Genomic DNA, 115,343 nt, shown 5'->3' with positions numbered 1-115,343 from the left:
CTTTGAACAAGGCAACCGCTTCAATCATGATCCGACTCGTACACGAAAATTATTGTTGCACAAAACAGAGATTGCAAAGCTGATTGGGCAGATTAAGCAAAAAGGCTTTACCCTTGTCCCGTTGGATCTTCATATGCGGAATGGATATGCCAAAGTTCAGTTAGCCCTTGCCAAAGGGAAGAAACTGCATGATAAACGGCAAACGATTGCGAAGCGAGATGCTCAACGGGAGATTCAACGTCAATTAAAAGAACGCTCTCGTTAATCCTTGGCCCAAGACTCATAAGAGGCTGTTTTTCCCTACTTTACAGGGAAAATGAACCATGGTATAATGAATTTTGTCGGTGTAAATTTGCACCTTAACTATGGGGGCGTTTTTGGATTCGACGGGGATAGTTCGAGCGTTTGGTAGCGAGCCGAGGGGCTGCGTCCTTCGTTAAAAACGCGGAACGCCAATAATAACTGGCAAACAAGAATCTTACGCTCTAGCTGCTTAATTTAAGCTAGCTAGGATCCGCTTCCCCATCGCCTGTGTGGTGTAGTCGGGTCTCATAACTTTAGCAGGCTAGCAGACCGGAGTGTCGTCGACCGGAATGCGAAATCAAGGCGACTAGCTTGATGGAACGCCTGTCACCGGGCAGCCCAGCGAGCGAATCATTTAATACGGTGACTGCGCTCGGAGAGACCTACGTGGCGATATCTTCGGACAGCGGTTCAACTCCGCTCGCCTCCACCAATTACTTACTGTAACACGCTGGTGTAGCTCAGGGGTAGAGCACTTCACTCGTAATGAAGGGGTCGGGGGTTCAATTCCCTTCACCAGCACCACATGATGATAAGGTTCTTGCTAAACCACTGCTCGTACAGTACGAGCAGTGGTTTTTTATGTGTGAAAAATTCACAATACTCTTGGTATAATGGAAGGCCATTAGGAGAGATTTTCTCCGAATGATGGACAAATCGACTTCTATTCATTAAAATAAACGATACTTATGATAACTTTTGTTCTATTTCTATAATATGTAAATTAAAAAATGACTAGGTGGAGGAATTGTTGTGTCTGATGATGTGATACGGTTCTTACTTTTGTTAGGGGTACCATTTTTCTTGGTTGTAGCAATATTCGGAGCAGTCCTATGGATTAAACCGATGCCGTGGGGTAAAAGGGTGAAGCTTTATAGCCGCATACGTGCAGCTACTTTCACCATAGTTGCACTGTTTCTTGGCCTTAGTATTTATTGGATTGCTTCGCTTAATGGGGTGGATTATGTGGATGCTATGATGGGAGCACATAAAACTCCCCAAGTGGAAAAATCGCCTCAGGTGAAATGTGAAATTACCAATGACCAATTTGCAACGACTCACGATCACTTCACATTGAAGGGGAAAGTAGACTCAGGTACAGAAGTTGAAATCAATGGCTTTGGTGTATTTGGGCAACCCAAGGTGAAATCGGATGGCACCTTTTCGTATGAGATAAAAACCAAACGTGTCGCAGACGGCACCGCGCAATACAAGTTTAAGATTTCAGCTAACAAGAAAGGGAAAGAAGCGAACAATAAGATAGTTGTCATTACTAGGGAGTTAAGTGGAGGGAAGGAACAAGACGAATCGACGAAAGCGCTAGCGCATTTAGACAATGTGAGCAAAACCATTAATTATCAGGCACTAAAAAAAGACGCCAACAAAAACATCTATCAATACAGACGCGCATCCGTGAAGTACACGGGTCAGATCAGTGAAATTCGCGAAGAAGAGTTCGGATCGACAGTGATGCTGCTGAACGTTACAAAGGATCAACAAGGAAAGTGGAAGGATCCTGTAATTGTCCGACTTGAAGGAAGAGTGGTTGATAAAGCAAAGGGCGATATGATCACGGTGTATGGCAAAGTAGGAACCGAATACTCTAACGAATCACTATGGGATCGTGATATTCCAGCAGTGGATGCGATACGAATGAAGTAAAAAAAGCACCTGTAAGGGGTGCTTTTTTTTGTTGATTTATATGTTATTTGCTACACCTAAGTAATTACAAAAAATATCAAGATGATATTCCTCTTTCAATCATATATTCTATAATTTACGATATGGATAGGAACGTGCAATGATGAATGCCATCAGCGAAATACTTTTGTAGAAGAAAGGAGGGTGGATAATGAGGATGCGTTTCGCTCTATCTATGCTATTACTTACAACCATTTTCTCGGAGTACTGTTTATTTTACCAGGAAAAACTGATGAAGTTGGCAAGTATCTTGACGTTGCTGCCTAGCTCTTATGCTTTAGTTCTCTCTTTTTTCCCTAGAAGAAGGTAATAAATGATCATGGGTCTAAAGTCATGTAAGTGAAGAACTTCATGCTCATCATGGTATTTGGATAATGCATTTTAAATCGTTACGACTAAAGGAGTTTATTAAATGAAAGATCATATTTTGATCAGTTGGTATTCAGTAAGCTGCTTATTTGAGTCAATACAAATCGAAAGTGTACGCCATAATAATATTGATAAAAACAAAGCGGATCTGAGACTCTTTGAAGAAAAGATTATTCTAGTAAAAGCAAGTGATGAACATGAGGCTTATGAAATTGCGGGTAAATATGCTAGAGATGATGAATTTGAGTATTTAAACGGTTTTGGCGAAAAAGTCAGAGTTCGATTCGTAACGACTTTACATGCCTTCGAAATTTTCGATCAAGAGTTAGGTCATGGCGTTGAAGTATATTCACGATTTATTCATGCAACGAATCAGGATACGTCTGGGGATATTGTACGAAGGTATTTCCCAATGGATTGAAGATGTTGTTCTTAAAGAGAGTGTAGATTGGCCACGCTTTCTCTGTCATCAGGGCGTTTTTTACAATAAAATTTACTAATAAGATAAAATATAATATATTAACAACATAGTTATACTTTATGGTTTATTTTTTATATTTATAGAGAGGAGTGATGGGATTGATGAAACAGGAGGAAAAATCGAGTGATGATTATGACGCTCGTATCAGCGGGTTTCTTTTGCGGAATGTTAATCGCTGCGTCGTTGTCACCATTGAGTGACTCGGGGCCGCATGCGAACAAATTTGACAGTGCTGGATTATGGATTACTTTGGGTGGGGTATTAGCGTTGTATCTGGTTTCTTTGGTAATTTATTTAATGGGGATAGACGGAATGCGCTTTATTATGGCAGTTTTTTGCGGAATCGGTTTATTAATTTCCTTGATGATTGGCTTCGCCATAATGATCCTAATCCAATTATCCATGGTGGAGCTTTCACAACTACACAGTGTTTTGCTACTTAGTGGGGCACTGGCGATTACAAATATGGTTTGGTTCTTCATGGCTTTTCGGACACGACCAAGTATCCAACAGAGGGTGTAATTTTCATGATCGATAGATGGGTGCTCATTTAAATAAATTTTATAGGGGTTATTTTAATGACTAAATTAATACTAAAAGAATTTCCGGATACCTTAGAAACGGAACGATTACTGTTGCGTTGCCCACTTCCAGGGGATGGCATTCTTGTCTATGAAGCAATGAAGGAGACAAGGGAGGAGCTTCTTCCTTGGATGGCGTGGGCACTGGAAGAACCAGACTGTGAACAAGTGGAGATCAACGTAAGAAAGGCGCATATTCATTTTCTTGAACGAAGGGATTTGCGCTTTCATTTATTTATCAAGGAAAATGGAGCATTTGTAGGGAGTAGTGGCTTACATCGATTAGATTGGAAAGTTCCCTGTGCTGAAATTGGATATTGGTGTCGGAAGCGATATATGGGGCAGGGGTTGATCAGTGAGGCAGTACGAGGACTACGTGACTTTGGTGTGAAACAACTGGGGATGAAGCGGTTGGCGATCCATTGTGACCGGGAGAATGGGGCAAGCAGAAGAGTGGCCGAGAGAGCTGGGTTTACTTTGGAGGGGATTTTGCGGCAACATGAACGCGCAACGAATGGAGAACTGCGAGATACGGCCATTTACGCTGACGTGGTTCTTTGAATTGGATAGTAGAGACCCTTTCTCAGTAAGGAGAAAGGGTCTCTTGCTGGTTAATGCGATAAATATGTTGGAGGGTATCTACCCTCGCAATTACTTATAGATTGCGAGTGGGAAAACCCAGCCCTTCAGGGTTGGAATGAAAGCAAGCGTACCACAGGCATTTCCTTCGGTCATCAGACGAGGGAGGGGCGTTTTTTCCCCTCTCGAAAGTCTGACCATCCCCGTATATAATTAAGTATCGGGGAGGTGAAATCGTGCACAAAGCGTATAAATTTCGATTGTATCCAACCAAGGAACAAAACATTCTCATTAATAAATCCATTGGATGTAGTCGCTTCACGTTTAATCATTTTCTAGCGAGATGGAACGAAAGCTACGATCAAACGGGCAAAGGTCTCACCTATGGAACCTGTTCTACCCAACTGACTGCTTTGAAAAAAGAGATCGACTGGCTACGGGAAGTGGATTCGACTTTGCTTCAGAATACCTTGAAACACCTCGCGGATTCCTTCGCTCGTTTCTTTAACAAGCAAAATGATCGTCCACGCTTTAAAAGCAAACGCAACCGTGTCCAGTCCTACACCAGTCAGTGCAACCATCCGAAAAAAGGGATACCCACTGTCGAGGTGGTAGCCAATCGGATGAAGCTCCCGAAACTCGGATGGGTGAGGTTCGCCAAATCCCGTGTAGTAGAAGGACGGATTCTCTCGGCTACCATCCGGCGTAATCCGACGGGGAAGTACTTTGTATCGATCTTGTGTGAGGTGAACCAAAGTCCCTATGTTCCCGTAGCCAAAGAGAAGGCCATCGGCATTGACTTGGGGCTGAAAGACTTTGCCATTCTGACCGATGGAACCAAAGTCAAACCGTCCCGCTATTTCCGTCAGTATGAAAAGAAGCTAGCCCACGCGCAAAGGATCATGAGCCGTCGCACCAAGGGCGGTGCTAACTGGCACCAAGCAAGGATCAAGGTTGCCCGCATTCATGAAAAGATCGTGAACGCGCGTCTCGACTTTCTCCATAAACTGTCCTCGAAGCTGATTCGTGAAAACCAAACGATCTGCATCGAAGACCTTGGTGTCAAGAACATGGTGAAGAATCACAAACTAGCCAAATCCATCACCGATGCATCCTGGTCAGAGTTTGTTGCCATGCTCACCTACAAGGCAGCATGGCACGGAAGAAACGTGGTGAAAGTAGGGAAACAGTTCCCTTCCAGCCAGTTGTGTTCTTCCTGTGGCTACCGTAACAAGGAAGTAAAGAACCTCAACTTACGAGCATGGACATGCCCCACGTGTAATTCTCACCAAGACCGAGACATCAATGCATCCAAGAACATCTTGCAAGAAGGACTTCGTATACTTGCGGTTGGGCAGACCGTCTAAGCTTGGGGTGGATCCTGTCAGGAGATGGGAGCTTCCAAGAATCCCACTGGCTTCAGCCGTGGGAGTGTCAAGTTTTAATGTTACAATATGTAAAAAAGATAATACAAGTGGAGGAACCCATTTTGATGGATGAAAACTGGATAATATTACTATTAGTGGTGTCCTTCTTTTTAATTATGACGATATGTGGTGGGGTATTGTGGATCAAGCCTATGAAGTGGGGGAAAACATTAAAGATTCATAACCGTATGCGTGCGAGTTTGTTAACCATCGTTGCTCTGTTTCTCTGTCTAGGGACATATGGAATCATTACGTTAAACGGAATAGAGAAAGTAACTGCAATGATGGGAGCGAATCCCGCTAAAGTAGAAAAACCTAAAAAGGTCAAATTAGAAATTACCAATAGTCAATTTGAAACGACTCATGATCAATTTGTACTCACGGGTAAAGTAGATCCAGGTACAGAGGTGCGAGTTACCGGTACTGCATTATATGGAGAGGCAAAGGTGGAATCGGATGGAACCTTTTCTTATACGTTCAAAACAAAGCGAATGGCGTATGGTTCAGCGCAATATCAATTCATGATTTCTGCTTATATGGATGGGAAAGTAACCAATAGTAAGACCGTGGTCATTACTCGCAAGTTGAGTTCGGCAAAAGAGCAGGCAGAGTCAACAAAAGAGCTAGCGAGATTAGATAAAGTAAATCAGACGATTGATTATAAAGTGTTATTAAAGGATGCTAATGATTATACAAATATTTACACGCGTAGGGCAGTGAAGTATCAGGGTCAAATCCAAGAAATTCACGAGGCAGAAGTGGGTACTACCGTAATGATTCTGGCGGTTACTAAGGACCAACAAGGAAAGTGGATCAATCCGATTATCGTACGGTTTTTTGGTCAAATTATTGATAAAGCTAAGGGTGATTTAATCACCATTTACGGTAAAGTCGGAGTCGACTGTGGTTTGTATTGTGATCGTAAGATCCCCGAGGTGAATGCAATACGAATGAGATAATGGTGGGTGTATCGATGATGGGTACACTCGATTGTGAAAACCCGATAGGAAAATATAAAACGACAAACCACCTGCATTAGAACGACTTTGCGTTCGAAAAGGGTGTGTTGTCGCTTTTTTATTCCTACTGGGTTGCTTGCGTTTCTGGGCTGAGGAATGTGTTTGACCTTATCAAGAGTTAACCTGTGTTTTGCAATTCTACTTGGAAAGCGGCTTTCTTGGAAGGGGGTGGGTAGAAGATTCTCCAAGTACATGAAGAAAGCGAAAATACGGGAGAAGTATCCCGGATAGGGAAACGACCATGATCAAGATTCCTACCAAACTTAGGGTTGGACGAATTCCCCAGTATTCACCAAGGAATCCACCGAGGAGTGTCCCAAGGGGCATGGTGCACCGGATGAGAAGAAGCCGCAGTGAAAGAAGTTGGGCCAGCTTTTTCTGGGGAACCACTCGCTGAAAGAGGGTGATGGCGTGAACATGAAAAAAAGGAGCGCTGATCCCGGCAATGAGTTCGAAGACGAGAGCCACTTGGATATGTTGGGAGATCGCAAGCCCGATAAAGGTAAGACCACCGATGACGTTGGCACCTAGCATTTTAACTCTAAGAGACGCCGCTGAAAAATGGGAGAGTAGATGTGTACCGATAAAATAGCCAAGGGGAAAGCAAGCGATAAACCATCCATAGGTGGTGGAGGTCCCCTGTAATTCGTGAGTGACATAGGGTAAGGAGAGGGCCATTAATACACCAACACCAAATTGAACCACAGCCAGAAACATAGAAAGCCACCAGACAACCTTTTGCTGATAAAATTCGATCAATCCCGTACGAAACTGATGGGCCCAAGAAAAGGATTGTTTCCATGGGGAGGTGTGCTTGGGAACGGTTAATTTAGCAAGGGAAATCACGCTACAAAGAAAGATTACACAGACACATGACCAGTTAAAAAGGGGCCCCCATTGATTGAGGATCCAGCCAGCGAGGGTAGGCCCTGTCATTGTTGCCAGACGAAGAGATCCATCCAGACGTGCATTCGCCTGGGGCAGTTGATGATTGTCCACAATGGCAGGTAGTTGGGACATAGAGGGCTTGTACAATCCCTGAGATGGCTGAGAGAAGATAGAGGTGCCAAGGAAGCAGTTGATGGAGAGGATAAAGCACGATAGGGGAAAGGGCGGTCGTACACAGAGTGACATGGGAAAGCACCAGGATCCACTTGCCACTCCACCGGCTTAGAAAAGGTCCAGCAAGTAATTGAATGAGGAGAGAGGGGAGGAAATAGATCATCCATAAAGTACCCATTGCATTTGTAGAATGGGTCAATTGATACAGAACCCAACCATTCGTAAGGGTACTGAATGCCCCGCCCAGAGAGGCGAAGGTCCCACTGATCCATAATCGATAAAATTGGAGAGGAAAAATGAACGTCAAGCCAATCGCTCCTTTACAGGCAAATATATGTACGATATTTTTAATATAATATATTCGATATATTTCGTACAACCCCTTTTTCAAGGAATACCTGTATACAAAAAAACCAGCTGGGTAGCTGGATGGGTTCATGATTATGATGATTGTTGTGATTGGGTTAGTTGATAAAATTTCATCGCTTGCACTCCTTTAAATTATAACCTTTGGATAGAGATAAAGTTTTCAAAGAGGATATTGACAATATCACCATGGTCATAAAAATCGATAATGGTTTCTAGCTATATATGAAAAAGATACCGTTGGTGTATCATCATGTATCCTTCTTTTTGGATATGTGTTGGTGCACTATTTTTGTATAAGTAGGAAGCTGACTATGCCATATTCCTCTTTCCTTAATATACTGTTACTTCTAAAACACAGTGGTTGATAAGGCTTGGTGAGAGCTAAGGAGGAAGAATGGATATGTTTCAAAATCAGACCATTCTAATCACAGGGGGTACGGGTTCCTGGGGAAAAGAGTTGACCCTTCAGTTATTAAAATATCATCCGAAAGAGATTCGAATTTATGCTAGGAATGAATTGTCTCAGGTGAATCTACTTTGGAATTTTGGTCAATCAGCACCGATCAAATTTGTTATTGGGGATGTGCGTGATTATCATTCCCTAGAAGAGGCGTGTCGAGGAGTTGATTATGTCTTTCACATGGCAGCCTTAAAGCATGTCCCTATCTGTGAAATTCAACAGGAGGAAGCCTTAAAAACCAATGTCTATGGCACATACAATTTGATCTTGGCGAGTGCTCGCCAAGGGGTAAAAAAAGTGGTAAATGTCTCAACGGATAAGGCAGTCGATCCTGTTAACTTCTATGGAATGACGAAGGCGCTGGGAGAGAAGATGGTGATCCGTGCGAATGATACGAACAGTACACGCTTTGTCAATATCCGTGGGGGAAATGTGCTGGGGACGAATGGCAGTGTGGTTCCCTTATTTAAAAAACAGATTGAAAATGGTGAAATACGGATTACCTCCAAGAAAATGACGCGTTTCTTTTTGTCGATTGCCGATGCGATCGGGCTATTAATTAAAGCAGCAACGATCTCCATTGGTGGAGAAACCTTTGTCATGCGGATGAAGACTTGCCGAATCTTGGATATGGCGATGGTGATTCGTGAGCATATGGGGCGTCCTGACATTTCGATTTGCGAGATTGGGATTCGACCTGGTGAAAAATTGCACGAAATTTTAATTTCTGCCTATGAAGCTGAGCGTACCTACCAGTATGATGATCGATATTATGTATTGCTTCCTTATGAACCAAACACAAACCAAGTCAAGGCATATGGTTCCTTACAAAAGGCAAATCTTCCTAGCTATTATTCCGATTCGTCTTTGATGACACAAGGGGAAATAAAAGCGATGTTGGATGCGGGGGGGCTCTTGTAATTGATTGACCCAACGTAGAGGAATCGAGGTGAAAGCGATGGAGACGTCCTCACCGTTGGCGATCTATGGCGGAAGACCCGTCCGCGAGCATTACCTTCCTTATGGAAAACAGAGGATTGAAGAAGTTGAGTTATTTTGCGAGGTAAGGAAGTGCATGGATGGGGAAGAGACGGACGTCCTGGGGACTTGGAACTGCTCAGTTGGGGATGAATGATGGTATTTTAAATCAGGTTGGAAAGCCTTCGGAGACAATCGCGCTGGAGATTCTTCGTCAGGCAGGTACGTTGGGGTTGGATTGTTTGGATACAGCATCAGGACACGTCGATAGCGAGGAGTTGATCGGACGGTTTAATCAGGAGTTAGTAGCATCTGGAGAATCCTTACCGCAAATCGTATCCAAATTACCTTCCTTACAAGCTCGACACATCGATAAATCAATCCTTCTTCAAGTTGTCAGGGACTCGGTAACCGCCTCCCTGGCAAGATTACATCGGACTGCAATCGATGTCTATCTTCTCCATGATCCCTCAGACCTTCGCTCCTTTGGTGGACGTGTAATTACTGCATTGCAACAGGTTAAACAAGAGGGGTTAGTTAAAAGGATTGGCGTATCGGTTTATACCCGCCGGGAAGCAGAGTTTGCACTGGGGTGGGGTTGTTTGGATGCGATTCAGATCCCTATCAATATCATGGATCATCGCTTTTTGCAGGGAGATTTGCTGAAAAAGTTAGCGGCAGAGATGGATGTCTATGCTCGGAGCATCTTTCTACAGGGGTTAGTGCTGATGGCGCCAGAGGAGGTTCCCTCCCATTTAGCAATTGCGCGGGAACCGCTGGCAAAGTTTCGTCGGTTATGTAAGGAATTAAATCGCACCCCTTGCGACGTGGCAATTTCCTTTGTACGGGATCTTGAAGGGATTCATCGAATCATCATCAGATGTGAATCGCCTGCTCAATTACAGCAGATGATGACCTTCGCCCATTCTCCTAAACTATCTCCTGACGTGATGACAAGGATTCGTTGCCTATTTAGGAACCTTCAGATGGGTACCTTTGTAACGAATCGCATCCCTAAAGAGACTTGATGGGTGATTTTTTACTCTTTCTCTGCTTCCGCGTACGTGACAGGGCAAAATATTTGTTTAGATGGTGGTTGGACTTCTTGGTAGAAATCCTAGGGAAGGTGAAGAATCATAATGGCTCGAGTGATTGCTGAAATAACCAATGCCCATCAAGGATGTCCTCAAACGTTAAAACAATTAATTCAAGCAGCTTCGACCAGTAAAGCTGATGCTGTCAAGTTTCAATGGTTTAAATACGATCATCTGGCAACTTCTGATTATCCGTGGTATGAGGCGTATAAAGGATTGTTTATCCATGAAGGGCAATGGAAGGAGGTATTAAGGCTTGCGAAAAGTCTAGGACTCTCGATTTGGGTGGACGTGCTAGATGATTGGGGCGTCCATATGTTGCGAAGTTATGAAACCTGGATTGATGGGATCAAGCTTCCTGCTACGGTGTTGCAGTCAAGGGTGATGATCGAGTCGCTATCCTTCTGGAAAAAACCCGTCCTCCTTGGGGTAGGGGGTTGGCTTGATGATGAGATCGATAGACTGCTTCCGCTCTTGAAAAAAAGAGTAGGGAATCACCTCACACTGTTACATGGATTTCAAGGTTATCCTACGCATCTGGAAGATGCGGGGCTGGCACGGATTCCGCTGTTGCAAGCACGGTATGGATACCCTGTCGGTTATGCGGATCATACGGATGGGTCTCATCCCCTTGCGATTGAACTTCCCATCTATGCTTATTTTTCTGGGGCAGGTGTGATAGAAAAACATATTACATTACAACGGAGTCAAAAAGGATACAACTATGATTCCTCCCTTGAACCGGCGGAGTTTGCCACGATGGTCCATCGTTTAAAGACAGCGGCGGTGATCATGGGGGATGGCGAGGTTACGGATGCCCAGCGAAGTTATTTGAAGGATGCGGTACGTGTGGTTGCTACACAACCAATTGTCAAAGGGGAAATCATCACTCAAAGGAAAGTCTCCTATAAAAGATGTCCAGATAACAATGGGATAATGCCACAAGAACTCGAGTCATTGCTTCCGGTCATCTCCCAACAGGCGGTGGCGGTTGATCAAGTATTCTCTACAAACAGCATAAAAAAACCGGTCATTGTTATTGCGGTGATCACTCGCCTAAAATCGACACGGTTAACGAAAAAGGCCCTTCGATTCATTCACGGTGTCACCGCCATTGAACGATGCTTGCTTAATTGTCTGTCCGTTCCGGGAGTCGATCACGTAGTTTTAGCGACTTCCGATTTACCTCAGGATAAAGAATTAACTAACATGACGATGAATGGGGAAGTCGAGGTATTTTGTGGGGATGCAGAAAATGTGGTCCAACGGATGATGGATGTAGCTAAATTAAAGCATGCGGATATCATCTTGCGGGTAACCGGAGACTGTCCAGCGATTTCTCCTGAGATATTGGAGTATTTAATACAGCATCACCTGGAGCAGGGATGTGATTTTACCACGGCCACTGAAAACCATGCCCTAGGTACCTGTGGGGATGTCATCACCGTGGAGGCATTTGAGCGGTTGCTTCAGCACCCAAAACCCCTCACGCATACCGAATACCTATCCGCCTACTTTCGCAATAACCCTCACTTATTCACGTCCCATGTCGTTGAACTCCCCCCCGTATTCCAATATCCAAACTGGCGCTTAACCCTTGATGAACCGCTAGATCTTTCCATGTTTGAAGAGTTGTATCGTGGATTACAAGTGGGCTATGAACCCTTACCCTTTGCGCGTATTCGTCCCTATCTACTGGCCCATCCCCATGTATTAGCCATCAATGCCAATGTACAAGTGAAATATCAGGTGGATGAGAAGTTGGTTCGTCAAATAAAAAAAGAGACCACTCTTGATGGTTCAGCATAGGATCATTTCGAAAGGGATTATAAGCAGGGGGGATATCCTTGCACAGTCATGCGTGGAAATTATATTTCGACTTTTTAGGTAAATTTAGCATCCTTCGATATCGCCAAGTTTCCTTGGCACTTTTTTATTACTTTCCACACTATCAATATCGTTCGTTATTTACACAATCCAATCCAGTAGTCATCGGTGAGATGGTTCAGCGCATGCTCACAGATGATGCGTACTATCAATTGGCAATACAGAAGGGTGCTCACTATCTGAAGCAAGCTTACCCTGTTCAGGAATCAAGTAAGAAGCTAATCCAGCTGATTGATCGACTGACCCAGATTCAATTAAAGCCGACAGGATGTCCTTGATTATGGAAAGGGTAAAAAATTTTAAAGTATTGATTCGTGCCGATGCCTCAACAGGAATGGGGTCAGGGCATGTCATGCGATGCTTGAATTTGGCAGATCGTCTGAGACAAAAAGGAGCAGCGATCACCTTTGCCTCGAGGGAGTATGTTGGAAACCTCCATGGGGTTGTAAAACAACGGGGTTATCCGATCGTTTCACTGCCAGCTCGCCGGAAAATTTCCTCGACTTCGCTCGTGACAGAAGATGCCCATGAAACCATTCAACTGGCTGAGAAGAATGCGCCCTATGATCTCGTGATCGTGGACCACTATGCCTTGGATAGTCGTTGGGAACGCCTTGTGCGGAGAATTGCCCAGCGTGTCATGGTCATCGATGATGTGGCGCAACGCAGGCATGATTGTGACCTCTTACTCGATTCGGCCTTTTATAAGGATCCAATACAACGATATAAAGGGTTGCTCCCCAAACGATGTAAAACGTTTTTTGGGCCTGAGTATGTGCTTCTTGCCACCCAATTTTGTGAACAACGGGAACGTCCCTTACAAAAAAACTCGCCCCCACAACGCTTGCTCCTCTCCTTTGGCGGCTCTGATCCAACGGGAGAGACGGTGAAGGTGCTTACTGTCTTTGGAATGCTCTCCCTTCCTGGTGTCGTCATTGATGTGGTTGCCGGTAGAGCTAACCCCCATCACTCAATTCTTAATGCCCAATGCCAACGGTTAAAGAATGCCATCTTTTATCCCCATGTGGATAATATGGCGGAGCGGATGGCGCAATGTGATCTTGCTATTGGTGCGGGGGGATCCACCGTATGGGAACGGTGTAGCCTCTCGGTGCCAACCATTACAGTTGCCATTGCAGAGAATCAAGTGGAACTTTTAAAGGGGTTACAACAGTTAGGGGTGATTCATCATCTTGGATGGCATCAGGATGTGAGTCGAAAGCAATGGCTGAATGAGATGAAGAAGGTGTTAACCGATAGCCAGATCCACCGTAAATTAGTAAAGAACTGCGAAGCCTTTGCTCCCCGAGTATGTACTGAAAAATTAGATGAAATGATTGAATTGATGATGAGAGAGGTGTAACAAGTTGACAGACAACTATTTGCGAGGCGTTGAGGAGAAGGAGATGGCTCTGATCCTTCAATGGCGAAACTCCATTCGAGTGATGGAACGAGGGTTAACGGATCATGTCATTGAATGGGAGGAACATACTGCCTGGTTTCAAACGAAAGATCCCGAACATTTGCGAGTATTCCAATGGCAAGGGCAGCCAGTTGGGGTCGTATCCTTCTCACGAATATCAGAGGATGGCAGCAGTGGGTATTGGAATTTTTATTTAGGATATGAATGCTTGCCCAAGGGAACCGGTACAGAAATGACAACCCTCGCGCTAGAATATGCTTTTGATGAATTGGGCTTAGAAGAGGTTTTTGGGGAAGTGATGGAAGACAATGAACCATCGATCGGGTTGCATCAGAAATTAGGGTTTATACAGGATGAAGAGTGTATTCAACCGGTGACTAAAAAAGAGAAAGAAGTCAGCCTCCTCACCTTTACGCTTACGCGTGAAGATTGGGAAGCCGCGAAAGAGGAGGAGGATGAACTTGATAGCTGGGAAGACGATTTCCAAGAAGATGAGTTTCACGAAGAAGATTTTTAATTAGAAAGTAGTGAGAAGAAGATGCAGTCGATTTAGTTAGGCTCACGCTTGATTGGTCCGGATCACCCTCCTATTATTGCGGAGATGTCTGGTAACCACAATCAATCCCTTGAGCGGGCGCTGAAAATTGTAGAGGCGGCAGCGAAAACCGGGGTCGATGCGATTAAATTGCAAACCTTTACCCCACATAGTATGACCCTTGATCGGATCAAAGGGGGATTCCCTCTATGAATTGTACAAAAGGCAGCAACCCCATGGGAATGGCATGAACCGATATTAAAGGGATGTAAAGCGTTAGGTCTCAAGCTGTTTAGCAAGCACCCCCTTTGATGAAAAGGAGGTTGATTTCTTGGAGAAATTAGGGGTTCCTTAGGGGACACTCGTAAGCTGGGATTGGATTTGATTTAACAAGGAGAGTAACCAAGGATGGCTGTAAGTAGAAGATCGCTTATCTTTTACACGGTGTGCAGGTGACCGGTGAAGGGTAGGCTTATTGTTTATCAGTAACCATGAGAGTGGTTGAAAGTGGGGTTCATTCCTCTGTAATGAGAAGGGCAAGCCAGGAAACAAAAACTAAGAATGAACCTTGACTTTTGTGAGCTTCTGCTATAAAATAATGCTTGTTGACACAATAATATGGGGCATTAGCTCAGCTGGGAGAGCGCTACACTGGCAGTGTAGAGGTCAGCGGTTCGATCCCGCTATGCTCCACCAAACAGCGTCATATAAGATTTTTTAGTGTTTTGGATCATGTGTAAAATGTAGTGGCCCCAGTGAGGCCCGATTTTCATGCGCAAGGCCACTTCTCGCCATTTTAAGCGGGGAGTGGTTTTTTATGTTAATGAAGTTTGCGGTACAAGATTTTTTAGACGAGAAGTTGTTTAATAACATGTCCAGGAATACAATTGAGGCGTACAAATTAACCCTCTATGCTTTTCGTGATTTTTGCGCGGATAGAGATGAAATTGCTGTGAGTGATGTTGGTGGCGAGTGTTTGCGATATGTGGCGCACGCAATGGCGGCGGTTGTTCATAAAGGCGGGGGAGTACCGTTTAGTAATATGGGGTATCTTTTACTGCGGTGGGGGTACCCATTTTACCCGCTGTCCCCTGCTGAAGGACGGCACCCCTAAAATATTTCCGGGTGATTCGACATGACCGTACATATCCTACTGTAGTGCTACCTTGCGTATGCATGATTCTATACAGTGATACAGCTTGAATTGCGGTAATACAACGCAGGGTATACTGCAGGTAGCGCAGGGGTAGCGCTGGTGTATATATGTAGGTGCTGTAGTATACCCACTATAGGTATACGTGAGTGCAGTAGTAGTAAGGGATGTGCGTGATGCCGAATGTAGCTCAGGTAGATTGAACAATTCATTATTAATCAAAACGTTTAAATATAAGTTGTTGATTTGCGGTGTCATGGCGTAGGAGTGGCGAATAGATGGCGAAAGAGGACGACCCCCAGGCGAGGGGGCGAAATGGCGTGGGACTGGTGTGCGGAAATTGCGCACAATGAAAATAATGTTTGGTAACAAGTGTTACGAGTGTTAATTATCCAGAAGTTGGGGTGTCAGGAGACCGTGTGGATGCACAAGAGACTTGCCACCCTCGAGAATGTAAAAAGCACTGTCCGTTCCGGATTAGTCGAGGGCGAGCAGGGGCAAATGCCTTTCGGAAGCGAAATACGAGGATGATTCTTGCCCCTAAACGCTCATCCTCATCTGCTCCTCCACTAGGTCAATGGCAAAACCCTTTTTGCTCCTCACACGGCTCCTATTGCTTCTATTTTCCGGTTAATCAACACGCCTGCTGTGTATTATAATAATAATTTAAATTGTTTCTCTATTTATATCATTATTAGTTTTATTTTTAAATTTAAGAAGTGATAAATGTATTTTATTACTATATTAAATAAAGTGGAGTGGATATTAATAACCACTCCACTTTGAGGTACTCGAATTGGTTCTTCTTAAGCTGTTCTTGTAGTATCAGAGACAATTTTTCCATCTTCCAACTGAATTACTCTTTTACAACAGTTTGCGACAAAAGGATCATGGGTTACAACGATGACTGTTTTCCCTTCTTCGTTCAGTTTTTTCAACACTTCCATAATATCCTTTGACGTTTTTTGATCTAATGCCCCTGTTGGTTCGTCCGCTAAAATTAATTTTGGTTCATTGATTAACGCTCGACCAATGGCAACACGCTGTTTTTGTCCGCCTGACAATAGTGCTGTTCTTTCTTTTTCCTTGTGTTCAATCCCTAATTTTGCAAGTAAATCCTTTGCCCCGTTCTCTCGCCCCTTCTTCTTTTTCTTATCTTTCACGTACATCAGGGGTAACGTCACATTTTGTCTCACTGTATAATGCTCTACTAATGCAAAATCTTGCAACACGAATCCAAACACTTCATTCCGCAAGGAAGCTTTTCTTGCTTCATCAAATTTGCCCACACTTTCGCCCATGATCAAATACTCTCCACTCGTTTGACCATCCAAGCAACCAATAATATTTAACAATGTGGTTTTACCCGAACCAGACGTCCCTGTAATGGCTATAAACTCCCCTTCGTTCACAGAAAGTGTTATACCCGCTAATGCTTGGAATGAAAGATCGTTCGTAGTGAATTTTTTTGTTACATCCTTTAATTTTATAATCATTTAATTTTCCACCTCAATATGGAACTTAGTCCCATTCGCCTAATTTTCATTACGGGAATGATGACCGCCAACATTCCCAGCACGATGCTTGCGAGAAATGTTACACAGACCGACATCACCGTTACATCGATGAAGAAATTCACCAAATTACCGATAATAAATAACGGCAGTAATTGGAATGTAATCCTCATGATAATATATTTATCTGTCGCACCAGTAAGATAGTGTATCCCAAATTCATATCGATTCTTAGCGACGAATTGCAAAAGAGAAACAATTAATGAAATGAGGGTAAAGGACATCACAAGAGACAATAAGAATAACTGAATCTGGATCCACTCTTGCTTATCTGCAATTACATGCTTCACTTGCTGACTCATACTTTTATATGCAAAAGCATACGTTTTCAGCTTAGCCGCATAATCAACGATTTGTTTCATCACTGCTTCATCATTTGATACGATATATGAACCTGGAATGATATCATCATAATCTGAAAAGTATTGTAGTTTACTATCATTGACCGGGGATATCATCATTGAATCGAGTTGTTGAATCTCTCGAGAGGCCATAATATCGATATATGTAGCTCCTTCTTTCAAAATACCGATCACTTTATACTGATCACCATATGCGTCGGTAAAGATGTCGCCAACATCCCACACCTGCGCCAGTCGGCTGCCTATCAAGACAGGAGTAGACTTTGTTTTTTTATTCACATAATCTTCCGCAACAAATCGTCTACCTTTAGCGATGTCTATACGGAAATAATCCAAAAATTTTTCCGTCGTCATCACATACTCTATTTCGCTTTGCCCCCTGATAGGGGTGACCCCTTTTACTTTCAGAAGAGCAGGATCTTTAACCGATAGCGAATTCGAACTCATTCTAAAAGCTGAAAAATTTTTGTTGTGAAAAATGAATTCGTATAGTGAGCGCATGACGGGTGCTTTTTTATCATCATTCATAAGAGTGTCAATATCTTTTTCACTTGTCAAATCCATCAGTCCGTAGATTTCTTTGTCTGATGTTAGTTTCTTTACTTCTTCTTTCATTTTATGTAGGTCAATAAAAGAAAGTGCAGCAAATTGTATCAAACCAATGACGAGCATAATTTGAACCAACAAAATGAACGTCTGCCCCTTTTGCCGCCATAAATCTTTTAGTGCCAATAGAAATTGGTTTCCCATCATGATGATCCCTTTCTAATGATCCCTTTTTTCCGTTGATCGATCCACGTAGCGACGACCAGTGTCGAAGTCCCAATTAGCAAGCAAAAAGCAAGCGCGGTAACCAGACCACGTCCATCAAAGGATGTGACAACTTTGTCAAACGCACCGACGGCCAACAATAAAAACGCACACATCGCCCCGACAGCGAAACTACCAAAAACCACGAATAGATACTCTTTTAACAGCCATCTTCGCACATCTCTAAAACGTGCTCCCACTAAATAACGCGCATAAATCTCATCCCGTCTTGCATCAATCCACGCGGTTGTCGTACCAATGGTGCTCATCATAATGAAGACAATGGTCACCAATAACGACGCAACGACCACGAGTTGATCCTGTATCACATGCTCCAATCGTTCGCTCACTGTTAATCGTAACGGAGTAACTTCAAACTTCAAAGAGGGTTCTTCCTTCTGTAACGACTTTAGGGCATGATCGACAGAATCCATAGATAACCCATCAACCTCATACATCCCTGTTACATTTGTCGTTGGATCAAGAGTAATAAAAAACTTCCGCGCCAATTCCATTCCCACATCCTTCGGTGTGAAGAAGTCGATCACTTCATAATCCCTATTGTTAAAACGAAAATATTTTTCTCCATCCTTTTTTCTGATATTGTGTGCCATCTCATGGTCCAACACAACAACAGAATGCCCCTGTTTAGGTTGGTGCCCATTAGCAGTACTCAATGGTAAAGAATGATCTTGCAAGAAAAATGCTTTCCCATATGAACTAATATCTTTATAAAGTAAAAATGGGTCATTACTTTGTGTAGTTAGTTTTTTGATCAGCCGGCCTGTCTTCATTGATGATTCCTTATCTTCCTCTGACATAGAAACTGTTACTCGCATACTACCTGGGCTTAATCCATCAGGCAATACTGCTGTCTGTTCGTACGAATCGATCAAAGAAGAAAACGCTAAACAGGTGAACGTAGCCACTACAATATAGTAAGCAATAATATAATATGATTTATTTAGGAGTCCCATAAATTATCCTTCCTATGAACACAGCACCATAATCCTTGCCTAGACCTAGACAAGGATTATGGTGTTCATTGAGTTGAATAGACGATTCAGATTGAGGTCGAATTATTTAAAGTATTCCCATCCATAGTTAACTTTCATTGTTTTGGCAGGATTATTCCACTTACTGGTGCTCTTAAAATATTGATTTTTATCCTTTTTACTACTGGCTCTCTTTGTCTTTTGTCGTCCTGAATCATAGTCTCCTTCTTGAATACGAACATAAGCTCGCTGTACATACTTTCCTGGCTTCAGTTTATAACCAGCACCATTAGCTACTTTCCAGCTGGGAGTAAACCAAACTTCAGCTTTTACTTCGACAGTACCGGTCTTAGCGAACCCATTATAGCTCATACCTTGAGCCTCATTCGGTGTAAGGCCAGACGCGCCAACTCCAACAGTAAGAAGAGATAAACCGAGAAAAGTAATTCCAAGTTTCTTTAACATATGTAAATTCCTCCTTTTAAGATTCGTTAAAATATTACTATCATACCAATTTGTTGTCAAGATAATTATTGCACATATACCTTGTGAAATTATAAGTTTGAAAGTTTTATTTCTATTCCGATATACCTACCTATTGTAGGGAAATCGGACAAAGTACAGAAGTCCATGTAACTGTTATTAAAAGAGGACTTCTTATTTCCTACCCACAGCGAATTGGCTGTACCCATCCAAAAATTATCTTTCTCTTCTCCCGCACCTGCGTAATTTTTTCTAGTCCGCGATCATATTCCGCCTGATCTTCTGCGGTTCTAGTTACTCCATATTCGTCAGTGTTTCCGATCACGGGGACATTCAATAGGTCGAAGTTCATAATTGATATGTCCTACCTTTTCGTTTAAGGTAACATAGTCAAGTAATCCATAGTCGTACACTTTTACTGATAATCGTTTTTGACACATTATTTGTAATCACGCTCAAGATAGACAACTGCTTGTATCTTTTTATCTATCATTAGACGCCTCCCGATAATGTAAGAGTATCTCTATAAGTTTAACACCCTCTCAGCTCAATAAAAACAGGGTTTTACGAGTTTAAAATATAAATTTATTACATTAATATGAAAAGAAACAATCTTAGAAGGGTGCACAGAAGGAGTTTTTACAAACTACAATTCAATACCTCCGTACACCCGATCCATTTCATCTTGGTTAAAACCGAGATAACAGTATGTCTCGCGCTCGCTCGAATGGTTCAACGCTTTGGAGATGAGCGCGGTCTTTTCTCCGCTAACGAATCGCCAATATGCCCATGTCTTCCGCAGACTGTGGGTATTTATATTGTCTTTAATGCCTGCCTTAACTGTCGAGGATGCTATGAACTTAAAACGTTGGCATGTATTTAATATGATTAGGAGCGGAGGAGAGGCGGTTCATCCGTCTATTGCGAAAATGGCGGCTCCTCCTGTATCTGACGACCGCTATATAATGGTACACGTTTATCAGGTGGAGAAGTGGTCGCAGGAAAATCCTAGGGCACAAAACATCGAAAAAACGAGGAAAACCACGGGGCATTAGCTCAGCTGGGAGAGCGCTACACTGGCAGTGTAGAGGTCAGCGGTTCGATCCCGCTATGCTCCACCAAACAGCGTCATATAAGATTTTTTAGTGTTTTGGATCATGTGTAAAATGTAGTAGTCGCGTTGCGACACCTTTTTACATCTTACGACCAATTCTCGAAATTAACGGGGAGTGGTTTTTTGTCGTTTTAAACCCTTAAAGTAAACACCACCTATCCAAGGACAACGAATAACACTTACTATTTAAGGTAAAATTATGTTTAATATGTAGTGTTAATTTTAGATATCGTTAGCTATTTGATAGTAATATGGTGTATAATTAAGTAACAATTAAATATTAATTTATAAACTAAAATGTTAAGCGATTGGGCAGCGGGGAGGTGGCGGAATGGTGTGAGCCTGGTGATAACAGAACTGGGTAACATGGGTTACCGAATAAATGCGGCAAGATAACGCTCTATAGGTTATTTAATATGGTTCAGTTGACCTAGTGTAAAGTTCTTATTTTTGTTGGAAATGGGTAACAAAAGAATAAAAAGCGTAAAAGTGACACAAAAGTGATCCCTCTCTGCGAATAACAGTATAGAGATAAGTGAGGGTTTGTCCATATTTAATGAACGAGGTGGATACATTGCGTAGAGGTTGGTTAGCAGTACTGCTTGCATTTATGTTGCTTTGGATTGTGTCGGTTCCTTTGACAGCGTTAGCAGAAACGGGTCTAACTCTGACAGTAACTCCAGAGCAAAAAGAGGACGGTATGTATGTGAAAGCTTCCGTATCTGGCGATAAGGTTGTAGAGGGTACTTATACATTTAACATTGCTGACAAGAAGCAATCCAGTAATAAAGGTGAAACTACTTTTAAAGATCTACCAGCTGGTAAACATCAACTGAATGTCTCCTTTACAGGTAAAGTAGATGGTGTGGATCAGTCCTTAACATCCAACATGGAAGTGAAAGTGAAGGCTGTCAACCGCGGAACCCCTCCTATCGACATAGGGAATACAAAGGACGGTACTGGGGATAAGAACCAAAATAGCGAGAAACCACAGGATATCAACTTGGGTGTTTATACATTAGCTTCTATTGAACCTTATACCTATGAGAAACGTTATTTGAATATAAATGTTAGTCTTGTTGATGCTAACAAGAATCTAATTAAAGCGAACAAAGCAGAGGGTAATTGGGATATTAAACTGAACGGTGAGTCCAAAAGCGAAGAGGGTCTACAGGTCTCTGAGAATGGTCTTAAAGCGAGCCAAATCTTTGAAGTGAAACCTGGTAAATATAACATTGAAGTCACCTTTACAGGGAAAGTGGATGGGAAAGAAGTGACTCTGAAAGAAGTGGTACCCTTCACGATGCCGGAGGTCATTATTGATGTAACTTTTGACGGTAAAAACACCTTAGATCTTAAACTGACCGAAGCAAAAGAAGCAGAGGGTATCTGGAATATCCTACTTGAGAATGACGAAGGAAATGTTAGTTATCGCTTTGAGTCTGATCCGCATAAAGGTCTTAGCTTTTCTCATAAACTAGATAAATTGAAACCAGGGACTTATACTACTTGGGTTGGTTTCAAAGGGACGATTGATGGTTATGAAGGTGGGTTGAATCGGGATACGGATATTACGGTAAAAGAAGATAAAGCTAGTATAATTACACCCATCGATGATAAGGATACACCACCAGCTTCTGGTACTCCTAAGAAAAAGGATAAGATTGCAAATGATATCAAGCCAGGGAAAGTAATGCCGAAAACAGGGTCAGACACACCATTATTTACGCTGCTTGGTGGAGTTTTGGTTTTGGTAGGTCTATTTTTAAGCGGGTTCCTTTGGAAACGGAGGTCTTTCCAAGGCTAAGTAATAATGCGTAAATGCTAGGGTTGTTAATGACTTGCTGCTTAAGGAAAACAATGATAAATTTAACCCTTTAAATAGCATTGATATATAGTAGTTCTTTCAGCGCTAACAGCGTCTCTTCACGCAACAATAGCGTTTTTGATATATATTTTGTATTGCTTGAATTAAAACGAGCTTAAACGGCTCCCATAAGGAGTTTTCTCAGAACTCAAGCCTCAATCCTTTTCACTCGCGAAAGCGGGTGGATTTTTTATACTTTCGTGTCAATGGTACATGGTATCGGGAAAGACCCATGTGCAAAATTAACTCTTCACCTAGAAATAAAAAAGCGCCCTCTTTTTATTTATTATACTCTAGGGGCTTAATTTATTGCTATTATTTATTTGAATAAATCCACCTAACATATTAAAATATAAATTAATTATACTTTATATTTTATTTGCGAAAATCTTTTCTTTTGGTCACTCCTGTTCCATCAGTAAAAGTGGCTGTAACAAACTCTAATGTTAATTCTTTTCTATTTAAAATAGGATTTAATTTCAGAAACACAAACTTTGATATATTTAATACTGATGGTTGAAAAGGAAGTCGTAGAATTGGTAATGATGTTTTTCTTCTAATCTTCGTATTTGGGCCTACTAGTGTTTTGTTATTTAGTTTTCTCCCTACTTTACGGTTATATAGGTCAACCAGATCGAATGTTGTTAATTTAAAAAGTCCGGTTCGTGGATTCACAGCCCCACTAATACCAATTCGAATTAATATAAGTGGAAAACCCGATCCCACTCCTATTTCAGGTAGGAGTCTTTCAGAGAATTGGGGAATTGCAACTTCTAAAGAATGAACGAGGGGAGTCTTTGATTTTTGGGATCTTACCTTTTTGTGGTTCATACAGTATGCTCACTCCTTTTCTACGATTGGACAGTATAGTTTATTCTTTTGTTTAGAACATTGGTTGTGCTTTTCAAGCAGTATAAAAGCCATGATTGCAAGAATTAAAGGTGATAGCATAGGCGTGTTGTGGAAGTGAAAAGCGGAGTTCATGAAGGTAATCGATTAGAGCATTGCCACTGTTCCAATGATTTTTCGTTATTTTCGTCATTTCAGCCAGGTTGTTTTTTTATTCGAGAATGGAGGTGAAAACGAGACTTAAGGTGATTACAAGGGAAAAAGCGAAGAACACCAGTATTTTAGCGACATCAGACGCTACTATGACGAAGAGCCTATTTCGTGGTTTTTTGTGTGATATGTTTCTTAGAGGTTAAGCATTTATATTCTACTTAATAGATATGGATCACTTGCCAATCCGATCAAAATTAGGAGGGGGAAGGATGGTACGTCACACACAGATAAAAAATATAGTGGATTCCATTTTATCTTTACATTGTAATCATCCGATTCGTGTAGGGGTGAGTGGGATAACAGCGTCTGGCAAAACAACGGTAGCAAACGAGATAGCACAGGAAATTGAACATAGAGGCAAAAATGTCATAAGAACAAGCATCGATCATTTTCACAATTGTAGAAAGATAAGGTATAGGCAAGGCAAGGATTCCGCTAAAGGGTATTACGAGGATGCTCATGATTATGAATCATTTCGTGACAAATTATTAATTCCGTTAGGTCCTGGAGGCGACCGGGTGTATCAAACGAGCTCTTTTGATTTAGCTAGAGATGAACCAGTTACTCCGGTACCTAAACTGGCAACTTCCGATATGGTTTTGGTGGTGGATGGAACCTTTCTTTTTAAAGAAGTTTTAGCAAATCAATTTGATTATAAGATATTTGTGGATACATCCTTTGACGTTGCAAGAAAAAGAGGGGCACAAAGAGATGAGAGATCATTTGGAAGCGTCGAAAAGGCAGAGGCGATGTTCATCAAAAGATATCATGCTGCTTCTGAACGGTATTTAACAGAGCATTCCCCTAAGGAGAGTGCCAATGTAGTCATCATGAATAACGATTTGCAAAATCCTGCGGTCATCATACGATAACTGATTACTTGATCCACTAGAAAAACAGCGTAAGCACCCTCTGTGGAGGTTAGTAAGTTGATTGATAACCAACGATGTCTAGGTGTAAAAAGCCACTTCTCAATGAACGGGAGGAGTGGTTTTTTGTTACGTTGTAAGTTTGCAGGGTAGGATTTTTTGGCTGTTATCTATCTGCCGTTCCAATTTCTTTGAGGATGCATGTATTGTAAGTGCATGAAAAAGGAGATGATGCAATGACGATTGATGTGGAAACGGTGAATCCACTACGTATAGTAGATCGACCCGCAGTCGGAGCGAGGGCGAGAACAGGGGCGCAATTTGCTTGGTCGGCTCCTTATCAGACTGGAACCGTTTCAGAAAGTGGTGGAGCATTAGGGCGAGGAACTTATCACACAGTATATACGGTGAATAATCCAATGGCGAGTGGGGTCCCCATTACGATTCAAGCGACTCCAGCGGTGGCTCCTCCCCCGCCGGCAGCAAGAAGTAAGATTCAAAATCGAAAGAAGCTGCGGGGCATCACAACGAAGCGAGTGACAACGAAAAATCAACGGGTTGTATTTCTTAGAGCAGGGCAAACCATTGCCTACACAGTAGGACCTGATGGTGCGATTCAAATCTTACCTGCTGGGGGAGAATTTGCGATACGGCAAGGGGCATTTGAGAATGGAACGGCAGTCGTGTATGGGCCAGTGTCAGCGGCATTTGGTGGCCTTCCTTATCTTAAAGTAACGGCGACTTACACGAGAACCACCGGAAACACTTAGCAAAAAGGTAGGGTAGCACGCATTGTATTCATGCTGTAGATTGCTGATGTAAGGTGAAGATCATGATGGGTTATGGTTAGTGATGTTCGAGTAGAACCAGCTCGGTATGTTGTGAAGGTTCAAGTCACGGAATTTGGCAAGAGTAGTCGGTATTTTTTGATAAAAGTACCGACTACTCTTGGTTAGGTAAGTCTATTTTTCATATTCCAAATTTCGTGGATGATGTTGTTAAATTATTGGTTGTATTTGTCTGTTAATCTTATTAGTTTGTATATTATCTGATCTCTTATATATTTAAAATGGTAAATAACTTTGCGTTTAAAATGTATAGTGGTATAGTGTATTAAATAATATAAATCGGTTAGCAACGGAAAGAGTCCATATTCAATTTCGGGAGGAGGGATCGTGATGAAAGGAAATCCCATTGTGGTTTATCTAACATTACTATCCGTTTTCTTTATTATCATGGGAAATGGTTTGTATCCATATTACGCGAACGCAATTTCCATCGGTATTATCGGTGGGTTTGTACTCATTATCGTTGCATTTGTAATCGCGCTCAGGGATGCGATCAATAAAAAAAGATAGATCAAGTTGTTGATGGGTGGTTCCCTGAATGATGGCTAGGGTGGAGTACAGGTAATGTTCAGTCACCTGTGCTTCTTTTTATATCTGGCGATAACTCGATAGGCTACAGAGGCAGTGAGGAAAAAGAGATTTATCCGTCCTCCATTCTAAGGGTTTAACTTGATTAACCGGTTATGTTAGAGCGCTAACAACTTTGCTTTATCCCCGAAGCCTCCACTCTTCGATGTCCTTATGGTTCATCATCTTAATTAATGGACAATCGATATCTTCGATCCTACCCTACTGTTACTCGTGGTTTGATGACAATAGCGATTGCAGTTCTTGTCCTTGTTTACCATGGGTCACCCCATACCCCTTTTGCTCACTTTTAATCTCTGCATTACCTTTAGTGAACCAGATCGAATAGGGTTCTTCTTCGCCTTTATTTTCAAATTCTACCTCAACTTCAAAATCAGAAGGGTGTACCATGTCTGCAATTACGTTTTTATTCCAACTCACTTCATCAAAAATGGCTTGAAGTCTTTTAATTCTCGACTTCTCTGTAATTTTCACACTTGGAACTAGACTGCCGTTCGTTTGTCTCTCCTGTACAGCAATCGATCGTATGGCTTGCGATGACTGGCATGCAGATATAGCGGGGATAAGAACGAAGATGGTGACTACGAAGAAAATATGCTTGATAGGTAATCCCTCCCTTATTTACAGTTGATTCGTTCATATCCATTATACAATCGAACGAAGATAGTTGTGTGAATTATCCGGTTTTAAGTTGTTGGGTGAGGAATAAAATAATAAAAAGTCATGCATCAGTAGCATAGATTTGCCACGATGCATGACTTTATTAGGTAAGAATCTTTTAAGATAACATTGTTGTCAATTCACGAAAGATTACAACTCCAACTGTAATTTTCGTGTATTGTACATGCCTTCAAGACCGGTTGGATCTTTTTCTGTCTTAAAGCGGGAGAAAGATTCTGCCGCTTCAGAGGAGCGAACACGCAGGGGTTTTGTTTCCATCTGTACGAGGTGATAGACAACATTCGCCACCGATTCAGGAGTTTGTGGTTCCACGTGTCTCTTTCTAAAGGTGTTGATATAGGCATCGATTACAGGTTTGTATTCATCCTCGATAATGCCACCTGAAGCTTGGAGGTTTTCCATCACGGTTTGCCCAAAGTTTGTGTCGATGGCACCCGGCTCGAGAAGGGTCACATCAATATTAAAAAAGGGTGGATAGTAGGTAGCTAAACTCTCTAATAACCCTTCCACTGCAAATTTACTAGCGCAGTAGATTTCATTCATGGGTTGTCCAACCAGTCCACCGACGCTCGATGTTGCAAGGAGATAACCCCGGTCGGCTTTTTGTAAAAGGGGAAGTCCAGCGCGAATGGTGTGCATGACCCCATAGACATTGGTATTAAAGATCTGCTGAATTTCTTCAACGGATGCCTGCCCTAAGGATCGTAAATAACCTACGCCGGCGTTACAAAAAAGCACGTCGATATGATCTTCCGTTTCTCTGATTTGGTCAAATGCACCTTCGAGGGAATCAGGATGAGCGACATCCATTTCGATAAATTGAAGATTCTTTTTATCCGCATATTGTTGTTGATCCCGTTGCACATTTCGTGTGCCCGCATAGACCCTCCAACCCTCTTCAGCAAACTTGAGTGCGGTAGCTAATCCAATACCTGATGAAGCACCTGTAATACACATTACTTTATCCACTTAAAACCTCTCCTTTATATGGACAATCATCAATTGCCATGTAAGTTGTTGGTGAACTTAATAAACTAAGTATACTCAAATTACATTTTTAGTTCAAGTGTAATTTTAAGATCCATTTACAGGTGCTCATTTCATGTATGCAATATCAAAAATAAAGATAATTATAATTAAATATTTGTTTAATATATTAATAAATTAATATATTTTGTAATTTATTTAGATTTAATTACTTATAATCGTAAGTGGATGTTATAGCTGGATGTGTGGTAATCTACTTGATATGACGATACTATGTGATCGATTACCCTGTCTTTTTATAAGGAGTTGAGGATTCATTGTCTGATACAGCCATTTCATCAGCGCTTGTACAATCGCTAAAGGGAGAACGTGGACACCTTCCGATCCACAAAGCACTACCTGATATTAGTTGGGAGCTTGCAGGTAAAACACTAGAGAGACAACCCCATACCATTTATGAATTGCTAAGTCATATGAACTATTGGCAAGCGTTTTTACTTCGAGTTGCTCAAGATGAAAAGCCTCAATTACCATCCCATGTGATGGAGTCATGGCCTTCTGAAAAAAATGCAGTGAGTGAAACGGTGTGGAAAGAGCTAATCGACAGCTTTCTAAAAGGTGTGGATCAGGCGATCGATATTGCTAAGGGGGATCAGTTGCATCAACCGTTGGCGATCCGGCCTGAGGAAACAAGGATACATACCCTAAGGAATATTGCTTCACACAATTCGTATCACCTTGGCCAAATTGTGTTTATTCGCCGGTTGTTTAGCGAATGGCCACCACCAAGTGGAGGTTATCCAGCTTAATGATTTGGCTTGCCAAGCCCCCCTACATGAATGGAGGGGGGCTTATTTTGTGTGGAATGTAAGATTCGTTCTGTCATGGCAGTAGAAGGTTACCAATGTTGAATATACGTCCATTATTTGAATAGAGCCGAAAGGAAATAGATTTATTTACGATTGATAGAATGGCTTTTGTAATTATGGATTAAAATTACATAATTACAAGTGATTGCAACATTATTTAGCTTTTAGTGGTTGAATTATTAACTTTAGGGGTTTGTTCTAGCAGGAAACCCATGATCAATGTAGAAAACTAATTAATGAAATGATGAGGTTGACGTATGAATTTTTATCAGTAAAGGTGTAAGGATCTCCTTCGCCGGACACCACAAATAAATGATTTTTACAGCTGAATTGGATACATTGGCCAAGGGGGGAATGAAAGTGGAATTTAAAGATTTTCATTTAAATATAAAAATACGTATATTCGAATTTTTTCTAAGTAATGCGTTATCGAGTATGATATTTCCTTTTATGGCAATCTACATCGCGAAATATTATGGTGTAAAAGTTGCTGGGATGTTACTTATCCTCAATGTGTTTGCTGGTATCGTCGTTAAATTCATCGGTGGATACGTAGCAGATCATTACGGTAGAAAAAAATCCCTCATGGTTGCTGAAACCCTTCGGTTGGTAGCATTTGTGACGATGTTACTATGTAATTCACCGTGGTACCATTCGCCTTTTATTACTTTCTTGATGATGACGGTGAATACAATTTGCTGGGGGTTATCCGGCCCGGCGAATGAGGCGATGCTGATTGATGTAAGTAAGCCAGAACAACGGAAACTGATGTATTCCATTGTGTATTGGTCATTTAATTTATCTGTTGGGATTGGAGCGATCATCGGCGGTTTCTTTTTTGCTACGCACCTCTTTGAGCTGATGATCGCGTTATCACTCGGTGCCATGGTGAGCACGGTGCTAGTCGTCTTTTTTATTCAGGAAAGCTATATCCGATCGCAAGAGCAGGAGGAAGAGGCTTCTTCCCATGTCATTAAATTATTGAATCAATATAAATTAGTCTTTAGAGATCATCTCTTTGTTTGGTTTATCGTAGCGGATACTCTGTTGTATTCCATGGAATTGCAATTGACCAATTATATTGGGGTCCGATTAAATGAAAAAATTGCAAATCAACATTTCCTTTTTTTGCAGGTGGATGGGGTTCAAGCACTTGGCTTGTTAAGAACGGAAAATACCATACTCGTTCTCGCTTTTTCCATTCTAACCGTAAAGCTAGTTAGAAATTATAGTGATAAAACTGTGCTAAAGGTTGGATTATTGATGTTTACGGTGGGTTTTGGTTTGATGACCTACTTAACGAATATGTGGATGCTCGTTTTCGTGATGGTAATCGCAACCATTGGCGAAATGATAAGAGTCCCCGTTGAACAATCGTATTTAGCAGCGATACCTCCGGAGGATGCGAGAAGTTCATATATGGCGGTTTCTACCATCTCGGTCAATTTATCGATGTTGATTGCATCACTAACGATTACCATCAGTGGTTTTCTATCTTCATGGTTAACGACTGCAATCGTAACGGGTGTAGGATTAACGGGCATGTTCATTCTCTACGTCATTATGGATGACCTTCAAAACCGTACAGAAAAGGCTAATATGGCCAAAAAGGAAAACGTGGCTCTGGAAGGGTGAAAACAGGGAGAAGAGTCCGATGTAAACGAAAGCAACACCTCCACCTGGGGGTGTTGTTTTATTACTGAAACCATTAGCGGATGAGTGCTTCGAATAATTCTTCGCGGCTGATCGATAGTGATTCGTCCTCTGCCATATTGCGATAGCGTAGGCGGAGTTCCATATAATGATCCAATGGATTCAAGGATATCACCTATACTTTCATAACAAATGATGTTTGTAAGATGCGAGAGCATGGAAGCCAGCACTTGTTAGAGGGGGAATTAGAGAGTGATTAGTGATTAAAACATACAACGGAGGATAGAGGATCCTCCTTTGAAGTTTTTCAGTGTAGGTCCTAAGTAGTAAAAATTTGTTATAGGAAGGAGATTATATTTAAGGAGAGAACGTAATATTAACATGGGAAAAGGAGGATGGCGAAGTGGATCGCTCAAAAAGATGGGCTATTGTATTCCTCTTATGTGTCTTTTTGTTAGGGGGATATTGTTTCACAACGGTGGGTGATCATGGAGAAATGGCCTTTGCACGAAAGCCTCTTTCCAATAACGTGATCACAAATCCAGACAAGACAGTCGAGTTGAGACAAATAAATTCAAGGGTTTGGGTACATACCACCTATGGTGATTATAAAGGGGCATCCCGTGTGCCCTCCAATGGCATGTTAATTCAAACGACCAAGGGATTGGTTCTTATCGATTCCTCTTGGAATGATACGTTGACAGAAGAGCTGCTATCGTTAATTCGGCAACAATTTGAGCGGAAGGTGACCGTGGCGGTAATTACCCATTCCCATGAAGACCGTATCGGAGGAATACGCACCTTGAAGAAAGCAGGAATTGAGGTGCGAAGTACATTAAAGACCGCGCGATTGGCACAGAAAGCGGGGTATCCGAGACCCGATGTTTTATTGGATCAACATCCTCGGTTTCATGTAGGGAATACGATTATCGAGACGGCTTTTCTAGGAGAAGGTCATACCAAAGACAACATCGTGGTTTGGTTGCCACAACATCAGGTATTGTTTGGGGGTTGCTTAGTAAAGTCCTTGGAAGCGACAACCATGGGTAATACGGATGATGCCAATATGACGGCGTGGCCAAAAACGATTCAAAATGTACGTGATCGCTATCCCCAGGCGAAACTGGTTGTTCCGGGTCATGGGGATTGGGGAGATCAAGAGTTACTAACCCATACGTTGGATTTACTGAAACAATAATCGGTGGAGGATGACGGGTAGGCGAAGCCTGCTCGTATTCTATATGGAAGGAATCTTACTCCTGTGGGTTTGTGGCTATTTAGTATCGACGATACTAGAATAGAGACCGACCGAAGGAGGAGAAATATGTGATTCCTACAGAATGGATGGTAACAGCAGGAGCAATCTTTGTGCTAGTGATCGCTTTGGTTCAACTGATTCGGCGATCCCGTCAATTGTCGGCCCTTCAATCCGTTCAAGTCAATTATCTGGGTTCAACGAAGGAAATTAAAGAGACCCTGATTTACGCGTTTCGTGAGCGTTTGCATGAGGAGAAGAATCCACAGCATTTTCCGCGCTTTGTCGCTGGAGTACTGGCTACACGTTTTGGAGGCACCCTCTCCTTTACCCCTCCAGAAAAGGGATTGGGAGTGGATATTTATCATCGCCGTCCAGAAGGAATGTACTTGGTTTGTATCAAGCAGTCAAATGAACCGCTGGATTTTGAATCGATTGCCATCGTACATTCGCAGATGGTGAAGGAAAAGGCTGCAGGTGCTTGTGTGATAACCGGTGGTTCCTTTACGAACAGTGCAAAGTCCTATGCCGAAGACGTAGGAATCGAATGGATCGATGGATGTCTATTGATGGAGTACTGGTTGCAAAATGTTACGACTCAAGCAGAAGCTTGGGACGCTTATATGAAATCGGATGTATTGGGAAAAGACCTTCGTATTCAGGAGGGCTGATGAAAAACTTTGTACAGAAGAAAAATAAAAAGCGTCCGATGGACGCTTTTTATTTTGCCGGGTTGGCAGGTGTGTTGCATAATCCCATGCATGGACTATATCCGCAACCACAAGGGTCAGGGGGTGGGCATGGGCAACTTTGCATCATATGCTTGAGCATCCGAGTGGTTCTTTTGCTATGATGATAGGCCTGGATGAGTTGCTCTAATTCGATCATGCACCCTTGACCATACGGTTGCATGACTGGGTATGGTATGGGCATGGGCGAATAGCTGGGTGGGGAATAATACGGCATCATGGGTCCTCCATGTTCCATAGGGCATCTCTCCTTATTGGGTTCATACATTAGCCACAGTATCCTATGCCCGTCTATCCGCAAGGGAACCAGTGGCAAATGCCTGTTTTACTGGAGAGACTCTAATTTTTCAAGAACACGGCGCTTACGATAGAGCATTTGGGCTGCTTCTGCCACGTCATTGACAGTAGAGTGGTTAATCCAAGCCCCAAAAAGTATCCCAGCAATCGGGATGAATTGAAATAGTTTTTTCCAACCTAGATTGTCCACATACGTGGCCATCACTTCCCGCCAACCTTGAAGTTGAGAGATGGATTCACGCTCGGGATTTTCTGAGTGAAAGGTGGATAAGTTTTGCAGGATGGCTTGCTTCCCTACATAATCCGCAGAGGCAAATTGAAGACACTGCACAATAAAGATTCGCTCTTTTTTATCGAGGGGGTCGTACCCATAGGAAAGCGCCATCTCTTGAGCGGCTTTAAGGGAGAGGCCAAGAAGGAATGGAATATCAATCGACAGGGTGAGTAATCCCCCAATTCCTGTCGTAGCCCCTTGATAGGTGGCTAATTGAACTCGGGATTGTTTAATTGATTCTGCGGTTCGATTCATGGATCGAATGGAGAGCTTATGAACTTCGTTGAGGGTAAGGGTATGAGGAGCGATAGACTCTTCCGTCGCAAGTTGTTGCAAAACACGGGTATCATTGACTAAGTATTGTCCCCCGGTTTGAATATAGGCCCCTAATTCATCCAAAGCTTGCCCTAACCACTTACGCAATCGACTTGGGGTGATCTTGTCCAACAAAGCAAAGGGAAGGCGGCCGATTTTCTCCCAAATCCAAAGGTCTCCTTGTTCAGATTCCCATTTGGCGATCAGCGAGAGCTCGTCGTTTAACATATGAAGGGTATCGTTTTCTGTATACAATGAATGTCACCTCGTTTCTTTGTTATTCGTTTTTAATAGAGGGTTCCCCTGCATAAGGAAAAGTAAAGAAACCCCCCATCTTCTTCGTCTAGGAAGATGGGGGGTTATTGTGTTGATGAAATTCAGAATATGAAAGGGGTTATTGGGAACGATGTTGACGCCGCCGGTTCCCAGAGTGATGGCCACCTTTATGTCCACTGGAACGAGGACGTTTATAACCACCGCCGCCTCCACCGCCACCTTTTCGGAATCGGCCGCCGCCGCCTCCTTTTTTTCCAAAGGATGATCCAGAGTCCTCAGTGATGCGTACGGGTGTGGTGTCTGGTTCTTTGGTGAGCAATTTGAGTGCTGCAGAGAGGAGTGTGACGGAATCCGTTTCTTCAAGAAGCTCTTCGGCAAGGGTTTTATAAGGCTGATAGCCGCCTTCCTTTACCAAACCGCTCAGTTTGTCCATGGCAAGGCGTTGTTGCCCTTCCATCGCAGCATCCATTGAAGGGATGGGCAAACGTTCCATCCGCTTCTTGGTGAGCCGTTCGATGGTGCGTAGATGACCGATTTCACGGGAGGTGATAAAGGTGATCGCCAAACCATCATTGCCAGCACGACCTGTACGGCCAATACGATGAACATAGCTCTCAGGATCTTGTGGGATATCAAAATTGTATACGTGGGTGACTCCACTGATATCCAGGCCCCGTGCCGCAACGTCAGTCGCCACTAGAATATCAATCATTCCATCCCGAAATTGGCGCATGACGGTGTCCCGCCGAGCCTGGGTTAGATCACCATGAATTCCTTCGGCGGAATATCCTCGCTTGTTTAGCCCCTCGGCAAGTTCATCCACGCGTTTTTTCGTACGGCCAAAGATAATCGCAAGTTCTGGGGATTGAATGTCTAGCAGACGGCAAAGGATATCAAACTTATGCCGTTGCGGTACTTCTAAGAATTGCTGACGAATGCGAGGCATCGTCATCTCTTTGGCTTTTACCCGGATGGTTTGGGGGTTGTTCATAAAACGAACGGCCAATTGTCGTATCTGTTCTGGCATGGTAGCTGAAAAGAGAAGCGTTTGGCGTTCATCAGGAAATTGGGCAAGAATGGCTTCGATATCTTCAATAAAGCCCATGTTCAGCATTTCATCCGCTTCGTCCAATACCGTCATAACCACTTGATCGGTGCGGATGGTCCGTCGCCGAAGATGATCTAACAGTCGTCCTGGTGTCCCTGCGATCAGTTGGGGGCGTTTTTTCAAGGAACGAATTTGTCGTTCAATATCTTGCCCTCCATAAACAGGAAGGGTACGAATGCCTTTATGCTGTCCAATTTTATTAAGCTCTTCAGCGACTTGTACAGCCAATTCCCTCGTGGGGGTAATGACGATCCCTTGGATGCTATCCAGAGAGGGATCTGCTTTTTCAATGAGTGGAATCCCAAAGGCAGCGGTCTTTCCTGTACCTGTTTGGGCTTGTCCAATTAAATCATTGCCGGATAGACCCACGGGGAGTGCTTCTGCCTGGATCGGAGTTGCTTCTTCGAAACCCATGTTACTTAAAGATTGGATCACACGTGGATCCAATCCCAATTCATGAAAAGTAGTCAATGCTTAAGTCTCCTTTTTGTCCCGCATGTCGGGACGGTTAATCCCGGTATATGAAACCGTTCTTTATAGTGTTGACCTAACCCATCATATCGAGTCTCGGCGCAAAGGAAAACCTTTTTTTTAGGGAGGTCGCGGATGGCCCTTGAGTCATTGATGAGTGACTGGTTAAAAACACTTTTTTTATTTTAACCTACTTTCTATGTTGTCAATCCCTTTGGGTGTGTCGATCTTTTAAAAAAAACATCATTTACCCAAGCGAAATAGGATTCCTCTTCATAGTTTGTTAGAGAATACAAGAGCACCTGAGCTAGTAATTTCCATATTCTTGTCTATGAAACGAGTGGTGAAAGGAGAAAGATCGGTAAAGAGTCGTAATTTACGTGTTCGAATTCTACAGCGTACCAGTATGGCATTAGCCATTCCATCCTTTTATGGCTTTGAAGCCTTGAATGCCAATGGGACAGGGCTCTGCTTTGGTACGATTGCGTTAAAACAGGGGTTAGTGATTCTTAAATACTGATTATCCCGCCGTTTTTGCGCAAAAGACGAGACGAGAAGAGCCTTAAGCGAAATAAATTAATTGATCCTTAGGCAGTTCGTTTTATCCTTAAATGCAAGTGTATGGTTTCCTCAGCAATCATTTGCTGAGGAAAATTTTTTATGCAAGCAATACTTGGGTGCAACTTTTTTCCTCATCCATTCGTGTAAGGAGTAGAAAAAGGAAGACAAGGTGAAGGGAGAGGGGAAGAATGGTTGTTATTGAGGAACTTTCAAAACAATATGGCTCCTTGCGAGTCCTGCGAAATATTAACCTTACAATGGAGACGGGTTTATTTGGATTATTAGGTCCCAATGGGGCAGGCAAGACCACGTTATTACGTACTTTATGTACGTTGGAGCCTATAGAACGGGGGCGAGTGAGCATTTGTGGCTTTGACCTGAAGCAGGAAGGTCATGCGATCAGAAAGCGACTCGGTTATCTTCCCCAACACTTTCAAGTTCCCGGTTCGCTGACAGGCGAGGAGATCCTTCATTATATGGCAACGCTGAAGGGGATAAAAAACAAACAGGATCGTAACAAACAAGTGGCAAGGGTTCTTGAGGAGGTTAATTTAACAGCGAAGGCTAGGCAGAAGGTAAGAAAATATTCGGGTGGGATGCTCAGGCGTCTCGGGATCGCCCAAGCTATCTTAGGGAACCCTTCGCTTTTAATTGTGGACGAGCCTACAGCCGGGTTGGATCCTACTGAACGAATTCGCTTCCGTACCTTGATTGACCGGCTGAGTAAGGATCGGCTGATCATCTTGTCTACACACATTATTAGCGATATTGAAGCGGGTTGCGAACAGGTTGCGGTCTTACATCGAGGAAGTGTCGCCTTTAATGGCTCGGTAGCCGATTTGAGGAATATCGCGACGAATCGGGTGTGGGAAGTAACGGTACCCTTTACCGAGTATGAAAAGCACCTTCGCACGTGGAAGGTTACCGCGAGCCGACAAGAAAAGAATATGGCTGTGTTGCGTGTGATCGGTGATAAGCCGCCTGTATCGAATGCGAAGCCCCTTGAACCTGGGATGGAAGATGGCTATTTAATCACGGTAAAGAGTGACACTGACTATTGAGTACCATGGTCGCGGTCGTCCGAAGGGAATGTGGTCTATTATTAAGAAAAAAGAAGATTTGGATTGCGTATATCGCGTACGTTGCACTATGGTTGTGGGTCATTGTTCCCATGGAAATAGAGCCGATTCCTCTACAACTGCGCGGAGCTTTCTTTTTTAATCGTTTAAATTACATCCTGTTTTTTGCCATGCTCTTCTTTAGTTTAATAGGGGTTTATGGAGCGCGAAGTACGCGACTGAGTGAGTTTTCACAATTGATGATGACAAGCCCTATTAGTAATGGAGAACTCATGTGGGGGCGGTGGATGAGTCAAGCAATAGGGGTATTGCTATGGACCCTCTTTACCATCATGATTCAATTTCTCTGGTATCAATGGGGAGGGGTGCCCGCTACTCAGCTTGGTAACGATGTTTTTTACACAGGGATGATGGTAGGAAGCGGGGTGCTATTTTCCCACGCACTCGGCTTTTCCCTCGGTATGATGGGGAGGGGAGTATGGATCTATTTCCTCGTCACTAGTGGTTGGCTTGCGTTATTTTGGGTGTGGAGCCAGGTGGAGAATCATGATATCCATGCTTATCATCCCATGCTGTCCCTGTTCATGCCTGCCTCCTTATATGTATGGGTGGATGAAATTTATAGTGGATGGGGTATTTCCTTGCAATTGGCATCGGGGCTTCTCCATCAGGGGATGATTGCGATGCTGACCCTGCTCGTATTGGGGATTGCATGGGGAATCTTTCTTCCGAAACGCCGGATCCCTTGGGAGAGAAAATGGAACCTTCCAGTGATCGGAATTCTGTTCATTCCCTTTTTGTGCCTAGGATTCTTACGCTACCAGGGTATCGCTTCGGAGTGGCAGCGGTATCAAAAAGAAGGGGAATTTTATGCCCATTCCATTGAAAAAAAGAAAACATCCGAGGTCAATTGGACATTAGAGACGATGAAACTCAACGTCTCCTTTCCAAGGGAGAGGTTTTTGGTTGTGAAGAGCTCGAGTCAGGTGGTGAATCACAGTAGGAAAAAGAAGGGGGAGCTATGGATGACCCTCTATCATTCCTTCAAGATCCAAGCGATTACAGGTAAGAACGTCGCTAGTTGGTCACGCAAAGGAGATGGCATCCATCTGCACTTTAAAAAGCCCCTTGCTGAGGGAGAGTCTACCAACATCCATTTCCGCTATCAGGGGAACCCTGAGCGGATTTGGCAACAGACGGGGCGTGTGAAAACGGGGGTGGTGGAAGAGGAGGGCGTATTTCTGCGGAAAGAGGATGGGTGGTATCCGCTATTGGGTCTTCGGGATTTAGGTGATTCTTGGGTGGATAAGCATGTACCCTGGCGGGATTTCCTCGCACCTACTGTGATGTCTGAGGAGGGACGTACCACCTTCGATGTCACAGTAGTCGATCCCTTGACCCCTTACCCCTTTACATCCAATCTCTCTAAAGGAAAAGGCAATCATTTTAAGGGTTCCTCACAGTATGGGGCGATGCTTTTGGCAGGGCATTTTACTCACATGAAGATCATGGGAACGAACATCGTCGTTCCGCCGGAGATGATCCCAAGTGCTCGCAAGATCATCGCTCGTCAACAGCCGATTTGGCAGGACATCAAGAAGCAACTAGGTACCTCCGTACAACCTGAAGCCATCCTGTTCTTGCCGACGGGTTATGAAGTGGATCCAGGCAATGAGCGCTTTACCGATCAGGGAGTCGGTGTATGGGGAGTGCAACGACTTGAACAACTGATGGCGGAAGATGAGGGAACAACGATCAAGGGATGGCTTCCCGTCCCTAATCACAGTTCGGATACCCAGTTCTTTCGGGCGGCGATCACCTGGGGGATGTCTCGCCAGTTAAGGGAACAGCATCACAATCGGTTGGCTCACTTTATTGAGGAACAAGGAGTCGATGGGATTGACGGACAAAAAAAGGTGATCACTTACTTAGAAGAGGCGGACAAGCATGGACGAAGGGTGTATCAAGAGCGAATTCGTTCCCTTTATCAGGCGTATCTACGCCAAGGGAATGACGATTTCACAATGCGAAAAGCGATTCAGCGCCTTGAACAAAAGGAGAGAGGAGGTCACAAGGGATGAGGATGATGCTCGCTATCTGTCAGAGAGAATGTGATCAGTGGATACGACAGGTTCGAACGTGGGTGATCGTCGGGTTGTATCTAATTTGTTGGGGATGGATCATAGGTTCTTTTGAGTTGGCATCGGACCACACAGCGATGCGTGGCTTTACTTTCTATCAATGGTTTAGTAAAGGGTTGCCATTACTGATGCTGTTCGTGGCGATCTGGGGGGTGTATGAAGGACGGAAGGTCCGTTTCAGTTCCCTAGCAGAGGTAGTGATGACTTCCCCAGTAAGTAATGGCGCTTGGATTAGCGGACAGTGGCTGAGTGGACAAGGACGAATCGGGCTATATACCCTACTTACCGTCCTGATCCAAGGAGCCTGGTACCTATGGGGTGGTGTCTCGACAGCTCTATTGGCAACCGACTTGTTGTATACCGGGGTAATGATGGGCACGGGATTAATGTTCTTTTATACCTGCGCATTCGTATGCTCCACTCTTTTCCGCGGGGGATGGGTTTACCTCTTGGTTGTGGGAGGGTGGCTCCTGCTTACCTGGCTATGGTTAAACTTAGGGATTGGCAATAACCTACTTACCTCACCGATTTGGTTTATAGTCACCCCCTTAGGTATGTCGGATAATGTTGATTCCTTGTATGGCATTTGGGGCACCGGGTTGCAATGGCAAGAGGGCATGTTGCATCAGAGTGTAATGTTAGGGATCACTTTGCTGATTCTCTCCTTGGGCTGGGGGTGGCTGGCTCGTATCCGCCGCAATCCTCTGGAAAATCGATGGGTGGTTGTAATGACTTTGCTGACTATCTTGCTCACAATCGGGTGTGGCGGGATGCGCTATTCACATTTTGCCAGTGATTTGCAGGCATACAAACAAGAGGGGAAAGTGTATGCCATAAAAGGTAGTGAATATAGGGAGCAACACGCAATAGATCGAGCTGTGAAAGGGTGGGTGATGAAAAGTCTCCAACTAACGCTCTCCCTCCCCAAGGAACACTGGATGAAGGTCGATGGAAAGGGCTACATCGTGAATGAAAGTGATTCGAACAAAAGGGAGGCATGGGTGACCTTATATCACGGGCTTAAGGTAAAGAAGCTGTACGGCAAGAATGTGAGTCGTTGGTCAAGGGAAGGGGACTGGGTGCACTTGCAGTTAAAAGAACCCATCTCCCATGGGGAAGGTTTTGCGTTCCAGCTTCAGTATCAAGGGAACCCCGAACGGATATGGAACATGGCGGGACGTATAAAAACCGGTTTTATTCAGAAAGAGGGCCTTTTGCTACGGAAAGAAGATGGTTGGTATCCCTTAGTCGGTAAGCGTCGACTTGGTGTGGGGGAAGGTGAATGGGAGGCTAATAACCAATATTATGTAAACCCTGTCTTGATGCGTGAGCGGGTAAAAACCGACTTTGATGTGACCGTTTCAAGAGAAGTGACAACCCTACCAATGGCCTCTACCCTTCCTGCAAAAGGGCAAGACCACTTCCAGGGTGCATCGGTCTATGGTGTTGCCCTCGTAGCGGGTCAGATCGCCCAGCAGAATTATAAAGGCGTTCAAATCGTGGCCCCTCCTGAGTTGATGGCGATCACAAAAAAGGGGATTGCCGAACAACTACCCTTTTGGCGAAGGGTGCATCAATGGTTAGGAGACTCGGTGAAGCCAAAAGTACTATTCTTTTCGCCTATCTTTTATCAAGTGAATTGGTTGGAAGAGTTCACTGACGATGGAGTGGAAATAATCGATGAACGTTCGCCAACATCCCTACTAAAAGAGGATGATGAGCATAAGGCGATGCTATGGAACCCTGTGGAACGAATTGGGTCAAATTTAGAAGTCGATCCTGATTCCGATTTATTAAAGACAGCGATTATCTGGGGGTTATCCAAGGAGGTTCATAAGCAATTTAAGGACTTTTTCCATTACGCAAAAATAACAGCTACTTTAGAGGATGAAGATAATTCCTCCGTGATTAAATCGGCGCGTCTTCTTTCAGACATCGACAAGCAAAATGAAAAAGAGTACCAAAAGATTGTCCGTTTTCTCTATCAGGAGTATCGAAGAGAAGGCGCACAGGACTTTTCGCTGGCAAAGTCCATACAGCGCTATGAAAAGCGAAACGAGGAGGAAAAGCCATGATTGGCGGTGCTTGGTTACGAGGGTGGATCATCCTACGCGGTCGATTACGGACCCCTGCCTTTTGGATCCTTCTCACCTTGATCCTCGGCTCAGGAATCGTGAGTAGCCAAGTACTTATGATTAAGTATAGCGAACTCTACTATATTGGGGAGGGGCTGTCTCTATTATGGTTAATCACCTGGTTACGAGAGTGTTTTAGTGCAGAGGTTGATGCTGGTTTATTTGACGTGGCTCGTTCCACCCCTGTAACGGTGGGACGGGTAGTGTTGGAGCGGACGATGATGGCTGGTGGCATGTATCTACTCGGCATTACCGGATGGACGTGGTGGACATTGGATGGTAGTCCATCGAGCTGGGGGTTCTTAGCGGTATTTGCACCATGGCATATCGCCGTCGTAGGTTGTTTTTTCATTGGGATGACTTTAACGGGGCGGACAGTAGGTGGCTTGATTACTGGTGTGATGGGCTGGGGATTGATGTGGACGCTAGGGGATGTGCTAGGAAATGAACGCGGCAATATTCTTTACATTCAAGGGGTGATGGACATCGTCTTACAGGGAAATGATTGGCCCCATTGGATGATTTATAATCGGATCGGATATGGAATCGGGGGAATGATCCTCCTGTTGTGTGGAGGCTGGCTATATACCTTACCGAATTGGCGACAACGAATGGGATGGGAGGGAAGTCAAGAGAATGAGTGAGTCAGATGGAGCAGATCGAAGCATAGAAAACGATGAGGCGAGTATGCGGGAGCTAGCAGAGGGAAATCATCATGCCTTTGATGCACTAGTTTTTCGTCATCATCGCTCTTTATTCGGATATATTTATCGCTTAGTCTTGCATGAACGAACGGCGGAGGATCTTGTGCAGGAAACCTTGATGAGGGTGTTTCAGCAAGCGGAGGAGGGGTTTGTTCCAGAGCGGTTTAAACCATGGTTGTATCGAATTGCTACCAATGTATGTAAAGACCATTGGAAAAAAGCATCCACTCGGCACGAGCGGCCGATGGAATGGTTGCAAGAACCAAAGGGAGAGGTTGTCACCTTTGCGGATCGTCATGCGGACCGTCAATGGTTGGTTGAGGCGCTTCATACGCTCTCTATTCCGAATCGGATGGCCCTTTATCTGCGGTTTTATCAGGATTTAACTTATGGGGAGATTGCTGAGGTGCTGGATCTTCCGATTAATACGGTGAAAAGTAGAGTGAGTCGAGGGCTAAAAGCATTAGAAAACCATTTGAATGAGGCGAATGATGAGGGGGGGTGGGAGTGTGAAGTCAGAACGGGAAGAGCTTGATGAGTTAGAGAAAAAATGGATGAGTCGGATGACATCCTTTACTACCCCAGTACCTACACCGGAGGATACGTTGGATTTGATTGCCCGTGTGAAAGAACAAGCGCAAAAGCCAGAAAAACAAGCAGAGGTCGCCCCTTCAGATCACCAAACGGGTGGGTGGATGGATCTAATTATCTCCCAATGGTCCTTTTATGGAATGCGAAGTTGGCTGATGTCAGCGGGATGGATGATCTGCTTTTCACTGATGATTGGGGCGCAGTCGATCACCATAGTACCAAAAGATGAGGCAGGGGTGTTTTGGATTCAGGCAGTCACCCTTACCATTGTTCTGTCAATTGCCTATACCTTTCGCCCACAGAATGAAGGGATGGCGATGTTAGAGCGATTGAGTGTATATTCCCTCGCTGCACAGACCTTTGTGCGATTATGCATGGTGATGGGTTTTCAGTGGATCTTGGCGATCCCCTTTTCCTTTGTTATTCCTGGATTGGATAATGGGTGGCTATTTTTATGGCAGTGGACGATTCCCCTCTTTTTCTTTGCTGTGATTACCTTTGTCATGGCTGAACGATGGGGGATGGGGGCATCTCTTAGCGTGAGTCTTATGATTTGGGGAGGGCAGTGGTTTGCTCGTAAGGTATTGCCTGAAGTATCCTTGATGGTCCAAACGGAGGAGCTAAGCTTTCGTCCGGTGCAACTCGTTTCACTGGTGGTAGCGTTCCTTCTCCTTGGAGCTTGGTACATCTCCCAAAGGAGGCGGGAGATTTGAAGGATTGGCAGATTCATTGGGAAGATGCCGGTGCTGTGTTGACAGGTACTCGCATCCTCCATCCCTTTCGTCATCGCTTTTCTCAAGGGATGACCTATGTGGTAGGCAATAATGGAGCGGGGAAAAGCACCCTGTTAAAGCTGCTCACGGGTGTGGTGTCTCCCTTTGAGGGGGATGTGCACTTTACCCGTCGCTCAAGCAAAGGAGGGCGGGAGGAAATCCCTGCACGGGAGGTACGAAGGTTTCTAGGGTACGTCCCACAAGTGTTTACTGGCTATCCACAGATGCGCGTCGAGCAATATTTGCGGTTTGTGGCGATTCATCATGGTCTCGCGCGATGCATCATTTCAGAAGTACTCGAGTCATGGTTTCGACATCCCACATTGGCGGCACTACGCAAAAAGCGTATGAAGGGATTATCAGGAGGGGAACAACGAAAAGTCGGATTGGTGCAAGCGTTGCTTCACCATCCTCACATTTTGATTTTGGATGAACCCTTTGTTGGACTTGATATTGAAGAGCGTTTGTTTTTTCAAGCCCATATTCAACGAATTGCTCATCGGGGCATGGTGATCATGAGTACACATCAATTGGAGGACATTAGCATGGAGGGAACACTTTGTATATTGGAGGAAGGAAATCTTATCCATCAAGGGTTTACAAAAGTGAAGGGTACGTGGTTGGAGGACTTCTTTGCGGCAAGCGTTAAATAAAAGCGCTTCGTACAGAAGTTTCTGATAGGTTGCAGGTCAACGCCATGGTTATCGGTTGACAAGGAGCAATCAATTCCCTTATAGTGGAGAAAATCATGTACGAAAAACTGCATAGTTGATTAGGTTCTCTTATCAAGAGAGGCGGAGGGACAGACCCGATGAAGCCCGGCAACCTACCCCTATAAGGAGGTGTGGTGCCAATTTCTGCAGAGAGGTTTTCTCTGGCAGATGAGAGAGTGTGAAGACAAAACCCCACCTTTCATCGCTAGAGATGAAAGGTTTTTTATTATATAAAAAGGGATTGGTGGAGATGGTCGCACAAATGGAAAAAAAGCCCCTTGCACAACGAATGAAGGAGAAAATTCTCATCTTGGATGGGGCGATGGGTACCCAGCTTCAAGCAGCTGATCTTTCTCCGGAGGATTTTGGAGGCGAGGCGTATGATGGCTGTAATGAAAATTTGAATCTGACCCGCCCGGATGTGATCCAGCGAATTCATGAAGCGTATTTGGAAGCGGGAGCGGATATTGTTGAAACCAATACCTTTGGCTCAACTCCGCTGGTCCTTGCTGAATATGATCTTGCCCATAAAGTAAGGGAGATCAATGTGACCGCGGCACGGCTTGCCGTGGTGGCGGCTGATAAGATTTCTACGCCAGATCGCCCGCGTTATGTAGCAGGTGCCTTGGGACCAACCACAAAGACCCTTTCCGTGACAGGAGGCACCACCTTTGATGACTTGATTGACAATTATCGTGAACAGGCAATTGGCTTACTCGAGGGAGGGGTCGATGCGCTGTTATTGGAAACTTCCCAGGATACCTTAAATGTGAAGGCAGCGGGAATCGGTATTGAGCAAGCCTTTTCTGAAACGGGTACGCGGGTTCCTTTATTGATATCTGGCACGATTGAGCCGATGGGAACCATGCTAGCGGGTCAAAATGTGGAAGCCTTTTATTTATCGATTCAACATTTAAAGCCCTTGGCGGTGGGACTGAACTGCGCGACCGGACCTGAATTTATGCGGGATCATGTGCGAACGTTGGCAGGAATGGCTTCCTGTGGTGTCAGCTGTTATCCCAATGCAGGCCTCCCAGATGAAGATGGACATTACCATGAAACCCCCCAGGGCTTGGCGCAAAAATTAGCGGCCTTTGCAGATCAGGGGTGGCTCAATTTAGCAGGCGGGTGCTGCGGGACGACACCGGAACATATCCGTGCCTTGGATGAAGCACTACAGGATAAGACTCCACGTGTTCGAACCGATAGGAAGCTGACGGCGGTTTCCGGGATTGAGCCCTTTTACTTGGAAGAAGATAATCGTCCGGTGTTAGTTGGAGAGCGTACCAATGTGATTGGTTCGAAGAAGTTTCGTGAATTGATCAAAGACGGAAAGTATGAAGAAGCTTCAGAAATTGCTCGGCGACAAGTGAAGGGCGGAGCCCAGGTGATCGATATCTGCCTGGCGGATCCGGATCGAGAAGAAGCAGAGGATATGGGTAAGTTTCTTGATTTTGCTGTACGAAAAGTAAAGGTACCCCTCATGATCGATTCCACGGACGCAGATGTGCTGGAGAAGTCGCTGAAATACTCCCAGGGGAAGGCGATCATCAACTCGATTAACCTGGAGGATGGGGAGGCGCGTTTTGCTGAAGTCGTTCCTTTGATTCATCGGTACGGCGCTGCTGTTGTTGTGGGAACAATTGATGAAGTGGGCATGGCGGTGACGGCACAAAGAAAGCTAGAAGTTGCCATCCGCTCCTATGACTTGCTCGTCCACAAGTATGGTATTCCGGAACAGGATATTATCTTTGATCCGCTTGTCTTCCCAGTAGGTACAGGGGATGCGGCTTATATTGGATCAGCTGGTGAGACAGTGGAGGGGATCCGGCGCATTAAGGAAAGGTTTCCTGCCTGCAGTACCATTTTAGGGGTTTCCAATGTTTCCTTTGGTTTGCCCTTAGCGGGGCGTGAAGTGCTAAATGCGGTCTTTCTTTATCACTGCACGCGCGCAGGTCTTGATTATGCGATTGTGAACACGGAAAAATTAGAGCGTTATGCCTCCATCTCAACCGAAGAGCGTGAGCGATCGGAGCACTTTCTCTTTCAGACGGATGAAAAAAATTACGATGAAACCTTAGCGGCCTTTGCAAATTTCTATCGTGGGAAGAAAAGTACGGCTAAGGAGCCTGTAAATAAGCTACCGTTAAAAGAACGTCTTACGGCATATGTGGTTGAGGGAACAAAAGATGGTCTCATCCCTGATTTGGAGGAAGCCTTGGCAAAAGTAGATGATCCCCTCGAAATTATAAACGGGCCGTTGATGACAGGGATGGACGAAGTGGGCCGGCTATTTAACGATAATCAATTGATTGTTGCAGAAGTTTTGCAAAGTGCAGAAGTGATGAAAGCGTCGGTTGCCCACTTAGAACCCCACATGGAAAAGTCCTCAGCGGATCGTAAGGGGAAAGTGGTGCTTGCGACGGTAAAAGGGGATGTTCACGATATTGGTAAGAACCTCGTGGAAATTATCCTTTCTAATAATGGGTATGAGGTCGTCAACTTAGGGATTAAAGTGCCACCAGCGGATCTGATTGAAGCGTGTCGCCGGGAAAAGCCCGATGTGGTAGGTCTTTCCGGTTTGCTTGTGAAGTCTGCTCAACAAATGGTGCTCACCGCCCAGGATATGAAGGAGGCTGAGCTGGATTTGCCGATCATGGTTGGGGGGGCAGCTCTGACACGAAAATTTACAGAGAATCGTATCGCTCCACAATATGATGGACCGGTCCTATTTGCCAAGGATGCGATGAACGGGTTGGAACTGACGAATCGCCTTCGTAATGAAGCGACTCGTCAAGATTTAGTCGATGAGCTCCGACGTAACAGGGAAGCTGCCTTGAAGGCGATCGAAGAAAAAGAGGGGAAGGAAGACAAGAAATCGCCTAGCCTAGTAGTTCGTTCCCAAGTCAATCGAAAAGCGCCTATCTTTCTGCCACCGGACTGTCATCGCCATATCTTACGGCAGTACCCAGTTAATCATCTTATGCCGTATGTAAATCCACAAATGCTGTTAGGAAAACATCTTGGATTAAAAGGGAATATTCAAACGCTACTTGCTGAAGAGGATGCCAAAGCGATGGAATTGCAACAGGCACTGGATGACCTGATTGCAGAGCTGATACAAGAGGAAAAGATTCACCCTCATGGGATGTATCAATTCTTCCCTGCCCAAGCGGAAGGGAACGCCATCCATGTCTATGATCCAGAGCATGCAGGCAAAAAGATATTAACCACCTTCACTTTTCCGCGCCAAACAAAAGCTCCCCATCTGTGCTTAGCCGATTTTCTACGGCCAGTGGAATCAGGAGAGATGGATTATGTTGGTTTTTTGACGGTTACAGCAGGTGAGGGGATTCGAGGACTGGCAGAAGAGTGGAAGGAAAAGGGGGATTATTTAAAATCCCACATGGTGCAAGCCTTTGCCCTTGAATTAGCTGAAGCTTTTGCGGAGCGGGTTCATCATATGATGCGTGATGCATGGGGTTTTCCGGATCCAGCCGAGATGACTATGAGAGAGCGATTTGGTGCCCGTTATCAAGGAGTGCGTGTCTCCTTTGGCTACCCAGCTTGTCCAGACTTGGAAGATCAGGCGAAGCTTTTTCAGTTGTTAAATCCTGCAGCGATTGGGGTAGAGCTTACCGATGGCTTTATGATGGAGCCCGAGGCTTCCGTATCGGCCATGGTTTTTTCCCACCCAGAAGGTCGCTACTTTAACGCAGTGTGAGAGAGGGGAGAGAATGATGAAGGAGAAACCGGATTTGAGAAAGGCGCTATCCCAATCGATCTTAGTAGGGGATGGCGCAATGTCTACCTACCTTTATCAACAGGGGATTCCTGTGGGCGTATCCGTCGAGGAATTGTGTCTCTCTCGTCCTGATTGGGTGGAGGAAGTCCATCGCAGTTATTATGAAGCGGGAGCACAAGTCATTGAGACAAACACCTATGGAGCGAATCGAGAACGCCTTACTCGATATGGGATGGAAGGGAAAATTACGCGGATCAATCGTGAAGCCGTTCGGATTGCTCGAAATTCCGTTGGAGAAGATGCTTATGTTATTGGAACGATTGGTTCTATAAATGCCGGGCGCGTGCCCAATTATGATCCCCGGGAGTACCGGGATATGTATGAAGAACAAGCCACAGCCTTATTATATTCCGATGTGGATGGCATTACCTTGGAAACCTTTCTGGATCTGGAGGAATTGCTTCTTTCCCTAGAGGAGATACGTACGCTAACATCTACACCCATTTTTGCTAACCTCGCGTTAATTGAGGTGGGTCAGACACGCGATGGATATCCATTGACTGAAGCCTTTGCCGCCCTTGAAAAAGCGGGAGCAGATGGAGTGGGATTAAATTGTCGGTTGGGTCCACTAGAAATTCAACGGGCCTTGGAACGAACCATTGTACCGGAAGATGTGTGGTTAACAGCTTATCCAAACGCAGGCAGATTGGGGCAAACAGACGGTCAATTTCAATACAAATCCACGCCCGCATATTTTGGAGAACGCGCCCTTTCCTTTCGCGAACAAGGGGTACGATTAATCGGTGGGTGTTGTGGGACGACACCGGAACATGTCCATGAGATTAGAAATAGGTTGCGAGGACTTTCCCCTCTTTCCCGGGTGAATCCCAGTACGGTCCCTACCATTCAAGAGCGTTCTCATGAACAGATTCAAGTGAGAAATCCTCCGACCGTTGTGGATAAAGCAAGAAAAGGGACAACGATCATTATTGAATTTGATCCACCAAAGGATTTAGAGATCGCGGACTTTCTCGCTGGAGCCAGGGAGTTGGATAAAGCAGGCGCAGATGCCATCACCCTTGCAGACAATTCGATGGCAACGGTTCGGATGAGCAATATGGCGTTGGGCTCCATCATGAAGGAGAAAACAGGAGCAGAGCCTTTAGTTCATATTACCTGCCGAGATCGGAACTTAATTGGCCAGCAATCGCATTTGATGGGACTGCATGCTCTTGGAATGGATCAGATTTTAGTGATTACAGGGGATCCAACCAGGATTGGTGATTTACCAGGGTCAAGCTCGATCTATGATGTCAACTCCTTCGACCTCATCCGTATGGTAAAGCAATTAAATGAGGGAATATCCTTTTCAGGCAAACCCCTTAAGCAAAAAGCTCGCTTTACAGTGGGTGCTGCATTTAACCCTAATGTCTCGAAGATGGATGCTGCCATACGACGACTCGAACGCAAAGTAGAGGCGGGTGCCGATTTTATCATGACACAACCTGTCTATGATGCGGCGTCCATACGCCATGTTGCTGAGGCAACCAAGGGTGTGGATATTCCGATTTTTCTGGGGATCATGCCATTGACCAGCTACCGAAATGCGCTATTCTTGCATAATGAATTGCCAGGGGTGAAGATTCCTACCCATGTGTTAGAGGAGATGACGGAACAGAAGGGAGAAGAAGCGCGGCGGATCGGTATCGCCCAAGCAAAGGAATTGCTCGATGAGGCCACTCGTTATTTTAATGGCATTTATCTGATTACCCCATTTAATTATTGGGAAATGACGGCGGAATTGACACGATATATCCGACAAAAAACGAATTCGCTCCAGGTAGCATATTAATCATTGACAGAGGAAAGCCCCCCATTAGGGAGGCGGAAGAGAATCGGTTGGATTCACCGATGGCTCAATATCCTTGTTTAGCTACTGGAGCTCTCGTAGCCGCGGCCGTAACCACCGCCGCCAGGCATCATTCCGCCGTAGCCACCGCCACCTGGCATCATTCCGCCGTAGCCACCGCCACCTGGCATCATTCCGCCGTAGCCACCACCGCCGCCAGGCATCATTCCGCCGTAACCACCACCGCCGCCAGGCATCATTCCGCCGTAGCCACCGCCACCTGGCATCATTCCGCCGTAACCGCCACCACCTGGCATCATTCCGCCGTAACCACCACCGCCAGGCATCATTCCACCGTAACCGCGTCGGGGGTATCCACCGCCAAATCCACCACATCCACCATAACCACATCCACCATAGCCACCACAAAACGGAGGCAATACTGGGCCACAACCGCCGCAGTCATCATAAATTGGGCCACAGCCACATGGATCGATTGGAGGAGGCATGGGTGGGCAGGGGTTATAAGGAATAGGCACAGGAACCGGCACAGGGACAGGTTGGGGGGTAGGCATTTGTATGGGTTGCGGAATCGGCATGGGCATCAAATTTTTTTCTCCCAATGTTTCCACTCCTTTAATACTTTCGTTTCTTTAACTGCGACAGGATATCTTATGACGGCCCCTGACATTCGTACCGGGTGGAAAGGCCCATATTTTCCGCGATTGTCCGAGACTTTGGTCAACAGCTATAAAGTAAGGTATACTAGAGGGGAATGTGTCTGGATGGACGCGGATACGGACACGGGAGGTATCATTAGGATGGATGTACTCAGAATCACCCCTCGGGGGTATTGTTATGGCGTTGTGGATGCGATGGTATTGGCGCGGGAAGCGGCAAAGAACTTGGACCTTCCCCGACCCATCCATATACTTGGAATGATTGTTCATAACCGTCATGTAACCGATGCCTTTGAAAAGGATGGAATTATTACACTGGATGGCGAAAGTCGGTTAGAGCTTCTTGATCAAGTCGATCAAGGGACGGTGATCTTTACGGCTCATGGCGTTTCCCCTGAAGTTCGTCAACGAGCACGGGAAAAAGGGCTCACACTTGTAGATGCGACGTGTCCGGATGTGACACGGACCCATGATTTGATCCGAGATCGTGTTGCTGAAGGGTACGAAATCGCCTATATTGGTAAAAAAGGTCATCCTGAACCTGAAGGTGCGATAGGGGTTGCTCCCAATCATGTGCACTTAATCGAGACAGAAGACGATGTTGAATCATTAGCGATCCCAACGGATAAAATTTTGATTACCAACCAGACAACGATGAGCCAGTGGGATACGAGACACCTCATGAAAAAAGTGCAGGAGAAATATTCGACTGCAGAAATTGTAAATGAGATTTGTTTAGCCACACAAGAACGACAGGAAGCAGTTGCTGAACAAGCTGGTAAGACGGAAATGGTAATTGTTGTTGGAGATCCTCGGAGCAATAATTCAATGCGTTTGGCGCAAGTGTCACGAGAGGTAGCCGGGGTTGAAGCGCATCGAGTGAGCGATGTGACAGAGATCAAGCCCGAGTGGTTACGAGGGAAGAGCTACGTTGGAGTGACTGCGGGTGCTTCTACACCAACGCCCATCACGCGTGAAGTCATTAAATACTTGGAGCAATTTGATGATCACGATCCAAGTACGTGGGAGCCGGTGCGCACGGTGAATCCGGATAAACTTCTTCCGCCTGTTCGTAAACCACGGAATAAGAAAATAAAAGAAGCATAACTTAAATAGAGATTTGAAACGGACATCCTGGGATCTTCCCGTGGATGTCCGTTTTTTGTGTGAAAAGATAGGGGTGAAATTGTATAAATTAGGTTCAGTGCCCTTTATAGTCATAGAGTAGATGCGTGGGAGTTAATATAGATTACTAGAAAAGTTATTTAATACAAGAATGTAAGAATGCCAGGTAAGAATGAGAAAGCGAATCGGGTAAGGCAGGCGGTTCCTTTGAATGCATGGAGGAAAAGAGGAGTTTATATAGGGGTTCCATTCAACAAAGGACTGTATTGATAAGCAAGAGCTTCTCAATACAGTCCCACAAGAGATACCAATAGAAAAATTCGGTCAATTCATGAGCGAAAGTCGATTTTGCTTTGCTACGAAGGTATAACACTGATTCATCGAACCCCGGAATTCGACCCGGTGATCTTTTTTAAGGGGATTATAATACTCAAAATACTGATCTTCGTGCAGAATCGACAATGGAAACTTTTCTGAATCCAATATGACATAGTACATTGCCAACGCCTCCTCGGTTACAGTATTGTCCAAACCGTCGGAACATAACCGAAGAAGGCGAAAAAAGAAGAAAATTATCCTTGGGATGCTTTTTTTTATGACTGTGTAAATATCATTGCTTGCCCAACACATTTCGTCCATATAGACATATGATGCTAGAACAATGAGACGAGGGGTGAGAGTAGGTTTGTATCCGATCAACATTGGTCAATTGGCTAGCATGGTTGGAGGAAAATTGATCCGTGGAAACCCCCAACTCCCAGTTCGTCAGGTCTATTTTATTGATCCGAATCGAAAGTTATCCCAACAACTTAAGAAACTGCATCAAGAGCCAAGCGCTAGCGTGGTTATTCCCGAAGGGACGATTCTTGGAATTGCTACCGAGCATGCCTTGATCACTGCGCCTAACCCGAAAGTTGGGTTATGGAAGTTACTCCAGTGGCAGCGTTCGCGTTCACAGGCTACTTTTATCGGGATTACCGGGAGTTCAGGAAAGACAACGACAAAGGAAATGATAGCGGAAATTCTTAAACGAAAATTTCGGACGTTAAAATCAAAAGACAATCAAAATGTGGCGGGCACCATTCATCATCATCTATTACGTTTGGACCCTCGTGATGAGGCAGTCGTCCTGGAGATGGGTATGTCCGACTTAGGAAATATCCGAAGACAATGTCAAATCGCGAAGCCTTCGATCGGAGTTGTGACCTGTGTTAAAGAAGCTCATGTGGGTAGCTTAGGTAGCTCTTTGCAAAATGTAGTACGGGCAAAGCAGGAGTTAGTGGATGGGGTTCCGCCAAAGGGGATGCTTATATTAAATGCGGATGATGCGGGGATTCGAAAGCTAAATACCCTTCATCGTCGTAAACTTACTTATGGCATTAAAAATCATGCGGTTTTTCAAGCGAAGGAGGTTCGTTATACACCTTCAGGAATGTCTTTCAACGTTCGGAACGCATCCTACCAGATCCCTACTTGGGGGATTCATAATGTCTATAATGCCTTAGCGGCGATTACTACCGGCTATCTGTTAAAAGTGCCTGTAAAGGATATGCAAATGGCTTTGCAAAGTTTTCCTCTGCCTAAAATGCGACTGCAAAAAATTGTGGGTCAGAAGAACCGCTTACTGATTAATGATGCATATAATGCAAACCCAACGTCGATGATAGCCGGTTTGGAAGTATTAAGAAATGTGGCAGGACGTCGCCATCATGTCGCTATTTTAGGAGATATGCATGAACTCGGAGCATTGTCCGAAAGTGGACATCGGAATGTAGGTAGTTTTGTAGCAAAGACAAAGCCTTCTTTTTTAGTAACAGTCGGAACGATGGCAGCACATATCGCAAGGGCAGCTTTCGCTGCGGGTTATCCTAAAAGCCGAATATTGACAATCGCAAATCGCCCACTCGCCATCGCAAAATTTTTGCATACTAAAATGCCGCCAGGGTCCGTCTTTTATTTTAAAGCTTCTCGCAAAATGAAGTTAGAGGATATTGTACGCCCTTTGCAAGCCGATGTGTAAAATGATGGTTGGCATCGACGCATATCCAATCAAGCGGACGGGCGTTTGAATACAGTAGTATGAAGTATTTTTTGAAAAGAGGTGAACCATCATGACCTGTGCAAGTCCTAACCTACTATCCAACGGGGGATTTCGAAGAGGATTTACTTCCTGGAGGGGAAAAGGCATTCATCTCGCTAAGAACCCGCTTAGACCCAATGATAAATCTGTAAGGATCAGCCCACGGGGTCGTCTCATTCAAACGGTAAATGGAAAATTTAATCGTACGTGTGCCTACTATCTTTATTTCCGGCTCCTCAATGCAAATCCCCCTACAGCCAAGCCTGCACTTTTTGCCGTCGTTTCGTGGCTGAATAGTAAAAAGCGTGTTTTACGTACGACACCTCTACTGGTCCTTCCCCCTCGTCCAGCGAAACTTCGCTTCACTTCCTATTTTACAATTGTTCCTCCACCTCCTGTTGGGACGACTGCCATGTCCGTCCTTTTCCTCAATGGGAGTGCTCCATTATTTATTGACTTTATTTCAGTGTTGGCTAAAAATGTTGGAAGTCCACGAGCAGTACAAGTAACGAAACCGTTGCTCCTTTCATTCCCCTTCTGATCATAAAAACGCCTTATCAACTTCTACCGATACGCTAGTAGAAAGTTGAAAGGCGTTTTTTACCATCCTGTTCATTTGGGCTTGGAAGGGAGAAAGGCAAGTTGAATACTTGATCGAAATGCCCAAGGGCGCTCAGAGCGTTTTTTATATTTTGGCAAACTACGATAGATATCAATCGCTTCTTCAAAAGCCTGATGAGCCTCTGTTGTTTGTTGAAGATGACGATAGATGCGACCAAGATGATACCATGCTTCAGATGAAGAGGTATTGATTTCTTTAAAATGTCCAAGGTAGTTAAGCGCTTTATTTTGTTCCGTCTGGGCATAAACCTCACCTAGACGAAGGTAGGGTTCTCCATATCGTACACGAGGGTCACGTTCGAGTGCTTCCAATAAAATGGCTTCCCCTTCTTCCTTTTGTCCGAGCTTTAGCAGACATAATCCTTTCTCTGCTAGGATCTCCGCAGAATCGGGAATGGATTTTAGTGCTTCTTCAAGCCAAGGAAGCGCTTTTGAGTACTGTTTTTTTTCAATTAGGAGACGAGCCAGTTCCCGTTTGTTTGAAGTATCGTGGGGATTTAATCGAAGGGATTGATTCAGTTTGCGAATCTCCGTATTTCTGCGAAGGGGACGTGTAGCACTTGGGAAGAAGCGGGTAAAACGACGGTCTAGCAAATAGAGAATAAATAGAAATAGAAGAAAGGCGGTCAAGGGGTTTCCTGTAAGCCACCATAATAACGAGAAAATAACAAATTTGCCCATCGATTCCGCCTCCAAACTTTTTACGCACCTTTGACTAAGTGTAAAGGTGTGGTTATTTTGAGATCAGCGTACCATATGGAGATTTAAAAAGGTAGCGGACAAAAAAGATCGCAGCTTCCCCCTGTAGGGATGGTTTACTTTTGTCTAGTTAACGGAGTACAATGAGGAAAATGATGCTTGATAAAGGAGTATCCATCCAATGCCCAACTCACGGAAATGCCTTCAAGGTGAATTAGAATCGGAAATCGGCAAGTTGGAAGAGTTGCGGCAACAAATGAAGGTAGAAATTCAATCCGGGGCGACACGGGATCATCACGAAGAGCTAAGCCGCAGAATTCGTGAACAGAAGGATGTCGTTGCTATGTTGTCAAAGGCTTCACCTGAAGAACAATGATCGTCAGTGATAAATTTAGGGGACAATCACCATGGGAGATTGTCTTTTTTTTGTCAACATATCCTAGTGAGCAGGGGATCGTAGGAATAAAATCGAACCCATTGAAAACCTTCTTTAGCAAGAAAGGGGATCCTCGCGAGCATGAATGAATCCAAAATAGAAATTCGGAAACTAACGCCACTCGACGCGGTTTCTTTTCGACATTTAATGTTGGAGGGATGCCGTACATCAGCAACGGATGTAGGGATGTTGGCGGATGAATGGGGAGATGAGAATCCCTTACCTTCATTAGTCGAAAAGTTTCATCATGTTTGGAGCGAACCCGATCATTTTATATTGGGGGCATGGCTAGAAGGAAAATTGCTAGGCACTCTCGGTTTTTCCCGTGGCAATCGTGTAATGAGTCAGCATTATGCCATTTTGTGGGCCATGTATGTGGATAAGAACTATCGTGGTCGAGGGATTGCCCATGCATTATTAACGGAAATTATTTATGCGTCACGCAAGATGGAGGGGCTCGAATGCTTACGGTTAAAAGTTCGGAGCACCAATGAACGAGCGTGCCATATTTACCGTACAGCTGGTTTTAAAGAAGTCGGTACAGAGCCCAAAGTAATGAAGCTGGGAAATGAGTATATTGATCAGACTTGGATGGTCTGTGAATTAAGGGATAAGTATAAAACCTCGTCCATAGCGGACGAGGTGATTACCGGGAAAATCCGATAATTTTTCCGGTGCGAAAATGGATCGCGCTTTTTCGATTTTTTTTCTTCTCAGTAATATATTTTGTGATTTCAGTGGGGTGAGGGCGCGTCCATTCTGGAGGGGTATAACCATCATGGGGATTTTCTAAATAAAATTCGAGCATGGTTTCAAGTAGTTCTTCAAAGGGAGCGATCGATATACCATCCTGGATTAAGCGTTTCATCACCGACCATAATAACCCGGTAGTAACGCCCTGATTCGTCAATTCTTTAATCAGACTGGGTGCGTGGGATTCTGCTTGTTTCAGCCAGAGTCCAACTCCTTCGTAAGTGAGTAGCTCGGGAAGACGGCGCTGTAATACTTGCTCAACATGGCTCAGTAATATATCTCGGCTTTCTTCCCCGGGTTGATCACTCCAATTTCCAGGAATATGGAGAATGGGATGAATGTCAGTCGGCGTGGCTTTCCCTTCCTCTGCCTTTGAAAAGCGTAGGGGGGGACGTAGTTGTCCAACGGCCACCTGATTCCCGCGAATCGATAAGGTATAGTGTTGGGGCTCACTCATATTTCCGATGCGGATACGGATCGAGGGTAGATAAAATCCAAATTGGCGAAACAACTGCTTACGTAAACGGCGAATTTCAGCAGTAAAATGGGAATCGTTGAGTAGGAATTCATAGAGATCGGGTCCCAAGATAATTGAAAAGAGATCTCCTTGTTGTTCGCCGTAGGCATCTGTCAAAGTCCAATCTGTCATGGAGTTCCTCTCCTTCATTCTCCTACTCCTCATAGGGGGTGAGAATACCGATTGGAACGGCTTCACGAATACGGCGATCCACAAAGGTTCCCCAGGCCATCACACCGTTTAAGTATTCGACAAGGAAGAGGCTTTTCTCCCCTTCTACTTTGTAATGGGTACCTGGGTGAATCGTGTCAGGATCAGTCAGATACGATTTGGCAAGGCGGATCTGTTGTTGAATAACAGCTTCTTCACCAATCATGGAAGAGCGTCTCGCTTGATCCTCCGCTTCTTTCAGTCGGTCGATTTCCGTTTGGAGTTCCTCCCGGCTCATTCGACTAAATTGTTGCATGGGATATCCTCCTCAATAGGATGTGTACTAAGAGTATTATAGCAGATGGAAATGAAGCAACGCCCATGGAACAGGTGGGATCATCCCCTATGATACAATCATGGTAGGGTGATCGTTGGAGGGGGCGTTAAATATGGCTGTAATCTTATTGTTTATTGACGGAGTGGGACTGGGTGATGAGAAGGAGTATAATCCTTGGGCTACGTTACCGACTCCCTATTTGAATAAACTGTTAGGTAGTCCCCTCGTAAGCCGAGCAAGCGAAGGAAAAAAAAGCAAGGGACTTGCCTTATTATCTGCCGATACACGCCTTGGTGTGGAGGGGTATCCTCAGAGCGCGACGGGACAGGCGACAATCTTTACTGGACGGAATGCGCCTCAGGCCATGGGAGCCCATCAAAGCGGGCTTCCCTTTAAACGCTTGCGAGAATGGATTGAAAGCGAAAATATTTATCACCAGTTTATAAAGCGTGGGATGACAGCGACCTTTGCCAATAGTTATACCCCGGAATTTTTTTCGCGTTCAGCTACCAAAAAAGGGTGGATTTCTACTTCGACTGCAGCTGCGCAAAGTGCAGGCATACGCTTGCGTAATTTGGATGATTTAGTCAAAGGTGATGCCGTTTATCATGATTTGACTCGTCACACCCTACGACGGGTGATTCCGGAGGTGGAGTTGATCACGCCAGAGGATGCAGCGAGCCATCTCTATGGAATTGCACAAGGCGTAGATTTGGTGATCCATGAATTTTTCCTCAGTGATTTGGCTGGACATCGTCAAGATCATGAATTAATGCAGAAAGTGATACAGGATTATGATCGATTTTTAGGGAGTTTAGTGGGAAAGTTGCATGAGGAGGATGCCCTTGTCCTGGTTAGTGACCATGGTAACAGTGAAGATTTTCGCATCTCCACACACACCATGAATCCTGTACCGTTATTAATTATCGGCAACGAGGCAGCATCCATCCAAGCCGAATGGAATAAGGAGTCGGTCGATTTAACCTACGTTACACCACTCTTGATTCAGCTGGCTGAAAAGAGATGGAAAAAAGGAGGAGAAAGGAATGGCTGAAGAACGCTATGTGCCCCAAGTAACATCAGCCGCGATCCCCGAAGATGGTGGATGGGCTGAATTATCGAAAGAAAATGTATTGATTTTGTCTATTCCTGAATGGGAAGACCTGATGGAGCAAAGCGCTGTCGGGTACAAAAAAGTATGGATGTATGACCGAAAAGCGGATGCCTATATTTTTTGCTTCCGGCTACCTGATGGGACGGAGCGGGCTGTAGCATTTGCAAAGGATCATGGGGGATTACTTCTTCGAGATCAGCGGGCATTTAAGCCCTTTTCCATATTACTTACTGCGCAGCCGATCGGGGAGGGTGATGATTCCACATCGATGTTACTATTAAGCGATGTCTCATTAAAACGACACCCCCACGCGGGCTGGTAAGCTCATCTTAAAGGAGAATCAGATGGAAGCGACTCATTTATTTAAAAGTGCCCGAATCCGCTTTGCTGCAATGACAGAGGAAGCGGCAGCATCCTTTTCCAAATGGAGTGAAGACCCGGAATATATACGAAATTTAGATACGGATATCGCATTCCCACGCTCGGAAGATTCCTTTCGCAAAGAGATTCAAGGGGGAGGGGGTTCGCTGACCAGTTTTGAATTGGCAATCCACATGGTCCTGGATGATCGACTCATCGGTTTTGCAGCCTTGCATAGTATTGAGTGGAATAATCGCGCAGGTAGACTGGCCATTGGGATCGGGGAGAAAGAGGATCGCAATAAAGGGTATGGAACGGAAGCATTACAATTGTTGTTGCAATATGCTTTCTATGAATTGAACCTTCATCGCGTTGGTCTGGACGTTATTGGCAATAATCATAGCGCGATCCGTTGTTATGAAAAAGTAGGGTTTGTTGTGGAAGGTGTGATCAGAGAGGGTGTCCTACGTGATAATCAGCGGGTGGATCGGATCTATATGGGGTTATTGAGGGAGGAATGGGAGCGAAACTTAAAGCATTGAAGGTACTTGTTTCAAGGCCGGATTACCACATGGGTCCCGATAGGGGCATAACGAGAAAGAGTTTCCACATCACGGTTATACATACGGATACATCCCTTGGATACTTTTTTGCCAATGGAGGATGGGTTATTTGTTCCATGAATTCCATACCCTTTCCTTGATAACCCCATCCATAAAACACCGTAGGGGCTGAGACGACCACCTGGATGACTAAATGGATAGGGTTCTTTATTCATGATGGTATACCTCCCTATGGGGGTTTGGGTCAAGGTCTTACCAATCCCCACAGGCCAAGATTGAACCACGGTTTGACCAGTGAGAAGATAAAGGCGGCGAGCAGAGAGATCCACAATGATCCAGTACATGTGAGGCACCTCCTTCTTCCTATGTGTATGGGAAGAAGGGCTTTTTTTATGGTTTTTTTCGAGTGGTGTCTGCATTCGGGGCATACTAGGGAAAAATGAGGGAAGATCATCATGAATTGGCTACTTAAAACCATCATGTATGGAACCGTACTCTTTGCCATCTCGGTTTTTACCGACAGCATCAGCTATCGATCGATCTGGTCACCCGCCGTGATTGTCCTATTTTTTGCGACAGTGGGGCATTATGCAGATGAATGGGTATTACCTCGTTTAGGTAATTTCCCGTCTGCGGTGTTAGGTGGATGTTTTATGATAGGAGTCATCTACATCGCCCAATGGATACTTCCTGGGTGGACGATAAGTGTAGGAGGTGCTTTGTTAGTGGGTGTGTTACTTGGAATCGTGGAGTATCGCATGCATATGGATCTTTTAAAATACCGACCTCCATATTGACTGGAATTCAAGGAAGTTTCCCCCTAGCGCCTCTTGATTGTTGGACAGCACGTTAATCATTCTCGCCAATGAACTCACTCCTTCTTTAACTTTTAAATAACTAGGTTAATTTGCAATATGGGGAGGGGATTATTTAAATGACGAGAATAATTGAATATATAAGTTTGTGAGGAGTGTGATCCTTTGACAGGAACTTCGGCAATGAGAGAGCTGTTGTTGGAAGAACTTGAGGGAATGATACGTTCAACCAAGGGGCTATTGAAAAAGGTAGAGCCGAATATGTGGCAATATCGTCCTCATGAGAACATGCGCAGTCTACAGGAATTGGCTACCCATCTTACGCAAATTCCCTTTGTGGACTTGGCTATTTTGCAGGAAAAAACGGAAGAGGAAATCAGACAGTTAGAACAGAAACTCACCCATGAGCAGGCAACAGAGATGGCTCATGTGATGGATGAAGGCTTTCTTCAATTAAGAAACTACATGGTACATTTAGAGGAAGAGGAGTTCCTTACAAAAAAGACAAAACCGTTTTATCTGGAACAAGGATCCACCCAGGCAAAATGGCTGACAGAAATCCTTGGACATGTGGTTCACCATCGTGCACAATTGTTTAATTATTTAAAAGAAAAGGGAGCCTCTGTGAATATGTTTGATCTTTATTGAGGAAATGTGTTCCTGAAATTGATAGTTGCACCTCTTAGGGAAATGTGATACGTTATTATTTGTGAAATTGCGCTAGAAGGATCCAGGATTCACTTAAAGGGTTGGGACCTCTGAGGACTAACCTTCCCCCGTGGTGAATGAGCAGATCCTAGCGGAATATTGGCTCGACACGATATTTCCTAGGAAGGGGGCCGAAAGAGATGGAGGAATACTCGACTTTCGGACGACATGTAGCCATGGATGCTTGGGGCGTCGATTTTGATCTGCTCAACGACGCTTCCACGCTGGAGAAACACATGAAGGACGCCGCTGAAAAAAGTGGTGCAACTGTACTTTCGTCTCAAGCAAAAGCTTTTGACCCTCAGGGAGCAACGGTACTCGTACTCTTATCAGAAAGCCATATTTCGATTCATACGTATCCTGAAAAAGGATTTGCCGCTTTGGATTGTTATACTTGTGGCTATGATGTGGATCCTATGGTTGCTATCCAGCACATGTTAGATATTTTAAAACCGACTCAAGCCTTTGAAAAAGTGATGCGTCGCGGTGACGGCCCGATAGAAGTCGTCAAACCGGTGAAGCCATCGGTAAAGAAAGTCATTTAATACTAAGAAATTTACACGTCCCCTGATAAGGGGGCGTTTTTTAATTGGAAAGAGGATAACCTTCCTAAGGAATCGAAGCCTATGAAAAGGGAATCCACTATGGAGGTAGATGTGTGCGTAGGTTGATGAAGTTGGGAAGTTTATCTGGAGGATCAGCAGTGTTATGTCTGTGGTTAGCGTCTAGGTGTTCTGGAGTAGCTGGGGAATGGTTATACCGATTTTCTCTCTTTTTCTTTTTTCTTTTATTGTCAATTACGGCGTGGGTGGCGGTGGAACGATATCTAGAGGAGAGTGGTCGATCGTGAAACAACCCGCTCTTTATTTTAATAGAGACAAGGATGTTACATTTAATCCAAAACGGTTATGGCAAATTTTATTTAGGTGTTGGTCCCACGATAAGAGCTCCTTGTATACATCGTCCTAAACTCTACTTGAGTTGCTTTTGAGAATAAAGAGTATAAAAATTTAGATAATTTACTTTGGTTTTGGGGGAGTCCCAGTGGTTGTTATTGCTCTTGTTATCTATGATTTTGTTCTTACTGTATCGAAATGGTTCATGACGTTTTTCTTTTTAGCCGCTATTTTTTGGGGTTTTTTGTGGATTAGGCCGATGAAATGGGCCCATGCAATTAAAATCCACAATAGGACCCGAGCGGGAATATTGACGGTGGTATCCTTACTTTTCAGCTTCATATTTCTGGGGATTGTTGTTTTTCTTGAAGTAATCCTAAAACCCCTAGATGGTGCGAGTGGATCTCTCATTTACTAAGTCACCTTATTGAAGGTGTCTACAAGGGTCGTCCTAAAATTGATGACCCAAAATGGTATCAGTGACCCCATTTTGTTTTCACAAATGCATCTTACTTGAGTGACCTCACGTATTGGACCGATGTACCTTTCAAATAAAGATGAAATTCATAAAGTGAATATTGATTGAAAGGATTTTGAAAAAATAGGTACCTTAAAGCGAGGTGAATGCCATGATCAAAAAAGCATTAGTTACACAAAGGGATAATGTCACTGATCTTGAAAGAGCGATTAATAATAATTTCCGAACCAATCAACGTATTCGGGTGGGGACAGTCGATGGATCTTTTACAGAAGGAAGATTTAGATATGCCAGAAATTCCGTCATAGCGATCCGTAAGGAGGGTAGAACAACCGATACCCTGATCTCTCTAACTCTCGGATGGTGTTATGGACCGCTCTAGATCCTGATTCACTGATTACTCTCCTTCTATTCGTAACGATGTCATTGCAAGGGGAAGTAGCCTATACCGAAGTGAAGCAGGGTGAACTCAAATGAAAAAAAGCGTTTCTTTTCTTATGTCAGAAAAGAAACGCTTTTTTTAGTGGGTGATTCTATCCCGTTAATAAGGAGGATCGCTTGTTTCTACAAGGAAATCTAATCAGAACCATTGCTGACGGATAAACCGGGTTATCCCAGCTAAGTTTGCTTGTTCTGCCATCGCACGAAGGGCTGGAATCGATGAAGCATCGTCCAGTGGATATTTATTGGCTTTTAGATTTAAGTTTAATCGAAAGAACTTTTTCCCTAAGAGGTGTTGGCTATATTGAGTGGTTACCTCATTCGCCCCATCAACCTGAACGGTTAGAAGGGGTGATTCCGGTTGAAAAGGATCTTGGTTGGGGTTTCTATTCCATTGAAGAGCCCCCCATGGCGTATTGAGGGGCAAATAATACGGATTAAATCCCGTTCCTATAGAGATCATGACAATGTCCATCGGGTGTTGCCTACCTGCCTGTCTATCGAGTGCTAGCGATAATGCAGCCATACTTGGATTAGTAGCAACGACTCCGCCATCAATAAAGCCTGCATAGGATGGAAAATAGACAGGAGCCGCAGATGATGCTAGGGATACAAACCGTACTCTTCTTTTACTTGTTCGTGAATGAGGGAAGTTGTTGAAAAGAACGGGTTGCCAAACATTCGCTTGGTTCTTTTTCAGAAATGAAGGAACAACTACCTTTTGTCGCAATTCATTGAGACGGTAATTCGTGGATAAAAAATCCCGAATAGAGTCGATTAAATTTACATTTGAATAGATGGGACTTACAATGCCCTGGCGTGGGTTGGAAAAGATAATTGGAGCTTTTTCCTCAAAAAATTGAGAAATAACAGCGGGGGTTTTTCCTGATGCTAACCCTAAACTAGTGAAGGAACCACTCGATGTCCCTGCTAAAAGATCAGCTGATTGAATGAGATTTGGGAACCGCTTGACTAGCCTTTCCAAAAACGTAGTGGGAATAATACCCCGTACCCCTCCACCATCAATGGAAATAATTCTGTATTTTCCTCCTCTTGGTTCCAAAAATCATTCTCCTTTGCCTGGGGATTTTTAGGGTCTATTGTACAAATGCCTTCATTGATCTAATAAAGCTGAGAATACTTCCACCTCAACAAAGTAGGTGGGGGAGGTTCAATTTTGCATTGTACGCTTCATTGGCGTATAGAGGAACGGCATTCGCATCAATTGAATGGCTTCTAAATAATCTATGCGAGGATGATAAGTACCTTTTATTTTTGGAAGAGTGCTTATTTGATTGTTATCCGTGGTTAATTGAAGGGGGACTCGCGGTCTTCTTCTTCGAGCCGGTGGACGACCTAACATGGTCATGTTATATTCCAAATGTAAACTTTAAATGCATGCATTGTTGACAATAAGGAGGAATCACGGAAATGACCTATGAGGAACTCCTAGAAAAGAATCGACAGTACTTATGGAACCCTTTTACCCAGATGAAAGAATATTGCGAGGATGAGCCCTTAATCATTGAGCGCGGTGAAGGGGTCAAGCTAATTGATGTGAAGGGGAAGGAATACTATGATGGGAATGCTTCGGTGTGGGTGAATCCGCATGGGCACAATCGCGAAGAAATTAACCAAGCAATTATGGAGCAGCTCGAAAAGATCGCACACTCGACCTTGTTGGGGTCTGCTAATGTTCCCGCTATCTTACTAGCGGAACGATTGGTAGCGATTACACCCGAAAGTTTGCAAAAAGTATTTTATTCTGATAGTGGAGCCACATCAGTCGAAGTTGCTCTGAAGATGGCTTATTTATATTGGCAACATCGTGGTCAATCCGAGCGCCAACGTTTTCTCAGTATGGGGAATGCGTACCATGGGGATACCGTGGGAGCGGTAAGCGTAGGGGGGATTGATCGCTTTCACTCAGCATTTCGTCAATTGATCTTTCCTGTGGAAAGAGTAACGTACCCTTATCCCTATCGTTTTCAAGGTACGGAACAGGAGTGTATGGAAGCTTCTCTGAAGGAGTTACGCACTGTTTTGGATGAAAAGGGGAGTGAAATTGCAGCCATCGTGGTTGAGCCGATGGTGCAGGGGGCTGGCGGTCTGATTGTTATGCCTTCAGGTTATCTGAAGGAAGTCGAAGGTTTGTGTCGAGCGTATGGAACGCTTTTGATTGTGGATGAGGTTGCGACTGGTTTTGGACGGACGGGTAAGATGTTTGCATGTGAACATGAAGGGATTGAACCCGACCTATTGTGTCTTGGTAAAAAGTTGACCGGTGGTTATCTACCAGTTGCAGCAACCTTGGCTTCAAATGAAATTTATGATGCGTTTTTGGGAAATCACGCTGAGGGAAAAACCTTTTTTCACGGCCATTCCTACACAGGCAATCAGCTCGGCTGTGCCGCTGCACTTGCGAGTCTTGATCTCTATGAAAAAGAGAATCGAATCGGGCATGTGCAAGCGTTGGATGCGTGGTTAGGTCAGCTGTTGTCCGAAACTGCGCAGCTTCCCCATGTGGGTGAAGTCCGTCGCCTTGGTTGGATGGTCGGTATCGAATTGGTGCAAGATCGGGAGACGAAGGAGTCTTATCCCTGGAAAGAAGCAATGGGAGCCAAGGTGTGTCGATACGCCCGTGAGCTAGGAATGTTGACTCGTCCCTTAGGGGATGTGATTACATTTTTGCCCCCATTGGTATCTTCGAAGGAAGAGCTGCAAGCCATGGTGTCCATTCTTAACCAAGCCATTCGAGAGGTTACGGGTTCATGATAAAAGGGCGTGGTTTTTTTGTAACAGCAACGGATACGGGAGTAGGAAAAACCAGGATAACAGCAGGGCTTGCCCGTGCTTTGTCGAGTCATGGATACCGAGTGGGTGTGATAAAACCCGTACAAAGTGGTCACCTGCGTGAGGATCCAGCAGGAGACGGCATGCTACTAAAGGTGTGGAGTGGTACCCCCGACTTCATCGAGGAAATTGTCCCCTACAGTTGGTCCGCACCTGTTGCGCCTGGTCTTGCGGCAGAGTTGGAGGGGGAGTCGGTGGATCGTGCCGGGCTGGTGAATCGGATTGAAAATCAGGCGGAAAAATGGGATGTTCTTTTAATCGAAGGAGCGGGTGGATGGTTCGTACCTATGGGCGAAGGGTGGAGCATTGCCGATTTAGCCGAAGAAATCGGTTGGCCACTACTTATTGTTGCCCGTCCAGGATTAGGGACAGTTAACCACACGGCACTGACCTCAGAAGCCATTCGTACTCGTGGATTAGAGCCTGCTGGAGTAATCTTAAATGGATTAAAGCAAGGAGATTCCTCGCCGGATCTACCTCATAATCCACGTTTTATTGAAGAAGTTGCGCAGGTACCTGTGCTAGGGACGATTCCATGGAAGGATCAAGAGCCGACTTCACTTTGTTTACAAGAGGAGATCCTCACGCATGTTCAACTGGATGGTTTAATCAAGCGATTAGAGGATGAACGGATATGGCGAGGTGGGAAGGGATGAGTGCATGGGATCAGGAGATTCGTCAACGGATGGCAATGATTCGTGACCAAGGCCGCTTACGAAAATCAATTCCTACAAGTGAAGCGGTCCAAGCCGTGCTGATACGTGATGGAAAGCGACTCATCAACTTATCCTCGAATAATTACCTCGGATTAGCTAACCACCCCACCTTGATCAAGGCCCAACAGGAGGGCGCTTGTTTAGGTGCCGGCGCTACTGCTTCCCGATTGATCGTCGGTCATGCGAAGGAAACAGCTGAACTGGAAGAAGAGCTTTCTTCCTATAAGGGGACTGAATCGTCAATCGTCTTTACAAGTGGTTATACCGCGAACATCGGGGTGCTCTCTTCTTTACTACGAAGGGGGGACGTGGTGTTTAGTGACCGCTTAAATCATGCCAGTATCATTGATGGTATTCGTCTGAGTGGAGCTCGTCTCTATCGTTATCGTCATAACGATCTGGACCATTTGGAATGGCAATTAAAAGAAGCGGATCGTGGTGGAATTCGTAATCGATTGATTGTGACCGATACGGTATTTAGCATGGATGGAGATATCGCACCATTAGCGGACATCGTTCAATTGAAGGAGAAGTTTGGGGCTGCACTCATGATTGACGATGCACATGGCGGGGGTGTGCTCGGTTTTGAGGGAAAAGGAACTGCTGATTATTTAGGTGTGACAGAGGGTGTTGATTTTCACATGGGTACCTTTAGCAAAGCTTATGGTGTCTCAGGTGCTTATGTTGCTGGTAAAAAAGAATGGATCGAGTATGTGGAGAATACGTGTCGCAGTCTCATCTATACGACGGCACTTCCTCCGACAGTGATTGCAGGAATCAGAGCTTCTATAAGATTGGTGCGACAGCGTGAAGATTTACGGAACGATTTAGTAAAGAATAGTAATGTCTTTCGTAATCAACTTCGTCAGGCTGGTTTCGATACCGGTGGATCCACTACCCAGATCATCCCGGTAATGGTTGGTGGTGCTGAGCAAGCCGTACAATTTAGCGATCTTCTTTGTGAGCGAGGGGTGCTCTCAGTTGGAATTCGTCCACCGACCGTGCCAGAAGGGGAGGCAAGGCTTCGTTTTACCTTGATGGCAACGATGGAGGAGAGTCATCTTCACCAAGCCATAACGGCGATTATTGAGACAGGTCAGCAATTAGGGGTGATCTAATGGCACAATCCGGTTCGGTATTATGGTTATCGGGGTGGTCGGTGGATTCCTCGGTATGGGAAGGTGTCGTGGAGATGGCACCTCATCTGATACATGAACACGTCGATTTTCTGGGTTGTGGGAGTGCTCAGGCGGTGTTGGAGCGAGCGGAAGAAAAATTTGTTGCCTTACCTTCTCCTATTCGTATGGTAGGATGGTCACTTGGTGCGATCCTCGCGTTACAATTGGCTCAACGCTACAGCGAGTGTATTCAACAATTGTTTCTCATTGGCTCGACGGGACGCTTTGTGCGCCAGAATGATTCTCACGGGTGGGATAGCCGTGTGTTACGGCGGATGGAAAGACGAATAGAAAAGGATGTAGAGGGTACACTGCGAGACTTTGATACCCGCCTATTTTCGGAGAGGGAAAAAGCGAGGGGAGAAGGAGAAAGGTGGCAAACCCATCGTCAAACAATGCCTACGGATAGGGAGATGCGAGGGGGTCTACAAATGTTGGCCACTTTCGATTGGTATCAAGAGAATGTTTCCTTAGGAGTAGAAGCCTATCTCCTAAGTGGTCAGGAAGATCACATCTGTCCTCCTGAGGGCGCGAGCCGACTTTATTCATCCCTTTCAAATGCAACCCTTGAAGTATGGGAAGGGGCAGGGCATCTGCCTTTCTGGACAGAGGAGCAACGATTTCATAAGTGGTTAGTAGAGAGGATGGAGGCTTGATGGGGAATAACGCGACCGTATCGCAACAATTTGGTCGCGCATCGTTGACCTATGATCAGCATGCGAATATCCAACGAGAGATGGCAATGGAATTAATGATTCGAATGGATCAGTTATCGATCCATCATGTCAATCGCATCTTGGAGATTGGATGTGGAACGGGATATCTTACGGGACAACTGCTTTCATCCTTTCCCAAGGCTTCCATTCTTGCTGTAGATATTTCTCAAAGGATGGTAAACCAGGCCCAGACGCGATGGGGTGATCGTGTTACCTTTAAGGTTTGCGATGCGGAAGTGGTCAATTGGGAGAAGGAGGGGCCTTTTGATCTGATCGTTTCCAATGCAACGGTGCAGTGGTTTTCACAGCCAAATCAAACCTTTACCAAATTGGTTCGCGGAATTTCACCAGGTGGATGGTTGATTGCATCGACCTTTGGGCCTGGGACATTTAAAGAGTTACATACCCTTTTTCGGGAAGTAGAAGTGGAACGAGGGTTACCTATTGTACGCCATGGCTTAGAATTACATGGTAGCGAAGAATGGCAACAAAGAATGGAGCAAGCTGCTTTTACATCAGTGCAATCCAATGCCTATAACTATCCATTTTATTATAAGAATGCGCGTGAATTTGTACGTGCCATCCGTGGTATGGGTGCAACCCATAGTGAATTCAATCATTCATCGATCATGGCAGGACGACTGTTATCAGAGGTTTTAAAGCGGTATGATTGTCGCTATTCCATTACTGATGGGGTAAGTGCTACCTTTGAAGCTGTCTGGATGTGGGGGCAAAGGGTTTAGTGAGTAATCAAAGAGGTTCATTCTATTCGAGTTCGTCTTGCTCGATAGAATGAACCTCTTTTTCTAACCGTTTAGAATGAAGGATTTACCGATTGGCGAACAGCGTCTGCAGATCCCTGTAGTAGGGCTTCATCGGCTCGCTTCTGTGCCGAGGTGCTGTGTATCTGGCGAACCTGTTCTTTCATTTCTGGTATAGCTCCTGCACTCATGGATAGTTCATGAAGACCAAGTCCAATCAGGATTTCAGCCATCATCGTGTCACCAGCTAACTCACCACACATGCCTGCAATGATCCCTGCTTGATTTGCTGCTTCGCAGGTTTTTTTCACAAGTCGTAAGACTGCAGGATGAGCTGCGTCATAAAGATGTGCCACTTGTTCATTGCCACGATCAGCCGCTAGGGTATATTGAGTTAAATCGTTGGTGCCGATGCTCATAAAGTCAACTTCCTTAGCCAACACATCCGCGTAGATCGCTGCAGCAGGAACTTCAATCATAATTCCTACTTTAATCGTTTCAGCAAAGGGGATGTTTTTCTGGGTTAATTCCCTGCGACACTCATCAAGAAGGGACTTCGTTTCTTGTATCTCTGAGAGGTTTTCGACCATTGGAAGCATGATCCACAGATCGCCATGAATACTTGAGCGAAGGAGTGCCTTCAGTTGGGTTTTAAAAACGGCCGGGTTGGCAAGACAATAACGGATCGCGCGGTGACCTAAAAAGGGGTTGTCCTCTTTAGGAAGGTTGGCATAAGGTAGGTCTTTGTCTCCCCCAATATCCAGTGTGCGGATAATGACCGGTTTGTTTTGAAAGGCCTTAAGAACGTGGCTATATGCCTTAATTTGTTCTTCTTCAGTGGGCCAGTGATCGTTTTCTAGATAAAGAAATTCCGTCCGAAAAAGGCCGATCCCTTCCGCTCCATTGGCTAACGCTTGATCCGCATCTCCTGGACTACCGATATTGGCAAAGACCTGTATTCGTTTACCATCGGATGTAGTGGCGTCCAATGATGCTTTTTCAAGTGCTTGGTCCCGAAGCTGCTGGTGATGTTTGATCGTGCTACGGGCTTCTGTTTGTCGTTGGGTGGATGGATGTTGTTCGACGGTACCCCCATCACCATCAATGATGAGCAGATCGCCTTCGGAGAGCTCCTGTAATTGATCGCCTAATCCTAGAACCGCAGGAATACCGAGTGTGCGTGCCATGATGGCAGCATGGGCGGTTTTGGACCCACGGGCAGTCACCATGGCGGCAACACCCGGCGGAAATTGTGCGGTATCCGATGGAGTCAGTTCATTTGCGACAACAACGCTACCGGACTCCAATGTTAAGGGATCAAAGGGCGTTATCCCTGCTAACAGCAATAAAATGCGATTTCCGACATCTTTAATATCATCCGCACGTGCCTGCATGTACTCATCGGGTAATGAGGCGAGCATTTCAACCATTTGTGTTGTTATTTCCTGGCAGACGGCTGATGCGTTTTTATGATGTTCTTGAATATGTTGTTTCATCTCGCCGATATAAGCAGGATCCTCTAAAAAAGCCAAGTGAGCATCAAAGATCGCAGCTGCGTCATCACCCATTCGCTCGGCTGTGGTGTTGCGTAGGTACTGAATCTGTTCTTTTGCTTGTTGTACAGCATCTTCTAATTTTTTAAGCTCGGAAGTGGGATCAGAAACATTGTAATGTTCTACTTTGGGTTGTTCCTTGCGCCACCAGACGACTCGACCGATGGCTAAGCCGGGGGCAGCGCTAATTCCTTGGTAGCGTTCCGAAGGCATCGGGATCATCCTTTCAACGGAGAGTTTCTTTATTTCATTTCCTGTGTTTCAATCAGTTGACACAGGGCTTTGACCGCTTCAGTTGCATCGTCTCCCTCTGCACGGATGATTAACTCATCTCCTCTTCCTGCGGAGAGGGACATGACACCGAGTAGGCTTTTTGCATCCGCTTCTTGAGAACCTTTAATTAATCGAATCTTGCTTTGGTAAGCACCCGCTGTCTTAACAACTTGGGAGGCGGGGCGAGCGTGAAGACCGGTTTCGTTGGGGATGGTCACTGTTTCTTCGTAGTTCATGGCTATTCCTCGCTTTTTTGTTAAATTTAAACCATTTTCCTTTGATTACGAAGCGGAAAGGGTATAAAGTGCTTGTTCTAAGATCGCCTCTCCATTCATAAGGGCAAAGGATTTGGCATCAATGGATAAGATCGGGATGGAGGGAGATTGTCCAGATTCGGGCCATGTTGCACGTAAATGATGAACCTGTGGCGAAAACAAGATCAGATCATAGGTGTCCATGTGACGAGCAGGTATGGCCGCTGATGCTTCGACAATCAGAGAAATTCCTTTTTTCGTTGCGTGTTCCTGGATACGAGCCGCTAAAAACTGTGAAGTAGTGCCGAGGAGGCATAAGAGCAAAAAGCGCAGGGGACGTTCATCCTTCATAGTATGCTCCCTTCCTTTGTGAGGAAGAATCACCGTTATTCTTACCTGGGTGGCTTTCCTCATGCGTAACCGATACCGCTATCTAAAAATGTTGTGGCATTCATATGTAAAGCAATTTCTATGCCAAAGTGATCCCCTGCCGTGTTTAGCAGGGGATCACTATGGTACTTATAAGGTGATTGCACAGATTAGACAGTGGGAGTTGAATCGGCTTGGCTTATCGCTCTTCTTTCGGTGTCAGGGTGGCAAGACTGTATGCATATCCCTGGGAGTAATCGAGTTCGAAGGTGCTAGCAAGTTCCGACAAGATCCTTTCCCATATCGACAAGGAAGGAAGCGGGCCTTCCTTTGCTGGTGGTGGGGGTTTCGTCACCCTTTCACCTGTGATCCGTTCTTTCAATAAACGGTCGGTGATCAGGCCAAGGTGAATCCATATCCCAAGCTCTTGTTCTGGCGGAATACCTAGATGAACTCGTTCTTTAACCATCAATTTATCCATTCGCTGACAGTATCGTCGGGGTTGTAGAAATTCCGAGATTTCAAGCAATCCTTCCTCCGCCAGGGAGGGGATTTCTTCGCTGGTGATCGGGGATGGATTCATATCCGGATAAGGACGACTTGCTTCCAGTAAACGATTAAGACGAGCAGGCCCCTCAGACTGAAGCAATTCCCATGCTGGAAAGAAGGGGACATGATCCATTTTTGGATCGACGGTACCGATCACTGCGACTAGCTGATATCGCTTAGCAAGATGGGCGAGTAGTGGAGAGTGCTCATGCTTGGTTCCTGCACCAACAGGACGGATTTGAATATCAGGATGGGTGGGAAGAATATGCTCCCGAATCCAATTTTCTAAGGAAAGTGCTGCGCCTTCCCCGGTTAAACACAGGGTTGCAATCACACGGGAATGTTCTGTTGAAGAATGAGGGATGGGTGATTGTGTATGCAACCCTATCCGGCGACTACTTACTGAGGTGGCGAGGGAAGATAAATCTCGATTGGGTAACAAGGTTTTACGACCTGCATCAATGACCATGGATAAACTGACATCGCTAAGGGTTTCTACAAGGATCCCTGTATCATCACTCACTGCTTCGCCAATGGTAGTGAGGGAGCCGATATCGGTTAGCATTAACACACCTGCCCCCTGATCAATCTGTTGTATCACATCCCGAATTCGAGCGAATACGGAGGATGGGGATAAGGAAAGGGGCATATCTACGGCATGGACAAGACTTTCTCCAAGTAGCGAGTTGGCTACATCGGCCATGGATTGCGCTGATGCATTGCCGTGGGCAGCTACCAGCACAGCAACATGACGATTGGCTGGGTGGGATTTTTCACTTTGTGGGCGAGGGGAGAGAAGAAGGGCCAATAATTCGATTTCCCCAGGAGGAAGGGAAAGGGAGTGATCAGAGGCCAACTGTTCAGCCAATCTTTGAGCTGCATGGCGGACAGGTGGAGGAAGGTCAATGGAAACAGGTAGCGGTGCATGGACAAATAAACGATTTTCCTCCAATAACGCTTGAATATGCAGGCTTAAAGAGATGAACTCCTTAGGGGAGAGCGAATTTAGGATATCGGTTGGGATGGACTGCCGAATCCAAGCCATCAATTCCTCATCGATCAGCCCTTTTCCCTGCCACTCGGTTTCTGTTACGTGATCGCTAGCTAAGGTTTTATCCACCTCTTCTTGTAAATGACGAATCCGTTCATAGGGACTATACCCTTTCTCCTCTAGCTCCTTTGATAAGCGTAAGAGTGTGCTGTAAAGCGCAGTAGGAGACGAAGGGCTTTTAGGGGATGATGTTGTGTTGGTTAACGACAATGAAGGACTCGCAGATGATTGTAGCGCCTGGGTTACTGCGGGTGGAAGGTCCTCGGGAAGAATGGTGACCTCCCCTTCGTGATGATGGAGGCGACGAAGGAACGCGCGCGCACAGGCTGTTTGTATATCACTTTGTAACTGTCCAGTGTTCCCTATGCAATCATAGGTAAGAAATGCGTGTCTACATGCAGGTTCAATCACTAAGGGTACGCTCATTTTTTTTGCCTCTTGCCTTAGAAAGAGATTGAGTAACGCTTCTCTTTCGGTGGGTGTTCTCTCTCGTAGAGGAGGGAGGGTGAGTGATAGGGCAAAGCGACGGATGAGGGTGGGTAATAATACGGATGATGGATTTTCAGTAGTGGCACCAATTAACTGAAGGTGAGCACTTCGTTCTTGATCGGCCTCACCTAGGCGCCGATATCGTCCTTGATCCAAGAGCTGAAAAAGCATCTCTTGTCCGGAGGGTGGCAGGCGATGAATCTCGTCAAGAAATAAGACGCCACCTGCAGCGCGTTCCACAAGACCGACTCGTTCGGACGCCCCTGTATAGGCTCCTTGTTTAACGCCGAAAAGTTGACCTAACAATAAATCAGGGTTTTGTGCGTATTCCGCACAGTTGAACGAAATATATGGAAAGGAATCGTTTTTTTGGCTGGTTTCTTTAACCCATTGATAGAGCGTGTGGGCAAGATGGCTCTTTCCTACTCCTGTCTCACCATGTAGAAGAATGGGTAGACCATGGGGAGGATACAGCATCGCTGCCATTGCTTCTTGGAGTAATGGCTTCATACTCTCGTGTTGTGTAAAGGTGAAAGGTTGATTAGGGGAGGAAGTGTGTGGAAAATAGACTGGCTTTTTGTGAAGAGAGGAATCGATAAAATTTCGAATTGGATAATAACGGACAGGACGTCCGGGTTGTTTATTGGCTCGCTTTTGTTGTGTTAATGCATTTAAGTAGCGGCTCACCGAAGAACGGGAAAGCTGAAGGTGTTGGGCAAGTTCTGTAGCAGTGATCCCACTTTCTCCAGCGAGGTTCTCCAGGGCTTTTTCTACATACTCCAACTGTGTCATTCTTTCTCACTCCATTCCCTATCATCTTACACACTTTGCACAGATTAATTCAATAGAGGGGCTATTCTTTCGAGAATCAAAAGGGTGTAATATACGGTTTTATATCCTTTTATTGCTAGTTTAATAATGTGTAAATGTAGAAAGCAGAAGCGCTGTATCCCTTGCCATTACGAGAGAGAGGCATGTTTGATTGAGGGAATGACAGGTTTTTTTGTATGGATTCATCACTTTTTTGTATAAATGTGGAATCCTATGATTGGGAGTTTGTGTGGTAATATGACAGTGATTTACCAGGGATTGATTCGTTCACCAACCAAGGGATGGCGATTCTGGAGGCGCATGATAGAGAGAGAGAGTTGGGTTATTCAATGAAGGGTGCCTCATCTTTGAATGAATAGGCATAACAAAACTCCATGCGAACTTCCTGTAATTCCAGGCGGTGGGGATTCAGCCCTGATCTAAATGACATCACACCTAGATAAAGGGAGGATATCATGAAGAACAAAAAATGGTTTCAAAAAGTATTGGCAATTGCGACTGCTCTGGTATTGATTGGGTCGGTCGTTCCACTTTCTGCATCCGTTGATGCAAAAGCAAATACAAAGCAAGATTCTCAAAAACAACAATCACTTTTTGAGAAAACACAGCAAAAACTAGAAGAGCTGAAAAAGCAAACGGGTTATTATAAGGTAAAGAACCCTTCTGCAAACAAGGACAAGCAGTCCTCTAAGAAGAAGAAACCTTCTAAGAAGAAGCAGGAACCTTCTGATAAGGAAAAACCTTCTACTGAGAAAAAGCCTTCTAAAAAGAAGACAAAACCAACAACGCCTGTAACGAGCGATGCCTTTGGTGATCGTATCATTGCGACAGGTGACAAATACCTGGGCACTCCATATAAATGGGGCGCAAAAGTTGGTAACACCAGCTCCTTCGATTGTTCTTCTTTCACTAAATACGTCTTTGGTCAAAATGGCGTAAAACTTCCCCGAGGTGCTCGTGATCAAGGGAAAGTGGGTACGAAAGTATCTCGTTCTCAGTTGAAAAAAGGCGATTTGGTCTTCTTCAAATTGAAGAAAACCAATGGAAAGATTGGTCACGTAGGCATTTATGCTGGTGATGGGAAAGTGCTACACACCTGGGGTCGCGGTGGAGTACGCTACGATAAAATGTCCGCTGCATGGTTGGATTGGGGCTTCCTATATGGAACCCGAGTACGTCCATGATATAAGGATAGGATGTTAAACGCTGACTAGATGTCAGTGTTTTTTTTTTGATCACGGAGTGTATCAAGGCGGATACCTATGCGAAAGCGATTTCTCGTACATATACTGGATTTGATAACGGCAAATACTTGCGGGGCGAAAGAGGGAGGCTGCTCGACAATGAAGGTTTCGTACAAATGGGTTATTCATCGAAATTTAATGAAAGTAGATAGCGTGAAAAATTCGGTTCCAACGACCATGCTATATTCGCAAGGGGCATTTGTCGAAATGCTTCGCAAATATGGTTCGTTAGTATTGAAGCCTTCAGGAGGAACGGGTGGACATGGGGTAATCCTTATTCGTTCTCTTCCTGGTGGGAGATACAATGTTCAAATTAACCAAAAAATTAGGGACTTTCCCAACGAACTTTCCTTGGTGAATTGGGTGAATAAACAGCCCTCTACGGTAAAAACGCGGTATTTAATTCAGCAATGCATTCCCCTTGCGCAAATTAATGGTAGTCCTTTTACGATTCGGACAGTCACACAACGACGCCCTCAATCAAATTGGGTGCTAACAGGCTGGGTGGCCAAAGCAGCAGGAAAGGGCTATTTTATTACCAATGGCCGATCTGGGGGGACGGTATTCCCCGTAGATCAAGCAATTACTCGCTCCAATGCACATGCCAATGTTGACCAGGTCTTACAAGAGCTAAGAAGAGTCTCACTTAAGGCTGCTCAACACCTTGGCAATTCATCCCCTAGGCAACGAGTGGTTGGATTTGATATGGGGATTGATCGAGACGGTAAAGTATGGATCATTGAGGCAAATCCAAAACCGAGATTTAAAGCATTCTTAAAATTGAAAGATCAGAGCATGTATCGAAGAATTATGGGATTTCAACGATCCCCATCCTAAGAGTAAGGGTGATTACAAGCTCCCCATGCTTGAAGGAGGTGGGAGGTAAATGCGAAGATGGATGTGCAAAGGAAAGATTCACCGGGCGACGGTGACTCAATCTGATTTGGATTATGAGGGGAGTATCTTTCTAAGCCGTTCCTTAATGAAAGCGGCTGAGATTCTTCCCTATGAGATGTTACAGATTACTAGTTTGCGAGATGCCACACTTTGGCAAACCTATGCAATTCCTGTGGATGAAGAGGGAGTCGTTGGTTTAAATGGTCCGCCTGCTCACCTATTCAAGCCCGGTGACTTAGTGGTAATTCTTAATTTGGGTTGGGTCGAAGAAGACCAGTTGGATTCCTTAAAGCCAAAAGTGGTGTTAGTGGATGAAAAGAATCGAGTGACCCAAGTAAGGAAGGTTACAGGACTTTTTGCAGGATGGAAGTAGTTATGGTATATCGAATGCTTCACAAGCAGCAACGGATGCGTCTAATCGCATCCGTTGCTGCTTGTTTATTATCGAGGAAAATTCATTAGCTATTCAATCCATTTAATTAAAGAAAAATCGACTTCCTCCAAAAAGTAGTACGAGGAAAAATAGACCGATGAGAATAATGAGATAGATATTAGCAACTAGTTTTTTCAAAGACGGATCCCTCCCTTGTCTCTACTTGATTGTTCAGATAGATTCCTTTATGATAATCAGATGAGTATGTCCTTTTGTGACAACGATTATGCTACGGGAATGTAATCATGCTTTACGCTCTACTATTGTAACATGATCAAGCATCATCCGATGGTAGATGGGTGTTATCAGCCGTCGATTAATACGATATTTTTAGCAGTTTCGTGGGAACGGCTGTCCTATTTAGTGAATTTGATTTCACAAGGAGGGCCATTTTCGGAGGTGACAACGATGTGGGTTGAGATTGGAAATCAACTCAGACAAGCCCGAGAAAAAGCAGGACTATCCTTAGAAGATTTACAGAATCAGACTCAAATTGATATGGGTACGCTGAAAGCGTTGGAGAGTGGAGAATTAAATAAAATTTCCAGTCCATTTTTCGTCCGTTCATATATTCGTACTGTTGCGAAAAAAGTTAATCTGGAACCAACCTATTTGCTAAAGCATTATCGTCCCGTGCAGGATGGAAGCGAAGAGGAAGATGGGAGTAAGGGTGCGGACACTCAACAAACCGGTGTTTTTAGTCCGATGACTAAACAAGCAGATCCACGTTCGACGACGGATCAAGAACCCTCCCAGAATACCCAATCCTTTCAACCCATCCGTATGAGTGATGGTTCGGATGAGGATTATGATCCCTTTCATAATATGAAGGGGAATGAGGCACTTCCAGAAGAGCCACAAGCATCGGACTTGGATGAAGGGGAGCTTCCTTCCCGTTCAGCGACATCAAAATCAAAAAAATGGTCTGTTTCTGACTTAACTCAAACCTTAAAGATGAAGGCGCTCAATGTTCCGGTACTAAAGAAAGAAGAGGAACAGGATAGCGCTGGCCGAAATGGAGAAGAGACTTCCCCATCCCTTCCGTTGGATGAAGGAGGAGAGTTACCTCCACGTTCCCGTGGTCGAAGAAGGACCGTGTCTCAAGATACGATGACCCTCGATTCATCGGAGATGGCGTTGGATGATCGATCCGAACAGACTATTCCACCACGAGATTCCTTTGAAAGCGAACCGGCAGACCCTTATAAAGAAGAAGAGAGGTCTTTGGTAGATGAGCCCTATGATCAGGGAGCATCACCGAGTGAGGGGGCAATTCCCTCCCGGAGTGAAAGCTACACGACCATGGATTCTTTATCTTCATCGGGTTTACCTCCGCGAGGACAAAGTATGTCTTCCTATCAAGAGGAACCCAAGGAGATGGAAGATTCCCTCCCTTCCCGTTCAGAACGGAGTGAGTCGACCTCCACCCTTCCTGCGATTGTTCCTCCTGGAGAAATCTCTCGATCCAATACGCAACGTTTGCGTAGGGTGAATACACCAGAGAAGGCTTCTGGTCGATTGAAGTCAGCTGGGTTATGGATAGCTGAAAAAGGCCTTTCTATTCCCAAAACAGCTGTCGGTCGTTGGGTGGCACTTGTGATTATTTTGATTCCCGTTACTGTGTGGGCCGCAACGTCCAATTTTATGGGGGATTCCCCACATAAGACTAAAAAAGTTACGGTATCCAGTGTGAAAGAAAAGGGCTCAAAGAGTGAAACAGGCAAAAAAGAGCAGGGTACGGCTCAATTGCTGGCGGTCAATGAAGGTCCTGGGCTGAGTGAGTATCAGTTAAGCCAACCCGATGCGGTTTCCTTCCGTTTTAAAGCGAAGGGGAGATCGTGGTTACAAATCCGAAAGCAAAAGAATGCGGAGGAAGGCTATCTTAAAGATGTGACATTAAAGGATGGCGAAACCTTCCCATTTGAATCTGAAAAGGGCGAAGCCAAGGATTTGTGGGTAACGATTGGCTCGCCGGATCAAGTGGATGTAACGATTAACGGACAAAGCATTAAAGCGAATAAAACGCTTCATGTGATCGTGAATAAATGAGAAAAGGGTGTCCCTTTATGGGTCACCCTTTTAATTTTGACGATACTTTTAACCTCGTGGTATACTCAAAACGATTGTATGTCAACTTATTTAAGTTTTTAAGTTTACGTAAACGCTTTCATTCATTTAAGTAGAAATGTTTAGAATGATTCGGTAGAATTGAGAAAAATGACTGAATGGAGGATTCATTGTGATCCAAGAGGTGCAATCAGGTGTTAATCAGTGGGAAAGGTTAGCAGATAAAGCCCTTGCAGGAGAACGTATTACTCTTGAAGAGGGCCTATCGGTGTTAAAAAGCGATGATCAAGAACTGCTCCCTCTCCTCCAAGCGGCTTTTCGTGTCCGCTCTCACTATTTCGGGAAAAAAGTAAAATTGAATATGATTTTTAATGCGAAAAGTGGCCTTTGCCCTGAAAATTGTGGCTACTGTTCTCAATCGATTATCTCAACGGCTCCGATTGAGAAATATACATTGTTAAAGAAGGATGTACTCGTAGCAGGTGCCCGGGAGGCAATGGAACGCAAAGCCGGGACCTACTGTATCGTAGCCAGCGGTCGTGGACCAACAGAACGGGAAGTGGATGAAGTTTGTGCGGCGGTTCGTGAGATCAAAGAGGAAATGCCACTTAAAATTTGCGCTTGTTTAGGGATTTTAAAGGATGGTCAGGCATCCCGTTTAAGAGAAGCAGGGGTGGATCGTTACAACCATAATCTTAATACCAGTGCAGATCACCATGACAACATCACAACTTCCCACTCCTATGATGATCGGGTACAAACCGTTGAAGCAGCGAAGGATGCGGGGATCTCCCCTTGTTCTGGATGCATTGTTGGGATGGGGGAAAGTGATGAGCAAATTGTACAAGTAGCTTATGAACTCCGCGCCATTAATGCCGATTCGATTCCGGTGAATTTTTTGCATGCGATCCCAGGGACTCCGTTAGAGGGAATGGATGAGTTAAATCCTCGTCGTTGTCTAAAAGTATTAGCCCTTTTCCGTTTTGTCTGTCCAGAAAAGGAAATTCGGGTCTCTGGCGGTAGAGAAGTAAACTTGGGGACGTTACAACCCTTTGCTTTGTATCCTGCGAACGCCCTCTTTGTAGGGGATTACTTAACTACGGAGGGACAAGTTGTCAATCAAGATCACCAGATGATTCGTGATCTCGGTTTTGAAATTGAAGAATGTGCCTTATAATCAATCACTTTAGAAGGAATTAGCGTGTGATGCATCAATAAGCCTTCATGAGGGGATGTCATAAGGAGCGAGATGGCCTTGGAAAAAGAGAAAGAACTCATCGCAAGGCAATTTAATCGTTATGCAGATGAGTACGATCAGGTGGCTGTTGTTCAACAGAGAATGGCACACCGGATACTGGAGACCTTGGATGAGCAGGGAGCGGAACCAGAGAGGATATTAGAAATCGGCTGTGGGACAGGATATTTGACGCAGTTGTTAGGGGAGAGATTTCCTAATGCGAAGTATACCGTAATCGATATTGCCGAAAATATGATCAAACTAGCACGAAAACGCGTGAATGAAGGGCTAACTATACAATTTGTGGTGGGGGACGTAGAGGATCAAACCTGGGAAGCGGAGAGTTTTGATTTGATTGTTTCCAATGCGACAGTGCATTGGTTGACTCGTCCAGAGTGTACCCTCATTAACTTAAGCAAAGCATTGAAACCAGGGGGGCTATTTGTAGCCTCCACTTTTGGCCCGGATACCCTGGGTGAACTGGATCAAATTTATCAAAATCTAAGTTTGAATGAGAGCTATCCCGAGCAAAGAAGGTATCGCTTTCAATCTCCTGAAGAATGGGTAAGAATGATGGATGAGGCAGATATAGAGGGGGATTACGCAGTATGTTGGCATCGCATCCATTACCCTGAAACGGTTAGCCTCTTAGGTGCTATTCAACGGATGGGAGCAGACTATATCCATACAGAAGAGGAACAACTCCATGGACAAAACGATACTGTACGCGTAGTGGTTGAAGATCACTATGATCGAATTTACCGTACACGTGAAGGTGGAGTGTATGCAACCTATCAGTTAGTCCAAATCTATGGACAGAAGCGGTTGCCCTCCTGATTCATTACGATTACTAATTTACGACGAGGGGTCTTTTAGTCCCTTCGTCTTTTTCATCGAGAAATGAGGAATGAATTATGGAATGGATCTTTCTTGGTACTGGAGCGGGTGTACCCTCCCAGGAACGAAATGTATCCAGTTGCGCTCTGCGATTTACGGAAAGCGGGGGAAACATTTGGCTGTTTGATTGTGGGGAAGGGACACAGCATCGCATTCTCGCATCTCCTGTACGTCTCTCGCGTGTGGATCGCATCTTTATTACCCATCTCCATGGAGATCATATCTTCGGCCTGCCGGGCGTACTCGGAAGTCGATCCTTTCAAGGGGCGACAACGCCTCTGACTCTCTATGGCCCTAAAGGCCTTGCTGAATTTATTGAGGTTAGCCTTCAAACGAGTGGAACCCATTTAAGGTATCCATTAACCATCACAGAAGTGGGAGAGGGAAAGGTATTTGATTGTAAAGGGGTTACCGTTACAGTAGGAAAGCTTGCACATGGACTTCCTTCATATGGCTATCGGATTGAAGAACCAGATGCTCCGGGTGAATTACTGGTCCAGAAGCTACAACAAGAGGGTGTGCCCTCTGGCCCTCACTTTGGCAAATTGAAGCGAGGGGAAGATGTGCTGCTGCCTGACGGGCGCCATCTTCGTAGCGTTGATTATCTTGGTCCAATTAAAAGAGGACGCCATGTGGCGTATTTGGGGGACACACGTCCTGTAGAACGAGGGGTGGAGCTTGCGAAGGGGGTCGATTGTCTTATTCATGAGGGGAGTTTTGCTGATGGATGTGAGGATCATGCTCATCGATATTTTCATTCAACCAGTCGTCAAGCCGCTGAGATCGCAAAGAGAGCGGGGGCAAAACGATTAATCTTGAATCATATCAGTTCGCGCTACAGTGCATCAGAAATTGAAGAATTAAAAGCCCAAGCGTGTGAGGTATTTCCTCATGTGGATATCGCTGCTGATCATAGTGTGTTCTCCATCGAAGGGGAGATGGGATAGGAGGGTAGTCAGTCCATAAGTTGATGGCTGGAAGTGTGGGAGCACAGGCGTGTGTTGCCATTGACGATGATTTAAAAGTCCAGGCCATTCTGAATCCGTTGTGGACGAGGAGGGGCATTTTCCTTTGGAAACCGTAGTTCACCGATGATCGATCCGAACACGGTCCTCAGATCTAGTCAATCACAAAATCCTTTTGTCCCCATACACCCCTTTCTTTTGACGACTGCTAATACTGTGTCGTAATAACGTTTAAATATAAAGAAATCGAAAAGGAGCGTTTATGTCCGCGAAAATATTAATTGTTGATGATGAACAGGCAATCCTTTACTTATTGAAGATTGTTTTAGAAAAGGAAGGTTTTAATCAGCTGTATTGTGCAGAGAGTGTAGCAGAAGCAGAGCGAGTGTATGAGGAGATCCATCCGGATCTGATTATTTTAGATGTCATGCTTCCAGACGGCGATGGCTTTACTTTTTGTAGTCGTCTACGAAAATGGACAACCATTCCGATCTTATTTTTAACCGCCAAGGATCATGATCTTGATAAATTACTGGGATTAGGAATTGGCGGAGATGATTACATTGTTAAACCGTTCAATCCATTGGAAGTGGTCGCGCGGATTAAAGCACAGTTACGTCGCCAATCCTTCAATTTGGTTTCTAGACCGAAGGATACGATAAGAGGTCCCGAAACAGAAGTTTTGCGGTTCGGGCGCAGTCAGATATACGTAGCAGAAGGAAGGCTAGTGGTCGATGGGAATGATGTTCCTCTTCCAGCGAAGGAATTTCAATTGCTTGTATTCTTAGCACGACGTCCCAACCGTATTTTTAGTAGGGCTCAATTGTATGAAGAAGTATGGGGCGAGGAGAGTTTCGGTGACGAAAACACCGTCATGGTTCATATTCGCCGGTTACGGGAGAAAATTGAGATTAACCCCTCGCAACCGGTGCATTTATTAACCATTCGAGGCCTTGGATATAAATTGATTCCGGAGCCATCGAAGGTGCGAGAATGAGTCTCATAAGTAAGCTGACGACTCGTTTTCTATTGTGGTTGGGTGTTGTATGGGTGATCATGATTGCATTATGGATGTCAGTCGTTCTCTACTTTTTTAATTTTTATGGGGTTTCAGACTCTCTGGGTGGAGATGATTACAAAGCACAGGATATATATGAAGGGGATTGGTTACGAGAGATTGTAAAAGGTACAGCGGTTATTAAAGGGCACGTCAAGGTCAGTGATCGTGTGGAAAAGACCTTGGATCGGCGAGAGTCAGGTTTGCAGATTGTAGATGGTCGAGGGAGAGAGGTCTATCGTCGGGGGATGAATCATGATTGGCCCTCTCACATTAGTCCAGGAGAGCTATTGCGTGAAAAGAGGCTAAATGAGCGCTCCCTATTTATTTGGCAAAGTCGGAAGCAGGGGAAGTCGTATAGCTGGATTTTGCGGAGGGATGATGAGTTTTCTTTACAAAAATTAGCTTCAAGTACGCCCGTTACCAAAGGGAAAGTGGACTTGTCAGATAGTTGGAAGGATGAAGTGAAGAAGAGAAGGGGCTGGATACAGGTTCTGGACGCACAAGGTGACGAAGTGGTTAATTTTCGCCGTCCTGAGGCCCTTCCAAATCATTATGCCAGTGGTGAATTAATTGAACGAGTAAAGAATACTCAAGATCACTGGCAGGTCAATGTTTGGTATGAATCAAAGCGAAAGTGGACCTGGATATATGGTCAACCGGGCTTAGACATTGAAACGCAATTAAGCAATCGGTGGAGGATTACCTATGGATGGGGGATCCCTTTGTGCGTGGGGATCGCCTTATTAATTGCGTGGTTTTTTGGGAGGCGCTTAGGAACTCCCTTGCTTCATATGGTGGAATGGATAGAAAACTTGGCAGCAGGAATATTCCAAGAGCCCTCCACTAAGCATGGACTTCCCAAAAGTCGTGGGATGGATGGGAAGTCCCTTCGCCGACCTTTTCGTCTTTATCAAGATGTAATCAAGGTACTTGAAACCCTAACCACCACTTTAAAACGTTCAGAAGAAGAACGGGATCGTTTAGAACGAACAAGGGAGGAGTGGATGACAGGGGTTTCTCATGACATAAAAACCCCTCTGGCTTCTGTGAAAGGGTATGCCGATCTACTTGAAGCAAAACAGTACCAGTGGAAAGAAGAAGAGGTTCGTCACTATGCTCAAATCATTCGCGAGAAAGCAGAACATATGGAGCGGTTGTTAGCTGACTTTAATCTGACCTTCCGCCTTGAAAATGATGCACTTCCCTTGGTGAAAAAGGATATCGATGTAGTGGAACTGGTCCGTCGATCAGCGATTGACCTAAGCAATCATTCCCTCTCAGATGAACAGCAAATTGTGTTTCAAGCACCTGAAGAAACACGACTAATGTATCCCTTGGACGGTCATTGGTTTAAGCGAGCCATTAATAATTTAGGGATGAATGCGTTATTGCATAATGCTAGGGACACAACGATTACACTTGAAGTGGATAAGTTGTCAGCGGATAAAGAACCGTCGAACGCTCATGGTGGAATCATCATTCGCATTCGTGACAATGGACGGGGAATGGATGAACAGACCCTGGTACACCTCTTTGAAAGATATTATCGGGGAACCGATACGCGCTATGATGAAGGAACGGGTCTAGGTATGGCGATTGCCCGCCGATTGGTTGAAGCTCAAGGAGGATCGCTTCATCTGCAGAGCCAAGTAGGCAAGGGAACTTCAATAACAATTACATTACCTGATAAAAGTTAAGCTTCTGTTCAGGTGATATTTCACTCCCCTTTAACTTCATGAAGTAGCATAACGATTGGAGGTGAAGAGGATGTCTGAAACCGATATCGTTGTACAAACAAAGGGCTTAACCCGATGTTATCAAAAGTTCACAGCAGTGGATCACGTTGATCTAACCATCCGCCGCGGTGAAATTTATGGTTTTCTTGGCCCGAATGGCGCTGGGAAGACAACAACCATTCGTATGTTATTAGGATTAATTCGTTCCACTTCAGGTCAGGTGAAGATTTTTGGTGAATCGCTAGAAGTTAAGAAGAAAGAAATTTTACGAAGAGTAGGGTCGTTAGTCGAGTCGCCTTCTTATTATGGTCATCTGACTGGGCAGGAAAACTTAGAAATTGCGCGTCGAATTCTGGGGGTGTCCCCATCTAATATCGAGCACGTGTTGGAAAGGGTGCGTTTAACGAACGTTGCCGATAAAAAGGTGAAACAATATTCATTGGGGATGAAGCAGCGCCTTGGAATTGCCCTCGCATTACTAGGGAATCCAGAGATTCTTATATTAGATGAACCGACCAATGGTCTTGATCCGGGGGGAATGCAAGAGGTACGATCCCTGATTCAGGAGCTTTCGAAGGAGCAGGGTGTAACCATCCTTGTATCAAGCCATCTATTGAGTGAAATTGACCAGATTGCTCATCGGGTTGGAATTATTCGGCGAGGCAAGATGATCTTTCAAGATCGTATGGAGACCTTGCGTGAAATGAGTCGTCCTCGGATGCGATTGGGTGTAAACCGTGTGGAGGAAGCAACGCGTTATCTCACGAAAATCGGCTGGTCTGTGTCCTGTGAGGGAGAGCATATATGGAGTGAAGGTCTAACCAATCAAGAGACCGCCACGATGGTTGAAACCTTGGTTAAGGGAAAGTTTTCGGTGTATCGTATCGAGGAAGTGAAACAACCACTGGAAGAAATTTTTCTTGGTTTGACAGGAAAGGAGGAGGGGCTATGATTCTTCGCCTCCTTCTTGCGGAAGGGTTAAAAATCAAACGGACATGGATGGTTATTCTGCCAATGCTCGGTGCCCTCGGTATCCTGGCCGTCCTCATCGTAGACTATCGTTTGCGTTCAGAATATATTCTTGGTAAGTACCCAGATACCGTAACGGGGTTTCTTCTGGAAGCGCAAATCATTTTGCCGATAACCATCCTGATTGGTGGCAGTCTTCTTGCCTCCTTGGCGGGTAGTATGGAGCATCAGGGAAATGCGTGGAAATATGTATTAGCGCTACCAGTTTCCCGGTGGCAAGTCTATCTGGCTAAATTTTTGATCCTTTTTTTTCTCATGCTCCTTTTCTCCGGTGGTGCTACGGTCTCATTGGCCTGTCTTTGGAAAGGGTTAGGATTGACTGGAGAAGTGCCGTGGAAAACATTAGCCATGGGTGTCACCTGGCCTGTCATTGCGGCCTTGCCTGTTCTCGCCATTCAACTCACCCTTTCGCTACGTATGAACAACCAGTCAGTTCCCATCATCGTTGGTGTCCTAGGTGCTCTTTTTGCGCCTGCATTTGCCAACTGGCTTCCCTGGTCCTATGTCTTTCAGGTGGTTCCCGTCGATTATGCGATGAGTAGGCGATTCGAAAATGATCCATCGTTATGGTTACCCATTGCTTTAGGCGAAGGACTGATTTTTTTCATCGTGGGGATGGCACTGTTTCAACGGCAGGAGGTGCATTCATGATGAGGAGCTTCTCTCGCTTATTCATAGCAGAAGGGTTGAAAATGCAAAAGAAGCGATTGTTATTGCTGCTACTGATCGGTCCGCTGTTAGCAATCTTATCCAGTTTGTCGATTGCTGGAATGTCTACGAATGCAGGGGAAAACAAGTGGGTGATGATGTATACCCTGTCAGTATTTAATTATGGAATGATTTTCTTCCCGTTGATCGCAGGAATTTTTGCCGCTCTTCTCTGTCGATACGAAAATCATCAGGGTGGATGGAAATTACTTTTCACCTGGCCAGTCTCCCGTTCGGTGGTTTATTTTGCTAAATTTTCAGTCCTCATTGTCACGCTGGCAATTTCTCAAGGGATCTTCTTTCTCTTTTCAGTGGGGGCAATTGTTCTTCGAGGGGATGTTTCTCAAATCGAGTGGGTGGTGCTTGGACAAAGTATCTTCTTAGGATGGCTTGCGATCATTCCCTTAGCGGCACTACAATTGTGGGTCTCGTTTTTGTTTAAAAGTTTTGGAATCCCCCTTGCCATCAATGTCTTGTTTACGATTCCGAACCTCTTTGCTGGAAATTCACAAGAATACGGTCCTTGGTATCCCTGGGCACAACCTGCACTTGCCATGATTCCTCAATCTCAAGTAGTGGATTTCAAACTAGCTGGAATAATAATCGGAGGGTTTCTGCTCTTTTTTATAGGAGGGTGGATGCACTTTAATCACCGAGATATGCTGGAATAAAGCGGTTGATGAGTCCAAGTTCACTCTTGTGTTAACATTCTCCCTATACGGAAAAGGGGGACTTTTTATGAAAGAGAGGGTATGTAATAGCGATCCAATTCAAGAGATCCTTCGGGTGGGTAAGGAGATGTATCGGAAGGGCTTTGTCGTCGCCAACCAAGGGAGTATCAGTGTCCGTGTGGCAGAGGATCAATTCCTACTCTCAGCGAGTCACCTTCCTATGGAGGAACGAACCGAAAGAGAGATTCATCGGATGGATGGGAGTGGGAATCTGGTCGATGGAAGCGAGGAGACGACTCGCCTGCATCGTGTTCATGCAAGGATCCATCAATCACGCCCCGATGTTACAGCGGTGATTTATGCTCATCCCCCAACAGCTATTGGTTTTACGATCGCAGGCGTCTCCTTCATGGACCCCGTTGTCCCTGAGATGGTGATACGTTTAGGTGGAGTGCCTACTGTTTCCAGTGGTGTAATGGTTGAAGACGGAGGGTTAAAACATCTTCAACACCTACTTCCCTTCCATGATGGATTCCTATTAGAACGTCTGGGAGCGATTACGTTAGGAGATAGCGTAATGGATGCATGGGGAAAGATGGAGCTGATCGAACAGGTTGCACAGGTTCGTCACACCGCACGCACGTTAGGAAAAGAACGTGTGTTATCGACTGAGGAAGTGGATCATATTCTGAAGGAGAAACGAGGAGGACCTTCCGCCTCGGTTTCAAAGGCAAAAAGAATCATGCTACGACGGTTTACCCATACACAAGAGGAAACCATCGACATCGATGAACTCGCCATCCAGTCCTTCTTCGATTAAGTTGCATTCATCCAATAGGGAAAATACCCAAGCAAACTAGACAAGTTTTGTTAACGTTTAGCCTGATGGTGGGATGAGAAGGGTGGGGCTTAATGGACGAGTGGATACATTGGATGTACTAAATTTTCCTGACTTTGCATAATTGATGACAGTAGCATGATAATATTCACGTAGAAAAAAGGAACTTGGCGGGTCAAAATCGAAAGAGATGGTATGGTGACGGGAGCCGCGTTTATCCTGAGATGTTCGGGGTATACCATCACTATTGGTACAAAAATATTCGTACCCAAGAATCGACCTTTATTAAAGGGGGGCATTATAGTTGGCCTTCGTTATCACTTCAACCTGTAAAGATGAATTAGCTGCAGAATGTGTAGAGGTATGCCCAGTCGACTGTATTCATGGCGATGACGTCATGTATTACATCGATCCGGACACTTGCATTGAGTGTGGAGCGTGTGAACCGGTTTGTCCGGTAGAAGCGATCTACGAAGAAGATATGGTGCCGGAAGCAGAAAAGCAGTACATTGAAATCAATGCCAATTTTTTTAAGTGAATGATGGGACGGGCGCAGTGATTGCGCCCGTTTCGTGGTTTTGACCCTTCGCCTTATTTTCGATTCTTACAAAAAAATGAGCAAGAGCCCTTGACGTGCGCGAGCATCAGATAAATAATAATATTTGAACGGGTAAACCGTCTCCAAGTAATTGGGGTACCTCCCTGTAGTGTTGGCAAAGTGAAAAGCGTTGCCGAAAGAAGCAGGAGGGGTTTTTTTCTACCTAGTAAATGAATGACCATTCATTCATGGTAATGCAAGGCCACAGTCCCTGCGGATTATCGGAGAGGAGGAAGGACCTTTGGCGAGAATCAAAAAAGCTGCTGTGATCGGTGCTGGCGTGATGGGGGCCGCAATTGCAGGCCACCTGGCAAACGCAGGTATCCGCACGATGCTCCTGGATATCGTACCGAGGGAACTGAACGATAAGGAACAGGCGAAAGGCCTTACCCTGGAGGACAAAGCGGTACGTAATCGCTTTGCACAAACGGGGAAAGAGCGCCTCTTAAAAGAGAAACCTGCTCCATTGTTCCATAAGAGTATCGTTGAGAGAATCGAGGTCGGAAATCTGGAGGACGACCTGGATCGCCTCGGGGAAGTTGATTGGGTGATTGAGGCAGTCATTGAAAATCTCAAGATTAAACAAGATCTGTTCAGTCGGATTGAATCTATTTGGAAACCAGGTATGATCGTGAGTTCCAACACATCGGGGATTTCCATCCACGATATGGTGGAAGGTCGTTCTGCTGAGTTCCGTTCTCATTTCTTGGGTACGCATTTCTTTAACCCACCTCGTTATATGAAATTGCTTGAATTAATCCCAACGAAGGATACAGATTCTGCGATTGTGGATGAAATGAAAGCGTTTGCTGAAGAGCGATTAGGAAAAGGGGTTGTCCTGGCGAAGGACACGCCTAACTTTATTGCGAACCGGATTGGTGTATACGGTCTCGCTGTCACCTTCCAAAAGATGTTGGATGAAAATCTAGCACCTGATGAAGTGGACACGGTAACCGGTAAGGCGATGGGTCGTCCAAAAAGTGCGACATTCCGTACATTGGATCTCGTAGGCCTTGACACCTTTATCCATGTGTACAACAACGTTCGTGAGAATGTCACCGATGAAGAAGAAAAGAAAATCTTTGAAGTACCAGCATTGCTCCAAGAGATGGTGGACAATGGTTGGTATGGCGCGAAAAGCGGTCAAGGGTTCTTCAAGAAAGTAAAAGGGGAGAAGGGCAAGAAGGAAATTCATGTCCTGGATCCCGCTACGAAGGAATATCGTCCGAGCAGAAAGCTGAAAGCTCCTTCCTTGGAAATGTCCAAACGGGCAAAAACCATGAAGGAACAACTGCGTGCTCTTGTCTATGCGGATGATGCAGCCGGCCGTTTAGCTTGGTATCTCACCAAGAAAGTGCTTCTTTATTCGGCAGCACGAATTCCAGAAATTGCTGACGATATCGAAAGCGTTGACAAGGCAATGCGTTGGGGCTTCAACTGGGATCTTGGTCCTTTCCAAGTCTGGGATGAGATCGGTGTTGAAAAATCCGTTGCTCGTATGAAGGAAGAGGGAGAAACCATTCCACCTCTCGTGGAAGAACTCCTTGCTTCAGGTGCTACCTCCTTCTATGAGAAGTCACCGGAAAGCGTAAAAGCCTTCCACTTAGGTGGTCAATTCAAAGAGGTAGAAACCCATGAGCGTGAAATCAACCTTGCTCGTTTGAAAGAACAAGGGAAAACGGTAAAATCCAACCGTGGTGCAAGCCTAGTCGATATCGGGGATGATGTTCTCTGCCTTGAGTTCCATTCGCCTAAGAATGCGATCGCAGCCGATATCATTCAGATGATCACTTATGGTGTGAAGGAAACGGAAAAGAACTGGCGTGGTCTTGTCATCGGGAACCAAGGCGATACCTTCTGTGTGGGTGCTAACCTGATGATGATGTTGATGGAAGCACAAGATCAGAACTGGCCAGAGCTTGACTTGATGATCCGTCAGTTCCAAAACACGATGGGATCCCTGCGTTACCTCGATAAACCTGTGGTAGCGGCTCCCTTTAAGATGGCATTGGGTGGCGGAGTAGAGGTTTCTCTACCAGCAGACCGTCTGCAAGCATCGGCTGAGACTTACATGGGTCTCGTAGAGCCAGGTGTTGGCCTCATTCCTGGCGGCGGTGGTAACAAAGAGATGCTTCTTCGCTGGACACAAGATGTCGATCCAAAAGATGAGATCGGTCTTCAGAACCGTGTTAATAAAGTGTTTGAAACCATTGCGATGGCGAAAGTTTCCACAAGTGCGGTAGAAGCGAAGGATTATCGCTTCCTACGTGATGGTATTGATGGGATCAGCATGAATGACGATCACCTCTTGTATGATGCGAAGCAACAAGTGCTTGCGCTTTCTGCAACAGGGTATCGTGCACCAGATAAGAAGAAAATTGCAGTGGTTGGGGAAACCGGTTTTAACACTCTGAAGTTGGGTGCTTACAACCTACTTCAATCGGGTTATATCAGTGAGCATGACTTTAAGATTGCTACCAAACTGGCATTTGTCCTCTCTGGTGGGAACCTGCCACAAGGTACGCTCGTCGATGAGCAATATCTCCTTGATATTGAGCGGGAAGCTTTCCTCAGTCTTGTCGCTGAACCGAAAACCCAGCAACGGATGCAATATATGCTTACCAAAAACAAACCTCTGCGCAACTAAATCGAGTGCGTATCGTTTTTCATCATGAACACTGAAGGAGGAGAGGAACATGCGCGAAGCAGTCATCGTCGCCGCTGCACGAACCGCAGTGGGGAAAGCCCCTCGTGGTACGCTGAAGGACACTCGTCCCGATGATCTGGGAGCCGCCGTCATTCAGGATTTGATGAAGCGGACCCCCCAGCTGGACCCCAAGGAGATTGAAGATGTTATCTTGGGTTGTTCCTTCCCGGAAGGGGAGCAGGGGATGAACCTCGCCCGCGTGGTTGCTGTCCGTGCAGGACTACCTAACACCGCGGCAGGCCTTACCGTCAACCGTTTCTGTTCTTCAGGCCTACAGTCCATCGCTATTGCTGCTGAAAAAATCATGTGCGGATTCGCAGATGTTGTGATCGCAGGCGGCGTGGAAAGTATGAGCCAAGTGCCAATGGGTGGGTATAAGCCAGCTCCCAACCCCTGGCTGATGGACAATGCTCCTGAGGTCTATATGTCCATGGGTCACACTGCTGAAGAAGTAGCAACACGGTATGAAGTATCCCGGGAAGATCAAGATGCATTTGCTCTTCGTAGTCATGAGCGTGCATTAAAAGCGATTGAAGAAGGCAAGTTTAAAGATGAGATTGTGCCGATTACGGTGAAAAATCGCTATGTTGATGAGAAGGGTAAATTCAAAGAAGAAGAATTCATCTTTGATACCGATGAAGGCCCACGTAAGGGTGGCTCCATGGAGACGCTGGCAAAGCTTAAACCCGCTTTCCGTGTTGGGGGATCCGTTACTGCAGGGAATTCTTCTCAGACAAGTGATGGTGCCGCAGGCGTGATCGTTATGGCTCGTGAAAAGGCTGAAGAGCTCGGAATTAAGCCAATTGCGATCTTCCGTTCCTTCTGTGTCGGCGGTGTCGATCCGGATGTGATGGGAATCGGACCCATCGTTGCCATTCCGAAAGCCCTGGAAAAGGCTGGGATCACCTTGGATCAGATCGACTTGATTGAGCTCAACGAAGCCTTCGCTTCCCAAGCCATTCAAGTTTCCCGTCACTTGGGACTCAATGAAGAGATTATGAACGTCAATGGTGGCGCAATTGCCTTAGGGCATCCGTTAGGTTGCTCAGGTGCGAAGCTCACCGTCTCGCTTCTAAACGAGATGAAGCGGCGTAATGGAAAATATGGTCTCGTTTCGATGTGTATCGGTGGCGGTATGGGTGCTGCTGGCGTCATCGAGATGGTCTCTTAAATAAAGGAGGAATAGAAGATGGCTGAAAAAACCATCATCAAAGGGGGAAGCTTCCTCATCGAAGATCACTCCCCCCAGGATGTCTTCACCCCTGAGGAATTTACCGAAGAGCAAAAGATGATCGGTAAGACCACCGAAGATTTCGCAAAGAACAAAGTACTTCCTGTTCTTGAAGAGATCGAAGAGCACAACTTTGATCACACTGTGAAACTACTCGGTGAAGCAGGTGAGCTTGGTCTGCTTGGTGCAGATGTGCCTGAGCAATATGGCGGTCTAGGATTGGATAAAATCAGTTCCTCTTTGATCACCGAACGTTTTGCTATCGCTCGCTCCTTCGCGTTGAGCCACGGTGCTCACGTAGGGATTGGTACCCTGCCGATCGTTTTCTTCGGGAACGATGAGCAAAAGAAAAAGTACCTCCCAAGTCTTGCGTCTGGGGAGAAATTTGCTGCTTATGCCTTGACTGAAGCGGGTTCGGGTTCTGACGCTCTTGGCGCAAAAACCGTTGCCAAGCTTTCTGACGATGGCAAGCACTATATCCTAAACGGTACCAAGCAATGGATCACCAACTCTGCTTTCGCTGATGTCTTTGTTGTATATGCAAAAGTAGATGGAGATAAGTTCACCGGCTTTATCGTCGAGAAGGACTTCCCAGGGGTATCTACTGGTGCTGAAGAGAAGAAAATGGGGATTAAAGGCTCCTCTACTCGGACCTTGATCCTTGAAGATGCTCAAGTACCTGTTGAAAACGTACTTTACGAAATCGGTAAAGGTCACCAAATCGCTTTCAACATCTTGAACATCGGTCGTTACAAACTGGGTGTAGGAACCTTAGGATCCTCCAAACGGGTCATTGAAGTTTCCGCTAAGTACGCAAATGAGCGTAAACAGTTCAACACCCCGATTTCTAAGTTCCCATTGATTCAAGAGAAACTGGCTACCATGGCAGCAAAAACCTATGCCTTGGAAAGTGCCATTTATCGTACGGGTGGTTTCTTCGAGCAAGGGCTATCCCACCTGGACAACGCTGAAGGTGCAGCAGCTGCAAAAGCCATTGCTGAGTATGCTGTAGAATGCTCCATCACCAAAGTCCTCGGCTCCGAAGTACTTGACTTTGTAGCTGACCAAGGTGTACAGATCCACGGTGGTTATGGCTTCATGCAAGAGTATGAAGTAGAAAACATGTACCGTGATGCTCGGATTAACCGGATCTTTGAAGGAACCAACGAAATCAACCGTCTGTTGATCCCAGGTACCCTACTTCGTAAAGCAATGAAGGGCGAACTGCCTGTGATGGAAAAACTGGGCGGTCTCCAAGAAGAGCTCATGATGATGATGCCTTCTCTCTCGGACGAAGAGCCAGCATTGCTTGAAAAAGAAGCTGAGCTGATCGAAAATGCGAAGAAAATCTTCTTGATGGGTACGGGTCTGGCTGTCGAGAAGTATGGTATGAAGCTGGATAAGCAACAAGAAATCCTGCATGATGCTGCAGATATCGCCACGGAAATCTTCGCAATGGAAAGTGCGTTGCTACGTACCAAAAAAGCGATTGAAAAAGATGGCGAAGAGAAGTCCAAAGCAAAAGCGGAACTTACCACTGCTTATGTTTACGAAGCATTCCCTCGCATCGAACAACGTGCGAAGCGTATCCTAGCAGCGATGGAAGAAGGAGACACCCTACGTACTCAACTCTCCATCCTGAAAAAATTGACTCGTTACGACCTCATCAACGAAATTGAGCTGAAGCGGAACATTGCGAAGCGCATCATTGAAGAAGAGCGTTACGTTGTCTGATTAATTTTAGAAAACCCCTTCTGGTTTAACCAGAAGGGGTTTTTTAATCGGTTGATAAAGATCCTTTTGTCCTAGAGGATTAAAAAGCGGTATCATAAAGAATATAACTGAAATATGGACATCGGAAAGGAAAGAGGATCACCTATGTCAAACAAGCAACGACCCAGTTCATCAACAACAACGCATCAAACTCCTGAGCAAAACCTTCAGGATCGGCTAGTCACCGCCTACTTTGTGTGGATCTTTCTCGGTTTATTTGGCTTTCATCGATTTTATTTGGGGTATAAGATATCGGGCTTAGTGATGGCGATTGTAAGCTGTCTTTCCCTTGCCTTTGGCTTATTTTTCTACCAATTAAAGGGGCTGGGTGTGCCGCCGTGGATCACACTTGTTCCAATTCTTCTGTGGTGGGTAATCGATGGTTGCTTGATCCCGCAGTGGGCAAAGCGAGTGACTGGTGCACAACCGAATTAATGGATGAAGCTAGGCAATGGCACGACGGATAAAGCGAACTAACTCATCTTTGGAACGAAACCCAACCATCTGATCAATGGGCTGTCCCTTCTCAAAAATAACGAAGGAGGGGACAGCCCTTATTTGTAGCTGAGAAGGGAATGCAGGATTTTGATCCACTTGCATTTTTGTAAATATGACGTGATTCCCCATCGTTTGACTCAGGTCCTCCATGACATTAGCCGCAATTTTACAAGGGGCACAGTAGGGATTCCAAAAATCAACTAACACCCTTTGGTTTTCTGATAAAATACGATGAATCGATTGATCCGTAACCGAGAGAACAGACACAGCACTCATCTCCTTTAGGATTGGGGTGAACACGGTGGAAAAGCGGTTTTTCTTTCCTGTTGAATGGACTGCACACGTTCTTCGACATTGGATTTAATCATTAAGAGTAGAGAAATTTGCTTATCAATTTCCTCGAGTTTCTCCTCATAATAAGGGAGAATTTCTTGACAGAATGCCTCTTTGTTTTTCAAGACACAGGTTAGGAAACTGGCAATTTGTTCAGTGGTAAAACCAAGGTTTAAATAGAGCTGAATGGTTTTAACCTGCTCCAATGCGGAAGAAGGATATTCCCGATAACCATTGTGTGTGCGTAGGGGATGAAGTAGGTTCTTCTTTTCGTAATAGCGTAAAGACCGTGGACTAATACCAGATAATTGGGCGAGCTCTCCGATCCGTATGGTTTTGCACCTCCTTTAACAGGAGTAATACGATTATAATCCTTGACATGGGTGTCAAGGTCAATAGGTAAGGATGGAGTTAAAAATATTGATAAATATTCAGAAATTAAATAAGATATAGAAACAAGCTGAATGGTAGTAACCGCTGGAGGTGAGGCGCTTGCTGCAACGATGGATGGGGCGTTATCTTGCTGTATATTTAAGTGTCCCTTGTATCATCGCTCTGATCTATATAGCCCTCTATCAAGGATGGCGGGATTCCAGTCAGTTTTATCTATTTTGGTTGGGTGAATCGTATTTTTTTCCGATTCTCCCAGTAGTCGCCTTGGTGGTATGGAGAGTTCATTGGGGAAAGAAGCATCCACTTTTGTATTTATTCTTTTCGCTCTTGCTACTCACGGTGGCTTGCTGGATAGGGACCGATGATGCGAGAAAAGACTACGGTCGGGTGGAAGAGAGGACCATTCATCCCATTGGTGTGGTGGAAGATCATATCCTGACTCAAAACACCCGTTATCAAATTCCGTATTTTCCCTATGAGGAGGAGCGACTACTCACCAGTATTCGTCATAATGAAGCGGTGGATGTGTGGGTTGTGCAAGAGAAGCAGTTGATCCTTGCGTTTAAGAACCCCAAATACTCTGGCTATGGGTTTAAAGAACGATTACTCGACCTAGGTGCTGCAATATTTGCCCTCATTGTATTCGCATCATTTTTATGGGTGACCATGCGAATTTGGTGGCGGGAAGTGGAAATTTCAACAACGGAAGTAATGATTCGCAATTGGCGACAACAACCGATTCATGTTCCTTTCCAAACCATTATTTATATTCACTTCAATAAAGAAGAGGAAGAGATTCACCTGGAGACCGAAGAAATGGTATACAACTTTCCCTATCGTGAGGACAAGAAGAAAGACATGTTAGCAGCTGCAAAACTTGCAGGGCTCACTTCGTTACAGGATGGACTACGATGGGTACGAGATGTACAATGTGAAGAACTCCAATTAAACGCGGAGAATTTAATTTGTATGGGAGCGAAGGGGTGGGTTGTACCCTATCGTCAGGTGGTGGCACTCACCTGGAATACCTTGATCCAAGTGGTGCTCGAAGATGATTCGGTACATACCATCACGGATCGTCGTTATTTAGATCAAGCTTGGTTTAAAGAACTTGCGTGCAAAGTGACTCAGGGTTGGGAACAGATGAGAATTCCTTATGAAATTCAGGTAGAACCCGATACAGGAAGGATTGTTTACTCATTAACCGAGGAGTAAAGGCGTTCTAAATCAGTGTTTGCACTGGCGAAAAGCAATTCTCTAGCGTTTCTTAGGTGGCTGTCCTTTTGAAACACGCCTGAAATAAAAAATAAAAGTTAATGAATGGACAATCGATCCGATGAGGGGAAACAACGACTATGTTGAAAAAAGTAATAATTATCGCCTTAGTTATATTTGGGATTTTTATTTTTACTATGGTAGCTTCGATTCTAGCATTTAATTGGGTCATGTCCAGTTTTAGTGCTCCATAGAAGACATGGAAAGTATACGTAAGCAATATTGGATATTAAAAACAAGGGTCAGGAAATGACCCTTGTTTTTTGTGGGATTCACGGATTGGTATTTAGCATGTAAAAGCTCAAAAGAAATTCCCAGAAAAAGAAGAGAGAGAAGGCAAGAACGACAGGAACAACCCCAATGCTGACTAATAAGTGGGCAATCTTTTTGGGTGCGTTTAATTTTTTGCGCAATAGTTGATCGCCCTTCATGATGATGAAAGCAGCTATGGGAAGTAAAAAGACAATCGCATAGGCAGATACCCAGTTAGCGAGAACTTTAGTCCCTTGGACCTCTGCATAGAGGGTATTCAAATGGTAATGGTAAATGAGAAAGGACTTCCCAATAAAAAAAGTAAAAACGCTTATTGAATAATAAATAAGTAAACCGACAAGTGGGGAGATTTTCTTTCTTTTGTTCATGAAAATCCTCTCCTTGTTTGTTTACATATATTACATACCCGATACATTAAAAATTAAGCATAATTTCTCTATTCATATTGTAAAAACCCTGTAAAGATCCGCCTGGTTGATTGGATGGATGATATGATGAATGGGGTCGATTTCGGATAGACTATCGGATAAGAAAGCTGTGATGCGGGGTGGACATGATTGATGGATAACAACTGTGATTTTTCCCCACTGAAAGAAAAAATTAAAGAGAGTTTAGCCGGTATTTCTGTGCAGATCAATGGTATTGCACAGGCGATACATGTCGATCAAGGATGTTTGTTAAAGGAGTTCTCTGAGATACGTGAGCGGTTTACACACATCGAATCGGTTGCTGCTTCTTTTTATCTTCGTTGCTATCTGGCTCCCTACACCGACCTATATGTTGAATTAGCTAAGAGCATTGAACACCTTTCAGTTCGGCGGCATGGGGCGCTCATTGTTGTGCGAAGAAATGAGGACCCACATCCTTGGTTGCAACATGGAGTGCCTGTTGGGGCGTCCTTTACGGATAGTCTTATGGAATCGATCTTTTATCCTGGGAGCCCATTGCATGATGGGGCGGTGCTCATTGTTGGGGATCAGATTGTCTCTGCAGCGCATGTTCTTCCTTTGACGAACCGTTCGATTGAAGGAAGAAAATTAGGGACACGTCATCGTGCTGCGATTGGTATTACGGAACAATGTGATGCGCTATCCATTGTCGTTTCCGAGGAGACGGGACGTCCTTCTTTTGCAGTAAATGGGGAGCTTTATTCTTTCCGAGCGGAAGCCCTTCACGATCAACCTTCATTAATAGTGGAGGAGAGAGGGCTCATTCAATAGGATTGGATGATTTCTTTGTCGATTTTCTCACAAAACATATATTCCTATATGACAACGCCCTCGTCTGATTGAGGGCAAAATTTATGCTGAAAGAAAAGTTAATTATGCAATAATTCGATAAGTTCATGCATAACATGTGGAAAAATATGTATTTAATCAATGAAAAAATTTTAAAATAAGCAACTTTCGCTAATATTCGACAAGCCTGTCAAGTTATAATAGGATTCGCTTACTGGTAATTGATGGTGAGTTTTCAAGGAGGTTGACTTTGTAACATGCAGGGATCTCATTACAGAGGGGAACGAAAAAAAGTATGAAAGAGAGTAAACCCGTTTGGAAATCGATTTACTCCCATGTAACAAGCCCTTCCACATGGATGGGATACTTGTCAGCTGTTCTGATGTATTTGGCTTATGCCTTTGCAGGTGATGCCTGGCTAAATCCGGGTCTTTTGGGGGTATCACTTTTTATCGGTTTTTGCCTCCCCTATTACTCTAAAATCAGTAATCGGGTCGATGAATGGTTTGCATTTAAAACCGCGTTAGTTACACCGGGGAGAATTGGACGATTTATCATTCAGTTGATTTTTAACCTTAGCGTCTTCTTCACCTTTTTGGCTACTGGCGTGGTCCGATCGGAAGATGCTGGGGCACTGGGTGGTGTCTGGGGAATCGCGATGTTGACCACTGCGGCCTCTCAAGGAATTCAGTATCTGGCGATTGCACTAGCAAACCGAGAAATTGGAGAAACCAATCGAAACGTGGCGGCTGGATTATCGATCAACATTTTGATTACCGCAGCGGCAGCGGCAGGGTTGGGATGGACACGCCCGGCGTTTATTGTAGTGGGTATTGTTTTTGGCGTGGTCGTCTTCGGTATTGGTATGGCTTCCGACTGGCGGGGTCTCTTTCCCCGTAAGGGTGGAATTGGTGTATTCTTTGGGACGTTTAATCCGATACATAACACACATTTGGCAATCGTCCAACGGGCGATTGAAGAACGAGGATTAGAAAAGGTCATTATTCATTCCACAGTGATTCCAAAGTTGCATGCGGATGCCTTACGTAACGGTGAGATGATTCTTGCTCGTAGGGAACGAGGAATGCGGATTTATGAAACCACCGATAAAGCGGATGTTCATGTGCGTTATTTTCCGACTGGACATCGTTTTTATGAGTTTGATACCCGGAAGAAAATGATGGAATGGGCGATCGCTGAGACAGGGATGTCCGATGGTGTTGACGTGTTATCATTACCAGAAGCTTATGAAAAGAGTGGCTTCTATGGAATCTTAAAAGAAGTTCGACGTCGCTATCCTGGGAAACGCATCCATGGAATTCATGGAAGTGACCTTGGTGGTATGTGGGTACGGCGGATTTATGATGAGTCGGGCTGGATTACTCCGTTTGCTATCCGTCGGGTTGATGGCGTCTCTGCCACTGCGATTCGAGATGGTGCAAAGGGGATGGCTTCCCAGGCCGTGGAACGTTTGTTGGCAGCATTTGCTGCAGAGGAAGAGTCCGTTCGCATCAATGGATCCCTCTACGATATTCAGGATGGAATGCTTGAAGAAGTTACACCCACCCCAGAGATTGAGCAGGAAGATCATCCGCTTACCTTTGAAGAAACGGCATCGACCCGTGAGGAAGCAACGCAGGCTTCATCGTTGATGTCCAATGAAGATTCAGAGAAATTAAGTATTCGGGTTGTAGAAACGGAAGATGATCGGATGAAGACCTTCTTGGTAAGGGGAATTGTGTATATGCACGGGCAGCAATGTCCTTACCGCGAAGAGTTTGATCGCAACGATAGTTCAGCGACACAAATCCTAGGTACTGTCGGTGAAGAACCGGTTCTTACCGCACGAATTCGTTACTTCGGTGGCTTTGTAAAATTTGAGCGACTGGGAATTCGTGAAGAGTATCGCGGAAAAGGGTATGGTCATCAGCTCATCCAATTCATGATGGAATTTGCTGAAAAGAAAGGATATCGCCGTTTCTATCTTCATGCACAGACAAGGCTTGAGGAATTTTATCAGCAGTATGGCTTTAAGCGGGTAGGCGATACCTTTAACTTTTCTGATCATGGCTATATTGAAATGGTCGCGGGTGGGCAAGGGTTTGCATCCAGTACAGAAACCGAGGAATGGGTTGGAAAAGAACCCCTTCGCCTTAATCGTCCGGAAGGAAGTATGGAAGAAGAAGGGCCGATGGAAGAATCCTTGGTACGTATCGAATCCTTGAACACGAAGGCACATGAAGAGTCTGAGAAGGAAAAAGAACTAGTAACTCGATAAGAAGGAGTGGGTTCTATGCATCGAATAAAGAAATGGCACATCCAATTAAAATGGAGTTTGTGTGTAGCGTTGGTACTCGGATTGTTTCTTGTGGGTGGGATTCGTACTGAGGCAGAAGAACAAACGACTCCTTCTGTGAATGGGATGGACGCACGATGGGTGGATGTCCTGCAAAAGCTGGTCAATGAAAATTCATCCACGGATAATCCAGCGGGTGTTGAAAAAAACCGCGAGCTATTGATTCAAGAATTTGATAAACTGGGATTTAAGCCCACTCTTACTGAAGGTACACAAGGGCGGAAAGTTGTCTCTTTCCAAAAGGAAGGGGCGAAGCCGGAATTAGCGCTTCTGGGCCATTTGGATACGGTTTTTCCGAAGGACTCATCCTTTAATCAATTGACCGTGGACGGGGATCGATTATCCGGTCCAGGTGTGATTGATATGAAGGGGGGGATTGTCATGATGCTCAACATCGTGGATGAGCTAAATCGTACCCACCCTGAGCTGGCAGAAAAAATTCGTGTCATTATCAATGATGATGAAGAGACGGGTTCTGTAGGGACTAATGCGGTTTTGAAGGACCTTACAAAGGATTTGAAATATGGATTGGTGTTCGAACCAGGTCTTCCGGATGGTTCCTTAGTTACCGCCCATATGGGCGTGCGTTGGCTTCAATTGGATGTACATGGAAAAGCATCTCATGCCGGACTTGAACCGCAAAATGGAATTGACGCATGTACAGAAGCTGCGTACAAAACCACAAAATTGGCTCGCATTACAAATTACAAAAAAGGCCCCTTTGTTAACCCAGGTGTGATCCAAGGGGGGACAAAACCCAATGTCGTTTGTGAAAATGCGACGATTAAAATGGATATCCGCTTCTTTGGAGAGAAGGATCTCCAAAGAGGAATGAAGCGTATTCAAAAAATCACGAAGCATAGCACGATTTACAACCAATCATTGAAGCAGGGTACTCAGTCGGAATTAAAGCAATTAGCGGAATTGCCTCCGATGACAGAATCTTCTACGGCGGATTTATTCAAACTTGCTCAAGAAGCTGGGGGAGAGTTGGGTCAATCCGTTACGGGGACACCGGTGGGTTATGGCAGTGATGCTAACCACTTGGCTCCAAGTGGTTTGAAACTTCTCGTTGGACTCGGTCCCTATGGGGGCGGAATGCATACCGATCATGAGTATATGGAAGCGGCCAATTATGAGAAACGTTTGAAGCTAAATCTCGCGTTACTTAAAAAAGCACTGAACAAATAGGAGTGATTTCCCATGACAAAGAAAAATGCATTGGTGGTTATTGATGTGCAGCGTGAATATGTGACAGAAGGTCGTCCATTTTATCTACAAGGGATTGAACCTTCCTTAAATAATATCCAAAAGGTCCTGGCTAAAGCGCGGCAGGATGGTTGGGAGATCATTCATGTTCGCCATCTGCAAGAGGGCAATATTTTTGCAAAGGACACGGAATTCGCAGCGTTTGTTCCTGGCTTTGAACCGTTAACAGAGGAACAAGAAATCCATAAAGGTAATTTTTCATGCTTCTCATCACCTGAATTTGAACAACGTTTGTCAGAGCTAAAAGATTACCGCATTCATATTGTAGGTTACGGTTCGACCATGTGCTGTCTGTCGACCATCATTGAAGGGTATCACAAAGGATATGAAATGGTCTTTATCCACGATGCATCCCGTGCAAAACGGACAGACAAGTTTGATGAGGAATCTCATCATGCCCATGCGACGGAGTATTTAGCCACTTTCTCCAAAGTGATTGCAACGGATCAAGTTGTGAATGAAGGTGCTTCAGTCAAGTAAGAGAAGTAAGGGATGACTGCGTAAAAACAAGGGAGACACCTTAAGGTGTCTCCCTTGTTTACTTGAGGATGATTCATTTGATTAACTACGAAGAGACCGGGCTACGATGCCTGTAAACCAGTTACGGGGTAATAAGCGATTGAGAAAGGGTAGCAGTTTGTTCGATGTACCGGGAAGGATAAAGGATTTTCCTTGCTCGCTAGCCAGCAGCCCCTGACGTGCCACTTCTGTTGCTGTCATCTGGCGATTCTGTTCAAGCCCGGATACCGCTGCAAACTCACTTTCCGTACTTCCAGGACACAGCGCCGTGACGGTGACACCGCTTCCTTTGAGCTCGCGATGAAGTGCTTCGCTGTAATGGAGGACAAAGGCTTTGGTCGCCCCATATCCTGTCATATAAGGAGTCGGGAAGAAGGAGAGGACGGAACCCACTTGGAGAATGCGACCCGCCTTTCGTTTTAACATCTCGGGGAGGGCAGCGCGAGTAAGGGTGGTGAGGGCGAGGATATTCAGCCGTATCATTTCTGCTTCCTTTTCTGGGTCGGTATCGACTGTCGCCCCGTATATGCCGAATCCTGCGTTGTTAATCAAAAGATCCAGCGGATGCGCCTTGATGTAATCTTCTACACGGGTTAAGCCCTCAGTCGTAGCTAAGTCTGCCACAAGAATTTCTGCGGAACCACCTTGGTTGGTAATTTCCGAGGCGATTTGTTGCAATCGATCTTCTCTTCGTGCAACAAGCACAAGGTGAAACTTTTGTTCCGTGAGCAAACGAACAAATGCTTCACCAATTCCAGCTGATGCACCGGTAATTAATGCAGTGGGCATTTTGCACCTCCAACTATGATGAATATCAACTATTGTGAGCAATTTTACGCAGGAAAAATCATTATTTGCGGAAAAGGCTCTTCAGGATAAACAACGCATTTGCGGGACGTTCCGCAATGCGACGTGAAAAATAGGGATACCAGTCCTTACCGTAAGGGGTATAGACACGTACTTTATACCCTTCGCGCGCCAAATCTAACTGTAATGATGTGGCAATGCCATATAGCATTTGAAATTCAAACAGATCTGTTGAAATGTTGTTTTCCTTCACAAATGTTTTTGCCCATTGGATGATGGCGATATCATGGGTCGCAATGGCGGTATAGCAACCATTCCTTAAATGAGAAGCGACCAGCCGTCGATAGGCTTCATCGACATCTTTCTTTTCAGGATAAGCGACTTCCTTGGGTTCCTTATAGGCTCCTTTTACGATGCGTAGATTCACGTTATGAGTGCCGAGCTGTTCGACATCTTTATCTGAGCGATAGAGGTAGGATTGAATGACAAGGCCAATGTGATCGCGGCCATATTTTTCAAGTAAGGTGGAGAAGATGTCCATCGTGGCATCAATCCGTGGAGAATCTTCCATATCGATTCGAACAAAATTTCCAGTTTCCTTTGCCTTGGCAACAATGCGATCCATATTATCCAAGCAGAAGTACGGATCGATATCCAGACCCAATTGCGTTAGTTTAACAGAGACGTTGGAGTTGACTCCCTGTTGTTGGATGGCGTCAAAGGAACGGATGGCACCATCTGTTGCTACAAGGGCTTCTTCCCGTGTATGAACACTTTCACCAAGAAGATCAAGGGTGACCAAAAGCCCCTCGTTGTTTAATTCTTTTACTTTAAGTAACGTATCCCCCATATTTTCCCCTGCGACAAAACGAGAAGCACCCAGCTTCATTCCATACTTGGAGACCAGCCGAGTAATAAATGGATTAGCAGAGATTGTGAGCACTGCTTTACGTGTCATCGACATAACCTTTCCCTCTCAATCACGCAAATTTCTGTTAGGAATGAACGAATGAATATGCCTGTGATGGCTGAAACACCAATGATTAAACCGCTTCCATTATACAATACTTTTCTTTGAAAGATGGTCTGAAAATGATGGGTAAACCATCGTAGACTCCCCTGATTGGATCGAGATATAGGTATTTTATGTGCATGTGCTCAGAGGGTCACAGTATCGGAACGACGCAATAGGATAAAACTCCCTCGTTATCTGAAGCCACAGAAGGGAAGGAGTTATCTTTAAGAAGGATGCAATACATCATCTTGGTCTGGGGCAGTCTTCTTCTTTTTATGGGTGATCCTTCGTAGCCACTCCCGTATGCGGCGATAATCTCGATCCGTGAGAAGAATAAATTCACAGCTAATCATGTACCAGGAAAAAAGCATCAGATTCATTAAAAGACCGACACCTAGATGGAAGAACATGGCACCAAAGACAGCGAAGTACTTTGTATAACGATTCAGTAGCAAAAAGGGAAAAGCGATTTGAAAGAGCACAGAAGAGTATGTGAGGAACAGGATCAGTCCCTCGGATGACCACACGATCTCACTAATTCCCGGCCAAACATAATCTTGTACTCTCATCGCGTAGTAGACGGCAGTTCCATTTTGCCACATGGAGCCCATCACCTTGTACATCCCAGCAGTAAAGTACATAAACAGTAATTGTAGGGCGATGGCTGCTACCGCAAAGTTATGCAGAGCTGCTTGATAGGGGAAGAGTCTGTGTGCTTTAGCCAACCTCCTTCTTTGTTTCTTCCTCGAATGATCCACTGAAAAGTAGGCGCCGGCATTCGCGAAGAGAAGGTAAAACATCTCCAACCGAAGGATATTTTCTCCCCCATTGGTGATGAAAGGATTACGAAAATAGAAAGACCAAAAAATAACGAAGGTAATTATTGAAAATAGACGCGTTCGATAGCCGATCGTAAAGAGTAGTGTGGCAAGAATGCCTCCAAAATAAACCCCCTCTAAGAACCAGGGCGAATCAAACCATTGAAAAAGGGTGTACACTCCCCGTACATTTGCCCCTTCTAAGAAAGGGCCGGTTGGCCACAGACCAAAGGATCCCCAGAGAAGGTGGCGTTCACTCATATGATAGAGGTATAGGTAGAGAAGCCCCAAACCAAAACCCACACGCAATAGGCTTGTCCCAATTAATAGGTGAGGGGTGGTTAAAAATTCTTCAACTCGCTTCATTTTAGAACCACTCCTTTGCAGCGGGGGAGGGTGTTGGGGTAAAGTCTAACCATTTGGTATCGTTAAAGTGTAAGGGGCCGGCATCGTCAGGTTGGTGTCGTTTTTTTAGTTCTGGAAAGGTATTGGTTACAATCCGAACTTTAATCCCTCGCACCTTTTTATCAGGATCGTGTGAGGCGATGGCAGTAGATGCTGCTCGTCTAAGCATCCACTCTCCTTTTTTTTGCTCGGTTTCATCTTTACTCTCGTAGTAGCGCATACCTGCATGGAGATAGCGAATCACTCGCCCTTCTGAGGAAAGGCGCTCCCCCTGTTTTTTCTTAAATAGCGGACGTGTTATATTTTTCCATTCGCCTTCTTTGGTTGTCCCATCTTGAGTGACCCAGCGCACCTTTACCCAAAGGTCTTTATTTTGGGACACAGGGTTAGGGGCAAAAAGCTTCCAATTTTGTGAGAAAAGCGGATCCATATAGCGTTGCAAAGGATCCCACCACTTTGTCTTCATTCCATTATCGGGTGTAAGATAAAAGGCAGTAATGGCAAAGTGGAAGATGAAAATAACCATTAATAACCCAATCCAGGATCGAAGGAGCCAAGGTTTGTTTCTCATAGGGTTCCCTCCATAGCATGGTGGCGCATCGTTAACCAATATCATACCATATTGAGGGTAAAGCCTTATTTTCTAAAGATGGGACAACCTAAGTCCATCGCCGTCTGTTTTTAATCGATTTTTAACAAAAATGTAACCTCTGTGGTTGATTTTTGTAACCAATATCCTTGAAAATGGAGGGTGTAACGATGAGTGATTTCAATTATGAACTTCCATATAGAACGGAGAAGGCAGTATGAGACGATGGATACGATTCGGGGTGCTTCTATTGGTGACCCTCATAGCGATCGGGTGGGTAGTGAATCGTATGGAACCCCAGCAACGAGCCGAAGGTTATGAACCCCCTAAAAATAAAATATGGGTAGGAGCATGGACAGCAGCCCATCAATATCCCTCAGGAGTCGCTTTGCTTGGGGTAAAGAATCAGACCGCACGGATGATCGTCAATCCCCACATGGATGGTGAGAAGATCCAACTGCGTTTATCCAATGCCTATGGCGATAAACCGATTATATTTAAAGAAGTAACGGTCGCAATTGCGGGGATTGGGGCCGATCTCGATCCGAATACCTTGCGCAGAGTAACGTATAAAGGAAAGCAATCCGTGATCGTTCCAGTGGGACAAGAAATTCAAAGCGATCCTATTTCTCTCCGTGTTGCTCGGGGTGAAAAACTGGCAGTGAGTATGTATGTCCCAAAAGCAAGTGGACCTGTCAGTTGGCATCGTGTTGCTAGACAAGTCTCCTATCTCTCCACCGAGGGAAATCATACGATGGATATGGATCCAATCAATTTTGATACGCCCGTCACTTCATGGTATTGGTTGTCAGGGGTGGATATACTCACCACCGATGAAGAAAAGAAAGCCGTTGTTACCATGGGTGATTCCATTACGGATGGGGTTGGTTCCACGGGTAATATGGATCGCCGCTATCCGGATTACCTTGCAGAGCGGTTTCGCGCAGTGGGAATCCCATTATCTGTTCTCAATGCGGGGATCTCAGGGAATAAGGTGTTACGGGATGATCCAATCTATGGTCCGAGGGCATTAAATCGTTTTGAACGCGATGTGTTGAATCAGCCTGGCGTATCCCATGTGATCTTGTTAGAGGGGATTAATGACATTGGTCATCTTCCCCATAACTATGATCCAGAATCCTTGATCAAAGGGTATCGTGAGCTGATAGAAAAAGCACATGATCAAGGGGTACGTATTTATATGGGTACCCTTCTTCCGAATGATGGGGCGGCCTATCATACACCTGAAGGGGAAGCAACTCGTCAGCAAGTAAACAATTGGATTCGCCATAGTGGTGTACCGGATGGGGTCGTCGATTTTGATAAGGTGATGAGAGACCCATCTCACCCGAATCGGTTGCGTCCAGCCTATGATTCAGGGGATCACCTTCACCCCAGTGATGCAGGTTATCAAGCGATGGCTCGTGCGGTACCACTTGATTGGTTTCGGTAAGGTTGTCATTCATTCTGAAGTAAAAAAGCGGTTGAGAAGAAATTCTCAACCGCTTTTTTGTGTGAATCGATATTAAAAGCTTTTAACACCCGACGCTATACGCTTCAGAGAGGAAACTCTTCTACTTGCAATTCCGTCTGAAATCTTTTATTTCCTCCACAGAGCCATTTAGACCCTAGTAGTCTCATAACCGATTGTCGGTATCCATCTTTTTGACGAAGAATTGTTGCTGGACTCCCTTTACATGATAGATTGCTTGATACCCCTCCTCTTGGGTAGGGGGTTCTAACTTTTTGAGGGTGCTATTTATACCAGGGATCGGGATGCGTTCCGAAGGTTCGCGCTGTTGATTACGAGCAATCGACTCATCATAATCAGGTTCAAAAAAGTAAGCCGAAGCGCTAAAGTGAAATTGATGAGCAAGTGCCAGATACTTTTCTCGTTCAGCGGCAGTAGGGTTTGTGTTATCAATCACGAGTGGTTGTTTAGCATGGAGACAAGCTTCAATTAACACCCGTTCACGATGCCGGGTACGAAGCATATCAAGATTTATTCGGACATGGGTGCGAAAAAACGTCTCCTTATAAAAAGTTGATTTGCCCGATGCTTGAATCCCAATGAAAATAATCATCTCCATTGTGTAACCACCCACCCTTAATTTGTAGGATTTTTTGAGATGAACTGATGGATATATTCCCGTTCCTTAGAAAAGATCGGTGTTTCATGATCCACTTCCCAACGCGTTCGTTCTGCATTGCCTTTCTGATAAGAAACCCTTCGAATACAGATTCCTCGTTTTTGCCAGATCGGCAGGTCATTCCAGTTGATTTCCTTTTCTATCAACAACTTGTCTTGTAAATTGGACTGATTCAATCCTGTCAGTTCAGACTGGGTAAATTGGGTTTGAGCCAGCATCGAGATGCTATTTTTGGTCGCATCCTGTTGTCGCCATATAAAATAATTGGCCACTTCATCACTGGGTAATACCCATGCACGGCTGTCAAAAGTGGCAAGGGGTGTTTTAGGATGATGCTTTTTGATCGCCTCATTAAACTTTGCTGTCGCAAGGGAAGCCGATACGGATACGATTTTTTGTACGTTATTTTTGAACCAAGATTCTGTGGATAGTTTATGATCATTGGTTACGAGTAGCGAGATTTCATCACTTTGATGATAGATGAGCTGACAGCCCATGATCATTTGACCAAGATAGCAACAGGTTTCCCAAAAAGATTGGATAAGGCCAAAGTCAAAGGGCTTGTCCATCCCTCTGGTAAAGGAATGAAAGTGACAGCCATCAATTCGTATTAACACAGGCAATCGTCGTGGCAAATGTGTGCGTGAGGCAAACTCATACTCTTTCATGCGTTCGCCAAAATCATCATGTTTGTTCATGGATATACTCCTTTTACGGGATGTAAAGAGTAGTATACGGATATAAACAAATGAATGGTATGGATTTCGTACATGAATAGTGTTGCTTTTTTATTATCAATGAGGGATACGTGTAGTAGAGCCTGCAAATACCTCCATTATAGTGCTTTTTCTCCAAGCAAAAGGAATTGTCCATTACTCGATATCTATATATTAATAGGGAACTAATAGCGAAGAGCCATCCGCCTAAAGGGCGGATGGCTCTCTTACTTAACAACAGCGGCGGATGCTACTTCCACCATACTTCTCATCATTGGCCTGTTTATGAAACGTTCTTTCAGAAAGAGGGACCCCATCCGGGTGTTCCCGTTTGAAGTGTTCGAGATAACGCTCATAATTGGGGACACCGGCAATGGCATTTAGATAGTCAGTGAACTCGCGAACCCTTCGGATACAGGATGAAAAAAGGGAACTCATCCACTTATCCCTCCTTTTTTCCAGGGAATATAGGGAGATTCTGCGAGGGGAAGCGTTTCTTTACGCACCAGCTTTTTGTACCATACACGGGCGGCATCAAGGAGAATGGCGATGACAAGAAGCATAAAGATCGCCGTCAATGCAGCATCCAATTGATTATTAAACACAATTCGTTTCAGTTCAGCGATGGATTGTGCAGGGGGTAAGACGTTGTTTGCATCAATCGCCGCATTAAATTTATCAGCCGCTGCGAGGAAGCCAATCTTTGGATCAGGACTAAATAGTTTTTGCCAGCCTGCGGTCATGGTAATGGTTGTCAACCAGGCTGTAGGAAGGAGGGTAATCCAGGCATAGCGGGCCTTTCCCATTTTGATGAGAATGGTTGTTCCTGCAATGAGGGCGATGACGGCAAGCATCTGGTTAGCAATTCCAAAGAGAGGCCACAGGGTATGGATTCCGCCGAGAGGATCCACCACCCCTTGATAGAGAAAGTATCCCCAACCAGCGACGATGATTCCACTGGTGACAAGATTAGAAGGGAGCCAATCCGTCTTGCCCCATTTTTTTGAAACATGTCCGAGGAGGTCTTGTAGCATAAAGCGACCTACCCGTGTTCCTGCATCGATGGTGGTAAGGATAAAGACGGCTTCAAAGAGGATGGCGAAGTGATACCAAAAGGCCATTAGCGATTTACCCCCGATAATTTGCGAAAAGATATGCGCCATCCCGATAGCAAGGGTGGGAGCCCCTCCCGTTCGGGAGAGAATCGTTTCTTCGCCAACATCCTTCGCCAGACCTGTGAGTTGGTCTGGGGTTACCGAAAAACCCCATGTGGAGACGGTGGTAGCTACCTGGGAGACATCGGTTCCTACTACCGCTGCGGGGCTGTTGATCGCGAAATAGGCGCCCGGGGTAAGGATACAAGCAGCGATTAACGCCATGATGGCAACGAAGGATTCTGTCAGCATGCCACCAAACCCGATAAAGCGCGCTTCGCTTTCCCTACGGATCATCTTGGGAGTGGTTCCGGAGGAGACGAGAGCGTGAAATCCAGAGATAGAGCCGCAGGCAATTGTGATAAATACAAAGGGGAACATGTTCCCTGAAAATACGGGACCATTTCCATGAATGAAAGGAGTTAGAGCAGGCATGGATAGTTTGGGCATGACAATGAGGATGCTTATGGCAAGTCCAAAGATCACGCCAATTTTTAAGAAGGTACTTAAATAATCCCTTGGAGCGAGAAGTAACCAGACGGGAATGACGGAGGCGATGAAACCATAGCCGATTAACAATAGACTGATGGTGGTGGGCTCTAAGGTGAAGATTGCGGCCAGAGAAGGGTCTTGTGCGACAGCTTGCCCCATCCATAAAGAAAGTAAGAGCATGGCAAATCCGATGATGGATGCTTCGAGCACACGACCGGGCCGGAGAAAACGCATATAAATGCCCATCAACAAGGCGATGGGGAGGGTCATGGCGAGGGTGAACATTCCCCAAGGGCTATGGGCAAGGGCTTGCACCACGACCAAGGCAAGCACTGCAAGGAGGATAATCATGATACCGAGTATCGCGAATAGTGCGATAAATCCGCCGAAAGGGCCAATCTCCTCCCTCACGATTTGTCCGAGGGATTTACCATTGCGGCGCATGGAGCCAAATAAAATGATAAAGTCCTGTACAGCACCACCCAGGACGACTCCGATGATAATCCAAATGGTGCCTGGAAGATATCCCATTTGGGCTGCGAGTATCGGTCCGACCAAGGGCCCTGCTCCGGCAATGGCAGCAAAATGATGACCAAATAGCACCCACTTATTTGTTGGTACAAAATCTTTGCCATCGTTGTGAATTTCAGCGGGAGTTTTACGTTGGTCATCTAATTCAAAAACGCGTCGGGCGATAAAACGGCTATAAAATCGATAAGCAACAGCATAGGTGCATACTGCGGCGGTCAGTATCCAGATGGCATTCACGCTTTCTCCTTGAGAAAGAGCAAGCAAGCCAAAGGCGACGGCTCCAAGAATTGAGATCAATGACCAGATAAAAAAGGATACCCACTTATTTTTCAATGTGAAATTCCCCCATTCGGTTGCTGCAATCGATTTGAATAATCAAAAGGTTTGGAATGAAGAATGTACCTTAAGATAATTCCCGTTATTATAAAGGGTGTGTTTGTGAAAATCAATAACCAATTGATGGTGACTGTGAGCCGATCAGCGATGAATGGATAGCAAAAAAGGAGACAAAATGTGAGCGCTTTCATCTTGCTTATTTTATCTTCGTTGTGTGAAGTCCCTCTTCCTCCATGCTCTTGTCACAGAGGGAGTGAGTAGAAGCTTCATGGTTTGTGCTATACTGTCATAGGAAGGCATCCGGTTGACAACAGAACGAAGTGTGGCGAAAACTTAGGTTTTCGCTGTTTGTCATACAATAAAATCAGTGGAGGTGAAAAAGATGTCGATATCCAAGGAAAAGGTGGAACATGTCGCCAAACTGGCCCGCATGTATTTAACCGATGAGGAAGCGGAGCTTTATACCAGTCAGCTAAACGACATCTTAGGGTTTGCAGAAAAATTGAACGAGCTGGATACAACCGATGTAGAGCCTACCAGTCATGTACTCCCCATGGCAAACGTTCTGCGTCAGGATGAAAATAAACCCTCCCTTGATCGGGAAAAAGCCCTGCGCAATGCTCCTGAGCATAAAGATGGTATGTTTAAAGTCCCTGCTGTATTTGAAGAGTAAAGGAGGAACATTATGTCTTTGTTACAAGAGCCACTGGGTTCGTTACATAAACGATTGAAAGAAAAAGAATTGACAGCAACTGATCTTGTAGATGCTTCCTTGGCCCGTATACAGGAAACGGATGACAAGCTAGGTGCTTTCTTAAAGGTGGATGAAGAGGGCGCACGGGAACGGGCGAAAAAGCTCGATGAAGCAGGAAATGTGTTGCCATTGGCGGCACTACCCATGGGAATTAAAGATAATATTTCAACTCAGAATGTCCTGACGACAGCGGGAAGTAAGATACTTGGGGAATATACGCCTGTGTATGATGCGACGGTCATGGAGAAGCTTACCCATGCGGGTGCCAACATGGTAGGGAAGTTAAATATGGACGAGTTTGGGATGGGTTCATCCAACGAAAACTCGGGCTATTATCCAGTACGGAATCCTTGGGATCTAAGTAGAGTCCCTGGTGGTTCAAGTGGTGGCGCAGCCGCTGCTGTCGCTGCGGGTCAGGTTCGATTTGCCCTTGGCTCCGATACGGGAGGATCGATTCGCCAGCCCGCCGCCTTTTGTGGAGTAGTTGGGTTAAAACCAACCTATGGACGGGTTTCTCGGTATGGATTGATCGCTTTTGCTTCCTCCTTGGATCAGATTGGTCCATTAACAGCGAACGTTGAAGATGCTGCCCACGTACTCGAAGCGATTGCAGGTTTTGATCACCGCGACTCTACCTCGGCGAATGTGGATACGGTGCAGTATTCCGCTGCGTTGACAGGGGATATCAAAGGACTGAAAGTGGCAGTTCCAAAGGAATTTCTTGGGGAAGGGGTTGCTGATGGGGTCAAAGAGAACGTGAAGCAAGCACTGAAGGTCTTTACAGAACTGGGTGCTGAAGTAGAAGAAGTTTCTCTTCCTCATGCGGAGTATGCTGTTGCGACCTACTATCTCCTTTCGCCTGCGGAGGCTTCATCCAATCTGGCTAGGTATGATGGGGTGCGTTTTGGTACCCGTGTCGAGGGTGAGAACCTAATCGATATGTACTGCCGTACCCGGAGTGCTGGGTTTGGCGATGAGGTCAAACGCCGGATTATGTTAGGAACCTATGCACTTTCCTCTGGGTACTATGATGCGTACTATGTTAAGGCGCAGAAAGTGCGCACCCTCATTCAGCAGGATTTCGAGGGGATCTTTAACCACTATGATGTGGTGGTAGGTCCAACTTCACCGACGACTGCCTTTAAAATGGGTGAGAAAACTTCGGATCCCTTAACGATGTACCTCAACGACATATGTACGATCCCGGTAAGTTTAGCGGGATTGCCAGCGATCAGTGTGCCCTGTGGACTTGCTGATGGTTTACCCGTGGGTTTACAAATTGTAGGGAAACCCTTTGATGAAGCAGAAGTCCTAAAAGTTGCTCATGCTTATGAACAACATGGAGAACGGCTCGTTGCCCCTGAGATCGGAGGTGGAGCTTCATGAGCCAATATGGAACAGTGATCGGTCTAGAGGTTCATGCGGAGCTTTCTACAAAAACAAAGATTTTTTGCGGATGTTCTACCGAGTTTGGTGCCCCTGTCAACACCCATACGTGCCCCATTTGTCTGGGTCACCCTGGGGTGCTGCCAGTATTGAATAAACAAGCGGTGGAATTTGCTATCAAGGCCTCACTTGCCCTCAATTGTAAGATTGCAACCTCGAGTAAATTTGACCGGAAAAATTATTTCTACCCCGACCTTCCAAAAGCTTATCAGATCTCTCAGTATGATAAGCCGATTGGGGAGGGTGGTTGGATCGAAATTGAGGTAGAAGGGAAGAAGAAACGCATCGGCATTACGCGTGTCCATTTGGAAGAGGACGCGGGGAAGTTAAACCACTCGGATAATGGAGACGGATCCTTAGTGGACTACAACCGAGTGGGTGTGCCTTTGATCGAGATTGTTTCCGAACCTGATATGCGTACCCCTGCTGAAGGACGCGCGTACCTCGAAAAGTTGAAGCAGATTCTTCAATACACAGGAGTGTCCGATGTGAAAATGGAGGAAGGGTCTCTCCGCTGTGATGCCAATATCAGCTTGCGTCCCCTTGGACAAGAAGCTTTTGGTACCAAGACGGAGATGAAAAACCTTAACTCCTTCCGCAATGTTGAACGGGCATTGGAATATGAGCAAACACGCCAAGCCGATGTTTTGGATAAGGGAGAAGCGGTTACTCAACAAACCATGCGTTGGTTAGAGACGGAGAACCGTACGAAGGTGATGCGCTCCAAGGAAGAAGCCCATGACTATCGCTATTTCCCTGAACCTGATCTTGTGCAACTGTTGATTGATGAGGAATGGAAAGAGTCTATTCGCTCTTCACTACCAGAGCTCCCCGACGCGCGTCGTTCCCGGTACATGGAGACCTATGGGCTGTCCGCCTATGATGCGGAGCTTCTCACTTCAACTAAAGCGATTGCCGATTTCTTTGATGAGGTGACCGAAGAAGGCGCTGAGGCAAAAGCGGCTGCCAACTGGATCTCTGGTGAACTTTTGGGATATTTAAATACCCATGATAAAGAACTGAGTGAAACTGCGATTACGGCAAAGTCGCTTGCAGGGATGATTACGCTGATTCAAAAGGGAACCATCAGCAGTACGATTGCTAAGAAAGTATTAAAGGAACTGATCGAACAGGGCGGCGACCCTGGTAAGATCGTTGAAGATAAGGGTTGGGTGCAAATTAGCGATGAAGGGAAGCTACAGGAAATGGTAGCCGAAGTTCTCGCCGCCAACCCCCAATCCGTGACCGATATCAAGAACGGGAAAGACCGAGCACTTGGCTTTTTGGTTGGGTTAATTATGAAATCGACCAAAGGAAAAGCGAATCCCAAGTTGGTAAACGAACTGATTCGCAAAGAGATTGGTCTATGATCTTTTTAGGTACTCCGTTGAGGGAAAATGAGGTGTTTGTATGCAGTTTCTTTTCGCAGCCACAGTTCTGATCTCCCTCATAATGGGGGGCTATATATTGGAAGATCAACCACCTTTGGCCCTTCATTATTTTGTCATCGGGATGTATTTTTTTGTCATCCTCTTCGAATTTCGGGGAAATCCTTTTTCCCGGAAGGTATACCTTCTGCTTGCCTTGTTGTTGATAGGAAGTGCGATGCTCCAATTCTTCATGGCAACAAACCACTCCTTTGCCGGTGTGATCAGCCTACTCTTTGCCTACTTTGCTTTGCAGTCACGCCGACGCCTTAATGAATAAGTACAAAAAATGTACAAAAAGCGGTTTTGCCTCATGGGCGAAACCGTTTTTTGTATAGGATGGGGGGCTGGAGAAACAATAGGGTGATAAGGAGGGATCCGATATGCAAGATGCGGGAAGTCAACGAATGAATCATGCCCTACAGATTACTGAAGAAGCGGTTCAATTCGTCCGAGTTGCCCAAAATTCAGCAGACCCCCAGGTCATTCAACAAGCCCAACGAAAACTGGAGCAAGCAAAATCAGCGCTTGAAGCTTTTGGGGAGGTTGGCGATTCCAACACAGCACGTGATCCGGTTAGTCAAGGGCTGGCACAGTTGGAGCAATCACGTACGACCTTAGCCCAGTCTGTTTCCATCAGTGACCCTGTAGGGTATCACTTGTATTAAAAAGGCCTTCGTAGAAGGCCTTTTCTTTATTGAAACCATCGAAATTGATTCCAGGGCTGAAGAATTGCCACGACACGTCCCTCAACGCTAGAAATCGTAACAGATCCAAAATGACGGCTATCGATACTTTGTGTTGGATTATCGCCCATTACAAATAGATGTTGCTTGGGCACGAGGCGAAGGGGGAAATTATCGATCGCTTTTT

At 45.0% G+C, this 115,343-nt stretch carries 114 protein-coding genes, 3 tRNA genes, 1 other RNA gene, 1 pseudogene and 1 riboswitch (2 of these 120 cut by a window edge); of the genes and pseudogenes, 86 read left to right on the top strand and 33 right to left on the bottom strand.

From position 1 onward, the window contains the following. From smpB to CHX35_RS00830, 10 genes are all read left to right on the top strand, one after another. On the top strand, positions 1–265 hold the 3' portion of the coding sequence (gene smpB / locus CHX35_RS00870; RefSeq protein ID WP_091832425.1) for an SsrA-binding protein SmpB. Its footprint begins 200 nt before the window's first position; the window shows 265 of its 465 coding nt (coding positions 201–465); the start codon falls outside the window, past its left edge; the stop codon is at positions 263–265. A gap of 102 nt (positions 266–367) precedes the next feature. Beyond that, positions 368–736: a transfer-messenger RNA gene (gene ssrA / locus CHX35_RS00865) on the top strand. Positions 737–753: 17 nt separating this feature from the next. Beyond that, positions 754–828 (top strand) — tRNA-Thr (locus CHX35_RS00860). A 228-nt stretch (positions 829–1,056) separates the two neighbouring features. Continuing rightward, positions 1,057–1,965, top strand: coding sequence for a hypothetical protein (locus tag CHX35_RS00855; protein WP_091832422.1), 909 nt, complete (start codon positions 1,057–1,059; stop codon positions 1,963–1,965). A gap of 183 nt (positions 1,966–2,148) precedes the next feature. Further along, complete coding sequence (locus CHX35_RS17940; RefSeq protein ID WP_281252037.1) at positions 2,149–2,271, top strand: hypothetical protein; 123 nt, start codon at positions 2,149–2,151, stop codon at positions 2,269–2,271. 145 nt (positions 2,272–2,416) lie between these two features. Then, positions 2,417–2,794, top strand: coding sequence for a DUF4288 domain-containing protein (locus CHX35_RS00850; RefSeq protein ID WP_091832419.1), 378 nt, complete (start codon positions 2,417–2,419; stop codon positions 2,792–2,794). A gap of 183 nt (positions 2,795–2,977) precedes the next feature. Next, positions 2,978–3,376 carry a DUF5391 family protein gene (locus CHX35_RS00845; protein WP_091832416.1) on the top strand — a complete coding sequence of 133 codons (399 nt, stop codon included), beginning with the start codon at positions 2,978–2,980 and terminating at the stop codon, positions 3,374–3,376. Between the two features lie 56 nt (positions 3,377–3,432). Beyond that, positions 3,433–3,996 (top strand): GNAT family N-acetyltransferase, encoded by a 564-nt coding sequence (locus CHX35_RS00840; RefSeq protein WP_091832413.1) that lies wholly within the window; start codon positions 3,433–3,435, stop codon positions 3,994–3,996. A gap of 254 nt (positions 3,997–4,250) precedes the next feature. Next, complete coding sequence (gene tnpB / locus CHX35_RS00835; protein ID WP_091832410.1) at positions 4,251–5,381, top strand: IS200/IS605 family element RNA-guided endonuclease TnpB; 1,131 nt, start codon at positions 4,251–4,253, stop codon at positions 5,379–5,381. Between the two features lie 125 nt (positions 5,382–5,506). Continuing rightward, positions 5,507–6,400, top strand: a complete 894-nt coding sequence (locus CHX35_RS00830; protein ID WP_140413512.1) for an Ig-like domain-containing protein — start codon at positions 5,507–5,509, stop codon at positions 6,398–6,400. A gap of 198 nt (positions 6,401–6,598) precedes the next feature. Here the strand turns inward: CHX35_RS00830 and CHX35_RS00825 are convergent, their stop codons facing one another. After that, complete coding sequence (locus CHX35_RS00825) at positions 6,599–7,594, bottom strand: MFS transporter (protein WP_091832405.1); 996 nt, start codon at positions 7,592–7,594, stop codon at positions 6,599–6,601. Positions 7,595–8,291: 697 nt separating this feature from the next. On the opposite strand from CHX35_RS00825, the gene CHX35_RS00820 reads away from it, so the two are divergent. The 10 genes and pseudogenes from CHX35_RS00820 (at position 8,292) to CHX35_RS00780 (ending at position 15,382) form a co-directional block, all read left to right on the top strand. Continuing rightward, the gene (locus CHX35_RS00820; RefSeq protein WP_091832402.1) at positions 8,292–9,272 is read left to right on the top strand and encodes a polysaccharide biosynthesis protein; all 981 of its coding nucleotides are present in this window, start codon (positions 8,292–8,294) and stop codon (positions 9,270–9,272) included. Positions 9,273–9,276: 4 nt separating this feature from the next. Beyond that, positions 9,277–9,486, top strand: a complete 210-nt coding sequence (locus tag CHX35_RS17375) for a hypothetical protein (protein ID WP_176391811.1) — start codon at positions 9,277–9,279, stop codon at positions 9,484–9,486. Further along, positions 9,431–10,357 carry an aldo/keto reductase gene (locus tag CHX35_RS00815; RefSeq protein ID WP_091832400.1) on the top strand — a complete coding sequence of 309 codons (927 nt, stop codon included), beginning with the start codon at positions 9,431–9,433 and terminating at the stop codon, positions 10,355–10,357. Before CHX35_RS17375 ends, CHX35_RS00815 begins: the two co-directional genes overlap by 56 nt. A gap of 111 nt (positions 10,358–10,468) precedes the next feature. Further along, entirely contained in the window at positions 10,469–12,232 is a 1,764-nt protein-coding gene (locus tag CHX35_RS00810; protein WP_091832397.1) for an N-acetylneuraminate synthase family protein, read from the top strand. A 38-nt stretch (positions 12,233–12,270) separates the two neighbouring features. Then, a complete protein-coding gene (locus tag CHX35_RS00805) occupies positions 12,271–12,588 on the top strand; it encodes a hypothetical protein (protein ID WP_091832395.1) in 318 nt (105 codons plus the stop codon). Between the two features lie 2 nt (positions 12,589–12,590). After that, positions 12,591–13,673, top strand: a complete 1,083-nt coding sequence (gene pseG, locus CHX35_RS00800; RefSeq protein WP_176391810.1) for a UDP-2,4-diacetamido-2,4,6-trideoxy-beta-L-altropyranose hydrolase — start codon at positions 12,591–12,593, stop codon at positions 13,671–13,673. Between the two features lie 4 nt (positions 13,674–13,677). Beyond that, positions 13,678–14,250, top strand: coding sequence for a GNAT family N-acetyltransferase (locus CHX35_RS00795; protein ID WP_140413510.1), 573 nt, complete (start codon positions 13,678–13,680; stop codon positions 14,248–14,250). An 84-nt stretch (positions 14,251–14,334) separates the two neighbouring features. Beyond that, a pseudogene (locus tag CHX35_RS17175) lies at positions 14,335–14,620 on the top strand (N-acetylneuraminate synthase family protein); the annotation flags it as partial. A 268-nt stretch (positions 14,621–14,888) separates the two neighbouring features. Continuing rightward, a tRNA-Ala gene (locus CHX35_RS00785) sits at positions 14,889–14,964 on the top strand. Between the two features lie 121 nt (positions 14,965–15,085). After that, positions 15,086–15,382, top strand: a complete 297-nt coding sequence (locus CHX35_RS00780; protein WP_091832382.1) for a site-specific integrase — start codon at positions 15,086–15,088, stop codon at positions 15,380–15,382. Positions 15,383–16,227: 845 nt separating this feature from the next. On the opposite strand, the gene CHX35_RS00775 is transcribed toward CHX35_RS00780, so the two are convergent. The 5 genes from CHX35_RS00775 to CHX35_RS18115 all read right to left on the bottom strand — a co-directional run bounded on the left by CHX35_RS00775 (position 16,228) and on the right by CHX35_RS18115 (position 20,501). Next, positions 16,228–16,917 carry an ABC transporter ATP-binding protein gene (locus CHX35_RS00775; protein WP_217895859.1) on the bottom strand — a complete coding sequence of 230 codons (690 nt, stop codon included), beginning with the start codon at positions 16,915–16,917 and terminating at the stop codon, positions 16,228–16,230. Further along, positions 16,914–18,107, bottom strand: coding sequence for an ABC transporter permease (locus CHX35_RS00770; RefSeq protein ID WP_176391809.1), 1,194 nt, complete (start codon positions 18,105–18,107; stop codon positions 16,914–16,916). Before CHX35_RS00770 ends, CHX35_RS00775 begins: the two co-directional genes overlap by 4 nt. Next, the gene (locus CHX35_RS00765; protein ID WP_091832376.1) at positions 18,107–19,144 is read right to left on the bottom strand and encodes an ABC transporter permease; all 1,038 of its coding nucleotides are present in this window, start codon (positions 19,142–19,144) and stop codon (positions 18,107–18,109) included. The genes CHX35_RS00770 and CHX35_RS00765 overlap by 1 nt, the downstream gene beginning before the upstream one ends. Positions 19,145–19,246: 102 nt before the next feature. Next, positions 19,247–19,627, bottom strand: coding sequence for a hypothetical protein (locus CHX35_RS00760; protein WP_091832373.1), 381 nt, complete (start codon positions 19,625–19,627; stop codon positions 19,247–19,249). A 664-nt stretch (positions 19,628–20,291) separates the two neighbouring features. After that, positions 20,292–20,501 (bottom strand): site-specific integrase, encoded by a 210-nt coding sequence (locus CHX35_RS18115; protein WP_425435288.1) that lies wholly within the window; start codon positions 20,499–20,501, stop codon positions 20,292–20,294. 189 nt (positions 20,502–20,690) lie between these two features. Between CHX35_RS18115 and CHX35_RS00750 the strand changes: the two genes are divergently transcribed. Both CHX35_RS00750 and CHX35_RS00745 read left to right on the top strand, forming a co-directional pair. Further along, positions 20,691–20,766: transfer RNA gene (locus CHX35_RS00750), tRNA-Ala, on the top strand. A gap of 567 nt (positions 20,767–21,333) precedes the next feature. Further along, positions 21,334–22,566: an LPXTG cell wall anchor domain-containing protein gene (locus CHX35_RS00745; protein ID WP_176391808.1), complete on the top strand. Its 1,233-nt coding sequence runs from the start codon at positions 21,334–21,336 to the stop codon at positions 22,564–22,566. Between the two features lie 435 nt (positions 22,567–23,001). Here CHX35_RS00745 and CHX35_RS00740 read toward each other — a convergent pair whose 3' ends face one another. After that, positions 23,002–23,457 carry a hypothetical protein gene (locus CHX35_RS00740; RefSeq protein ID WP_091832364.1) on the bottom strand — a complete coding sequence of 152 codons (456 nt, stop codon included), beginning with the start codon at positions 23,455–23,457 and terminating at the stop codon, positions 23,002–23,004. Positions 23,458–23,897: 440 nt separating this feature from the next. Between CHX35_RS00740 and CHX35_RS00735 the strand changes: the two genes are divergently transcribed. The 3 genes from CHX35_RS00735 (at position 23,898) to CHX35_RS00725 (ending at position 25,915) form a co-directional block, all read left to right on the top strand. Then, positions 23,898–24,560, top strand: a complete 663-nt coding sequence (locus CHX35_RS00735) for a nucleoside/nucleotide kinase family protein (protein WP_091832361.1) — start codon at positions 23,898–23,900, stop codon at positions 24,558–24,560. Positions 24,561–24,793: 233 nt separating this feature from the next. Next, positions 24,794–25,327: a hypothetical protein gene (locus tag CHX35_RS00730; protein WP_140413509.1), complete on the top strand. Its 534-nt coding sequence runs from the start codon at positions 24,794–24,796 to the stop codon at positions 25,325–25,327. 408 nt (positions 25,328–25,735) lie between these two features. After that, complete coding sequence (locus CHX35_RS00725) at positions 25,736–25,915, top strand: hypothetical protein (RefSeq protein WP_091832355.1); 180 nt, start codon at positions 25,736–25,738, stop codon at positions 25,913–25,915. Positions 25,916–26,200: 285 nt separating this feature from the next. Here the strand turns inward: CHX35_RS00725 and CHX35_RS00720 are convergent, their stop codons facing one another. Both CHX35_RS00720 and CHX35_RS00715 read right to left on the bottom strand, forming a co-directional pair. Next, positions 26,201–26,512 carry a YhfM domain-containing protein gene (locus CHX35_RS00720; protein WP_483869399.1) on the bottom strand — a complete coding sequence of 104 codons (312 nt, stop codon included), beginning with the start codon at positions 26,510–26,512 and terminating at the stop codon, positions 26,201–26,203. Between the two features lie 291 nt (positions 26,513–26,803). Beyond that, the gene (locus CHX35_RS00715; protein WP_176391807.1) at positions 26,804–27,643 is read right to left on the bottom strand and encodes an SDR family oxidoreductase; all 840 of its coding nucleotides are present in this window, start codon (positions 27,641–27,643) and stop codon (positions 26,804–26,806) included. Positions 27,644–27,978: 335 nt separating this feature from the next. Here CHX35_RS00715 and CHX35_RS00710 point away from each other — a divergent pair, with 335 nt between their 5' ends. The 5 genes from CHX35_RS00710 (at position 27,979) to CHX35_RS00690 (ending at position 32,291) form a co-directional block, all read left to right on the top strand. Beyond that, positions 27,979–28,470 carry a DinB family protein gene (locus CHX35_RS00710; RefSeq protein WP_091832350.1) on the top strand — a complete coding sequence of 164 codons (492 nt, stop codon included), beginning with the start codon at positions 27,979–27,981 and terminating at the stop codon, positions 28,468–28,470. Between the two features lie 420 nt (positions 28,471–28,890). Further along, complete coding sequence (locus CHX35_RS00705; RefSeq protein ID WP_091833403.1) at positions 28,891–30,165, top strand: MDR family MFS transporter; 1,275 nt, start codon at positions 28,891–28,893, stop codon at positions 30,163–30,165. A gap of 421 nt (positions 30,166–30,586) precedes the next feature. Beyond that, positions 30,587–31,381: a subclass B1 metallo-beta-lactamase gene (gene bla, locus CHX35_RS00700; RefSeq protein WP_245838570.1), complete on the top strand. Its 795-nt coding sequence runs from the start codon at positions 30,587–30,589 to the stop codon at positions 31,379–31,381. Between the two features lie 128 nt (positions 31,382–31,509). Further along, entirely contained in the window at positions 31,510–32,109 is a 600-nt protein-coding gene (locus CHX35_RS00695) for a restriction endonuclease (RefSeq protein WP_091832347.1), read from the top strand. Continuing rightward, positions 32,109–32,291: a hypothetical protein gene (locus CHX35_RS00690; protein WP_091832344.1), complete on the top strand. Its 183-nt coding sequence runs from the start codon at positions 32,109–32,111 to the stop codon at positions 32,289–32,291. The genes CHX35_RS00695 and CHX35_RS00690 overlap by 1 nt, the downstream gene beginning before the upstream one ends. A gap of 221 nt (positions 32,292–32,512) precedes the next feature. Here CHX35_RS00690 and CHX35_RS00685 read toward each other — a convergent pair whose 3' ends face one another. Continuing rightward, on the bottom strand, positions 32,513–33,301 hold the full coding sequence (locus CHX35_RS00685) for an EcsC family protein (protein WP_091833397.1): 789 nt from the start codon (positions 33,299–33,301) through the stop codon (positions 32,513–32,515). A 166-nt stretch (positions 33,302–33,467) separates the two neighbouring features. Beyond that, positions 33,468–34,928 (bottom strand): degradosome RNA helicase CshA, encoded by a 1,461-nt coding sequence (gene cshA, locus CHX35_RS00680; protein ID WP_091832341.1) that lies wholly within the window; start codon positions 34,926–34,928, stop codon positions 33,468–33,470. 280 nt (positions 34,929–35,208) lie between these two features. On the opposite strand from cshA, the gene CHX35_RS00675 reads away from it, so the two are divergent. The 10 genes from CHX35_RS00675 to CHX35_RS00630 all read left to right on the top strand — a co-directional run bounded on the left by CHX35_RS00675 (position 35,209) and on the right by CHX35_RS00630 (position 49,222). Then, entirely contained in the window at positions 35,209–35,448 is a 240-nt protein-coding gene (locus tag CHX35_RS00675) for a hypothetical protein (protein ID WP_140413508.1), read from the top strand. Between the two features lie 229 nt (positions 35,449–35,677). Then, positions 35,678–36,550, top strand: coding sequence for an ATP-binding cassette domain-containing protein (locus CHX35_RS00670; protein WP_091832335.1), 873 nt, complete (start codon positions 35,678–35,680; stop codon positions 36,548–36,550). Beyond that, a complete protein-coding gene (locus CHX35_RS00665) occupies positions 36,547–38,649 on the top strand; it encodes an ABC transporter permease (protein WP_091832332.1) in 2,103 nt (700 codons plus the stop codon). Before CHX35_RS00670 ends, CHX35_RS00665 begins: the two co-directional genes overlap by 4 nt. Beyond that, entirely contained in the window at positions 38,646–40,784 is a 2,139-nt protein-coding gene (locus CHX35_RS00660) for an ABC transporter permease (RefSeq protein WP_091832329.1), read from the top strand. Before CHX35_RS00665 ends, CHX35_RS00660 begins: the two co-directional genes overlap by 4 nt. After that, positions 40,781–41,488 carry a hypothetical protein gene (locus CHX35_RS00655; RefSeq protein WP_091832325.1) on the top strand — a complete coding sequence of 236 codons (708 nt, stop codon included), beginning with the start codon at positions 40,781–40,783 and terminating at the stop codon, positions 41,486–41,488. The genes CHX35_RS00660 and CHX35_RS00655 overlap by 4 nt, the downstream gene beginning before the upstream one ends. Then, positions 41,481–42,083: an RNA polymerase sigma factor gene (locus CHX35_RS00650; protein WP_091832322.1), complete on the top strand. Its 603-nt coding sequence runs from the start codon at positions 41,481–41,483 to the stop codon at positions 42,081–42,083. The genes CHX35_RS00655 and CHX35_RS00650 overlap by 8 nt, the downstream gene beginning before the upstream one ends. Further along, on the top strand, positions 42,058–42,852 hold the full coding sequence (locus CHX35_RS00645) for a hypothetical protein (RefSeq protein WP_091832319.1): 795 nt from the start codon (positions 42,058–42,060) through the stop codon (positions 42,850–42,852). Before CHX35_RS00650 ends, CHX35_RS00645 begins: the two co-directional genes overlap by 26 nt. Further along, positions 42,849–43,565 carry an ATP-binding cassette domain-containing protein gene (locus CHX35_RS00640; RefSeq protein ID WP_091832316.1) on the top strand — a complete coding sequence of 239 codons (717 nt, stop codon included), beginning with the start codon at positions 42,849–42,851 and terminating at the stop codon, positions 43,563–43,565. The genes CHX35_RS00645 and CHX35_RS00640 overlap by 4 nt, the downstream gene beginning before the upstream one ends. Before the next feature lie 126 nt (positions 43,566–43,691). Continuing rightward, positions 43,692–43,800, top strand: a riboswitch (SAM riboswitch). Positions 43,801–43,887: 87 nt separating this feature from the next. After that, on the top strand, positions 43,888–47,349 hold the full coding sequence (gene metH / locus CHX35_RS00635) for a methionine synthase (protein WP_091833395.1): 3,462 nt from the start codon (positions 43,888–43,890) through the stop codon (positions 47,347–47,349). Between the two features lie 13 nt (positions 47,350–47,362). Then, entirely contained in the window at positions 47,363–49,222 is a 1,860-nt protein-coding gene (locus CHX35_RS00630; protein ID WP_091832313.1) for a bifunctional homocysteine S-methyltransferase/methylenetetrahydrofolate reductase, read from the top strand. Between the two features lie 77 nt (positions 49,223–49,299). Here CHX35_RS00630 and CHX35_RS17165 read toward each other — a convergent pair whose 3' ends face one another. Beyond that, entirely contained in the window at positions 49,300–49,842 is a 543-nt protein-coding gene (locus tag CHX35_RS17165; RefSeq protein WP_140413507.1) for a hypothetical protein, read from the bottom strand. Positions 49,843–50,040: 198 nt separating this feature from the next. Between CHX35_RS17165 and CHX35_RS00620 the strand changes: the two genes are divergently transcribed. The 3 genes from CHX35_RS00620 (at position 50,041) to CHX35_RS00610 (ending at position 53,645) form a co-directional block, all read left to right on the top strand. Next, a complete protein-coding gene (locus CHX35_RS00620; RefSeq protein ID WP_091833392.1) occupies positions 50,041–51,006 on the top strand; it encodes a 4-hydroxy-3-methylbut-2-enyl diphosphate reductase in 966 nt (321 codons plus the stop codon). A gap of 703 nt (positions 51,007–51,709) precedes the next feature. Next, positions 51,710–53,044 (top strand): UDP-N-acetylmuramoyl-tripeptide--D-alanyl-D-alanine ligase, encoded by a 1,335-nt coding sequence (locus CHX35_RS00615; RefSeq protein WP_176391806.1) that lies wholly within the window; start codon positions 51,710–51,712, stop codon positions 53,042–53,044. A 91-nt stretch (positions 53,045–53,135) separates the two neighbouring features. Continuing rightward, complete coding sequence (locus CHX35_RS00610; RefSeq protein ID WP_091832304.1) at positions 53,136–53,645, top strand: hypothetical protein; 510 nt, start codon at positions 53,136–53,138, stop codon at positions 53,643–53,645. Between the two features lie 71 nt (positions 53,646–53,716). On the opposite strand, the gene CHX35_RS00605 is transcribed toward CHX35_RS00610, so the two are convergent. Then, positions 53,717–54,406, bottom strand: coding sequence for a tetratricopeptide repeat protein (locus CHX35_RS00605; protein ID WP_091832301.1), 690 nt, complete (start codon positions 54,404–54,406; stop codon positions 53,717–53,719). Between the two features lie 199 nt (positions 54,407–54,605). Here CHX35_RS00605 and CHX35_RS00600 point away from each other — a divergent pair, with 199 nt between their 5' ends. Together CHX35_RS00600 and CHX35_RS00595 are read left to right on the top strand one after the other, a co-directional pair. Beyond that, positions 54,606–54,800 (top strand): hypothetical protein, encoded by a 195-nt coding sequence (locus CHX35_RS00600; RefSeq protein WP_091832298.1) that lies wholly within the window; start codon positions 54,606–54,608, stop codon positions 54,798–54,800. A 141-nt stretch (positions 54,801–54,941) separates the two neighbouring features. Continuing rightward, positions 54,942–55,526, top strand: coding sequence for a GNAT family N-acetyltransferase (locus CHX35_RS00595; protein ID WP_091832294.1), 585 nt, complete (start codon positions 54,942–54,944; stop codon positions 55,524–55,526). Here CHX35_RS00595 and CHX35_RS00590 read toward each other — a convergent pair. Together CHX35_RS00590 and CHX35_RS00585 are read right to left on the bottom strand one after the other, a co-directional pair. Next, a complete protein-coding gene (locus tag CHX35_RS00590; protein WP_176391805.1) occupies positions 55,507–56,262 on the bottom strand; it encodes an FHIPEP family type III secretion protein in 756 nt (251 codons plus the stop codon). The two genes, CHX35_RS00595 and CHX35_RS00590, sit on opposite strands and share 20 nt — an antisense overlap. Positions 56,263–56,284: 22 nt before the next feature. Further along, complete coding sequence (locus CHX35_RS00585; RefSeq protein WP_091832288.1) at positions 56,285–56,596, bottom strand: DUF1811 family protein; 312 nt, start codon at positions 56,594–56,596, stop codon at positions 56,285–56,287. Between the two features lie 133 nt (positions 56,597–56,729). Here CHX35_RS00585 and CHX35_RS00580 point away from each other — a divergent pair, with 133 nt between their 5' ends. Genes CHX35_RS00580 through CHX35_RS00570 form a run of 3 tightly spaced genes read left to right on the top strand, consistent with a single transcriptional unit; the run spans position 56,730 to position 58,633 of the window. Beyond that, the gene (locus CHX35_RS00580; RefSeq protein WP_091832284.1) at positions 56,730–57,671 is read left to right on the top strand and encodes an alkaline phosphatase family protein; all 942 of its coding nucleotides are present in this window, start codon (positions 56,730–56,732) and stop codon (positions 57,669–57,671) included. After that, a complete protein-coding gene (locus CHX35_RS00575) occupies positions 57,664–58,053 on the top strand; it encodes a hypothetical protein (protein WP_091832282.1) in 390 nt (129 codons plus the stop codon). Before CHX35_RS00580 ends, CHX35_RS00575 begins: the two co-directional genes overlap by 8 nt. 22 nt (positions 58,054–58,075) lie before the next feature. Continuing rightward, the gene (locus tag CHX35_RS00570) at positions 58,076–58,633 is read left to right on the top strand and encodes a GNAT family N-acetyltransferase (protein WP_091832279.1); all 558 of its coding nucleotides are present in this window, start codon (positions 58,076–58,078) and stop codon (positions 58,631–58,633) included. A gap of 11 nt (positions 58,634–58,644) precedes the next feature. On the opposite strand, the gene CHX35_RS00565 is transcribed toward CHX35_RS00570, so the two are convergent. Then, positions 58,645–58,998: a L,D-transpeptidase gene (locus CHX35_RS00565; protein WP_176391804.1), complete on the bottom strand. Its 354-nt coding sequence runs from the start codon at positions 58,996–58,998 to the stop codon at positions 58,645–58,647. 111 nt (positions 58,999–59,109) lie between these two features. On the opposite strand from CHX35_RS00565, the gene CHX35_RS00560 reads away from it, so the two are divergent. The 4 genes from CHX35_RS00560 (at position 59,110) to CHX35_RS17160 (ending at position 61,027) form a co-directional block, all read left to right on the top strand. Beyond that, the gene (locus tag CHX35_RS00560) at positions 59,110–59,451 is read left to right on the top strand and encodes a DUF2512 family protein (RefSeq protein ID WP_091832273.1); all 342 of its coding nucleotides are present in this window, start codon (positions 59,110–59,112) and stop codon (positions 59,449–59,451) included. A gap of 183 nt (positions 59,452–59,634) precedes the next feature. Beyond that, positions 59,635–60,117: a DinB family protein gene (locus CHX35_RS00555; protein WP_245838569.1), complete on the top strand. Its 483-nt coding sequence runs from the start codon at positions 59,635–59,637 to the stop codon at positions 60,115–60,117. A 200-nt stretch (positions 60,118–60,317) separates the two neighbouring features. Next, a complete protein-coding gene (speD, locus tag CHX35_RS00550; RefSeq protein WP_091832270.1) occupies positions 60,318–60,722 on the top strand; it encodes an adenosylmethionine decarboxylase in 405 nt (134 codons plus the stop codon). A gap of 113 nt (positions 60,723–60,835) precedes the next feature. Next, positions 60,836–61,027, top strand: a complete 192-nt coding sequence (locus tag CHX35_RS17160) for a hypothetical protein (RefSeq protein WP_140413506.1) — start codon at positions 60,836–60,838, stop codon at positions 61,025–61,027. A 1,104-nt stretch (positions 61,028–62,131) separates the two neighbouring features. Here CHX35_RS17160 and CHX35_RS00535 read toward each other — a convergent pair. After that, positions 62,132–63,055, bottom strand: a complete 924-nt coding sequence (locus CHX35_RS00535; RefSeq protein ID WP_091832261.1) for a patatin-like phospholipase family protein — start codon at positions 63,053–63,055, stop codon at positions 62,132–62,134. A 368-nt stretch (positions 63,056–63,423) separates the two neighbouring features. Between CHX35_RS00535 and bioA the strand changes: the two genes are divergently transcribed. The 5 genes from bioA to bioC (CHX35_RS00510) are packed head-to-tail and all read left to right on the top strand — an operon-like array spanning position 63,424 to position 68,198. After that, positions 63,424–64,767, top strand: a complete 1,344-nt coding sequence (bioA, locus tag CHX35_RS00530) for an adenosylmethionine--8-amino-7-oxononanoate transaminase (RefSeq protein WP_091832258.1) — start codon at positions 63,424–63,426, stop codon at positions 64,765–64,767. Then, positions 64,764–65,501 (top strand): dethiobiotin synthase, encoded by a 738-nt coding sequence (gene bioD / locus CHX35_RS00525; protein WP_091832255.1) that lies wholly within the window; start codon positions 64,764–64,766, stop codon positions 65,499–65,501. Before bioA ends, bioD begins: the two co-directional genes overlap by 4 nt. Beyond that, positions 65,480–66,679, top strand: a complete 1,200-nt coding sequence (gene bioF / locus CHX35_RS00520) for an 8-amino-7-oxononanoate synthase (RefSeq protein ID WP_245838568.1) — start codon at positions 65,480–65,482, stop codon at positions 66,677–66,679. The genes bioD and bioF overlap by 22 nt, the downstream gene beginning before the upstream one ends. Beyond that, the gene (locus tag CHX35_RS00515; protein WP_091832249.1) at positions 66,679–67,395 is read left to right on the top strand and encodes an alpha/beta fold hydrolase; all 717 of its coding nucleotides are present in this window, start codon (positions 66,679–66,681) and stop codon (positions 67,393–67,395) included. The genes bioF and CHX35_RS00515 overlap by 1 nt, the downstream gene beginning before the upstream one ends. Then, entirely contained in the window at positions 67,395–68,198 is an 804-nt protein-coding gene (gene bioC / locus CHX35_RS00510) for a malonyl-ACP O-methyltransferase BioC (RefSeq protein WP_091832246.1), read from the top strand. Before CHX35_RS00515 ends, bioC (CHX35_RS00510) begins: the two co-directional genes overlap by 1 nt. 71 nt (positions 68,199–68,269) lie before the next feature. Here bioC (CHX35_RS00510) and ptsP read toward each other — a convergent pair whose 3' ends face one another. The 4 genes from ptsP to CHX35_RS00490 form a co-directional block, all read right to left on the bottom strand. Then, entirely contained in the window at positions 68,270–69,982 is a 1,713-nt protein-coding gene (gene ptsP, locus CHX35_RS00505) for a phosphoenolpyruvate--protein phosphotransferase (RefSeq protein WP_176391803.1), read from the bottom strand. A 29-nt stretch (positions 69,983–70,011) separates the two neighbouring features. Further along, positions 70,012–70,278, bottom strand: coding sequence for an HPr family phosphocarrier protein (locus tag CHX35_RS00500; protein ID WP_091832240.1), 267 nt, complete (start codon positions 70,276–70,278; stop codon positions 70,012–70,014). Positions 70,279–70,323: 45 nt separating this feature from the next. Beyond that, positions 70,324–70,647 (bottom strand): PTS sugar transporter subunit IIB, encoded by a 324-nt coding sequence (locus CHX35_RS00495; protein WP_176391802.1) that lies wholly within the window; start codon positions 70,645–70,647, stop codon positions 70,324–70,326. Positions 70,648–70,864: 217 nt separating this feature from the next. Continuing rightward, complete coding sequence (locus CHX35_RS00490; RefSeq protein ID WP_091832234.1) at positions 70,865–73,546, bottom strand: sigma 54-interacting transcriptional regulator; 2,682 nt, start codon at positions 73,544–73,546, stop codon at positions 70,865–70,867. 494 nt (positions 73,547–74,040) lie between these two features. On the opposite strand from CHX35_RS00490, the gene CHX35_RS18110 reads away from it, so the two are divergent. The 18 genes from CHX35_RS18110 (at position 74,041) to CHX35_RS00400 (ending at position 94,111) form a co-directional block, all read left to right on the top strand. Further along, positions 74,041–74,769 (top strand): C40 family peptidase, encoded by a 729-nt coding sequence (locus CHX35_RS18110; RefSeq protein ID WP_091832231.1) that lies wholly within the window; start codon positions 74,041–74,043, stop codon positions 74,767–74,769. 159 nt (positions 74,770–74,928) lie between these two features. Beyond that, positions 74,929–75,666: a YheC/YheD family protein gene (locus tag CHX35_RS00480; protein WP_176391801.1), complete on the top strand. Its 738-nt coding sequence runs from the start codon at positions 74,929–74,931 to the stop codon at positions 75,664–75,666. A 49-nt stretch (positions 75,667–75,715) separates the two neighbouring features. Beyond that, entirely contained in the window at positions 75,716–76,099 is a 384-nt protein-coding gene (locus CHX35_RS00475; RefSeq protein ID WP_091832224.1) for an aspartate 1-decarboxylase, read from the top strand. A gap of 468 nt (positions 76,100–76,567) precedes the next feature. Further along, complete coding sequence (locus tag CHX35_RS00470; RefSeq protein WP_176391800.1) at positions 76,568–78,208, top strand: helix-turn-helix domain-containing protein; 1,641 nt, start codon at positions 76,568–76,570, stop codon at positions 78,206–78,208. 193 nt (positions 78,209–78,401) lie between these two features. Then, positions 78,402–79,403, top strand: a complete 1,002-nt coding sequence (bioB, locus tag CHX35_RS00465) for a biotin synthase BioB (RefSeq protein WP_091833386.1) — start codon at positions 78,402–78,404, stop codon at positions 79,401–79,403. Positions 79,404–79,481: 78 nt separating this feature from the next. Further along, a complete protein-coding gene (gene bioC / locus CHX35_RS00460; RefSeq protein WP_176391799.1) occupies positions 79,482–80,300 on the top strand; it encodes a malonyl-ACP O-methyltransferase BioC in 819 nt (272 codons plus the stop codon). Positions 80,301–80,377: 77 nt separating this feature from the next. Beyond that, the gene (gene rnz, locus CHX35_RS00455) at positions 80,378–81,307 is read left to right on the top strand and encodes a ribonuclease Z (RefSeq protein WP_091832214.1); all 930 of its coding nucleotides are present in this window, start codon (positions 80,378–80,380) and stop codon (positions 81,305–81,307) included. Between the two features lie 280 nt (positions 81,308–81,587). Continuing rightward, positions 81,588–82,322, top strand: a complete 735-nt coding sequence (locus CHX35_RS00450; RefSeq protein WP_091832211.1) for a response regulator transcription factor — start codon at positions 81,588–81,590, stop codon at positions 82,320–82,322. After that, positions 82,319–84,082, top strand: coding sequence for a sensor histidine kinase (locus tag CHX35_RS00445; protein WP_091832207.1), 1,764 nt, complete (start codon positions 82,319–82,321; stop codon positions 84,080–84,082). Before CHX35_RS00450 ends, CHX35_RS00445 begins: the two co-directional genes overlap by 4 nt. A gap of 70 nt (positions 84,083–84,152) precedes the next feature. Continuing rightward, a complete protein-coding gene (locus CHX35_RS00440) occupies positions 84,153–85,073 on the top strand; it encodes an ABC transporter ATP-binding protein (RefSeq protein WP_091832204.1) in 921 nt (306 codons plus the stop codon). Continuing rightward, on the top strand, positions 85,070–85,801 hold the full coding sequence (locus tag CHX35_RS00435; protein WP_091832201.1) for an ABC transporter permease: 732 nt from the start codon (positions 85,070–85,072) through the stop codon (positions 85,799–85,801). Before CHX35_RS00440 ends, CHX35_RS00435 begins: the two co-directional genes overlap by 4 nt. Next, a complete protein-coding gene (locus tag CHX35_RS00430; RefSeq protein ID WP_176391798.1) occupies positions 85,798–86,529 on the top strand; it encodes an ABC transporter permease in 732 nt (243 codons plus the stop codon). Before CHX35_RS00435 ends, CHX35_RS00430 begins: the two co-directional genes overlap by 4 nt. Positions 86,530–86,596: 67 nt before the next feature. Then, a complete protein-coding gene (locus tag CHX35_RS00425; protein WP_091832196.1) occupies positions 86,597–87,349 on the top strand; it encodes a class II aldolase/adducin family protein in 753 nt (250 codons plus the stop codon). 322 nt (positions 87,350–87,671) lie between these two features. After that, positions 87,672–87,905: a ferredoxin family protein gene (locus CHX35_RS00420; protein WP_091832193.1), complete on the top strand. Its 234-nt coding sequence runs from the start codon at positions 87,672–87,674 to the stop codon at positions 87,903–87,905. A 301-nt stretch (positions 87,906–88,206) separates the two neighbouring features. After that, on the top strand, positions 88,207–90,612 hold the full coding sequence (locus CHX35_RS00415; RefSeq protein ID WP_091832190.1) for a 3-hydroxyacyl-CoA dehydrogenase/enoyl-CoA hydratase family protein: 2,406 nt from the start codon (positions 88,207–88,209) through the stop codon (positions 90,610–90,612). A 49-nt stretch (positions 90,613–90,661) separates the two neighbouring features. Next, entirely contained in the window at positions 90,662–91,843 is a 1,182-nt protein-coding gene (locus tag CHX35_RS00410) for an acetyl-CoA C-acyltransferase (protein WP_091832188.1), read from the top strand. Between the two features lie 18 nt (positions 91,844–91,861). Then, positions 91,862–93,637 (top strand): acyl-CoA dehydrogenase family protein, encoded by a 1,776-nt coding sequence (locus CHX35_RS00405; protein WP_091832185.1) that lies wholly within the window; start codon positions 91,862–91,864, stop codon positions 93,635–93,637. A 144-nt stretch (positions 93,638–93,781) separates the two neighbouring features. After that, positions 93,782–94,111 (top strand): NINE protein, encoded by a 330-nt coding sequence (locus tag CHX35_RS00400; RefSeq protein WP_176391797.1) that lies wholly within the window; start codon positions 93,782–93,784, stop codon positions 94,109–94,111. Between the two features lie 9 nt (positions 94,112–94,120). On the opposite strand, the gene CHX35_RS00395 is transcribed toward CHX35_RS00400, so the two are convergent. Continuing rightward, the gene (locus CHX35_RS00395) at positions 94,121–94,441 is read right to left on the bottom strand and encodes a thioredoxin family protein (protein WP_176391796.1); all 321 of its coding nucleotides are present in this window, start codon (positions 94,439–94,441) and stop codon (positions 94,121–94,123) included. A 14-nt stretch (positions 94,442–94,455) separates the two neighbouring features. Further along, positions 94,456–94,833 (bottom strand): MerR family transcriptional regulator, encoded by a 378-nt coding sequence (locus CHX35_RS00390; RefSeq protein WP_342743086.1) that lies wholly within the window; start codon positions 94,831–94,833, stop codon positions 94,456–94,458. Positions 94,834–94,999: 166 nt separating this feature from the next. Between CHX35_RS00390 and CHX35_RS00385 the strand changes: the two genes are divergently transcribed. Beyond that, positions 95,000–96,115 (top strand): hypothetical protein, encoded by a 1,116-nt coding sequence (locus CHX35_RS00385; protein ID WP_091832173.1) that lies wholly within the window; start codon positions 95,000–95,002, stop codon positions 96,113–96,115. 332 nt (positions 96,116–96,447) lie between these two features. On the opposite strand, the gene CHX35_RS00380 is transcribed toward CHX35_RS00385, so the two are convergent. Beyond that, positions 96,448–96,816: a hypothetical protein gene (locus CHX35_RS00380; protein WP_091832169.1), complete on the bottom strand. Its 369-nt coding sequence runs from the start codon at positions 96,814–96,816 to the stop codon at positions 96,448–96,450. 192 nt (positions 96,817–97,008) lie between these two features. Between CHX35_RS00380 and cdaS the strand changes: the two genes are divergently transcribed. The 4 genes from cdaS (at position 97,009) to CHX35_RS00355 (ending at position 101,791) form a co-directional block, all read left to right on the top strand. Next, positions 97,009–97,668, top strand: coding sequence for a sporulation-specific diadenylate cyclase CdaS (gene cdaS, locus CHX35_RS00375; protein ID WP_091832166.1), 660 nt, complete (start codon positions 97,009–97,011; stop codon positions 97,666–97,668). A 313-nt stretch (positions 97,669–97,981) separates the two neighbouring features. Beyond that, positions 97,982–99,964: a GNAT family N-acetyltransferase gene (locus CHX35_RS17720; protein WP_217895858.1), complete on the top strand. Its 1,983-nt coding sequence runs from the start codon at positions 97,982–97,984 to the stop codon at positions 99,962–99,964. Between the two features lie 15 nt (positions 99,965–99,979). Further along, complete coding sequence (locus tag CHX35_RS00360) at positions 99,980–101,233, top strand: M20/M25/M40 family metallo-hydrolase (protein ID WP_091832163.1); 1,254 nt, start codon at positions 99,980–99,982, stop codon at positions 101,231–101,233. A gap of 12 nt (positions 101,234–101,245) precedes the next feature. Further along, positions 101,246–101,791, top strand: a complete 546-nt coding sequence (locus CHX35_RS00355; protein ID WP_091832160.1) for a cysteine hydrolase family protein — start codon at positions 101,246–101,248, stop codon at positions 101,789–101,791. Between the two features lie 81 nt (positions 101,792–101,872). On the opposite strand, the gene CHX35_RS00350 is transcribed toward CHX35_RS00355, so the two are convergent. The 4 genes from CHX35_RS00350 to CHX35_RS00335 all read right to left on the bottom strand — a co-directional run bounded on the left by CHX35_RS00350 (position 101,873) and on the right by CHX35_RS00335 (position 105,446). Beyond that, entirely contained in the window at positions 101,873–102,619 is a 747-nt protein-coding gene (locus CHX35_RS00350; RefSeq protein WP_091832157.1) for an SDR family NAD(P)-dependent oxidoreductase, read from the bottom strand. A 61-nt stretch (positions 102,620–102,680) separates the two neighbouring features. Further along, positions 102,681–103,601, bottom strand: a complete 921-nt coding sequence (locus CHX35_RS00345) for a proline dehydrogenase family protein (RefSeq protein ID WP_091832154.1) — start codon at positions 103,599–103,601, stop codon at positions 102,681–102,683. Positions 103,602–103,876: 275 nt separating this feature from the next. After that, positions 103,877–104,836, bottom strand: coding sequence for an HTTM domain-containing protein (locus CHX35_RS00340; protein ID WP_091832151.1), 960 nt, complete (start codon positions 104,834–104,836; stop codon positions 103,877–103,879). A gap of 1 nt (position 104,837) precedes the next feature. Next, complete coding sequence (locus tag CHX35_RS00335) at positions 104,838–105,446, bottom strand: DUF5819 family protein (RefSeq protein ID WP_091832148.1); 609 nt, start codon at positions 105,444–105,446, stop codon at positions 104,838–104,840. 235 nt (positions 105,447–105,681) lie between these two features. Between CHX35_RS00335 and CHX35_RS00330 the strand changes: the two genes are divergently transcribed. Beyond that, the gene (locus tag CHX35_RS00330; protein ID WP_091832145.1) at positions 105,682–106,917 is read left to right on the top strand and encodes an SGNH/GDSL hydrolase family protein; all 1,236 of its coding nucleotides are present in this window, start codon (positions 105,682–105,684) and stop codon (positions 106,915–106,917) included. 184 nt (positions 106,918–107,101) lie between these two features. Here CHX35_RS00330 and CHX35_RS00325 read toward each other — a convergent pair whose 3' ends face one another. The 4 genes from CHX35_RS00325 to CHX35_RS00310 all read right to left on the bottom strand — a co-directional run bounded on the left by CHX35_RS00325 (position 107,102) and on the right by CHX35_RS00310 (position 110,840). Then, positions 107,102–107,554 (bottom strand): ATP-binding protein, encoded by a 453-nt coding sequence (locus tag CHX35_RS00325; RefSeq protein ID WP_091832142.1) that lies wholly within the window; start codon positions 107,552–107,554, stop codon positions 107,102–107,104. Positions 107,555–107,571: 17 nt separating this feature from the next. Further along, positions 107,572–108,312, bottom strand: coding sequence for a tRNA(His) guanylyltransferase Thg1 family protein (locus CHX35_RS00320; RefSeq protein WP_091832139.1), 741 nt, complete (start codon positions 108,310–108,312; stop codon positions 107,572–107,574). A 249-nt stretch (positions 108,313–108,561) separates the two neighbouring features. Beyond that, positions 108,562–108,768, bottom strand: a complete 207-nt coding sequence (locus CHX35_RS00315) for a YbdD/YjiX family protein (RefSeq protein WP_091832136.1) — start codon at positions 108,766–108,768, stop codon at positions 108,562–108,564. Beyond that, positions 108,765–110,840, bottom strand: a complete 2,076-nt coding sequence (locus CHX35_RS00310) for a carbon starvation CstA family protein (protein ID WP_091832132.1) — start codon at positions 110,838–110,840, stop codon at positions 108,765–108,767. Before CHX35_RS00310 ends, CHX35_RS00315 begins: the two co-directional genes overlap by 4 nt. A gap of 385 nt (positions 110,841–111,225) precedes the next feature. Between CHX35_RS00310 and gatC the strand changes: the two genes are divergently transcribed. The 5 genes from gatC to CHX35_RS00285 all read left to right on the top strand — a co-directional run bounded on the left by gatC (position 111,226) and on the right by CHX35_RS00285 (position 115,138). Next, positions 111,226–111,516, top strand: a complete 291-nt coding sequence (gatC, locus tag CHX35_RS00305) for an Asp-tRNA(Asn)/Glu-tRNA(Gln) amidotransferase subunit GatC (RefSeq protein ID WP_091832129.1) — start codon at positions 111,226–111,228, stop codon at positions 111,514–111,516. Between the two features lie 12 nt (positions 111,517–111,528). Continuing rightward, the gene (gatA, locus tag CHX35_RS00300; protein ID WP_091832125.1) at positions 111,529–112,983 is read left to right on the top strand and encodes an Asp-tRNA(Asn)/Glu-tRNA(Gln) amidotransferase subunit GatA; all 1,455 of its coding nucleotides are present in this window, start codon (positions 111,529–111,531) and stop codon (positions 112,981–112,983) included. Next, positions 112,980–114,413 carry an Asp-tRNA(Asn)/Glu-tRNA(Gln) amidotransferase subunit GatB gene (gene gatB / locus CHX35_RS00295; protein WP_091832122.1) on the top strand — a complete coding sequence of 478 codons (1,434 nt, stop codon included), beginning with the start codon at positions 112,980–112,982 and terminating at the stop codon, positions 114,411–114,413. The genes gatA and gatB overlap by 4 nt, the downstream gene beginning before the upstream one ends. A 97-nt stretch (positions 114,414–114,510) precedes the next feature. Beyond that, on the top strand, positions 114,511–114,750 hold the full coding sequence (locus CHX35_RS00290) for a hypothetical protein (RefSeq protein WP_140413504.1): 240 nt from the start codon (positions 114,511–114,513) through the stop codon (positions 114,748–114,750). A 103-nt stretch (positions 114,751–114,853) separates the two neighbouring features. Beyond that, complete coding sequence (locus CHX35_RS00285) at positions 114,854–115,138, top strand: hypothetical protein (protein WP_091832117.1); 285 nt, start codon at positions 114,854–114,856, stop codon at positions 115,136–115,138. A 26-nt stretch (positions 115,139–115,164) separates the two neighbouring features. Here CHX35_RS00285 and lepB read toward each other — a convergent pair whose 3' ends face one another. Next, positions 115,165–115,343, bottom strand: the 3' portion of a protein-coding gene (gene lepB / locus CHX35_RS00280; RefSeq protein ID WP_281252040.1) for a signal peptidase I. It continues 163 nt past the right edge of the window; only the last 179 of its 342 coding nucleotides appear in the window; its start codon lies off the right edge, out of view; it ends in the stop codon at positions 115,165–115,167.

The sequence above is a fragment of the Marininema halotolerans genome (assembly GCF_900116235.1).
Taxonomy (GTDB): Bacteria; Bacillota; Bacilli; order Thermoactinomycetales; family DSM-45169; genus Marininema; species Marininema halotolerans.
This window is presented reverse-complemented; position numbering and strand designations above follow the sequence as displayed.

Coding starts and splice junctions, on each gene's coding strand:
- CHX35_RS00360 (WP_091832163.1), top strand. CDS start 99,980: ATGCATCGAATAAAGAAATGGCACATCCAATTAAAATGGAGTTTGTGT.
- CHX35_RS00445 (WP_091832207.1), top strand. CDS start 82,319: ATGAGTCTCATAAGTAAGCTGACGACTCGTTTTCTATTGTGGTTGGGT.
- CHX35_RS00655 (WP_091832325.1), top strand. CDS start 40,781: ATGATTGGCGGTGCTTGGTTACGAGGGTGGATCATCCTACGCGGTCGA.
- CHX35_RS00425 (WP_091832196.1), top strand. CDS start 86,597: ATGAAAGAGAGGGTATGTAATAGCGATCCAATTCAAGAGATCCTTCGG.
- CHX35_RS00765 (WP_091832376.1), bottom strand. CDS start 19,144: ATGGGACTCCTAAATAAATCATATTATATTATTGCTTACTATATTGTA.
- CHX35_RS18110 (WP_091832231.1), top strand. CDS start 74,041: ATGAAGAACAAAAAATGGTTTCAAAAAGTATTGGCAATTGCGACTGCT.
- CHX35_RS00435 (WP_091832201.1), top strand. CDS start 85,070: ATGATTCTTCGCCTCCTTCTTGCGGAAGGGTTAAAAATCAAACGGACA.
- CHX35_RS00575 (WP_091832282.1), top strand. CDS start 57,664: ATGGCTGAAGAACGCTATGTGCCCCAAGTAACATCAGCCGCGATCCCC.
- bioF (WP_245838568.1), top strand. CDS start 65,480: ATGGCGAGGTGGGAAGGGATGAGTGCATGGGATCAGGAGATTCGTCAA.
- CHX35_RS00315 (WP_091832136.1), bottom strand. CDS start 108,768: ATGAGTTCCCTTTTTTCATCCTGTATCCGAAGGGTTCGCGAGTTCACT.
- CHX35_RS00600 (WP_091832298.1), top strand. CDS start 54,606: ATGCCCAACTCACGGAAATGCCTTCAAGGTGAATTAGAATCGGAAATC.
- cdaS (WP_091832166.1), top strand. CDS start 97,009: ATGGATAACAACTGTGATTTTTCCCCACTGAAAGAAAAAATTAAAGAG.
- CHX35_RS00610 (WP_091832304.1), top strand. CDS start 53,136: ATGACCTGTGCAAGTCCTAACCTACTATCCAACGGGGGATTTCGAAGA.
- CHX35_RS00330 (WP_091832145.1), top strand. CDS start 105,682: ATGAGACGATGGATACGATTCGGGGTGCTTCTATTGGTGACCCTCATA.
- CHX35_RS00760 (WP_091832373.1), bottom strand. CDS start 19,627: ATGTTAAAGAAACTTGGAATTACTTTTCTCGGTTTATCTCTTCTTACT.
- CHX35_RS00810 (WP_091832397.1), top strand. CDS start 10,469: ATGGCTCGAGTGATTGCTGAAATAACCAATGCCCATCAAGGATGTCCT.
- CHX35_RS00350 (WP_091832157.1), bottom strand. CDS start 102,619: ATGCCCACTGCATTAATTACCGGTGCATCAGCTGGAATTGGTGAAGCA.
- CHX35_RS00515 (WP_091832249.1), top strand. CDS start 66,679: ATGGCACAATCCGGTTCGGTATTATGGTTATCGGGGTGGTCGGTGGAT.
- gatC (WP_091832129.1), top strand. CDS start 111,226: ATGTCGATATCCAAGGAAAAGGTGGAACATGTCGCCAAACTGGCCCGC.
- gatA (WP_091832125.1), top strand. CDS start 111,529: ATGTCTTTGTTACAAGAGCCACTGGGTTCGTTACATAAACGATTGAAA.
- CHX35_RS00450 (WP_091832211.1), top strand. CDS start 81,588: ATGTCCGCGAAAATATTAATTGTTGATGATGAACAGGCAATCCTTTAC.
- CHX35_RS17720 (WP_217895858.1), top strand. CDS start 97,982: ATGAAAGAGAGTAAACCCGTTTGGAAATCGATTTACTCCCATGTAACA.
- speD (WP_091832270.1), top strand. CDS start 60,318: ATGGAGGAATACTCGACTTTCGGACGACATGTAGCCATGGATGCTTGG.
- CHX35_RS00335 (WP_091832148.1), bottom strand. CDS start 105,446: ATGAGAAACAAACCTTGGCTCCTTCGATCCTGGATTGGGTTATTAATG.
- CHX35_RS00565 (WP_176391804.1), bottom strand. CDS start 58,998: ATGTACTGGATCATTGTGGATCTCTCTGCTCGCCGCCTTTATCTTCTC.
- CHX35_RS00650 (WP_091832322.1), top strand. CDS start 41,481: ATGAGTGAGTCAGATGGAGCAGATCGAAGCATAGAAAACGATGAGGCG.
- rnz (WP_091832214.1), top strand. CDS start 80,378: ATGGAATGGATCTTTCTTGGTACTGGAGCGGGTGTACCCTCCCAGGAA.
- CHX35_RS00830 (WP_140413512.1), top strand. CDS start 5,507: ATGGATGAAAACTGGATAATATTACTATTAGTGGTGTCCTTCTTTTTA.
- CHX35_RS00430 (WP_176391798.1), top strand. CDS start 85,798: ATGATGAGGAGCTTCTCTCGCTTATTCATAGCAGAAGGGTTGAAAATG.
- CHX35_RS00480 (WP_176391801.1), top strand. CDS start 74,929: ATGAAGGTTTCGTACAAATGGGTTATTCATCGAAATTTAATGAAAGTA.
- bioD (WP_091832255.1), top strand. CDS start 64,764: ATGATAAAAGGGCGTGGTTTTTTTGTAACAGCAACGGATACGGGAGTA.
- ptsP (WP_176391803.1), bottom strand. CDS start 69,982: ATGCCTTCGGAACGCTACCAAGGAATTAGCGCTGCCCCCGGCTTAGCC.
- CHX35_RS00495 (WP_176391802.1), bottom strand. CDS start 70,647: ATGAAGGATGAACGTCCCCTGCGCTTTTTGCTCTTATGCCTCCTCGGC.
- CHX35_RS00660 (WP_091832329.1), top strand. CDS start 38,646: ATGAGGATGATGCTCGCTATCTGTCAGAGAGAATGTGATCAGTGGATA.
- CHX35_RS00725 (WP_091832355.1), top strand. CDS start 25,736: ATGAAAGGAAATCCCATTGTGGTTTATCTAACATTACTATCCGTTTTC.
- CHX35_RS00595 (WP_091832294.1), top strand. CDS start 54,942: ATGAATGAATCCAAAATAGAAATTCGGAAACTAACGCCACTCGACGCG.
- CHX35_RS00780 (WP_091832382.1), top strand. CDS start 15,086: ATGTTAATGAAGTTTGCGGTACAAGATTTTTTAGACGAGAAGTTGTTT.
- CHX35_RS00820 (WP_091832402.1), top strand. CDS start 8,292: ATGTTTCAAAATCAGACCATTCTAATCACAGGGGGTACGGGTTCCTGG.
- CHX35_RS00850 (WP_091832419.1), top strand. CDS start 2,417: ATGAAAGATCATATTTTGATCAGTTGGTATTCAGTAAGCTGCTTATTT.
- bioC (WP_091832246.1), top strand. CDS start 67,395: ATGGGGAATAACGCGACCGTATCGCAACAATTTGGTCGCGCATCGTTG.
- CHX35_RS00355 (WP_091832160.1), top strand. CDS start 101,246: ATGACAAAGAAAAATGCATTGGTGGTTATTGATGTGCAGCGTGAATAT.
- CHX35_RS00405 (WP_091832185.1), top strand. CDS start 91,862: ATGGCTGAAAAAACCATCATCAAAGGGGGAAGCTTCCTCATCGAAGAT.
- CHX35_RS00400 (WP_176391797.1), top strand. CDS start 93,782: ATGTCAAACAAGCAACGACCCAGTTCATCAACAACAACGCATCAAACT.
- CHX35_RS00685 (WP_091833397.1), bottom strand. CDS start 33,301: ATGTTAAACGACGAGCTCTCGCTGATCGCCAAATGGGAATCTGAACAA.
- CHX35_RS00580 (WP_091832284.1), top strand. CDS start 56,730: ATGGCTGTAATCTTATTGTTTATTGACGGAGTGGGACTGGGTGATGAG.
- CHX35_RS00560 (WP_091832273.1), top strand. CDS start 59,110: ATGAATTGGCTACTTAAAACCATCATGTATGGAACCGTACTCTTTGCC.
- CHX35_RS00320 (WP_091832139.1), bottom strand. CDS start 108,312: ATGAACAAACATGATGATTTTGGCGAACGCATGAAAGAGTATGAGTTT.
- CHX35_RS00730 (WP_140413509.1), top strand. CDS start 24,794: ATGACGATTGATGTGGAAACGGTGAATCCACTACGTATAGTAGATCGA.
- CHX35_RS00690 (WP_091832344.1), top strand. CDS start 32,109: ATGAAAAACTTTGTACAGAAGAAAAATAAAAAGCGTCCGATGGACGCT.
- CHX35_RS00410 (WP_091832188.1), top strand. CDS start 90,662: ATGCGCGAAGCAGTCATCGTCGCCGCTGCACGAACCGCAGTGGGGAAA.
- CHX35_RS00590 (WP_176391805.1), bottom strand. CDS start 56,262: ATGACAGATTGGACTTTGACAGATGCCTACGGCGAACAACAAGGAGAT.
- gatB (WP_091832122.1), top strand. CDS start 112,980: ATGAGCCAATATGGAACAGTGATCGGTCTAGAGGTTCATGCGGAGCTT.
- CHX35_RS00570 (WP_091832279.1), top strand. CDS start 58,076: ATGGAAGCGACTCATTTATTTAAAAGTGCCCGAATCCGCTTTGCTGCA.
- CHX35_RS00815 (WP_091832400.1), top strand. CDS start 9,431: ATGGGGAAGAGACGGACGTCCTGGGGACTTGGAACTGCTCAGTTGGGG.
- CHX35_RS00740 (WP_091832364.1), bottom strand. CDS start 23,457: ATGAACCACAAAAAGGTAAGATCCCAAAAATCAAAGACTCCCCTCGTT.
- CHX35_RS00585 (WP_091832288.1), bottom strand. CDS start 56,596: ATGCAACAATTTAGTCGAATGAGCCGGGAGGAACTCCAAACGGAAATC.
- CHX35_RS00630 (WP_091832313.1), top strand. CDS start 47,363: ATGATGAAGGAGAAACCGGATTTGAGAAAGGCGCTATCCCAATCGATC.
- CHX35_RS00490 (WP_091832234.1), bottom strand. CDS start 73,546: ATGACACAGTTGGAGTATGTAGAAAAAGCCCTGGAGAACCTCGCTGGA.
- CHX35_RS00840 (WP_091832413.1), top strand. CDS start 3,433: ATGACTAAATTAATACTAAAAGAATTTCCGGATACCTTAGAAACGGAA.
- CHX35_RS00475 (WP_091832224.1), top strand. CDS start 75,716: ATGCGAAGATGGATGTGCAAAGGAAAGATTCACCGGGCGACGGTGACT.
- pseG (WP_176391810.1), top strand. CDS start 12,591: ATGGAAAGGGTAAAAAATTTTAAAGTATTGATTCGTGCCGATGCCTCA.
- CHX35_RS00285 (WP_091832117.1), top strand. CDS start 114,854: ATGCAAGATGCGGGAAGTCAACGAATGAATCATGCCCTACAGATTACT.
- CHX35_RS00380 (WP_091832169.1), bottom strand. CDS start 96,816: ATGAACAAAAGAAAGAAAATCTCCCCACTTGTCGGTTTACTTATTTAT.
- CHX35_RS00325 (WP_091832142.1), bottom strand. CDS start 107,554: ATGGAGATGATTATTTTCATTGGGATTCAAGCATCGGGCAAATCAACT.
- CHX35_RS00620 (WP_091833392.1), top strand. CDS start 50,041: ATGGATGTACTCAGAATCACCCCTCGGGGGTATTGTTATGGCGTTGTG.
- metH (WP_091833395.1), top strand. CDS start 43,888: ATGGAAAAAAAGCCCCTTGCACAACGAATGAAGGAGAAAATTCTCATC.
- CHX35_RS00735 (WP_091832361.1), top strand. CDS start 23,898: ATGGTACGTCACACACAGATAAAAAATATAGTGGATTCCATTTTATCT.
- CHX35_RS00340 (WP_091832151.1), bottom strand. CDS start 104,836: ATGAAGCGAGTTGAAGAATTTTTAACCACCCCTCACCTATTAATTGGG.
- CHX35_RS00770 (WP_176391809.1), bottom strand. CDS start 18,107: ATGGGAAACCAATTTCTATTGGCACTAAAAGATTTATGGCGGCAAAAG.
- CHX35_RS00500 (WP_091832240.1), bottom strand. CDS start 70,278: ATGAACTACGAAGAAACAGTGACCATCCCCAACGAAACCGGTCTTCAC.
- CHX35_RS00345 (WP_091832154.1), bottom strand. CDS start 103,601: ATGTCGATGACACGTAAAGCAGTGCTCACAATCTCTGCTAATCCATTT.
- CHX35_RS00605 (WP_091832301.1), bottom strand. CDS start 54,406: ATGGGCAAATTTGTTATTTTCTCGTTATTATGGTGGCTTACAGGAAAC.
- CHX35_RS00670 (WP_091832335.1), top strand. CDS start 35,678: ATGGTTGTTATTGAGGAACTTTCAAAACAATATGGCTCCTTGCGAGTC.
- CHX35_RS00470 (WP_176391800.1), top strand. CDS start 76,568: ATGTGGGTTGAGATTGGAAATCAACTCAGACAAGCCCGAGAAAAAGCA.
- CHX35_RS00775 (WP_217895859.1), bottom strand. CDS start 16,917: ATGATTATAAAATTAAAGGATGTAACAAAAAAATTCACTACGAACGAT.
- CHX35_RS00440 (WP_091832204.1), top strand. CDS start 84,153: ATGTCTGAAACCGATATCGTTGTACAAACAAAGGGCTTAACCCGATGT.
- bioA (WP_091832258.1), top strand. CDS start 63,424: ATGACCTATGAGGAACTCCTAGAAAAGAATCGACAGTACTTATGGAAC.
- CHX35_RS00825 (WP_091832405.1), bottom strand. CDS start 7,594: ATGTCACTCTGTGTACGACCGCCCTTTCCCCTATCGTGCTTTATCCTC.